101 protein-coding genes, 3 tRNA genes, 1 pseudogene and 1 riboswitch are annotated in these 99,052 nt (G+C 37.2%); of the genes and pseudogenes, 33 read left to right on the forward strand and 72 right to left on the reverse strand.

Translation table 11 applies throughout. From position 1 onward, the window contains the following. Together SMSK564_RS13895 and SMSK564_RS10580 are read right to left on the reverse strand one after the other, a co-directional pair. The coding region (locus SMSK564_RS13895; RefSeq protein ID WP_000657766.1) for a G5 domain-containing protein at window positions 1-1,203 on the reverse strand (1,203 nt) is incomplete at its 3' end. 304 nt (window positions 1,204-1,507) lie between these two features. After that, a complete protein-coding gene (locus SMSK564_RS10580; protein ID WP_004237018.1) occupies window positions 1,508-2,392 on the reverse strand; it encodes an SPFH domain-containing protein in 885 nt (294 codons plus the stop codon). A gap of 261 nt (window positions 2,393-2,653) precedes the next feature. Between SMSK564_RS10580 and SMSK564_RS10585 the strand changes: the two genes are divergently transcribed. After that, window positions 2,654-3,511 carry a 5'-nucleotidase, lipoprotein e(P4) family gene (locus SMSK564_RS10585; RefSeq protein ID WP_000844829.1) on the forward strand — a complete coding sequence of 286 codons (858 nt, stop codon included), beginning with the start codon at window positions 2,654-2,656 and terminating at the stop codon, window positions 3,509-3,511. Window positions 3,512-4,151: 640 nt separating this feature from the next. Here the strand turns inward: SMSK564_RS10585 and adcA are convergent. The 18 genes from adcA to SMSK564_RS10660 form a co-directional block, all read right to left on the reverse strand. Beyond that, window positions 4,152-5,657 carry a zinc ABC transporter substrate-binding lipoprotein AdcA gene (gene adcA / locus SMSK564_RS10590; RefSeq protein WP_000724081.1) on the reverse strand — a complete coding sequence of 502 codons (1,506 nt, stop codon included), beginning with the start codon at window positions 5,655-5,657 and terminating at the stop codon, window positions 4,152-4,154. 9 nt (window positions 5,658-5,666) lie between these two features. Next, complete coding sequence (locus SMSK564_RS10595) at window positions 5,667-6,473, reverse strand: metal ABC transporter permease (protein ID WP_000950030.1); 807 nt, start codon at window positions 6,471-6,473, stop codon at window positions 5,667-5,669. Next, window positions 6,466-7,170 carry a metal ABC transporter ATP-binding protein gene (locus SMSK564_RS10600; RefSeq protein WP_001269494.1) on the reverse strand — a complete coding sequence of 235 codons (705 nt, stop codon included), beginning with the start codon at window positions 7,168-7,170 and terminating at the stop codon, window positions 6,466-6,468. The genes SMSK564_RS10595 and SMSK564_RS10600 overlap by 8 nt, the downstream gene beginning before the upstream one ends. Next, window positions 7,170-7,610 (reverse strand): zinc-dependent transcriptional regulator AdcR, encoded by a 441-nt coding sequence (gene adcR / locus SMSK564_RS10605; protein ID WP_001249314.1) that lies wholly within the window; start codon window positions 7,608-7,610, stop codon window positions 7,170-7,172. Before adcR ends, SMSK564_RS10600 begins: the two co-directional genes overlap by 1 nt. Window positions 7,611-7,762: 152 nt before the next feature. Beyond that, complete coding sequence (dltD, locus tag SMSK564_RS10610) at window positions 7,763-9,031, reverse strand: D-alanyl-lipoteichoic acid biosynthesis protein DltD (RefSeq protein WP_000919884.1); 1,269 nt, start codon at window positions 9,029-9,031, stop codon at window positions 7,763-7,765. Continuing rightward, a complete protein-coding gene (gene dltC / locus SMSK564_RS10615; protein ID WP_000351967.1) occupies window positions 9,024-9,263 on the reverse strand; it encodes a D-alanine--poly(phosphoribitol) ligase subunit DltC in 240 nt (79 codons plus the stop codon). The genes dltD and dltC overlap by 8 nt, the downstream gene beginning before the upstream one ends. 13 nt (window positions 9,264-9,276) lie before the next feature. Further along, window positions 9,277-10,521, reverse strand: a complete 1,245-nt coding sequence (dltB, locus tag SMSK564_RS0102960; RefSeq protein WP_000969759.1) for a D-alanyl-lipoteichoic acid biosynthesis protein DltB — start codon at window positions 10,519-10,521, stop codon at window positions 9,277-9,279. Next, entirely contained in the window at window positions 10,518-12,068 is a 1,551-nt protein-coding gene (gene dltA, locus SMSK564_RS10620) for a D-alanine--poly(phosphoribitol) ligase subunit DltA (protein WP_004237022.1), read from the reverse strand. The genes dltB and dltA overlap by 4 nt, the downstream gene beginning before the upstream one ends. 20 nt (window positions 12,069-12,088) lie before the next feature. Continuing rightward, window positions 12,089-12,220: a teichoic acid D-Ala incorporation-associated protein DltX gene (locus SMSK564_RS10625; RefSeq protein ID WP_000813667.1), complete on the reverse strand. Its 132-nt coding sequence runs from the start codon at window positions 12,218-12,220 to the stop codon at window positions 12,089-12,091. A gap of 311 nt (window positions 12,221-12,531) precedes the next feature. Then, window positions 12,532-13,710, reverse strand: coding sequence for a ryptide export MFS transporter (locus tag SMSK564_RS0102965; RefSeq protein ID WP_025170924.1), 1,179 nt, complete (start codon window positions 13,708-13,710; stop codon window positions 12,532-12,534). A 7-nt stretch (window positions 13,711-13,717) separates the two neighbouring features. Beyond that, window positions 13,718-14,809, reverse strand: coding sequence for an MFS transporter (locus SMSK564_RS10630; RefSeq protein ID WP_000037625.1), 1,092 nt, complete (start codon window positions 14,807-14,809; stop codon window positions 13,718-13,720). Then, a complete protein-coding gene (kwcM, locus tag SMSK564_RS10635) occupies window positions 14,806-16,125 on the reverse strand; it encodes a KxxxW cyclic peptide radical SAM maturase (protein WP_000988322.1) in 1,320 nt (439 codons plus the stop codon). The genes SMSK564_RS10630 and kwcM overlap by 4 nt, the downstream gene beginning before the upstream one ends. A 69-nt stretch (window positions 16,126-16,194) precedes the next feature. Then, window positions 16,195-16,260: a KxxxW-cyclized peptide pheromone gene (locus SMSK564_RS13900; protein ID WP_261022939.1), complete on the reverse strand. Its 66-nt coding sequence runs from the start codon at window positions 16,258-16,260 to the stop codon at window positions 16,195-16,197. An 82-nt stretch (window positions 16,261-16,342) separates the two neighbouring features. Continuing rightward, on the reverse strand, window positions 16,343-17,203 hold the full coding sequence (locus SMSK564_RS10640; protein ID WP_000713267.1) for a helix-turn-helix domain-containing protein: 861 nt from the start codon (window positions 17,201-17,203) through the stop codon (window positions 16,343-16,345). A 353-nt stretch (window positions 17,204-17,556) separates the two neighbouring features. Beyond that, on the reverse strand, window positions 17,557-18,261 hold the full coding sequence (locus SMSK564_RS10645) for an MIP/aquaporin family protein (protein WP_000980820.1): 705 nt from the start codon (window positions 18,259-18,261) through the stop codon (window positions 17,557-17,559). A 69-nt stretch (window positions 18,262-18,330) separates the two neighbouring features. Continuing rightward, entirely contained in the window at window positions 18,331-20,157 is a 1,827-nt protein-coding gene (gene glpO, locus SMSK564_RS10650) for a type 1 glycerol-3-phosphate oxidase (RefSeq protein WP_000395964.1), read from the reverse strand. A 41-nt stretch (window positions 20,158-20,198) separates the two neighbouring features. Further along, on the reverse strand, window positions 20,199-21,707 hold the full coding sequence (gene glpK, locus SMSK564_RS10655) for a glycerol kinase GlpK (RefSeq protein ID WP_000076788.1): 1,509 nt from the start codon (window positions 21,705-21,707) through the stop codon (window positions 20,199-20,201). A gap of 159 nt (window positions 21,708-21,866) precedes the next feature. Continuing rightward, window positions 21,867-23,294 carry an AcpB/EbpR/MafR family transcriptional regulator gene (locus SMSK564_RS10660; RefSeq protein ID WP_029690326.1) on the reverse strand — a complete coding sequence of 476 codons (1,428 nt, stop codon included), beginning with the start codon at window positions 23,292-23,294 and terminating at the stop codon, window positions 21,867-21,869. Between the two features lie 164 nt (window positions 23,295-23,458). Between SMSK564_RS10660 and hslO the strand changes: the two genes are divergently transcribed. From hslO to SMSK564_RS10675, 3 genes are read left to right on the forward strand one after another with little or no spacing between them, the layout of a single operon-like run. Next, on the forward strand, window positions 23,459-24,331 hold the full coding sequence (gene hslO / locus SMSK564_RS10665) for an Hsp33 family molecular chaperone HslO (RefSeq protein ID WP_004237025.1): 873 nt from the start codon (window positions 23,459-23,461) through the stop codon (window positions 24,329-24,331). After that, window positions 24,318-25,298 carry a tRNA dihydrouridine synthase DusB gene (dusB, locus tag SMSK564_RS10670; RefSeq protein WP_000183308.1) on the forward strand — a complete coding sequence of 327 codons (981 nt, stop codon included), beginning with the start codon at window positions 24,318-24,320 and terminating at the stop codon, window positions 25,296-25,298. The genes hslO and dusB overlap by 14 nt, the downstream gene beginning before the upstream one ends. 1 nt (window position 25,299) lies before the next feature. Next, entirely contained in the window at window positions 25,300-25,851 is a 552-nt protein-coding gene (locus SMSK564_RS10675) for a cysteine hydrolase family protein (RefSeq protein WP_000233717.1), read from the forward strand. Window positions 25,852-25,921: 70 nt separating this feature from the next. On the opposite strand, the gene SMSK564_RS10680 is transcribed toward SMSK564_RS10675, so the two are convergent. Then, window positions 25,922-26,620: a hypothetical protein gene (locus tag SMSK564_RS10680; protein ID WP_000730892.1), complete on the reverse strand. Its 699-nt coding sequence runs from the start codon at window positions 26,618-26,620 to the stop codon at window positions 25,922-25,924. Window positions 26,621-26,897: 277 nt separating this feature from the next. Here SMSK564_RS10680 and SMSK564_RS10685 point away from each other — a divergent pair, with 277 nt between their 5' ends. Next, window positions 26,898-27,128, forward strand: a complete 231-nt coding sequence (locus tag SMSK564_RS10685) for a hypothetical protein (RefSeq protein ID WP_000933120.1) — start codon at window positions 26,898-26,900, stop codon at window positions 27,126-27,128. Between the two features lie 72 nt (window positions 27,129-27,200). Here the strand turns inward: SMSK564_RS10685 and SMSK564_RS10690 are convergent, their stop codons facing one another. The 17 genes from SMSK564_RS10690 to SMSK564_RS10755 all read right to left on the reverse strand — a co-directional run bounded on the left by SMSK564_RS10690 (window position 27,201) and on the right by SMSK564_RS10755 (window position 38,592). Then, window positions 27,201-29,633, reverse strand: coding sequence for an ATP-dependent Clp protease ATP-binding subunit (locus SMSK564_RS10690; RefSeq protein ID WP_001109732.1), 2,433 nt, complete (start codon window positions 29,631-29,633; stop codon window positions 27,201-27,203). Window position 29,634: 1 nt separating this feature from the next. Then, complete coding sequence (locus SMSK564_RS10695) at window positions 29,635-30,093, reverse strand: CtsR family transcriptional regulator (protein ID WP_001211259.1); 459 nt, start codon at window positions 30,091-30,093, stop codon at window positions 29,635-29,637. A 990-nt stretch (window positions 30,094-31,083) separates the two neighbouring features. Beyond that, window positions 31,084-31,494 (reverse strand): DUF722 domain-containing protein, encoded by a 411-nt coding sequence (locus SMSK564_RS10700; RefSeq protein ID WP_000273147.1) that lies wholly within the window; start codon window positions 31,492-31,494, stop codon window positions 31,084-31,086. 381 nt (window positions 31,495-31,875) lie between these two features. Then, window positions 31,876-32,427: a hypothetical protein gene (locus tag SMSK564_RS10705; protein WP_000354075.1), complete on the reverse strand. Its 552-nt coding sequence runs from the start codon at window positions 32,425-32,427 to the stop codon at window positions 31,876-31,878. A gap of 9 nt (window positions 32,428-32,436) precedes the next feature. Continuing rightward, window positions 32,437-33,297, reverse strand: coding sequence for a phage major capsid protein (locus tag SMSK564_RS10710; RefSeq protein WP_000210505.1), 861 nt, complete (start codon window positions 33,295-33,297; stop codon window positions 32,437-32,439). A 24-nt stretch (window positions 33,298-33,321) separates the two neighbouring features. Beyond that, complete coding sequence (locus SMSK564_RS10715; RefSeq protein ID WP_000060160.1) at window positions 33,322-33,681, reverse strand: HK97 gp10 family phage protein; 360 nt, start codon at window positions 33,679-33,681, stop codon at window positions 33,322-33,324. 47 nt (window positions 33,682-33,728) lie between these two features. Continuing rightward, window positions 33,729-33,959 (reverse strand): hypothetical protein, encoded by a 231-nt coding sequence (locus SMSK564_RS10720; protein ID WP_000012235.1) that lies wholly within the window; start codon window positions 33,957-33,959, stop codon window positions 33,729-33,731. Window positions 33,960-34,048: 89 nt separating this feature from the next. Then, the gene (locus SMSK564_RS13520; protein WP_000997173.1) at window positions 34,049-34,210 is read right to left on the reverse strand and encodes a hypothetical protein; all 162 of its coding nucleotides are present in this window, start codon (window positions 34,208-34,210) and stop codon (window positions 34,049-34,051) included. Continuing rightward, a complete protein-coding gene (locus SMSK564_RS10725; RefSeq protein ID WP_000662896.1) occupies window positions 34,207-35,052 on the reverse strand; it encodes an ATP-binding protein in 846 nt (281 codons plus the stop codon). Before SMSK564_RS10725 ends, SMSK564_RS13520 begins: the two co-directional genes overlap by 4 nt. Window positions 35,053-35,063: 11 nt before the next feature. Next, window positions 35,064-35,954: a conserved phage C-terminal domain-containing protein gene (locus SMSK564_RS10730; RefSeq protein ID WP_001140557.1), complete on the reverse strand. Its 891-nt coding sequence runs from the start codon at window positions 35,952-35,954 to the stop codon at window positions 35,064-35,066. Continuing rightward, window positions 35,941-36,222: a hypothetical protein gene (locus SMSK564_RS10735; RefSeq protein WP_000492115.1), complete on the reverse strand. Its 282-nt coding sequence runs from the start codon at window positions 36,220-36,222 to the stop codon at window positions 35,941-35,943. The genes SMSK564_RS10730 and SMSK564_RS10735 overlap by 14 nt, the downstream gene beginning before the upstream one ends. Before the next feature lie 2 nt (window positions 36,223-36,224). Further along, a complete protein-coding gene (locus SMSK564_RS0102985; protein ID WP_001003758.1) occupies window positions 36,225-36,431 on the reverse strand; it encodes a hypothetical protein in 207 nt (68 codons plus the stop codon). Window position 36,432: 1 nt separating this feature from the next. Then, window positions 36,433-36,636: a hypothetical protein gene (locus SMSK564_RS0102990; RefSeq protein WP_025170925.1), complete on the reverse strand. Its 204-nt coding sequence runs from the start codon at window positions 36,634-36,636 to the stop codon at window positions 36,433-36,435. Continuing rightward, window positions 36,593-36,898 carry a hypothetical protein gene (locus SMSK564_RS10740; protein ID WP_001196978.1) on the reverse strand — a complete coding sequence of 102 codons (306 nt, stop codon included), beginning with the start codon at window positions 36,896-36,898 and terminating at the stop codon, window positions 36,593-36,595. The genes SMSK564_RS0102990 and SMSK564_RS10740 overlap by 44 nt, the downstream gene beginning before the upstream one ends. Window positions 36,899-37,206: 308 nt before the next feature. Continuing rightward, on the reverse strand, window positions 37,207-37,467 hold the full coding sequence (locus SMSK564_RS10745; protein WP_000426662.1) for a hypothetical protein: 261 nt from the start codon (window positions 37,465-37,467) through the stop codon (window positions 37,207-37,209). An 11-nt stretch (window positions 37,468-37,478) separates the two neighbouring features. Next, window positions 37,479-38,084, reverse strand: coding sequence for a Rha family transcriptional regulator (locus SMSK564_RS10750; RefSeq protein ID WP_000424677.1), 606 nt, complete (start codon window positions 38,082-38,084; stop codon window positions 37,479-37,481). Window positions 38,085-38,322: 238 nt separating this feature from the next. Next, entirely contained in the window at window positions 38,323-38,592 is a 270-nt protein-coding gene (locus SMSK564_RS10755) for a hypothetical protein (RefSeq protein WP_000884271.1), read from the reverse strand. Window positions 38,593-38,682: 90 nt separating this feature from the next. Between SMSK564_RS10755 and SMSK564_RS10760 the strand changes: the two genes are divergently transcribed. From SMSK564_RS10760 to SMSK564_RS10780, 5 genes are all read left to right on the forward strand, one after another. Next, on the forward strand, window positions 38,683-39,228 hold the full coding sequence (locus SMSK564_RS10760) for a helix-turn-helix domain-containing protein (protein ID WP_000694590.1): 546 nt from the start codon (window positions 38,683-38,685) through the stop codon (window positions 39,226-39,228). Between the two features lie 5 nt (window positions 39,229-39,233). Beyond that, window positions 39,234-39,503 (forward strand): DUF4177 domain-containing protein, encoded by a 270-nt coding sequence (locus SMSK564_RS10765; protein ID WP_000505375.1) that lies wholly within the window; start codon window positions 39,234-39,236, stop codon window positions 39,501-39,503. Window positions 39,504-39,551: 48 nt separating this feature from the next. Further along, the gene (locus SMSK564_RS10770; RefSeq protein ID WP_000735520.1) at window positions 39,552-40,091 is read left to right on the forward strand and encodes a hypothetical protein; all 540 of its coding nucleotides are present in this window, start codon (window positions 39,552-39,554) and stop codon (window positions 40,089-40,091) included. 361 nt (window positions 40,092-40,452) lie between these two features. Next, window positions 40,453-41,427, forward strand: coding sequence for an Abi family protein (locus SMSK564_RS10775; protein ID WP_000802142.1), 975 nt, complete (start codon window positions 40,453-40,455; stop codon window positions 41,425-41,427). Between the two features lie 190 nt (window positions 41,428-41,617). Beyond that, a complete protein-coding gene (locus tag SMSK564_RS10780; RefSeq protein WP_000704670.1) occupies window positions 41,618-42,784 on the forward strand; it encodes a tyrosine-type recombinase/integrase in 1,167 nt (388 codons plus the stop codon). Between the two features lie 156 nt (window positions 42,785-42,940). Here the strand turns inward: SMSK564_RS10780 and SMSK564_RS0102995 are convergent, their stop codons facing one another. The 12 genes from SMSK564_RS0102995 to SMSK564_RS10820 form a co-directional block, all read right to left on the reverse strand. Continuing rightward, complete coding sequence (locus tag SMSK564_RS0102995) at window positions 42,941-43,669, reverse strand: ABC transporter ATP-binding protein (protein WP_000136219.1); 729 nt, start codon at window positions 43,667-43,669, stop codon at window positions 42,941-42,943. Next, entirely contained in the window at window positions 43,669-44,676 is a 1,008-nt protein-coding gene (locus SMSK564_RS10785) for an ABC transporter substrate-binding protein (RefSeq protein WP_000754561.1), read from the reverse strand. Before SMSK564_RS10785 ends, SMSK564_RS0102995 begins: the two co-directional genes overlap by 1 nt. A gap of 38 nt (window positions 44,677-44,714) precedes the next feature. After that, a complete protein-coding gene (locus SMSK564_RS10790) occupies window positions 44,715-45,473 on the reverse strand; it encodes an ABC transporter permease (protein ID WP_161683551.1) in 759 nt (252 codons plus the stop codon). After that, window positions 45,436-45,726 (reverse strand): thiamine-binding protein, encoded by a 291-nt coding sequence (locus SMSK564_RS10795; protein ID WP_000647655.1) that lies wholly within the window; start codon window positions 45,724-45,726, stop codon window positions 45,436-45,438. The genes SMSK564_RS10790 and SMSK564_RS10795 overlap by 38 nt, the downstream gene beginning before the upstream one ends. Window positions 45,727-45,794: 68 nt before the next feature. After that, window positions 45,795-45,897: riboswitch (TPP riboswitch) on the reverse strand. An 81-nt stretch (window positions 45,898-45,978) separates the two neighbouring features. Further along, window positions 45,979-47,091 carry a choline binding-anchored murein hydrolase CbpD gene (gene cbpD / locus SMSK564_RS10800; protein WP_000866453.1) on the reverse strand — a complete coding sequence of 371 codons (1,113 nt, stop codon included), beginning with the start codon at window positions 47,089-47,091 and terminating at the stop codon, window positions 45,979-45,981. A gap of 88 nt (window positions 47,092-47,179) precedes the next feature. Beyond that, window positions 47,180-47,446 carry a Veg family protein gene (locus tag SMSK564_RS0103000; RefSeq protein WP_000128619.1) on the reverse strand — a complete coding sequence of 89 codons (267 nt, stop codon included), beginning with the start codon at window positions 47,444-47,446 and terminating at the stop codon, window positions 47,180-47,182. Further along, a complete protein-coding gene (dnaB, locus tag SMSK564_RS10805) occupies window positions 47,443-48,801 on the reverse strand; it encodes a replicative DNA helicase (RefSeq protein ID WP_000852491.1) in 1,359 nt (452 codons plus the stop codon). Before dnaB ends, SMSK564_RS0103000 begins: the two co-directional genes overlap by 4 nt. A gap of 43 nt (window positions 48,802-48,844) precedes the next feature. Continuing rightward, entirely contained in the window at window positions 48,845-49,297 is a 453-nt protein-coding gene (gene rplI / locus SMSK564_RS0103005) for a 50S ribosomal protein L9 (RefSeq protein WP_000864214.1), read from the reverse strand. Then, window positions 49,297-51,267: a GGDEF domain-containing protein gene (locus SMSK564_RS10810; protein ID WP_000715144.1), complete on the reverse strand. Its 1,971-nt coding sequence runs from the start codon at window positions 51,265-51,267 to the stop codon at window positions 49,297-49,299. The genes rplI and SMSK564_RS10810 overlap by 1 nt, the downstream gene beginning before the upstream one ends. Before the next feature lie 135 nt (window positions 51,268-51,402). Then, window positions 51,403-51,951 carry a ribosome hibernation-promoting factor, HPF/YfiA family gene (gene hpf / locus SMSK564_RS10815; RefSeq protein WP_000599100.1) on the reverse strand — a complete coding sequence of 183 codons (549 nt, stop codon included), beginning with the start codon at window positions 51,949-51,951 and terminating at the stop codon, window positions 51,403-51,405. 79 nt (window positions 51,952-52,030) lie between these two features. Next, window positions 52,031-52,693, reverse strand: a complete 663-nt coding sequence (locus SMSK564_RS0103010) for a ComF family protein (protein ID WP_000649956.1) — start codon at window positions 52,691-52,693, stop codon at window positions 52,031-52,033. Then, on the reverse strand, window positions 52,690-53,988 hold the full coding sequence (locus SMSK564_RS10820; RefSeq protein ID WP_000867720.1) for an ATP-dependent helicase ComFA: 1,299 nt from the start codon (window positions 53,986-53,988) through the stop codon (window positions 52,690-52,692). The genes SMSK564_RS0103010 and SMSK564_RS10820 overlap by 4 nt, the downstream gene beginning before the upstream one ends. 56 nt (window positions 53,989-54,044) lie before the next feature. Between SMSK564_RS10820 and SMSK564_RS10825 the strand changes: the two genes are divergently transcribed. From SMSK564_RS10825 to cysK, 3 genes and pseudogenes are all read left to right on the forward strand, one after another. Then, window positions 54,045-54,680 (forward strand): YigZ family protein, encoded by a 636-nt coding sequence (locus SMSK564_RS10825; protein WP_000395755.1) that lies wholly within the window; start codon window positions 54,045-54,047, stop codon window positions 54,678-54,680. Window positions 54,681-54,773: 93 nt separating this feature from the next. Beyond that, window positions 54,774-54,869, forward strand: a pseudogene (locus SMSK564_RS13785) (PH domain-containing protein); the annotation flags it as partial. A 96-nt stretch (window positions 54,870-54,965) separates the two neighbouring features. After that, entirely contained in the window at window positions 54,966-55,892 is a 927-nt protein-coding gene (gene cysK, locus SMSK564_RS10830; RefSeq protein WP_000029881.1) for a cysteine synthase A, read from the forward strand. Window positions 55,893-56,013: 121 nt separating this feature from the next. On the opposite strand, the gene tsf is transcribed toward cysK, so the two are convergent. From tsf to yfmF, 12 genes are all read right to left on the reverse strand, one after another. Further along, window positions 56,014-57,054: a translation elongation factor Ts gene (gene tsf / locus SMSK564_RS10835; RefSeq protein ID WP_000808073.1), complete on the reverse strand. Its 1,041-nt coding sequence runs from the start codon at window positions 57,052-57,054 to the stop codon at window positions 56,014-56,016. Between the two features lie 78 nt (window positions 57,055-57,132). Further along, a complete protein-coding gene (gene rpsB, locus SMSK564_RS10840) occupies window positions 57,133-57,912 on the reverse strand; it encodes a 30S ribosomal protein S2 (RefSeq protein ID WP_000268459.1) in 780 nt (259 codons plus the stop codon). 222 nt (window positions 57,913-58,134) lie between these two features. After that, window positions 58,135-59,322, reverse strand: coding sequence for a peptidoglycan hydrolase PcsB (pcsB, locus tag SMSK564_RS10845; protein WP_000727006.1), 1,188 nt, complete (start codon window positions 59,320-59,322; stop codon window positions 58,135-58,137). A 94-nt stretch (window positions 59,323-59,416) separates the two neighbouring features. Further along, window positions 59,417-59,911: a rod shape-determining protein MreD gene (mreD, locus tag SMSK564_RS0103015; RefSeq protein ID WP_001249452.1), complete on the reverse strand. Its 495-nt coding sequence runs from the start codon at window positions 59,909-59,911 to the stop codon at window positions 59,417-59,419. Next, entirely contained in the window at window positions 59,911-60,729 is an 819-nt protein-coding gene (gene mreC, locus SMSK564_RS10850) for a rod shape-determining protein MreC (protein WP_001078990.1), read from the reverse strand. Before mreC ends, mreD begins: the two co-directional genes overlap by 1 nt. 59 nt (window positions 60,730-60,788) lie before the next feature. Then, window positions 60,789-61,583, reverse strand: a complete 795-nt coding sequence (locus SMSK564_RS10855) for an energy-coupling factor transporter transmembrane component T family protein (RefSeq protein ID WP_000377890.1) — start codon at window positions 61,581-61,583, stop codon at window positions 60,789-60,791. Next, window positions 61,576-62,415: an energy-coupling factor transporter ATPase gene (locus SMSK564_RS0103020; RefSeq protein ID WP_000510423.1), complete on the reverse strand. Its 840-nt coding sequence runs from the start codon at window positions 62,413-62,415 to the stop codon at window positions 61,576-61,578. Before SMSK564_RS0103020 ends, SMSK564_RS10855 begins: the two co-directional genes overlap by 8 nt. Further along, window positions 62,400-63,227 (reverse strand): energy-coupling factor ABC transporter ATP-binding protein, encoded by an 828-nt coding sequence (locus SMSK564_RS10860; protein ID WP_000835727.1) that lies wholly within the window; start codon window positions 63,225-63,227, stop codon window positions 62,400-62,402. The genes SMSK564_RS0103020 and SMSK564_RS10860 overlap by 16 nt, the downstream gene beginning before the upstream one ends. After that, entirely contained in the window at window positions 63,224-63,769 is a 546-nt protein-coding gene (gene pgsA, locus SMSK564_RS10865) for a CDP-diacylglycerol--glycerol-3-phosphate 3-phosphatidyltransferase (protein ID WP_000712139.1), read from the reverse strand. Before pgsA ends, SMSK564_RS10860 begins: the two co-directional genes overlap by 4 nt. A gap of 10 nt (window positions 63,770-63,779) precedes the next feature. Then, a complete protein-coding gene (rodZ, locus tag SMSK564_RS10870; protein ID WP_001227964.1) occupies window positions 63,780-64,613 on the reverse strand; it encodes a cytoskeleton protein RodZ in 834 nt (277 codons plus the stop codon). A 41-nt stretch (window positions 64,614-64,654) separates the two neighbouring features. Next, a complete protein-coding gene (yfmH, locus tag SMSK564_RS0103025; RefSeq protein WP_000170221.1) occupies window positions 64,655-65,938 on the reverse strand; it encodes an EF-P 5-aminopentanol modification-associated protein YfmH in 1,284 nt (427 codons plus the stop codon). Beyond that, complete coding sequence (yfmF, locus tag SMSK564_RS10875) at window positions 65,935-67,185, reverse strand: EF-P 5-aminopentanol modification-associated protein YfmF (protein ID WP_000424283.1); 1,251 nt, start codon at window positions 67,183-67,185, stop codon at window positions 65,935-65,937. Before yfmF ends, yfmH begins: the two co-directional genes overlap by 4 nt. Window positions 67,186-67,343: 158 nt before the next feature. Here yfmF and yaaA point away from each other — a divergent pair, with 158 nt between their 5' ends. Both yaaA and recF read left to right on the forward strand, forming a co-directional pair. Next, entirely contained in the window at window positions 67,344-67,712 is a 369-nt protein-coding gene (gene yaaA, locus SMSK564_RS10880; protein ID WP_000455897.1) for a S4 domain-containing protein YaaA, read from the forward strand. A 2-nt stretch (window positions 67,713-67,714) separates the two neighbouring features. Beyond that, entirely contained in the window at window positions 67,715-68,806 is a 1,092-nt protein-coding gene (gene recF / locus SMSK564_RS10885; RefSeq protein WP_000266674.1) for a DNA replication/repair protein RecF, read from the forward strand. 57 nt (window positions 68,807-68,863) lie between these two features. Here the strand turns inward: recF and guaB are convergent, their stop codons facing one another. After that, window positions 68,864-70,342: an IMP dehydrogenase gene (gene guaB / locus SMSK564_RS10890; RefSeq protein WP_000073430.1), complete on the reverse strand. Its 1,479-nt coding sequence runs from the start codon at window positions 70,340-70,342 to the stop codon at window positions 68,864-68,866. 151 nt (window positions 70,343-70,493) lie between these two features. Further along, window positions 70,494-71,519, reverse strand: coding sequence for a tryptophan--tRNA ligase (trpS, locus tag SMSK564_RS10895; protein ID WP_000165479.1), 1,026 nt, complete (start codon window positions 71,517-71,519; stop codon window positions 70,494-70,496). Between the two features lie 205 nt (window positions 71,520-71,724). Here trpS and SMSK564_RS10900 point away from each other — a divergent pair, with 205 nt between their 5' ends. Together SMSK564_RS10900 and SMSK564_RS10905 are read left to right on the forward strand one after the other, a co-directional pair. Next, window positions 71,725-73,347: an ATP-binding cassette domain-containing protein gene (locus SMSK564_RS10900; protein WP_000958766.1), complete on the forward strand. Its 1,623-nt coding sequence runs from the start codon at window positions 71,725-71,727 to the stop codon at window positions 73,345-73,347. Window positions 73,348-73,408: 61 nt separating this feature from the next. Continuing rightward, window positions 73,409-75,952: a YfhO family protein gene (locus SMSK564_RS10905; protein WP_000764981.1), complete on the forward strand. Its 2,544-nt coding sequence runs from the start codon at window positions 73,409-73,411 to the stop codon at window positions 75,950-75,952. A 29-nt stretch (window positions 75,953-75,981) separates the two neighbouring features. Here SMSK564_RS10905 and SMSK564_RS10910 read toward each other — a convergent pair whose 3' ends face one another. After that, complete coding sequence (locus tag SMSK564_RS10910) at window positions 75,982-78,624, reverse strand: YhgE/Pip domain-containing protein (protein WP_000472058.1); 2,643 nt, start codon at window positions 78,622-78,624, stop codon at window positions 75,982-75,984. Window positions 78,625-78,752: 128 nt separating this feature from the next. Between SMSK564_RS10910 and SMSK564_RS10915 the strand changes: the two genes are divergently transcribed. Next, window positions 78,753-79,295 carry a TetR/AcrR family transcriptional regulator gene (locus SMSK564_RS10915; RefSeq protein ID WP_001158277.1) on the forward strand — a complete coding sequence of 181 codons (543 nt, stop codon included), beginning with the start codon at window positions 78,753-78,755 and terminating at the stop codon, window positions 79,293-79,295. A 40-nt stretch (window positions 79,296-79,335) separates the two neighbouring features. On the opposite strand, the gene SMSK564_RS0103030 is transcribed toward SMSK564_RS10915, so the two are convergent. From SMSK564_RS0103030 to rlmH, 7 genes are all read right to left on the reverse strand, one after another. Then, window positions 79,336-79,409 (reverse strand) — tRNA-Asn (locus SMSK564_RS0103030). Between the two features lie 5 nt (window positions 79,410-79,414). Further along, window positions 79,415-79,486, reverse strand: a tRNA-Glu gene (locus SMSK564_RS0103035). 51 nt (window positions 79,487-79,537) lie between these two features. Beyond that, the gene (gene comE / locus SMSK564_RS0103040) at window positions 79,538-80,290 is read right to left on the reverse strand and encodes a competence system response regulator transcription factor ComE (protein WP_000866065.1); all 753 of its coding nucleotides are present in this window, start codon (window positions 80,288-80,290) and stop codon (window positions 79,538-79,540) included. Then, window positions 80,287-81,612, reverse strand: a complete 1,326-nt coding sequence (gene comD / locus SMSK564_RS0103045) for a competence system sensor histidine kinase ComD (protein WP_000362878.1) — start codon at window positions 81,610-81,612, stop codon at window positions 80,287-80,289. Before comD ends, comE begins: the two co-directional genes overlap by 4 nt. Before the next feature lie 20 nt (window positions 81,613-81,632). After that, window positions 81,633-81,758: a competence-stimulating peptide ComC gene (comC, locus tag SMSK564_RS10920; RefSeq protein ID WP_000790481.1), complete on the reverse strand. Its 126-nt coding sequence runs from the start codon at window positions 81,756-81,758 to the stop codon at window positions 81,633-81,635. 164 nt (window positions 81,759-81,922) lie between these two features. Continuing rightward, a tRNA-Arg gene (locus SMSK564_RS0103050) sits at window positions 81,923-81,996 on the reverse strand. A gap of 43 nt (window positions 81,997-82,039) precedes the next feature. After that, a complete protein-coding gene (rlmH, locus tag SMSK564_RS10925; RefSeq protein WP_000695946.1) occupies window positions 82,040-82,519 on the reverse strand; it encodes a 23S rRNA (pseudouridine(1915)-N(3))-methyltransferase RlmH in 480 nt (159 codons plus the stop codon). A gap of 184 nt (window positions 82,520-82,703) precedes the next feature. Here rlmH and htrA point away from each other — a divergent pair, with 184 nt between their 5' ends. From htrA to ftsH, 15 genes are all read left to right on the forward strand, one after another. Continuing rightward, the gene (gene htrA, locus SMSK564_RS10930) at window positions 82,704-83,885 is read left to right on the forward strand and encodes a serine protease HtrA (RefSeq protein WP_000681593.1); all 1,182 of its coding nucleotides are present in this window, start codon (window positions 82,704-82,706) and stop codon (window positions 83,883-83,885) included. A 57-nt stretch (window positions 83,886-83,942) separates the two neighbouring features. Beyond that, a complete protein-coding gene (locus SMSK564_RS10935; protein ID WP_000410388.1) occupies window positions 83,943-84,701 on the forward strand; it encodes a ParB/RepB/Spo0J family partition protein in 759 nt (252 codons plus the stop codon). 216 nt (window positions 84,702-84,917) lie between these two features. Then, window positions 84,918-86,279 carry a chromosomal replication initiator protein DnaA gene (gene dnaA / locus SMSK564_RS10940; RefSeq protein WP_000660611.1) on the forward strand — a complete coding sequence of 454 codons (1,362 nt, stop codon included), beginning with the start codon at window positions 84,918-84,920 and terminating at the stop codon, window positions 86,277-86,279. Window positions 86,280-86,438: 159 nt separating this feature from the next. After that, a complete protein-coding gene (gene dnaN / locus SMSK564_RS10945; RefSeq protein WP_000581136.1) occupies window positions 86,439-87,575 on the forward strand; it encodes a DNA polymerase III subunit beta in 1,137 nt (378 codons plus the stop codon). A 64-nt stretch (window positions 87,576-87,639) separates the two neighbouring features. Next, window positions 87,640-87,834, forward strand: a complete 195-nt coding sequence (locus tag SMSK564_RS10950; RefSeq protein WP_000285179.1) for a DUF951 domain-containing protein — start codon at window positions 87,640-87,642, stop codon at window positions 87,832-87,834. 84 nt (window positions 87,835-87,918) lie between these two features. Further along, window positions 87,919-89,034: a redox-regulated ATPase YchF gene (gene ychF, locus SMSK564_RS10955; RefSeq protein ID WP_001218713.1), complete on the forward strand. Its 1,116-nt coding sequence runs from the start codon at window positions 87,919-87,921 to the stop codon at window positions 89,032-89,034. A gap of 72 nt (window positions 89,035-89,106) precedes the next feature. Beyond that, a complete protein-coding gene (gene pth / locus SMSK564_RS10960) occupies window positions 89,107-89,676 on the forward strand; it encodes an aminoacyl-tRNA hydrolase (protein ID WP_000163935.1) in 570 nt (189 codons plus the stop codon). Further along, window positions 89,677-93,186, forward strand: a complete 3,510-nt coding sequence (mfd, locus tag SMSK564_RS10965; RefSeq protein ID WP_000212601.1) for a transcription-repair coupling factor — start codon at window positions 89,677-89,679, stop codon at window positions 93,184-93,186. A 58-nt stretch (window positions 93,187-93,244) separates the two neighbouring features. After that, a complete protein-coding gene (locus tag SMSK564_RS10970; RefSeq protein WP_001234978.1) occupies window positions 93,245-93,511 on the forward strand; it encodes an RNA-binding S4 domain-containing protein in 267 nt (88 codons plus the stop codon). Then, window positions 93,504-93,872 carry a septum formation initiator family protein gene (locus SMSK564_RS10975; protein ID WP_000041915.1) on the forward strand — a complete coding sequence of 123 codons (369 nt, stop codon included), beginning with the start codon at window positions 93,504-93,506 and terminating at the stop codon, window positions 93,870-93,872. Before SMSK564_RS10970 ends, SMSK564_RS10975 begins: the two co-directional genes overlap by 8 nt. 4 nt (window positions 93,873-93,876) lie before the next feature. Beyond that, the gene (locus SMSK564_RS13790; RefSeq protein ID WP_000429334.1) at window positions 93,877-93,999 is read left to right on the forward strand and encodes an SP_0009 family protein; all 123 of its coding nucleotides are present in this window, start codon (window positions 93,877-93,879) and stop codon (window positions 93,997-93,999) included. Beyond that, window positions 93,992-95,260, forward strand: a complete 1,269-nt coding sequence (locus SMSK564_RS10985) for a serine hydrolase (RefSeq protein ID WP_001224766.1) — start codon at window positions 93,992-93,994, stop codon at window positions 95,258-95,260. Before SMSK564_RS13790 ends, SMSK564_RS10985 begins: the two co-directional genes overlap by 8 nt. Then, complete coding sequence (gene tilS, locus SMSK564_RS10990) at window positions 95,257-96,534, forward strand: tRNA lysidine(34) synthetase TilS (RefSeq protein ID WP_001209069.1); 1,278 nt, start codon at window positions 95,257-95,259, stop codon at window positions 96,532-96,534. The genes SMSK564_RS10985 and tilS overlap by 4 nt, the downstream gene beginning before the upstream one ends. A gap of 4 nt (window positions 96,535-96,538) precedes the next feature. Continuing rightward, the gene (hpt, locus tag SMSK564_RS10995; protein WP_000892176.1) at window positions 96,539-97,081 is read left to right on the forward strand and encodes a hypoxanthine phosphoribosyltransferase; all 543 of its coding nucleotides are present in this window, start codon (window positions 96,539-96,541) and stop codon (window positions 97,079-97,081) included. Window positions 97,082-97,096: 15 nt separating this feature from the next. Beyond that, the coding region (gene ftsH / locus SMSK564_RS0103055; RefSeq protein WP_000744572.1) for an ATP-dependent zinc metalloprotease FtsH at window positions 97,097-99,052 on the forward strand (1,956 nt) is incomplete at its 3' end.

The raw sequence follows: 99,052 nt of genomic DNA on the forward strand, positions 1-99,052 counted from the left end.
TTCATAAGAGGGAAGCGCTGGTTCTACCAAGGACTCACCGGAAACACCGCCTTCATAAGATAGAAGGGACGGTTCCACCAAGGATTCGCCGGAAACACCGCCCTCATAAGACGGAAGAGGTGGTTGGACTTCCGGGGCTAGGCTTATACCATTTTCTTGAGATGCCTTATCTTTTGTCCCAACCAGAATCACCTGAGTAACTGGTTCACGAAGCACCTCTCTCCCTATTTCATTGCGCGTAACCACACCATCAATAATCCTTACTTCTGTTAAGATTCGTTCTTGTCCCTTGGCACCTTCTATAGAAATTCTTTTTTCTCCCTTAGCCAGAGTTGGGTCAGACTGAAATTGAGTTTCAAACTCTATCTCCCCTATCCTAACTTCCAGTTCTGGCTTGTCTTCAATAACAGTTTTCATTCCTTCATCTGGTACTTTTTTAGACTCAATACTCATACTTTTTTCAGGAGTTGGATTTAAAACATGCTCAACTGCGTAGGATGGTTGAGGAGATTGCACAAGGTCTTCAGTCGAGCTAAAATGAGATGCCAACTGTGGTACAATCTTCTTAGACTGAGATTCTGAACTTTCCTCCTTTTGAGATAATACTGGCGACTCTACCTTATCAACAGAAAGTTCCTTGCTACCACTATCTCTTACCAAATAATATCCCGTAAATTCATATCCTTGGACTCTTTCAGGACTTGGTAAAAACTGACCTTCTACTCTCTTAACAAGGGCTGGTTGCAATTCTACCAGATTTTCGAAAGCAGAGATGGATGCTCCCCAACCACCAACAGCAAAGACTGTCACAAGAAAGTAAGACGCTCCCTTTTTTCTCTTGATTAAAGTGAAGGAAAGCAATAATAATCCTGCTCCCAAGATAAACATCCCATCATTAGAAAACAGACCTGTTTCTGGTAATCTTGTAGTCAATTTTCGATAGACAAAATAGTATTCTTTTCCCTCTTTTACCTCAATCTTATTTTCTTCAAACCATTGCAACTCAGATTTCAGCTTTTCAGGTAAATCCTGCTCATCCAAATAATGACTTGAAATTAGTGTTGAAGTCGTTTCTGCAGCCTGTACGGGTTGAGCCCCCATACCAGCAAAAAATAAACTCGTTCCTAGCAAGACCGAACAAGCTCCTATTGTATATTTTCTCAAAGAAAAACGCTGCTTTCTCTCAAATTGAAATTCTTTCATCTCATATCCTATCATTCATTATTACTGTATATTTAGTATATCAGAAATAGTTTGTATTCACAAATCTTTCTAGTTATGAAAATGGGCAAAAACTCAATTTCAGGAAAAAATGAAGTAAATCTTCCCATAATAAAACGCATAGTATAACGGTTTCCAACACCTGATATTATGCGTTTGTAATTTTAAAGACTTTTTGCCCAGCCTCAACAACATACAATAATTTTTATTTAAATGTATATCAATGTTCTTTTCTTAACAAACGCAATACAAAAAGAGCCTGTTACCAAGCTCTTTAGTGGCTCTATTATTTCTTCTCAGCACGGAGGGCTGACAAGATTTGTGTACGGATATCATCCACACCATTTGGCGTATTTGGTAAAAAGATAGTTTGATTTCCTTTAGAAGCAAAGGTATTCAAGGTGTCCAAATACTGGTTGGTCAAGAGGATGGACATGATTTGCTCTTCTGTCATGCCAACATTGGCTTCCTTGAGTTCAGTAATAGACTCTGCCAATCCATCCACAATCGCCTTACGTTGTTGGGCAATTCCCACACCATGAAGGCGGTCTTTTTCTGCTTCGGCTTCAGCTGCAGTGACAATTTTAATCTTGTCGGCTTCCGCTAATTCTTGCGCTGCAACCCGTTTACGTTGCGCTGCATTGATTTCATTCATGGATTGCTTAACTTCTGCATCAGGTTCGACCTTGGTAATCAAGGTTTTCACGATAATGTAGCCGTAAGTTGTCATTTCTTCTGCTACTTGATGTTGAACCTCAAGGGCAATCTCATCTTTTTTCTCAAACAATTCATCCAAGGTTAATTTTGGAACAGAAGAGCGAAGGGCGTCTTCAATATAAGATTTAATCTGAGATTCTGGACGCATAAGTTTATAGTAGGCATCTGTCACGCTCTGCTCATTGACACGGTACTGAGTCGCTACATTCATCATAACAAACACATTGTCCTTGGTCTTAGTCTCAACCACAATATCGCTTTGCAGCAAGCGCAACTGAATCCGCGCTGCAATCGAGTCAATCCCAAAAGGCAAGCGAATATGAATACCGCTATTGGCAACCTTTTGGTATTTCCCAAAGCGTTCAATAATCGCCACCGACTGCTGACGAACCACATAAACTGTACTCAGTGTGACTATCAGCAATAGGAGCACACAAACCACCACAAAAATCATCAAAAATGTTGTTATCATCGCGACGACCTCCATCATTATTTTTTCCTGTATTATAGCACATTTAAAGAAGGCTGTGCAATTTTTACTGCGATTTTTCCTGAAATGTCAATAATTAGAGGTGAAACTACATTTCAAGTTAGTAATCGCTTTTTTCATTACATTAACTTCTATAGAATCTACATCAATGGTCAGGGAATAACTTGCCTTAACTTTTCTCTCGTGCTATACTATTTATTGAAATGAATAAATAGGAGATATTTCATGAAAACAGCAAAAACTACTGTTACAATCCTTTCTGCACTTGCTTCTGTCGTCTTATTGGCTAGTTGTGCAACAAAGTCTACAGAAACACAGACAAGCAATAATAGCTCATCTGATAATCAGATTACATTGACATATGACCAACTACGGTCAAGAGAAAACACTATGTCAACTCTTTGGTATCAAAAATCAGCTGAAACTAAAGCTTTATACATACAGGGTTATAACGTTGCAACAAATCACCTAAAGGAATTACTCAAAACAGAATCAGACAAACCTTACTCTATCGTTTTAGACTTGGATGAAACTGTCCTAGATAATAGCCCTTATCAAGTACAAAATGTCAAAGACGGTACAGCATTTACACCCGAAAATTGGGATGTTTGGGTTCAAAAAGCTGCAGCAAAAGCCGTCCCAGGCGCCAAGGATTTTCTTCAATTTGCTGATCAAAACGGTGTCCAAATCTACTATATTTCTGACCGCTCAGCTAATCAAGTAGATGCTACCATTAAAAATCTTGAAAGTGAAGGAATTCCTGTTCAAGGACGTGATCATCTCATGTTCTTAGAAAGTGGTGTAAAATCCAAAGAAGGTCGTCGCCAAAAAGTTCAAGAAAAAACAAATCTTATCTTATTATTTGGTGATAACCTCGTAGACTTTGCAGATTTTTCTAAGACTTCTGAATCTGACCGTGATAAACAACTTGAAGAATTGCAAAAAGAATTCGGTGAAAAATTCATCATCTTCCCAAATCCAATGTACGGATCATGGGAGTCAGCTGTATACGCTGGTAATAAACTAGATGCTAAAGGTCAAGTAGAAGAACGCCAAAAAGCTTTGCAAGGTTTTGATAAATAAAAAAAATAAGCTGATTCTATATAAACGAAGGCTAACTTACAATCTTCAAAAAGTGGACAGGAAGGAATTCTGATAATCAGAAAACTTTCCTATCCACTTTTATAATTGATACAACATCAAGCTTTTATACATCTGATACTATACGTTTTTTGATTTTAAAGACTTTTTGCCTATCCCCTATATTTCAAGCATTAAGCAAGGTTGATGATCTAAATTTATTGTGGTATACTATTTTGGTCATCGGTTACCGATTACGTTCCTTACGGTTCGTGAGAGGAGGTGAAACTAATGAACTTTGCCCCAGAGCTCGTTCTTACTATTGTAGCGGACGTCATAGCAGGAATCATCTTGTATTTCGTTTGCAAATGGCTAGATGGTAAGAAGTAGACCGAATGACTAGCCTATCAACACCCGTTAAATCGCTAAGATACGTCAAAAAATCCCTTAACTACGGCCATAGTTAAGGGATTTGGTGTTCTAATGAACCTTGCCCGATAAAATTATTCTAACATACAGGTCCAGATATTTCAAGAGTTTTATTCATTGTTTAAAGTTCCTTAGGTATCTGAAAGGTCTCTAATAGAGTTAGCTATCTAGTACCCAAAAACCGACTAGCTCTTATGAACTAGTCAGTTTCTCATCAATGCGCCAACATTTCTTGGGCGATTTCTTGTCCAGATAGGTTATCTGGGTAGTAGGTTGGCCAGTTATCCATTTCTTCAAAGAGGGCTTCTTGGCTTGTACCTCCAAAGAAGATATGGAAATGTTCTGCCTTAACTGGGGCGATATTGTGGTCACTAAACTGAACATACTTGAACTGTCCAGCGTCCGCATCTGTGGCTTCAAAGAGGAAGCGCACGCCACGATTTCCTTTCTTATAAGTCAAGATTTTCTTTCCAACATACTTATAAGTGTATTTCTTACTTTGTCCACCTTGAACAAATTCCATAGTATTATCAGTAATGTTGATCTTAGTGACATCTGTCTGATAGCCTTTTGTATAGTAAGCCTTGTACTCAGCCTGAGTCATCTTACCAGTCAACTTAGCCTTGTAGTCAAAGACTTGATCAAACGTGCCATCTTCAAGGAAAGGATAAACTGATTGCCAGTTACCTGCATAGTCACTCAAGGTGCGGTCCTTGACAGCTGCATCCTCAAAGTAACCATTTTGAACTGTCTTAGTATCCTCTGCCTTTTCAGGTTCGATAGCTGGACCTTCTTGGTCTGTTGTTTGTTTCAAAGCCTTGAGGTTTTTCTCCATGATAGAGATGTAATTTTCTCCAGCCTTGGTGTCCTCTTCTGTCAGACTTTCTAAAGGATTAAGGACATCTGTTTTGACACCTGCCTCTTTTGAAAGTGTATTAGCAAGGGCTTGTGAAGCATTTTCCTCAAAGTAGATATAAGCAATTTTATTTTTCTTGACGTACTCTGTCAATTCTGCCAGACGTGCAGCTGATGGCTCTGCATCTGGAGAAAGTCCTGAGATAGCGACTTGTTTGAGCCCATAGTCTAAAGCGAGATAGTTAAAGGCTGCGTGTTGCGTTACAAAGCTCTTTTGTTTGGCTTGAGACAAGCCTTCTGCATAAGCCTTATCCAAGGCTTGTAATTTTTCGATATAGGCAGATGCGTTCTTTTCAAAGGTCTCTTTTTTATCAGGATAATCTGCTGACAAGCTATCACGGATGTGCTCTACAAGTTTAATGGCACGAACTGGTGATAACCAAACATGGGGATCGTACTCATGGTGATGGCCTTCTTCTCCATGGTCATGGTCTCCCTCTTCTTCCTCACCACCTGGCAAGAGCAACATATCACCTGTCGCCTTGATGGTTTTGACTTTTTTCTTATCCAAGGTATCTAGCAATTTAGGAACCCATGTTTCCATGTTTTCATTTTCATAAACGAAGGTATCTGCATCTTGGATTTTGGCAACTGCCTTGGCAGACGGTTCATATTCATGGGGTTCTGTCCCAGCACCGATGAGGAGTTCTACATTAGCAGTATCTCCTGCGACTTGCTTAGTAAATTCATAGACAGGGTAAAAGGTTGTCACAATATTTAGTTTGCCATCTGCCTGCTTTTGATTGGAACAAGCCACTAAAAACAAGGCACATAGACTGGCTAGCAATAAGCTAATTTTTTTCACATTAGTCTCCTATTTGATAAAACGTCTTACTAAACTAATCAGTAAGAAGACAGTTACAAAAATAATAGTAATACTTGCGCTTGCAGGTGTTTCTGCATAGTAGGAAATGTAGAGTCCTGCCACCATTCCCAAAAATCCAATAGCACTGGCTAGCAGCATAACCGATTTAAAGTTTTTCCCCAGACGCAGGGCAATACTAGCTGGCAAGACCATAATGGTCGATACCAGAAGAGCTCCCGCAGCAGGAATCATAAGGGCAATGGCCACCCCCGTCACCATGTTAAAAAGAATGGACATGGTACGAACTGGCAAGCCATCCACAAAGGCCGTATCCTCATCAAAGGTCAAGATATACATAGGACGAAGGAAGAGGAAGGTCAAAATCAAAACAACCGCCGCAATGACAAAGAGGGAAATGACCTGCTCCTCACTAATAGTCACAATCGAACCAAAAAGATACTGGTCCAAACTCATTGAGCTAGAGCTTTTACCCTTGCTCATGACAATCAGAGAAACAGCCAGTCCTGTTGACATGAGGATAGCTGTCCCGATTTCCATAAAGCTCTTGTAAACCGTACGGAGATACTCCAGAAAGACCGCCGCAATCAAGACAATAGCAATAGTTGAAATAGTCGGAGAAATCCCTAGTACCAGACCAAAAGCTACACCCGAAAGCGAGACGTGGCTGAGGGTATCACTCATCAAACTCTGACGGCGCAAGATAAGGAAGGTTCCCAATACTGGCGAGAAAAGACTCATAGCAATAACCGCCAGAAAGGCACGCTGCATAAAGTCATAAGATAACAAACTAAGCATGGCCCACCTCCTGATCATTCTCATGAACGTTGAAACAACGCCATGGCGAGTCTTGGTTACGGACTAGATGAATATTGCGGTCCGCATAGTCCTTAACTTCTTCAGGGTCATGGGTAATCATCAAAACAGCCTTGCCATGATGATGGGCGCTATGGTGCATGAGTTCGTAAAATTCATTTTTACTTCCTGCATCCATCCCCGTTGTCGGTTCATCTAGGATAAACACATCTGGGTCAGAAGCAAACATACGCGCAATCACCGCTCGCTGCTTTTGCCCCCCAGATAGAGACCCCAAGCGTTTGTCTAGGTGTTCCCACATACCAACTGAGTCCAGACTAGCCTTGATATGCTCCTCATCATGAGCATTCAAGCGACGGAACCAACCCTTTCGCGGATAGCGACCCGACTTGACAAACTCATAAACCGTACTTGGAAAACCCGCATTAAAACTGGCAATCTGTTGAGGAAGATAGGCTATTCTCAATTTCTTACCCTGCGTATTTGTCTTTGAAATAGTCACCTTGCCAATGCGTGGTTGGAGGATTCCAAGACTAGCCTTGATGAGTGTCGTTTTAGCTGCCCCATTCTCCCCTGTCAAGGTAACAAATTCCCCACTATCAACACTATAATTGATATGTTCAAGAACAGGTTCCTTATCATAATAGAAGGACAAATCCTCTACCGTAATATATCTCATTATTTGATTTCTCCTACTAAAGCAGTCAAAAACCGCTGGATCACTTTTTGTTCATTTGGAGTAAACTGAGTCGCCACTTGTTCATAGGTTAAAAGCGTATGCTCATGGTGATGGTGGTGCTCCTCAGCAATTGGACGAGCCAAGTCAGTCAACTGATAAAAAATCACACGCGCATCCTTAGGATCTTTAGACGTTTCCAACATCCCTTCCTTGACCAAAGACTTAATGGCCTTGGTAACTGCCGCCTGACTGACATTGAGACGACGAGCCAACTCTGAATTTGTTAAAGATTCCTCTGACAAAAGCATGAGGATATGCTCCTGGGTATTGGTCAGAGCTACCTCGCTAGTACAATGACCTATTAGGATTTCATGTTGATTTTCCGCCTGCAAAATCACCTCATTCAAAAAGCCATCGATATCCTTCGCTAGCTGTCTCATATTTGACTCCTTTCCTTTTAGACTTCTCTTTTTTAAGAGAAAAATACTATTCTTTGACATTTTATTTACCAGTTAATTATATCACAAGCAAAAAAAGAGTCAAGAAAAAACGTGAAAACTAGTTTCATTCTTGAACTCTTCTATATTATGATCTATTGAAAGTCCTTGATATCTCCATCGTATGTCGCCCAATCTTTGCTGAAAAAGCGCTCATTCAGATGGTAAGTCGGAGCTGGTGTGGGATTGGATAGGAAAGGATCAACTGCCTTGTCAAAAGCCAACCACCCCAACCAACCAATATGAATTGTATCTTTTACAAAATAAGGTTCAGCACCATTTTTTGAAAAATCTGCTATATTGGTAAAACCTTGGCTTTCTAACTGGTAACGAATTTTTTCAACTGCATGTTGATACATATCTTGATTTAATCCTGTATAATCCATCCATTTTTTATTAACAGGTTGAATCACAAACAATACATTCACTTTTGAATTCGCAAATTGATTCAAGACTAATTGCAAGTCATTATATTCGGATGATTTTAGAAAATTATAATTTTTCTGATAATCCTTCCACTTGTTTAAATCTTTCTTTACTTGCGTATCATAGAAACGATTTTCCATTCCCATATCATTATTCGTGGTATTTGCTTCAGCATCTTTTACAGCGATTTCTCTCAATTCGTCGTAGGAAAATTTATCTGGCAGGTCTTTTAAATACTTCTCCACGCGATCTCTATATTTTTCTCCATCATTCACTGACAATTGTCCAAATAGAAATGATTGTTTTTGGTTGAATCGTGCCAATGTATCTATGAGTGTCTTATCTATTTCTGAAAGTTGCTCACCCTCGGTTATTTTTTTGACTATATCTCCCAATACTACATTAGGATACTTTTTCATTAAACGCGTAGCGGCGTAACGACTTGACACATCTCCAGACTGATTTTCCAAAAAAGCACCCAATTGATCCGTGTTAAAATACCTACGAAAAACTGCAGGTTCATACTCCGTTTCTGTAAACCACTGAGGAGAAATAACAAAAACAGCTTGTTTATTTTCTAGCTCTGGCAATATTTGCTGCATACCAAAGTACTGATTCAAAGAAGCTGCTCCTGCTTGTCCTAAAAAATAGGGTCTATACGAACGATTGTACTTCTCCGCTAAAACAGCTGGATGCATACTATCAAATCGAATCCACTCACTAGAACCAAAAAAGGGAATGAATCGTAGACTTGGGTCCGAAAGAGCTCTCACTTTCTGAAATCTTTCTCTAAAACTTTGTGTACTAATCGCTGCTGCATATCGTTTTTCTTCTGATAAATTATAACTTTTACTAGTAGGATAAAAGAAAATGAGCAGAAAAACCAACAAACCAGCTATCAAGACCGGTCCGAAGATCATCCATAAGCGTTTAAGCATTTTGTAGCTCCACAATACCAGCTATGATTTTATTAGCTGTATTCCAGTCGTCGCGACCAAACTCTGTCACAGGGACACGAATGTCAAAACGGTTCTCAATCTCCACAATCAACTCAACCGTTCCCATACTATCCAAGACACCTGCGTCAAAAAGATCTTCATCCATCATGTCAGAAACATCTTCCATAAACAACTCATCAATAATTTCGATAACTTCTGATTTGATATCCATATTTTATTTCCTTTTATTTTTTAAACCATAAATCATTCAAGAATCCAGAAAAGATTAAGAATGACAGCATGACAACATGGAAGGTGACAACCATGCCAAGCAACTGAATCCAGCGATTCTCAGGTAGAGCAGCTTTCCCTGCTTTTTTCCGTTCCTTATTGAGCGTTTTTTTCTTGCGAATCCAAGCGTCATTGATGACCAAGCCCAGTCCATGAAAGAGGCCATAGGCGATATAGTACCAGGTCACTCCATGCCAAAATCCCATAATCAGCATATTTACAATGTAGGCCACACTTGAAGTTACATTACGATTTTTAAAGACCTTCTTTCTGGTCAATACCATGACCATTCGCATAAAGACAAAGTCACGGAACCAGAAAGACAGACTCATATGCCAACGATTCCAAAACTCTTTTAAATCCCTTGATAAAAAGGGCTTGTTAAAGTTGATGGGACTACGGATTCCCATTAAATTTGAGATGGCTAATGCAAACATAGAGTAACCTGCAAAGTCAAAGAAGAGCTCCAGACCAAAGGTATACATAACCGCTAAAGCATAGATGTTAAAGAAGCCACCTGACTGCAGGGCTAGATTCTTCAGAGGAGGGAGTAAGGTTTCTCCTAAAACATGAGCCAGGATAAACTTATACAAAAAGCCCCACATGATATAGCGAACAGATTCATCCAGCATATCCATCAACTCATCCCGCTCAGGAATGGTCTGATAATTTTCATTAAATCGCTTAAAGCGATCGATTGGACCACTCGAGAAAGTTGGCATGAAGAGAAGGAAACGGAGGAATTCCCAGAGGGTAAAATCCTTAATCACTCCATCTCTCAGCTCGATGATAATCCCAACCGAACGAAAGGTCAGGTAAGAAATTCCCAAAAATCCAAGCAAAGACTGCGTTCCATTGATAGCTGGTTGCACCTTGACAAAGATAATCGGAAGGAGGGACAGAAAACTAACTAGGTAGAAGACCCACTTGCCATCCTTGCTTTTTCGATAGTGCTTGTAGAAGAGCAGGAGCAATATCTCCCAGCAAAGGTAAATACCTAAGGCAACCAATTGATTGGTCTTCCCACCTACCAACATGGTGACGATAAAGAAGAGACTAACCAGTACTTCATACCAGGCAAAGCGTTTCTTGAAAAAAAGACCGATAAAGATGGGCAAGGTTGCAGCAATCACATAAACAAAATACTGAGGATTGCCATATGGCTCTAAATGAGGAAGCTGTTGAAAAAACTCCATCATCTCTTATTCACCTCGTTAATCAATCCTTTGATGTCAATCTTTCCATTTGGAGTCAGTGGCAAACTGTCTCGATAAAGGAATTTAGACGGCATCATGTAGGACATCATGATGTCTGTCAAATCTTCCTTGATGGCCTTAGTAATATCGATATCACGCTCAAACTGCTCACGAACACCGTCTTTTAAGATGACATAGGCCAGTAGATTTTGTACCTTGTGGTCCTTGTTATAACGCGGTACTGCGACAGCAGACTCGATATAGCGAGACTTATTAAGATTTTGAGAGACATCTTCTAACTCAATGCGGTAACCGTTGAACTTAATCTGGAAGTCCATGCGTCCGCCGTAGAGAAGCAAGCCTTCATCTGTCATGGTTCCCACATCGCCTGTGTGATAGGCTGGCAGACCTTCAAACTCAAAGAAGGCTTCTGCTGTTTTTTCAGGATTGTTCATATAGCCTTTTGAAACAGCTGGCCCTGACACAATGATTTCTCCCTGTTCACCATTTGGCAATTTATTGCCTTCCTCGTCAATGATAAAGGTTGGAGAGTCAGCCTTGGTATAGCCGATTGGTAGGCGTTTGAGAGTCGCTAGCATCTCATCTGTCACGGCAACTGCTGACAGAGCCACTGTCGCTTCTGTTGGGCCGTAGGCATTGATAATACGGGCATTTGGGAAACGCTCGCGCAGTTTTTGAGCCGTTTTAACCGTCAATTCTTCGCCATCAAAGTAGAAATGCGTGATTCCAGGCATTTTCTCACTGTTGAAGGCTTCAGACAACATGGCCATATCTGCAAAAGAAGGGGTTGATGTCCAGATAGCGATTGGCAATGAAAAGATAGTCGCAAAGAGTTGCTTAAAGTCCTGAGTAATGGCAGATGGAAGAGCAAAAAGCGTCCCACCAAGTGCCAAGGTCGGTGCCCAGTACATGACAGACAGGTCAAATGAATAAGGTGGTTGAGCCAGCATTTGCGGACGACTTGGCGTCGCAAATTCCTTATCCGTAATCATCCAGTTGGTAAAGCTGAGGAGGTTATCATGGGAAATCTGCACTCCCTTTGGCTTACCAGTCGTACCAGAAGTAAAGATAATGTAGTAATTATCATCGCCCTTGACTGGATGCGTGATCTCATAGCTAGTCCCTTGAGCAAAGGCTTCTTGAACCTGAGCTAGAGTCATCATCGGTGTAGAAACCTGCTCCAAAGGAAAGTCTGAAATGGCAATAATCAAACTTGGCTCCGCTACTTCTAAAATAGCCGAAACTCGCTCCAAGGCCGAATGGCTATCAATGGGAATGTAGGCATGACCTGACTTAGTCAGCGCTACAAAAGTTGCCAACATTTCATATTCTTGGCCACCAAAAACGACCACAGGAGACTTCTCTGGCAAGCCTAGTTGGTCGATAGTTGCAGCTAAACTATCCGAATCAGCCTTTAAATCGCCATAAGCGTGTTCCTGCCCTAAAACATTATAGACAGGATAGCTAGGCTGTGTCTGAGCAAAATGCTCAATGGTTTCAATCATATCTGCTATTGGTTTATTTGACACAATAGGGATTCTCCTTCAAGTTAAAATTCATTATAGATAAAGCTTCCTTGACCCTGTCCAAGATAGCTAAAGAAGTAAAGCAGCCCTAGAAAGATAAGAAAATACAAGGCTGTCCGACCAAGAAAGAGGTACAATTCTTTTCTCTGTTTCATCAAGAAAAACCATTCATTTCTGTAATTTTTCGCTAAAATAAGAGTGATTCTTACTAGCTTATTTTTCTACCATTGTACCATTTTATAGGGTAATTTTTCAATTGTTTGCCGTACATTTTCACTGCATTTAAGCTAATTTTAAAGATTATGCAGTTTTTCTATGTATATTTCAAATAGAGTGATCCTGGTTCAAAACTCCATTTCAGTAGAAAATGAAGTAAATATCCCCATAATAAAACGCACAATATCAAGTTTTTTAACACCCGATACTATGCGCTTTTCTGATTTTTAAAGACTTTTTAACCAGTCTCTCATTTAAAATAATCTCGTCTGATATAAATTAAAATAGTTTCTATCATCAGACAAATAGCCGATAGCCAAAAACTGATGCTAATACCAAAACTCTCAGTAGTATAGCTCATTAGCAAAACAAATACTGAAAATGATAGTGTTGAAATCACTTCCAGAACGGAATAGACATTAACCAAGTTATTTTCCTCTACTGTTTCCTGAAGAAATACACTTTCAGGAACTTCTTTTAGTTGCGATAACATACCAACTAAAGCTGAAAATAATAAAAACATCTGTGCGTTTGGAAAATATAGAATAGTCAGTGTCACTATTACCATGCCTACAAGAGAAAAAAGAATACTTTCCCATTTAGCAGCAAGAAACTTTTCAGATAGCCTAAAAGCAATTAAGCCACTAATTATAATCCCGATAGAGTATGCTGTATTAGAATATCCCCAGTAACTTTCCGTTTCATTTAATAACTCAGTTACAAAGACAAGTATGATAGACGAAACCCAAATCGTATTTGAGAAAATTTCCAATAAATTTGCTGATACAAAAAGTCTTAATCTAGGATCTCTAGCAACTAACTTCCAACCTTTGAGCAAAATTTCAAGATTAGTTTCTGACTCTAAAACCTCCACTTCAGCCTTAGGAAGCAATAACATCAGAAAGCTAGAAATGATATACAAGATTAAAATGATAAACGTGGTAGGTAAGAGACCAATTGTTGTAAACAAGAGTCCACCTAATCCCCAACCCACTAATTGAACAGCTTCACCACTCATTGATAAGGCTGAGTTAGCCTTGCCCAAATCGGTCGCATAGCGTGGCACAATAGCATAGGAAACGGGTGCTGCAAAACCATCTAATATGGAAATTACAACAACAAATAGATAGATCACCAAAGGCGCTACTGATTGCATTACGGTAAACATTCCTACCAGTATCGTTAATAATATAGTCTTTCCAAATTGAGATAAAGATAAAACCCTATTTAGCGCTAACCTTTTAGTAACTAAAGGAACTAAAAGACTTGCAACAAAAGAGGATATTCCTATTAAAATAGGAACTAGTGATGTGGCAATTACTGATTTTGAAATAATGTATATGTTAGCAATGATTGTTACTCTAAAGAAAATATCTGCTAAATTTGCAAACAATTGAGAGACTAACAACTTGATAAATGAATTAGACATATAACTTTTAAGTTCTTTTATCTCTGTTAGAAAATGAATAAGATACTAAGCAACAAAGAGCTACTATACCAAATATTAAATAATTGCTCCTAATACTAAAGTTATCAGCAAAAATACCAGCTAGAAAATCAGCTAACATAAAACTAATCGAAATAAACAAATTATATACTGACCATGATACTGCTCTATTTTTTTCTATTGACATATTAAATTTATAATAAAAATGATTATTGTAGTTGGAATTAAGAACACGCATTAATAAAAGGATTATAATTTGGATGATTAGATTAGTTTGAAAAAACATGAGTATAGCTAATATTGGTAACATCAAGCTTACTTCAAACTTAATTTTTAGATAACTCCCCAAAGCCATAGATATATTAAATATAAATAGTACAATTCCCAGCGTATCTAGTGAAAATCCCTGTTCATTTAAGAATATCCCTGCATAAGAATTGCTAATCATAATTAGAGTTGAGAATGCTACTCCTAATATTATTAATAACCATGGAATATTTTTAATATTATCGAGGCTAAAAAATTTTTGATTATTATTTTGTTCCTTTTTAATTTCAGGTAATCCTATTAAATATAATAGACTGAAAATTACAAATATAATAGATATAACAACAGGATAAATATAATTCATATGCAATAAAGGGGGAGATATAATTGTAACAATAGCAATAAAAATATATTTTAATGTGTTGAGATTTTTCAAAAATGATTTATATACAACTTCGTCATCAATTATTTCAAAATTATAAGAATTAAGAACTCCTGAAGATAATGATTCTGACAATCCAAAAAATATCGCTGAAATATATATTATGTTTGATTTTCCAAACAATAGGCCCCATAATGCTAAAATTAATAATAAATTTGAAGTAGCCAAAATTTTCTTGTAACCAATCTTACTTGAAATATAACTTAAAGGAATATCAAAAACTGAACCACATAGCTCAGTAATAACTGATAAAGTAGCTATTTCTGTGAACGAAAAACCTAAGTGCTTTAATAGTAAAATTTCTACAAAGTAGTATGGTAATCCAGATAGAAACATATTCATTCCGTACAAATTAAAAATCTTCTTACTCATAAGTTACAAACTGAGTCTCTAAAATATTCTGGACTCTTCTCCTTAATCAAGTTAACATAGCAGCCACCCTCGCAAATTTTTAACAATCCACAAGATAAACACTTAGAATTCTTCGTTCTAAAAGAACGAATCCCTCCATACAACGAATCATCATACCAAACATCTAACAAATCTTTTTCAAAGGCATTCTGCTTAGTTTGATCAACTCCTAAAAAAGCAATGCAAGGCAAGATATCCCCATTAGACATTATTTCCATCTTAGTATATTTTGCACGACATCCATAATACATTTCGTCAAACTCTGAAAATTCAATTGAATTATTTATCAACTCCGGATAAGCGGTGAAAAGATGACATCCCTCAGTAGCAAAATTTAGATTAGCTTCCCGTTGAGTTATATAATCTGTAACATACTCATTCAACCTTCTCAAATCAGTTAAATCGTATTTTTTCTTTATTTTCGTATATCCTGTTACCTCAGAATAATTAGCTACTGAGAACCTATCTATTTTATTCTCTATACAAAAATCAACCAATTCTATAATCTGCTCATAGCTTTGCCTTGTATACACTGCATTAATTCTACATTTTTTTCCAACCTCTTTAAAGTACTTCGCTAATTTAATTTGTCTATCAGGTCTCACCCCCATTAATTCAAAATTTAATTTAGGATCTAAAGTCTGCAAAGATAAAACCGGTGTAATATATTTAGATTTAACTAGAATTTCCACTGTACTTTTCTTTATTAATTGGGCATTAGTTGTCATAGTAGTCTTTATCTTCAGTTTTTCACAAGCTATCAACAAATTATCAATATCAAAATATCTAGTCGGTTCCCCTCCTAAAATTGAAACACTTAACACTCCATTATCCTTTGCTTGGCGCAAAATTCTTTCCCAATCTTTAGCAGGTTTGGCATTTCTATCTTCACGATTTGCTAAAAAACAAAAACCGCATTTTAAATCACAGTACATACTGGGGTATATTACTAGTTCAAGCGGAAAACTCAATATGTTATATTTTTTTAATTTTGCTACATGCTTTCTCGCATTTTGAAAAGTCTCGTCAGGATTTTTCGATGATTCCTCAATATTATTATCAGAATAGATATTTAATAATAGTACTCGCTCTAGTTTCCCTGCTTTTATTTCTTTCTTAAAAAAGGAAGTAGCAATTTCAAAACCATGATTTTGAACTAAATAAAGAAAATAAGCTTCACTCTCATCTAACTCAATTCGGTCAAAAGTTACTTTATTTATCAAAATTCCACCAAACTTTTCTAGTCTAAATAAAAAATCTTCTGAAATTGTCATCATATTGAATACCTTTCTAAAAAAGCAGAGGAAAATATAGCCTCTGCTTAACTTATGGGATAAATTACTTTATCACTTCCAGCCGTCACCTTTTGCTATTGAACTAGACTCAAGGACTTTTTCAAGCTCTTTAGACATATTTGGTACTCCTTTCGAATATGATACTGTAATTATATTCCTTTTCAACACTTACAATAAAATATTCCCATATTTGCATTTTCTAACTACTAGCTAAAATTTTTTCTAAATGTCTTTCATAAATCTTTGCTAAGTGGTTACTTCCCGCTAATTTCATTGCTCCAATACACTTCCGCATTTCAATAATTGCTTTCACATTTCCATCCTCTTTATATTGATAAAGGTTTTGTGCATACTTAAAGACTAAACGTTCATATACTTCTGTCTCGGTGAAAAAGCATTGATTCAGTTGCTTTTCAAAATACAAAGCATCAAGAAATTTTCCTCTTTCAATACATGTAATATATCCGTTTAATAGCATAGATGAAATCAATCGTCTATTATTAGGAATTTCTTTATAAAAATCAGAACGTCTAGACATCTCTCTAGCCAAAACCATGAAGACATCGTGTTTTAGGACATCTAAAGTATTTGAAAAAATCAATAATTCATAGTATCCCCAATATTCAACACTAAAAAGATAGTCAGTTAAATAAGATAAATCATCACTAGAATAGTAAGCTTCTCCCGATAAATCTTGTAGACGAATTTTTAATAAAATAATGTTAAGCTTATGAAATTTCTCTTGTTTAGAATCTGACTCTATCTGAAAATAAAGTAGTTTTTTCAACCCATCAACATCATGATTTGATACAAAATGCCTAACCTTTGATAAGAGTTCGTTCAGTTCATCACGATGAAAATCATGAACAGCATACATAAATTCATCAATAGGCATGTTAATTTCATCCAAAATAGCCATAAATTTTGAAATGGTTAAATCAGTCTCTCCCTTTTCAAAACGTGAGAGCTGTGATGTTGATATACCAGCTTTTTCGACATCTTTTAAGCGAAACCCTCTAGATTCTCGAAACTTTTTAAAAATTTCTCCAAATTTTTTCATAATATCTCTCCAACAAGCATATATGGGAACAGTTTTTGATTTTTAATATTTTAGCATAAAATAGAAGAAAATAAAAGTGAGGTATTTCACATGAAAAAGCAAAAACTATTGTCTTTATTCTTCCTACTTTTTGAAGGAATTATTATTATCGTTGTTGGCTAGTACTAAGAAATTAGTTACTAAAATACTTATATCTTCAATCGAAAAAAGTGATTGGAGAAAAAGTCTTAAAAATCAGAAAAACGCATAATATCAGGTGTTGAAAAACTTGATACTATGCGTTTTATTGTGAAAAGATTTACTTCATTGTTTCCTGAAATTGAGCTTTTACCTAAGCTCTTATCAAATCTAGATTAGAAAAGCGAGAATACAAGCACGGCCAAGGCTGCACCAATAACAGGTCCCACAACAGGAATCCAGGCATAAGACCAGTCTCCGTCTCCCTTGTTTGGAATTGGTAAAATGCTGTGCATGATACGAGGTCCAAGGTCACGAGCTGGGTTCAAGGCATAACCTGTTGTCCCACCTAGTGATAGACCGATACCGACAATCAAAGTCCCTACTGCAAAGGTTCCGATACCTGCCTGAAAATCGTAAAGACCCAAAGCAAAGATTGTTAATACCAATACAAAAGTTCCAAGGATTTCACTGATCAAGTTTGATACAGTATCTTTGATGGCTGGTCCAGTACTGAAGGTGGCTAGGATATTGCCTGCTTTTTCTTCTGCCTCATAATGCGGTTTGAATTGCAACCAAACCAAAATCTGACCGAGCATAGCCCCTGCAAACTGAGCTAGGATGTAAGGGAAAACGGAAGCCCAAGGCAAACCACCTTTTAAGGCCACACCGATGGTCACAGCTGGGTTTAAATGAGCTGGACTGAGTTTTCCAGATACAAATACTGCAACCGCAACTGCAATCCCCCAACCCATAGTAATCACAATCCAACCTGAGCTGTTGCTCTTGGTTTTTGGAAGAACCACACCTGCAACAACACCATTTCCTAGAAGAATCAGGATTAAAGTCCCCAAAAATTCTCCAAATAATTCATTCATCATCTTTCTATCTCCATTAAAAAGAAGGGGCGGGCGGCAAGGAATGCTGCCCTCCACCTCTTTTATTTTTTCTTAATTTTTTAATTCTGCTAAATCGTTGTTAGCGAGAGCCGCTTCGACATCCGCACGGTAGCCTGCTTTTTCTTCTTCTGACCAATCATAGAATCGTCCCATTTCATCCAAAACTGGCTCAACGATGCTATCCAAGCTATCACGCATAAAGAGCATATGGTTGGTACGACGAAGAAGGAAATCAACTGGGCTCAGAGTCAACTCATTGCGCATTGCATAGTGAAGGGACAAGGTATCTGCCAAGCTGAGTCCTGGCGCTTGTTCCAAGCTGTGAGCAAGGGCAAAGACTTTCGGTGCATTTGAACCATAGAGATTTGCGAGATAGTGGGCTTCCTTACTATCCAATCCACGTGACACTCCAAGTTGCGCAAAGGCTTCGATTTCTGAGTCTACATTTGCTGGGTTCAATTCTCCACCTGAAACAGGGTAAGTCTTAGAGTTGATGAGTTTAAAACTACGGTCAAATTCTGCTTTGAGGATGTCAACCACGCGCTCCATAGCTCCTTCAGCCATCTTACGGTAGTCTGTGATTTTACCACCAGCAAGGGTCAAAAGGCCATTGTCATCACGGTCCAAGCTCGAACCACGTGAAACTGCAGATGGGTCCAAATGTTTCTCAGAGGTACTGCTTTCAAGCTTGCTGACAGCAGACTCAACATCTTCACGCGTTTTTTCTTTAGAGAGATAAGATTCAACAGTCGCAATCAAGTTGTTAAAGCTTTCATCACTGATAGTTCCGTTATTTCCTCCATTGTAGTCAGAAGCGCTATTGCCTGCGATCAATGGACGAAGACCTGCCCAGCTACTTTCAATGTCAGCAACAGTAATGTTTGCATCTGGGAAGCGGTTGTTGACAATGCCAAGTAGATAATCTACATCTTCCTGAGTCACTTTTGGATGTTCCAAATCACCTGTGTAGTCTGTATCTGTTGTACCAAAGTAGGTCTTATTTTCACGTGGAAGAACAAAGACCATACGACCGTCACCCAAACCTGTGTCAAAGTAAACTGGCTGTGAAACCTTGATCTTGCTTGAGTCCACTACCAAGTGAACTCCCTTAGTTGGACGCATTTGTGAGAATTGTGTTCCCTTATTAGACAAATTGCGCACCTTGTCGCTCCAAGGACCTGTTGTGTTAATCACCAGACGGGCCTTGATTTCAAAAACTTGGTCTGTCAACAAATCACGAGCTACAACACCTGTAATCTTACCACTTTCATCAAATAGGAAGCCTTCTGCCTTCACGTGGTTGGCAATGAGGGCACCGTCTTGGTTGGCACGTTTGATGTTTTCAATCACAAGACGGGCATCGTTGTTACGGAAGTCAAGGTAAACCCCACCTCCTATCAAACCTTCTTTCTTCAAGTTTGGCTGGCGTTCCAAGACTTCTTCCTTGCTCAAAACCTTGTTAGCAGCCGGTGTGTTGTTAACTCCTGCCAAAAGGTCATACAAGTCCATAGCTACTTTAAGACGGAAGAGGCTAAAAGTAGCTCCATCTTCATCGTAAACTGGCAAGAGCATTGGGTCTGGTTTTGGAATGTGTGGAGCGATTTGTTGAACTACAGCACGTTCAGAAACCGTATCTGATACTACTTCTACGTCGAATTGTTTGAGGTAACGAAGACCGCCGTGGACCAATTTTGTTGAACGGCTGGATGTTCCTTCTGCAAAGTCTTGCATTTCAATCAAACCAGTATCTAGACCACTAGCTGCTGCCTGTAAAGCTACACCAGCCCCTGTGATCCCTCCACCGATAATCAAGAGGTCCAAGGTACGTTCCTGCATTTTTTGAATTGATAATTCACGTGTTTTCTTTGAAAATTCCATATTTACACACTTTCTAACTGAGTCGCTTTATTCTTCCAGTATTAGTCGTCTACTTCCGCAAAGACTTGGGTTGCTTTCACAGCTTTCTTCCAGCCCTTGTAGAGTTGTTCCTTGCGAGATTCGTTCATAGATGGCTCAAAGAGTTCTCCTGTCTCGTTCAAGAGTTTCAACTCATCCAAGTCTTTCCAATAGCCCACTGACAAACCTGCTAGGAAGGCTGCCCCTAGAGCTGTTGTTTCCAAGTTTTTGGCGCGTGCGATATCGATTCCCAAAATGTCAGCTTGGAACTGCATGAGGAAATTGTTCATAGCTGCACCACCGTCCACTTTCAAGACTTGGATAGCTGTCTGAGCATCCACTTGCATGGTGTCGATGATATCACGGACTTGATAAGCGATAGATTGAAGAGTTGCCTTGATAAAGTCTTCTTTACTTGTTCCACGAGTTAAGCCAAAGACAGAACCGCGAGCGTTTTGGTTCCAGTATGGAGCACCTAGACCTGTAAAGGCTGGAACGACATAAACTTCATCATTGTTGTGAGAATCACGAGCATATTTTTCAGATTCTGGTGAATTTTCAACCATGCGAAGACCGTCACGAAGCCACTGAATGGCACTTCCTGCGATGAAGATTGAACCTTCCAAGGCATAGTAAACCTTGCCATTGATTCCGTAACCAATGGTTGTCAAGAGGTTATTTTCAGACAACTGCATTTCTTCACCAGTATTCATGATGATGAAAGAACCTGTTCCATAAGTATTTTTAACCATACCAGGTTCAAAGGCCAACTGTCCAAAGAGGGCTGCCTGTTGGTCCCCAGCCATACCTGAGATTGGCACTTGTCCACCATAGAAATGGAATGGCGCTGTCTTACCGTAAATTTCAGAGTTAGAACGAACTTCTGGCAACATAGCCTTAGGAATGTTGAGGATTTCCAAAATCTCATCATCCCATTTGAGTTCTTTAATGTTATAAAGCATGGTACGAGCTGCATTTGAGTAGTCAGTCACGTGAGCCGCACCGTCAGTCAATTTCCAAACCAACCAAGTATCGATGGTACCAAAGAGCAATTCACCCTTTTCTGCTCGCTCTTGAGCGCCTTCTACATGATCCAAAATCCAACGAACCTTAGTCGCTGAAAAGTAAGCATCGATGATCAAACCAGTCTTTTCATGGAATTTTTCCACATAACCTTGACTTTTTAGTTGTTCAGCCAAAGGAGCTGTTTGACGTGACTGCCAAACGATAGCATTGTAGATAGGAAGCCCTGTTTTCTTATCCCAAACGACCGTTGTTTCACGTTGGTTGGTAATCCCGATTGCCTCGATTTGATTTGGCTTGACACCACTTTCGATGAAAGCACCCGCAATAACTGACTGAACAGAGTTCCAAATTTCATTGGCATTGTGCTCAACCCAACCTGCCTGAGGGAAAATCTGAGTAAACTCTTTTTGGCTCGAGCTGACCTTTTCTCCTTTTTTATTAAAAATAATGGCACGAGAACTTGTTGTTCCCTGGTCAATAGCCATGATGTATTTTTCTTGTGACATGTGCTGTCCTCCTGATAAAGATCTTGAGGATGTTTCCTCTTTACACTTACTAGTATATAAAATAAAGCGCTTTCTTGTTCATCAACTTTTTTTAATTTTTAAAAAAATGTGAGGAGATTGTGTGAATTTCACAAAAAAGACCTGGAACAACCAAGCCTTTTAAGTGAATAATAACTGACGAATCCCTGCCAAATCTTCCAAATCCAAGTCGTTTTTTAAATAATAAACTGGGGTCTGTTCCTTCTTATGAATCGGGTTATTGGTAACCAGCAAATCATAATGCCGAGTACAATCATAGGCTTCAATGGTAATAAAACGATTGTATTCCAAATACCGTTTCAAAATGGCTGCCATCCTTGAAAAGACAAGAAAACCAGATGTCAAATCCAGACCAATACGCATATGCTGGCCACCATTTTCAGCCATATACTCTATCAACTGGAGCCATTCCCAGAAAATTTTCTTATCTAAGTCTGTCCCCTGATGAAAAGCAGGTAGAGCATGAAAAATCTCCTCTGCCGTCCCCCTAAAATCATGTTCCATCAGCAAATAAGGATGACGATTCTCTAACTGGTACTTATAGCGGTCCTGTAAAATATAGCCCTTATAGAGATAGACTTGAGCACAAAGCTGACTGAGTTCATAGGTAACGTGATCCTCTGTATAATCCCCCAGCAACTCCTCCTTCTTCATTTCTTGAATCAATTGCGTCAGCAAATCTACCAACTGCCCTCCAAATCCAAGAATATACTCCATAGTATGAAGAGGAAGAACGCGATGAGATAGGAGGAAAGAGAAGAATATCATCATCTCCCCATCCTCAGTTCCTAGAGGAAGGTGTTGCCCAGCAAAAAAGGACGGAGCCTTTTTCAGCAAACGAAGGTAGAAAATATTGTCAAAATACCCTCGCATTTTTTCTTCTATGACTTGAAACTGACAAGCATTGACCCGGAGACGTTGTTGACTGATATGAGCCCAGAGAACCAAGTCTAACTTCTGCCCCGAAGACAAACTCGCACCGCAGATTTCTTCTAGAGTAGCAATATCCTGCTTTCTCTCCGCTTTCTGCATATGACTTTCCCACTCCTGACTGGACCAGACCTTGCGGAAAAGACAGAAATAGAAATAGCGAATCTGATGCTCTGGACCTCGCCAACGTCCATTTTGGATGGATAAGTCAAATTCTGACAAAATCTGATTTAGACTAGCTAAGTGGCGACCAAGCGTAGCCTCACTAATCATCAATTCTTGAGCCAGCTGATGGGCTAAAAACTGTTGGTGGTAGAGAAGATAAACCAAAATCTGGTATTTAACAGCATTCTCCAAAAATAAGCTCCGGATATCTCTCCCCTTGGTAGCTGCACCGATTGACAGACGCAGATTTTCATCTTCTAAGTGAATAGTCAGCTCTAAGCCACTATCCAAAGCCTTGTCATTGAGCAGGGTGACATATTTGGTTAGGGTTGCTTTTGAAAATCCTGTTTCCTCCATTACAGCCTTGACGGTCGTCTGAGACTCTTGTAATAGAAAGGAAAGAATTGAAAATTGGCCAGATTCAGCCTTTTCCATCAAGTCTCCTAAATACATTTGTTACCCCTTTCATTTTCTACCTTAAGCATAGCATAAATCTTACAAATGCTGAAATAATCTGTTTCTCTTTTTATTTTCATGCTGATTTCCTGGTCCATTATCCTAAAAATCAGCAAACACACGGCTCCCCCTTTGGGCATTTTTATGCTAAAATAGTAGCTATGGATAAAATTATTAAAACTATATCAGAAAGCGGAGCCTTTCGTGCTTTTGTCCTTGATAGCACAGAAACCGTCCGCACTGCTCAAGAAAAACACCAAACCCAAGCTAGCTCAACTGTAGCGCTTGGTCGAACTCTTATCGCTAGCCAGATTCTCGCAGCCAATGAAAAAGGAAATACTAGACTAACAGTTAAGGTGCTGGGATCTAGCTCTCTAGGTGCTATTATCACCGTCGCTGACACCAAGGGGAACGTTAAAGGCTATGTTCAAAATCCTGGTGTTGACATCAAAAAGACTGCAACTGGTGAAGTTCTAGTCGGACCTTTTGTTGGAAATGGTCAATTCCTCGTTATCACAGACTATGGTACTGGAAATCCTTACAACTCTATGACTCCTCTCATCTCTGGAGAAATTGGTGAAGACCTTGCCTTTTATCTGACTGAAAGCCAACAAACGCCTTCTGCAGTCGGTCTCAATGTCCTTTTGGACGAGGAAGACAAGGTTAAGGTTGCAGGTGGTTTCCTAGTTCAAGTCTTGCCGGGAGCCAAGGAAGAAGAGATTGCTCGCTTTGAAAAACGCATCCAAGAAATGCCAGCTATCTCAACCCTTCTGGAAAGCGACGACCATATCGAAGCCCTCCTAAAGGCTATCTACGGTGACGAGGCCTACAAGCGTCTTTCTGAAGAAGAAATCCGTTTCCAATGTGACTGTAGCCATGAACGCTTTATGAACGCTCTTGCCAGCCTTCCAAGCTCAGACTTACAAGAAATGAAAGAGGAAGACCACGGGGCAGAAATCACTTGTCAATTCTGCCAAACTACTTACAACTTTGATGAAAACGACCTGGAGGAACTCATTCGTGACAAATCTTAATACACCTTTTATGATTGGCAATGTTGAGATTCCCAATCGTACTGTTTTAGCACCTATGGCTGGTGTCACCAACTCAGCCTTTCGTACTATCGCAAAAGAGCTTGGAGCTGGACTCGTTGTCATGGAAATGGTCTCTGACAAGGGAATCCAATACAACAACGAAAAAACCCTGCACATGCTTCATATCGACGAAGGCGAAAACCCTGTCTCTATCCAACTTTTTGGTAGTGATGAAGACAGCCTAGCACGCGCAGCAGAATTCATCCAAGAAAACACCAAAACCGATATCGTGGATATCAACATGGGCTGCCCAGTTAATAAAATCGTGAAGAACGAAGCTGGCGCTATGTGGCTCAAGGATCCAGATAAGATTTACTCTATCATCAACAAGGTCCAGTCTGTCCTTGATATTCCACTTACTGTCAAGATGCGTACCGGCTGGGCCGACCCATCTCTGGCAGTTGAAAATGCCCTCGCTGCTGAAGCTGCAGGTGTTTCTGCTCTTGCTATGCATGGCCGTACCCGTGAGCAAATGTATACAGGTCACGCAGACCTTGAGACCCTTCACAAGGTCGCTCAAGCTCTGACCAAGATTCCATTTATCGCTAACGGTGACATCCGTACTGTTCAAGAAGCCAAACAACGTATCGAAGAAGTCGGTGCTGACGCAGTCATGATTGGCCGCGCTGCCATGGGAAATCCCTACCTCTTCAACCAAATCAACCATTACTTTGAAACAGGAGAAATCCTACCTGATTTGACCTTTGAAGACAAGATGAAAATCGCCTACGAACACTTGAAACGTTTGATTAACCTCAAAGGGGAAAACGTAGCAGTTCGTGAATTCCGTGGCCTCGCTCCTCACTACCTCCGTGGAACATCTGGCGCTGCCAAACTCCGTGGAGCCATTTCACAAGCTAGCACCCTAGCAGAGATCGAAGCCCTCTTGCAATTGGATAAGGCTTAAAATGGTTCATACTGCTCTACTGGTTATCGATATGCAAAAAGCATTTAATAGCCCTATCTGGGGAGAACGAAATAACCCTCAAGCTGAATATCAAGCATTGAGGGTACTGGCATACTTTCGTAAACACGCTCTTCCAGTCTTACATGTTCAACACATATCTAACAATCCCCAGTCGCAATTTCATAACAAACAAAATCAGGTGTTTAAAAGTGGATTTGAGCCAGTTACTGCAGAACCTGTCTTTCAAAAAATGGTTAATAGCGCCTTTATTGGAACAAATCTTGAAACATATTTACGAAAAAAACAGATTTGTCGTATAGTCGTTGTTGGTTTGACCCTGCCCCATTGTGTATCTACTACGACACGAATGGCAGCAAATCTTGGTTTTGAAGTCACTTTACTAGCAGATGCTACTGCCAGTTTTACCCTATCTAACAAAAACGGTCAAGTCATCTCTCCTGAGACTATCCATGAGATTAATCTCCTTTCTCTACAAGATGAGTTTGCTCAAATTCTTACTACAGAAGAATTTTTAACCCAAGTACAAGTATAAAATAATCCGTCAACTCTTATTTGAGCTGACGGATTTTCTTTGATTGTAAAAATTCAAATACTGAGGGTTATTATTGACTCAAAGCAACACTGGAAACCTTACCATCTGCTCCTGTTGTAATCTGGATGACTCTCCCTCCACCGATTTTGGCATTATACTTGCCACCATCAAGAGTATAAGAGTAGCCTCTGATAGAGTAATTTTCTTTCTTTCCATCAGCAGATTCTACTGTAAATTGACCACCTGATGAAACTGTTATGGTTTCTCCATTTGCTCCCTTCCAGTTGCCAGCTGCTGCTGAGAAATCACCGTCTACCATGGCTAAAACACCCTTGTAGCGTTTATTTTGCTCTGCTTGCTTGTCTTGAAGTTTGCGGTCAGTTGTAGGATCATAGCTTGATTGGTTAGACTGGGCTTGAGAAGCCTGTTGAGTTGAAGGAGCCTGAGCAGGAGTTTGTTGACTAGCTGCCTGTTGATTAGCCACTTCTTGACCTTGTCTTTGCTCTGGTGCAGGTGTTGCTGGTGATGATGTTGTAGTTGCTGCAGACTGGTCAGTAGACGCCTTGACCTTTTCAGATGAAACTGAACTTGAGGACTTCTGAGTCTTGCTTTCTTTGCTAGCAGAAGCTGCTTTAGAACTTGATGATTGGCTTGTCTTAGCAGAACTGCTTGCTTGAGTTGTTTCCTTTTTATTTCCACAAGCTCCCAATAGCAAGGTAGAAGCCAATACAGTTGCTGCCATCAATTTGATATAGGTTTTCTTTTTCATTTTTCTACTCCTTTGTAATGTTTTAGAAATATAAAGAAATCTTTTTGTAATATAATTGTAACATTGCGTTTTAAACATGTCAACAATTTATCTAAACTATTTTAAAAATCTTAAATACTTTAGATACATTTACTCCTCCTACTCTTCTATTCGTAATAAAATAGAAAAACAGGAGATTTTCCTGTTAAAAATTTGAATTTGTTTTGTGTAATCGCTTAAAACTTTAAGTACAAAGGAATATAATAACATTGAAATAGAATATAGGAGGTGCATTCTTATGCTAAATAAGTATTATAAGTATCTTCCTTGGTTATTTTTAGTAGCGATTGGCTCTTATAAATCCGCAACTCACTATGGCAAAACTTCATTTGATGTCTTCTATATGACTACAATCTTTTTGATTGTCTGTATCGCCTTGTTATTTTTACATGAGAACTATCTCAAGTATCGATACAAAGCCTTCTTTTCTCACATGTTGAGCAATCCTAAAAAAGATAGGCACACCTGAAAGAAATCGCAACAGAAAAACCATCTCATGATGGTACATAAAGAGGTCGGGAACTTTGTCCCGACCTCGTTTTTATGCAATATCAAATTTTAACTGGCCTGCTTTAACACCAATCTTAAGTGTGCTGCCTGCCTCTAATTCTCCCTTGAGAAGAAGCTCTGCCAACTTGTCTTCCACTTCTGTTTGCAATGTTCTGCGAAGTGGACGGGCTCCCATCTCTGGGTCATATCCTTGATTTGCCAACAATTTCAGTGCGGAAGCTTGTAATTTCAAGTCAATGCCTTTTTCAGCCAAACTTGCCACTAAAGGTTTAACCATAATCTTCACCACTTCCTGCATATGGTCGCTAGACAGGCTATGGAAGACCACCTTTTCATCAATACGGTTAATAAACTCAGGTCTATAAGCCTTTTTCAGCTCTTCGAACATGCGTTTTTCCATATTCTCCTGGTCAAAACGAATGTCCTTTGCTCCAAAACCGACGGTTTTATCATCACGAAGGGCTGTCGCACCAAGGTTTGACGTCATGATGATAATGGTATTTGAAAAGTCAACCTTGCGTCCCTTGCTATCTGTCAAGACACCGTCATCCAAGACCTGCAAGAGAACATTAAAGATGTCTGGATGGGCCTTCTCTACCTCGTCAAAGAGGAGAACGGAGTATGGTTTGTTGCGAACCTTCTCAGTCAACTCCCCACCTTCTTCATACCCCACATAGCCTGGAGGAGCTCCGTTGAGACGACTGGCTGCGAATTTCTCCATATACTCACTCATATCAAAGCGGATAAGGGCTGATTCGTCGTCAAAAAGAACTTCTGCCAGAGCCTTGGCCAATTCAGTCTTCCCGACACCTGTCGGTCCTAGGAACATAAAGGAACCAATCGGACGCTTATGACTGCGAATTCCTGACTGATTGCGGCGAATGGCACGGCTAACGCTTGAAACTGCTTGATCTTGACCGATGACACGTTTATGGAGTTCTGCTTCAAGATTTAGATACTTCTTAGCGTCCGTTTGGGTCAGTTTTTGAACTGGGATTCCTGACAAGCGACTCAAGGTGGTCAAAATATCAGACTCTGTCACCAAGTCTTTGTAGACTGGGACTTCCTCTTCTTTTGCGATTAGCTGGGCTGCCTGTTTCCACTTACCATCCATCAAGGCCTTGTCAGCTGGACTCAAACCTGAATCGTCTGTTTTTACATGCTTTGACTTATTTTGCACTGTTGCTGCTGCTTCATCCAAGAGATCGATAGCAGAGTCTGGTAAATGGCGACTGGTTAAGTAACGATGAGCCATCTTAACCGCTGTTTCAACCGCTTCATCTGTGATTTGCACCCGGTGATGTTTCTCATAAGTCGCCTTCAAGCCTTGCAAAATGGCCATACTGTCGGCCACACTTGGCTCTTCAATCGTCACTTTGGCGAAACGACGAGAAAGGGCCGCGTCTTTTTCAATGTGTTTTTGGTACTCTTCCTGAGTGGTGGCACCAACCGTTCTCAAAGTTCCACGCGCCAAGGCTGGTTTCAAGATATTGGCCGCATCCAGAGTTGAGTCAATTCCACTCCCAGAACCCATGATAGTATGGAGTTCATCGATAAAGAGGATGACTTGTCCATCTTCTTCAATATCCTTGATGATATTGTTCATGCGTTCTTCAAAGTCACCACGGAAGCGTGTCCCTGCAACGACATTCATCAAATCAAGCTCTAACACGCGCATCTTAGCCATTTCCGCAGGTACATCCCCACTAGCAATACGCTGAGCGAGCCCAAGCGCCAGAGCTGTTTTCCCGACACCAGCATCCCCAACCAAGACAGGATTATTCTTGGTTTTACGGCTCAAGATTTGAATCATACGCGAGATTTCCTTATCCCGACCGATGACTGGTTCTAACTTGCCAGAACGCGCTTGCTCTGTCAAATCATGCGTATAGTCCTCGAGACCACCACTCGGAGTCTGGGGCATGCCCATCATATTGGCCATAGAATTTTGCTTATCAGCTACTGTACGATGGCGTTGACGTAAAGCCTTGAGATCTTCACGAGTCCAGCCTGCTCGTTCTTCTAAATTTCGACGAAGGGCTGCAATCTTGACCTGATCTTTCTTGTCTTCATAAGAAAAACCAGCTCTCTCCAAGATACGAGTCGCCAAGGAATTTCCATCATGCAAAATCGCATAGAGGACATGCTCTGTCCCTAGCACCTTAGCATGGACCACTGACGCTACATACTCTGCTTCGTCAAAAAGGACCTGCAAACGATAGGAGAACGGCAATTCTGTAAAGGTTTCATCCTGGCTATAGTCCGTTTCAGTCAGTTCTAAAGCCACCTCTTCTAAACGGTCCATCTCATATGGATAATCATTTAAAGTCGCCCCTGCCACACTATAACTGTGATTGGACATGGCAATCAACAAGTGCCAAGACTCTAGATAACGAGCTCCAAAATGGCTAGCCACCATGTAGGCACTTTCGATACATTCATTCAATGCTTTTGAATAGTTCATCTTACTTCCCTTTTCTATCTACCTCTTGTATGACCTGTCGTAGCATGTTTGCACGAACAACTGGAGCTTCTTCTCCTAGAACGCGATCCAAAGCTACTGATACTAGCAAATTCATCTCCTGCTTGGTCATCAATTTCTGCTCAACCAAAAGCTGTAGAATATCCTCATAAATTTCTTGACTGACCCGCTCACCAATTGAGTAAAGCAGCTCCCTGATCATTTCATGATGACTAGAAAACTCAATCCGTCCTATACGAATGTAGCCTCCGCCACCACGCTTACTTTCAACCAAGTAGCCTCTACTTTCCGTAAAGCGTGTCTTGATCACGTAGTTAATCTGACTAGGAACAACCTGAAAGGTATCTGCCAACTGACTACGTTGCAACTCCACGATACCAGATTGATCTAAAATCGCCTTGATGTAGGCCTCAATATGATCCGATGTATTTTTAAATCTCATTACAAACCCACCTCTCTCTTTAAACCTTGACTATCTTTGACTATACTATCATTTAAGACTCTATAAGTCAAATTTTTAAGGCTCAACCATTGGAAATACTGACTTTTTTTAAAAAACACTTTGGCATTAATTCGCCTTAGTTTTTCTTGAAAGTTCCTAAAAAAGTCCACAAAAAAAGCCCTAAAAAGGGCGTAATATTGATGAGTTCAGCAGGCAAGAAACTAGCACGGTCAAACGTGCTTTTTTATTACCTGGTAATATTATAGCATATCTTCCACAGCATAGCCATAAGACACAAAGAAAAACCCTCAGATAATTTTCTGAGGGATAAACAGTAATGATTACTTGTCATTATCGTCACTGTCTATAATAGTTATCACTATAATAATTACTAAAAGAGCAAGCACGTACAAAGTCAGCAATATTAAGACTAACGATGTTGGTACTCCTATGCTGACGAGAAATATCATAAAAAATATTCCAACTATTGAAACTACTTTTAAAAAATTATAGACCATTTTTAAAACCTCTTAGAATAAAATTCACGTATTAAATACGTCTAACGAAGCTACCTTTATTATTAATCTAGTCAAAACTCTACAATTTAATTGATTATATGCAATACGTTTCTTAATTAGTAATATGATTTATTCTAAGCAATACGTTTTATTCTAGGCAATATGTTTTGTTTTAAGCAATATGTTTTATTATGAGTAGTTAAGAATTTTGTATTTATTAATAATAGCTTCATATGCATTATAAAACATTAAAAATTAGATGTCAATCTTTTTTATTTTCAGGGTTGCCAATTAAAATATATCCCTTGTAACAATTTATTTGAAGCTTTCTATAATTTTTCTTAAAAATAAGCCTTTCATCCTAAATCTATTAGTTTTTACCCCCTTTTTATTTGGAGGCCTCCGACTTGGAAAAAGTTCCCTTCACCGGTTCCCAAAGTATTCAAAAAAATTTTTTCAACGTGGGGGGGAGTCAATATCCTTTCAGTTCTATAAATCTTTTAGCAATTACTTTTCTTCGACTATTTATATAACGAGTAGTTTTATTTAGTTTCTCTGCCACGTCTTCCCAAGTCGCACCAGCTTCTAAATATCTCATTTTAAAAATGACTAAATCACTTTCAATTAAGTTTTCCATCAAGGTATCTACAACTAGTTTAAAGCCTTCTAAATATCTTAGTGTTTGATCTTCTTCAATTCTAATGATGGTTGCTTCAGTAGGACTATATACTGTCTTGCCTTTCCCACCAGTATAATCTTCAGTGCTATGTTTCTTATTATGTATCAGTTCCTGTCTTCTCAAATAAATTTTATTAGCAAGCGTTCTATATCGTCCTAACTCAATATCTATCCCGTCCAGGTCTCTGTTACTCAACTCGTACATAGGCAAGTACCTCCACTTAAATTTAAAAATTTTTTTATCTTTCAATTTGTCAAATTGTAAATTCTGTCAAACTGACAAAAAGCGCTAAAAGCCTTCCAACACTCCACTTACCAGGTATCATTGTTTTAAGTTTGACAACTATTCAATATGACAATTTAAAGAAGTATCCCTCTAATTTATTCCCCAGTTTCTCTTATCTTACATTCTGTGAAACTCACTCCATTCTGTAACTTACTGATATACATGGCTTCCAAGCCTATACTCTGTTTTAGTTTATGCTTTCTTCATTTTGTGAAACTAATTTACTGAAATTAAAAACAAGGCCACTTTTGATATAACTATCAATTTCTTGATATTCAAATCAGCCTTGTTTCTAATGAATTACTCTTTACCTAAATACTCTTTAATCTCACGATATTCCTTAGAAAAATTCATCCATCCGCTAGAATCAGGGTTTAAGAATGGTAGGACAGTAAGCGGACTTACTTCTGTTCGATACGGCGATAGAGAATGTCTCTGACTTATTTCTCTGACTACACCTGTATGAATTTCTTCTACATCCTTCTTCAGTTCTTGAATTTCATCATATGCGTCCAGAATTCGTCTAAGTTTCTTTCGGTATTGTTTATAGATCTTCTTAGTTTCCATCCGTTGCTTAGTTTCTTTAAAAATATATTCAAAGATGACTGCATTAGCTTCTGAAAAATCACTATCAAATTTTTCCTGAAGGCCATTAATAGCTTTTTCCATCTTTTCCAGCTGCTCTAAAGATTCTAAGTTATTTGACAAAAAAGAATCTATGTTCTCAAATGAAACTGCTTGATTGCCTAACAAGCTTTTTCTTTTTTCGCTTAACTGTTCTCGTGCTGAATTAATCTTACTTTTTTTATTATCTAGATCATCCAGTGTTTCAAATACTTGATTAATATCCATTTCTTTCTCCTAGTTCCATTGAATAAAGTAACCACAATCTTCTTCAACTTTTTTTACATCAAATCGGGTATGTAAAATCAACCGTTTTCCAAAATAGTCATTCGCATTCACCCAACTAAGTGTATCTTTCTTGCGATCAAACAAAGTAACAAAGTTTTCTAGATCTCCAATAAAGCCTTTTTTGTCACCTTTATTCCCTAATGTTGTATCATCTACAATTAAAAAGTTATCTACAAAAAATGTTTCACTTGTTCCTGTCTCTTTATCAACTTTAAGAAGATAATTTCCTGAAGTGTCTTTCATTTTTTCTAAGACACTAAATAGTGATTGACTAACAACCATAGATACATTGCGCTCTGGATTGATTAAAGAAACAATAGATTTCAAGTCGTCGATACTTGTAGCAGTCTGCACTTTCGCAGTTTGGAGAATTTTCCCAATCTCTCTATTTCGTGTTCTACGTTTTAATTTAATAATCTTCTTACCAAGAAAATCCGTTAAATTATATTGCCCATCATCTAATTGCTCCTGTGAAAAATCAAGTTTTCCACTGAATAATTTAACTAAGTAATCAACGCTGACAGTTTTCTTTTTATCTGCTTCTGTTTTCTCAACCGAATTTTCGCTAACTTCTTGTAATGAATCAGATTCAAAGTCAGTTACTTCATACTTCCCACCACGGGTACGAGTCTCAATAACATTTACTAGATCAACCAGTTCTTTACGTTGATGTTCATCTTCGTAACTATCAAGGATTGGTTTTTCAATGAGTACATGATTATTTTCTACGTTCATCCCTCTAGTGTTATAACCTGTACTTCGGATATAAGCTTCTAGATTTTCTTTTTGTTTAGCTAAGTTAGTTGTCATGTTTTGCTCCTTTATCTTACAAGATTATTTACCTATATTTTTTATTCTTTGTTCAAATTTCTCTTTTATTTTTTCCTCTACTGGTTTTATGTGAGGAATTGCTTTGCTGCGTCCCCCATTTCTTAATACATGTCCATGTTCTAATAAATGAGTTAATCTATATGTTGGATCTGCATTATAGATTACAAAAGAACCTTTAGAATTTTTCTTAAAGCGCCAATTTTTCGCATATTTCCCATATCTTTTAGGACTTGTTTGTTTCAATTCATTCACTGCTTCATTTGTAACTTCTTCAGCAATTAAATCTATCTGTTCTTCAACTTCTTCAGAATAAGCTTCCAAAGTTTTAGCAATTTCATTTGCTAGATCACTCGTTAGACTCATTTCCCCTCCTTCATCTTTTAATATCTGATTTTTGTTTATAATTTTTTCTAAAATTCTTTGCTCTTAGTTTTTCTTTTATGACTCTCCGAGCCTTTAGAATCATTTTTTCTAGATTTTGATTTGTCTTGTTTGTTAGCATATTTTTCTAGTATTTCTTGTTTCCGTTGTTCTAAGCTATCATCTTCTTTTTTACACTGAGAAAAGATTTTCTGTCTTTTATCTGGATCCATAGAAAACTTATTGGCTACTACATACCCTAAAGAAGTATCTCCTGACATCTCCCTCACCCCCTTTCTATGCAAACAAAAAGGGACATACCACTAGCATTATATGCTTACGGTATGTCCCTGAGTTGTTCTCAATAGACTTATTTTTTAGTTTCTTTTTTGACTAGATGGGTAAATTTTCCATCTGAGTAGAATAAAGTTATCTCTCCAAACCTTGGAACTTTTTCTATCTCTATTATACCACATTTTTCGTAGACAACAAAGCCTTTTTCTGTTGAAAATCGCATTTTATCATCATTCATTGATATTCTCCCCTCACTGTGTTTATAGTGTATCTCTTGTCTTTGATCGTGAAAGCTTTGAAAGTGTTCCCTTCTAAACCTTTCAAAATTCTACTTGAGTTTCTAGCATTGTAAACCGTTCTTAGCTCGCTACTATCTAAGTTTGTGTTAAAAATCGTAGTTTCTCGATTATTGATAATATCAAACAAGAAATCCTGTTCCCAGTCACTCTTAGGAGTGATTGTCCCATTTTTTGCCCCTAGGTCATCGATGATTAGAAAATCTACATCAACAAGCTTTTTAACTGCCTCATACTCTGTTAAGTTTGCATTTCTTCCATAAGCCCAGCCTTCTTTTATCTGCTTGATAATCTCAGTTAAGCTGATAAACAAGACACTCTTAGGCTCGTGCTTCTCTCTGAAGCTCTCATTGATTTCTTTGGCCAGGGCAAGCGATAAATGACTTTTTCCTATTCCTGTGCTACCACTGATTAAAGTATTTCCCGTCATACCTGCAAGGTACTTCTGGGCTTGCCCCTTTACAAACTCTAACATCTGACGCTCCTCTGTAGTCTTAACAAAGAAATTATCAAATGTCGCTCCTTTCAACTCGTTAGGGATTTTACTATCACGCATTAAGACATCATAAGTTTTAAAGTAAGCCTGTCTGTCCTCGAACTGCTGTAATAGGTCTTTCTCTTTTTGTTTAATCTCTCCCTTTACACACTCTGGGCAAAATGCTTGTACTTTTCTTTCTGAACCCCCTAACACTGGTACAGAAATTTCCCAGTAATTTACCTGGTGAATATCGCAAACTTTATCCGATATTTTTCTGTTATTAAATTCTTTAAATTGTTCCTTCATCTTTGCAACTCCTAAAATGGTAGGTCTGGGAAGTTATCTTCGGACTTCCCTTTTATTGTTTTAGGCTTTTGATTCAAATAACCGTCAAACTTAGATCCGAAAAGTGTTTCTGGTCTCAGATATTTAGAAAATTCAGGACTATCCTTCCATTCTGCCGTTTTAATATCTATCACCTGTTTAAAATCTTCAAGTGTATAGCCTTCTTTGAATCGTGCTAGTAAAAGTCTTTTTGTCTTATCAACAAACTTATACCTCTTATTAGCTACTTGATTCAGATAAACAATAGGAATCCAAAGTTCTTTATGTTTTGTTTTCTCTAAATCTTTTATAGCTGTTTCTTCAAGCCAAGTAGGAAAAGTGAAAGATGAGCTTTGCTCATTAGGCGAGGTTCCCTCGACTATATACTCTTTATTTATATCTAACTTTAAATCTTGCTCTAACTCTTTCTCTTTATCTATCTCTTTCTCTGTCCTACATGTAGATAACGTTGTAAAATTATTAGATAACAATGTAAGATTTTTTTCTTTCTCTTGTTGCTCTTTGCGGTAGCTTCTCATATATGCAGCGTGGTTTGTTTCTTGTTGTACCAAAGCTTTTGCTTGTGTTAACTCGGCATTTTTATCTTCATCAATCTGAATCAGACCACATTGCGTAAAATAAGCTATAGTCATAGATATATCATCTTCAGAAACATCTAATTTCAAGGCCAGTTCTTCTTTTAAGGTTTCAAAGTACCCTTCGTAATACAGAATACAATCACTTTCAAGACTTTCTAACATCATGCGCATATAGATCACTGTCATGGTATAGCCACCAGGCATACTTTTTAGTCGCTTAATAAATAGGTTATCAAAAAACTTCTTATCAATTTTCAACCAAAAATATACTTTAGTCTTCGCCATCATCTACCCCCAGGAACTTCAAAATATCCGTAACTTTGTAATAGACTTTTCTAGTATCTTCTAGCGGTGGTTGGTAACGTCTTAGTCCTGCAACTTCCCACTTTTGCAAGGTTTTGTATTTTATATCTAACTCGTCCATAGCTTCTTGTGCTGATATTAAACCAGTTAGTCGTGGTTTCGGTTGTTCTCGAACTGCTAGATAGTTTTCTATAACCGTGCTTATTCTATTAGTTAAATCATGTTCGCTTTCTTTACTCAAACTAAACATACTTAGCCCTCTTTACTGACCATTCCAAGCTGAATATATCGCCCATAATCAGGGCTTAAATCCTCGCTAGTCGTTTCAATCGTCTGTGTACTTTCTCGCTCGATTTGAGCGCTTTTTTTGCGGTATCGGTGGTTTAGATACATGAGAAAGCCAACCAATATCACGGTAAAAATAAGCGCCTGTGTATTGCTTAAATCTAGTTCATTCATGCTATGCCCTCGCTTTGTAATTCTTGATATATAACTGTTGGGCTTGATGTTCCATCTTTTGGAAAGCTTCAACTTCCTTGATAGATACTTTGTTATCTAAAAAATCAATAATAAACTGTAATAGATTTGGATTGTTAACCTTTAAATCGGCCATAAAATCATCAATTTCTACTTGAGTCATTTTCATTACATCTGGAATTTTCATCTGACTTGTACCCCAATTCTTCAAAATTCTCACAATTAAGGAGATAAACTGCAATCCCGTCCAACTCTCTATAGAGTTGTTCCATCTGGTCACGAATAACGCCTAACCCCTCTGTCATCTGTCCAGATAAGATATCAGTATCTACTCTGTTATTTTTCGCCATTATCAGCGAATTACTCAACTGTCTGACTAATTCAATTCTGGGAAGCACATCTCCAAGTCTGCCTCCTTGCTCTTGAATTTCCTTTATGTTTAATGCCATATTGTTTTCCTGTGCCTTTTTTGTCTGTTTCCTATACGTAATTAGCACCACTCCAAACGCTGGGCGATTGCCCCTAGTTGGCGGACGCATGTAGTGATGTTTTGTGGGTAATCATCCACATTTTCGATAAACAAGTGCTTAGAATCGCCGTGTCAGCACTCGTTTTTCAAAACCTTTTCTAATTGCTTGCCTGCTATTAGTTATTGCTTCAGTAGCATTTTCATGCTATAATCAAGATACGTTAAAAAACGTATACCTTTTATCCTGTCGCTTGCTCGCCTTGGCCAAAATTTGAGCAAGTGATTTTTTTATTTTCTTTTTGCATGATTACTACCTGACTTTGGTTTATAAATCAAATCTTTACTATCGATAAGATCTAGAATCCAACTAATTCCCTGTTCTACTGTTTCAAGAAATGCGCCTAGGTCTTCACTGTCCAAGTTCTCGTAGTTCATACAAAGATATTCGGCTAGTTGTCTGTCTTTCTCAACTAGCTTTTTAAAATCCTTGGAATACTTAGGAATTTCTAACCCTTTGGCATTTGTAACTGTCTTAAATTCATTTTCCATTTTCTGTACTCCTATGCTTTAAAAATTAATTCCTTAATTTCTGAATATCCCCTATTCAAGTTAATCATCGCTATTGCCATATCTTCCAAACGCTGATAGTTTGTCAGTTCATCACTGGTTAAACTGTCAATACCGTTTCCACTTTCTCGCTCTTGCATGAGTTGAGACTTGTTTTTCCCTGTAGCTCCCTTTAGCAGTAAGTTTGTAAGTGTACTATAGGCATGCTTGGGCGCTTTCTCCCATGATTTGATAGCTTCGGTTAAGGTCTTGCGCTTTGGCTTTTCCAGTTCCCTTTGAAGATAGCGTTTAGAAAGTTCATCACGCATTTCAAAGAATGCTTTGACTAGGTTCATTTTGAATTGCCGTACTGGTTCGGTATTCTTTAGATAAGTGATCAGCAAGGTAGCCTGTTGCTCGTTCAGAAGATAGATTTTTTTCGGTTGCCCTCTCTTATCTAATTTATGGATTTTAAATCCAAGTATTCCCAACGCTTCAAAATCAGCTTTATTATCTCTGACTAAGCGTGTAATAGTATGGTGCTGTACTTCAGCACATTCGGCGATGATTTCGCTCGTAGTATACGGCTCTTTCTTGCCGTCCATGTAAACCAGTTCCATTGGTTCACTCCTTTCTTCTTTTGTCAGTGCTTGCCACCTAAAACAGTACCAAGGTAAAGCATTAAGGTAGGGTAAAATCGGAGAATATGAAGCCCTACAAACCCTTGATACTGCTATAGGTAGCAAGCAAATTACACTAGCGAATATTTAGCTAGATCTGTTTATCAATCCCCAGTGGTAAAGCACCACATGAGAAATCTGTAAATGTAGAGTAGTATTGCGATTAGTTCGCTCCTTTCTAATAGTCTTTGGCAAGCCATTCCATAACACTAGCATATATTCTTTTGGGCGCTTTATAATCTCCCTTCAAAATTTTAGGAACCGTTCTAGACGCTACACCAATTTCTAGAGCTAGTTCATAATTTTTTAGTTGCAAATCAGCTTTTTTCCTTCTTAATGCTTTCGCCTGTTCTTGTGTGATAAGCATTTTTCTTTCTCCTTTCCCTTTTTTTATTCTCATTTCAAGAACAAATTGATTATATAATCTTATTTTGAGAATGTCAAGCATTTTTGTTCTTTTTTTGAGAATTTTTTGTAGATAATATTTTTTTACTATGATATAATCAATTCAAAAAGTACTTGAATTAGGTGGTATCACATGAAAATTAAACTTAAAGAACTGAGGGAGAAAGAAAAAATATCTTTAAATAAACTCAAAAACATTTTGAAAGAAGAATACGATATAACAGTATCCGATAGTCAACTAATGTACTACGAAAATGAAATTAGAAAACCTAGAGATGAAAATATATGGTCAGCTTTAGCTGATCACTTCGGAGTAAGTGTCGCTTACTTATTAGGGCACGAAGATGAACAAAATATTTTAAAAATAATCCAAAGTAACGAATTTAAAAAATTACTTAATGATATAGATATTGAAAAAATAAATGAACTTAGTTCAACGTACAAAAACGTTGAAGAACATATAAATAATCCTGTAAAGTATGACAATTTTGGAAAAGGATTGCTTAATCATAGCCAATCGTATATGTTTACAATTGAAGAACTAATAACTGCTGATAAAGAAAAAAATACAAATTTTGCAGATATTTTAATCAACTATATTTCTTTAAATGACTATGATAAAAAAATAGCTTTTGATTTAGTTCAAAAATTATCTGATAGAGACGACGAAAAGGAGTAAACCCCATGGGATTTTTTGACACTGTAAAACAAGAGGGTAGTTTTTCTACCGCATCTGGAGTAAATGGACTACACTACGTTGTCCTTCAGGTAACTTTGAAAGAAAAGTTTTTCGGTACTGGATCAGGAAACCTTACAGAATTAGAAGATGTTATCAATAAACAAGCTTCAAAAGGTTATCGCCTTCATACCATCACAACCGCCAATGGTGGAAGCAAAGGTTTAGGCGGTGGTGACCGCATTCAGGCTACTATGGTTTTTGAGAAGATTCTATAAAAATTCCCCATCTTTTATTAGAAAACATCAGCATATAGGAGGCTACTTATGAAAAAATTACTAAGCACATCAGCTATTTTACTTTCTGCTACCGTTCTAGTAGCTTGCTCTAACAATCAATCAGCTACCAAAGATAGCTCGGAGAAAGCAAAAGCGGAGCAAAAAAATACTACTTCAACAAACACAAAAACCAAAGTAGATAACAGTAAATACGATAATATAATTTCTGAAATCAAATCAAAATTAGATCCTGAATCAACTGGCGCAATAAGCGTTAAAATTCAAAATAACGTAATCGATTCAGATTCATCCGAACCGCATGATACAATCATGATTTTGCTAACTGGAACGGCTAAAGATAGCGCAAAAGAGACTATGGACGCAATCAATTCAAATTCTGCTACAACTAATCAGCAAAATGCAATTACCGTATTTCGGATGTCTATATCTGAGTTTGCTAAAAAATTACCAGACGACAATACTACTCTTTCCCTTGGGTATGAAAAATCTGCTGATCAATACGACTTAATCGCAAAATCTTCAAAACAAAAAGATTTGATTCCTATTGGAGAACTCATCGTAAATTAAAAAATCCCCTATATTCGCCAATAGCAACCATCGTTTCATGGTCTATTGTGCAAAAACAGGGGAAATTGAAGAATAGAAAGCCAATTTTACAGACTAAAGTGCAAAAAACGGCAAAATTGACAAATAGTAAAAGACAAGTCTGCTACTGCTGACTTGTCTAACAATGCAATAAAAGCAACTTTCCCAGCGTTGAGTTTTTTCGATACTCAAAAATTTTAAAAAAACAAACTAAAAATATTGACAAAAACTAAAAATTACAGTATTATTAGGCAATGAGAAGAGTTTCTGCTCCCAAGGGAACAGAGTACGCGAAACACCGCCTAGTTCTACTAGGTGGTGTTTTTGTATATAAGGAACATATATGAAACCATTTCAAACATTAGATGAACAAATAAAACTTCTCCAGTCTAGAGGTTTAGAAATAGATAACATAGAAGAATGTAAAAGATACCTTCTAACTAACAACTATTACAACGTCGTCAACGGATATAGTAAGTTTTTTCAAACATCAAAAGATAAATTTATAGCTGGTGCAGACTTTAGAGAAATAGCTGCAACACACTTTTACGATAAAGAAATTAAATCAGCTTTTTTAAAAGCAATTATAGATGCAGAAAAACACTTTAAATCCGTACTGGCATATCGTTTTTCAGAAGCATATCCAACACCATACGCTTATCTAGATATTAATAATTTTGAAACACAAAAAGATACAAAAAGGCTAGCACAAATTACTAATTTAATCAGTATATTAGCTAGAATACTCAATGATTATAATAAGGATAAGCAAAACAATTCTATAAAACACCACTATAAACAACATGGCGTTGTTCCTTTCTGGGTTATCATCAATGAACTTACATTAGGGCAAGCATTTAACTTTTATAGAAATCTAAACACTGATATAAAAAATCAAATAGCTAGAGATTTATCACCATTCTTACAGGAAAATATTGAATACATCCAAAATAGACCTAGTAAAGACCTTTTAAGTGGAAAGGCTTTAGAAAGTATTATTAAAAATATACTAGAAATTAGAAATATCACTGCTCACAATAATAAGCTTTTCAATTATAAATGTCGTGAGAATCTTCCACAACTAGCTTATTTCCACTATTACAATAACAATGCTAATACGTCAAGACAATCTGTATATTATGTTTTTCTTGCCTTGCAATGCCTACTTGCTTCCACACAATACGCTCAATTACATAACACTATTATTAAAAGAACCAAAGCTCTAAATAAAAAAGCGCACTCCATTGAAGCCGGCATTGTATTGGACACACTTGGATTTCCGCATAATTGGTATAATATCACTGACACATTAAGATAGAACTACTTGCAATATATGGGCTTTTAAAAAATCTCATATAAGCCCCATATCCGCCTTGTTTTCTATTCTGGTACATTTTACCATCTGACTGCTTAAAATCGAAAATAAGGGGGTTCTCGTAGCTCCTCGCATGGTATAAACTCAAAACCTTTTCTAATTGCTTGCCTGCTGATGGAAAAGGAGTAAAACCATGAAGATTACAGAGTACAAAAAGAAAGATGGATCAGTAGTTTACCGTTCCAGCGTTTATCTTGGCATCGATACCGTAACGGGTAAGAAAGTCAAGACAACTATTTCAGACAGAACTAAGAACAGGCTCAAAAGCAAGGCTATCCAAGCCAAAGTAGAGTTTGAAAAAAACGGCTCAACGGTTATAAAAACCGTCAACGTTACCACCTATCAGGAATTGACGGAACTCTGGCTAGAAAATTATTGCCATACAGTAAAACATAGCACCCTTATAGGCGCAAAAAACAACATAAAAAAGTATCTCCTACCAGCCTTTGGAGACTACAAACTAGATAAACTAACGCCCCCAATCATTCAGCACCAGGTAAACCAGTGGGCAATAGATTACAATCAACTAGGAAAAGGTTATCAGCAATATAACCAACTCCATGCCCTAAATAAACGCATATTATCCTATGCCGTTTCCTTGCAAGTCATTGCTTCAAATCCAGCTAGTGATATCATCGTCCCACGGCGCAAACCCAAACAAGGGCAAAAACTGAAATATCTGGATGACGACAATTTGAAAAAATTCTTAGATTATCTGGATCAGTTGCCAAACACTTACAAAAATTTCTCCGATACGGTGTTATATAAGACACTTCTAGCGACTGGTTTGCGTATTCGTGAGTGTCTAGCCTTAAAATGGTCTGATATTGACCTACAAAACGGTAGCATTTCAGTTACCAAAACTTTAAACACCCTCAAGGAAATCACTAGCCCTAAAAGTAAAAGTAGCATTAGAGAAATAGCACTGGATACCAAAACGGTACTCATGCTTCGGCTCTATAAAGCAAGACAATCCCAAATAGGTAGGGAAATAGGGGTAACTTTTGAAAAATTGTTCTCTGATACCTTTGACAATTATAGAGAAGCTGGAGCGCTCAGATTCAGACTAGAAAAGCATTTAAAACTGGCTGGATGTCCTCGTTTAAGTTTCCACGCTTTCCGACACACCCACGCTAGTATCTTGCTTAATGCTGGCCTGCCATACAAGGAAATACAGACACGGCTTGGCCATGCAAAAATATCTGTAACCATGGACACTTACAGCCATTTATCAAAAGAGAACCAAAAAAGAGCAGTCTCATTCTTTGAAACTGCCCTCGAAAAAATAAAAAGTTCTTAAAAAAGTCCACAAACTAAAAAAAGCGACACATAAAACCCTTATGTATCAACGATTATAGAATAATTTCGGTATAATTGACTATTATACCGAAATTTTCTTATTTTTAAAAGAAAAAGGGCGCTGGTAAAGGATAATCTTCACCAACTCCCTATTTTTCTACTTATCTAAGCCTAATTCTGCCAAGATTTGACGTTTGTAGGCAATCTTTTGGACTTCCTTATCCTCATCTTCAGACCAATCTAGTTTAATTTCTGAAACAATCTGCCCAGGGCGATTTTTCAAGATATAGATGCGGTCGCTGAGATTGAGTGCCTCCTCGATACTGTGAGTAATAATCAAGGTTGTTAGCTGCAACTGCTTGTGAATTTCAAGGTACCAAGCGTGGAGTTCCATCTTGGTCATCTCATCCAAGGCACTAAAGGCCTCATCCAAGAGAAAGAGCTTGTGCCCGAAAAGGTAAGTTCGAAGCAAGGCTACACGCTGACGCATCCCACCACTGAGTTCATGAGGATACTTATCCCGTACAGCTGTCAACTGGAAGGTCGCAAGAATTTCATCCGCGCGGGCAATGGCTTCCGCCTTATCCACTTTTTGAATCAAGAGTGGCAGAATGATATTACCAAGCACCGTCTTGTGCTCCAAGAGGAGATCCTTTTGCAACATATAACTCACGCGCCCCTTGGGATTCTCCTCCCCATCAAGGACAATTCTCCCTGACTGAACTTCTAAAATCCCAGCGATTAGATTAAAGAGGGTGGTCTTTCCAACACCACTTGGGCCTAGGATGGAAACCACTTCTCCTGAAGTCACCTGTAGGTTGATATCCTCTAAAATCCTCTCCTGACCATAGGCATAACTGACGTGTTCTAGTCTAATTTCTGTCATTATTTCACAAATTCATTGGTGAAGCCTTTGTCTGTCAAGTCTTCTTTAAGGATACCATTTTCTTTATCCCATTTATAGAAGGCATTCCAGCGAGCTGCATCAAATTGACCCCATTTTTCCTTGTCACTTGCGTATTCTTTTGACAAGTATTTTTGAGATTCGATGACAAAGTCACGTTTTTCCTGAAGTTCAGGTGCATTCTTGATAAGGATATCTGCCGCTTCCTCTGGATGCTCCATAGCATATTGGTAACCTTTTTTGATAGCTTGGATAACTTTGCGAGCTTCTTCTTTGTTGTCTTTCAGATAGTCATTGTTTGCGATGATAACTGGTGAATAGTAGTCAAACTCCTTGACATAGTCTTTCAAGTACATGAAGTTAGCATCTACACCTTGTGATTTAGCAAGAATTCCATCCCATCCATAGTAGATCCATGCAGTATCAAATACTCCATTAGCAATCGGTGTGATAGAGTTTGAGTCGTTGTTTGGTACTTTTTCAACTTTTTCAAAATCTCCGCCTTGTGATTCTACCAAGGTTTTCAACATAGCAAGTTCAGTTGGGTCATTCCAAGTTCCGTATTTCTTACCAACCAAGTCCTTTGGACTAGCTACATTGTCAGATTTACGAGAGATAATTCCTGATGTATTGTGTTCAACAATAGCTGCAACGGCAGTAATACCTGCCCCTTTTTCCAATTTTTTAGCCATGTAGTCTTGGAAATACACTGCAAATGGTGCCTTACCATTGATAACCAAATCAGAAGAACTTTCTTCTGGTGGTAATTTCAAATCAACATCCACTCCAGCTTCTTTGAAATAACCTTTTTCCTTGGCAACATAAAGCCCTGTGTGATTGGTATTTGGTGTCCAGTCTAGGATAAAGTCGATTTTCTTAAGTTCTGCTTCCTTATTATCCTTAGAAGCAGTTCCTTGACCACAGGCCACAAGCACAACAGCTACAAGAGCTGTTAAAACAGTTAAAAACACTTTCCATGTTTTCTTCATTTCAATTTCCTCTTTTCTTTTTCAGAAACATTCTAATTCTACGAACGTTTCCATTTAATAACATATTTTTCACTAATATCGACCAACTTCATACCCAGAAGGCTGATAATCGATACCAGAATAATAATAGCAAACATGGTATCATACTGAAACAGTTTCTTGGACTGAATCATGTAGACACCTAGTCCTTCAAAGCCTCCCAACCACTCAGATACCACTGTTGTGATAAAGGCGTAGGAGACACTGACCCTCAGACCTGCATAAAAGTAAGGCAGGCTGACTGGAATTTTAAAATGCCACAGAATCTGCCAAGGCTTGGCCCGCATAAGACTAAACAAGGTCAGCATATCCTTGTCACAATGCCTAAAACCGTCCAAAATGCTGACGATGATAGGAAAGGTTGTCGTTAAGATAATCAAGACAATCTTGGGCAAAATCCCATAACCTAGCCACAAGACCAGAATAGGGGCTATGGCAATGGTCGGAATAGTCTGAACAACCACCATCATAGGGTAAATCAGGTCATTGAGCCAAGTCAAACTATCCATAAGTACAGCCATGAGACAGGCAATCAAGACTCCCAAAATCAGTCCCAATAAAGCCACTCTCAAGGTCGCCCAGCTATGGTGCCAGAGAAATTCTCTATCACGAACAAAGGCCTGGAGAATTTCAAGAGGTGTCGGCAGGATAAACTTGGGGAGAAGTTTAAGAAAACCTGCTAACTGCCAGATTGACAAGACTCCTAGAAAGCCCAATAGACTAATGTGTCGTCTCAGTATACTTTTCAAGTTTCTCATCAATACTTAAAATCTCTCCTACATTTATTTTGACATTGGCAAAGACATTATCTGCCTCCTGCCCTGCCACCTCTAGCGCTTCTTTGAGAATGCGCATAAGCTCATCAAACTCCCCTTCCAAGACCGTTTCAAATGGTGTCACCACCATAGTTACCTCTTGAGCTTGCAGATAAGCAATGACTTGATCGATAACAGCAATCCGATCAATCCCCTGTGATAGGGGTAAAATTTGCAAGGCGATGCTTGCTTTCATAAGAACCTCCTCTTCTCGTTTTCCTTTGACAAAAAGAAAAACCTTTACCATATATGGAAAAGGTGCAGAATAGACTAAGTATCGTTCCCTACGCTGGCATTACCCAGATCAGGTGCGGTCGAAGCTTAACGCTTCCTCTCAGACTGTACACAGACTCCCATATATTATATGGACATATGATAGCGCAAAATAAAAAAAATGTCAAGGAAACTGCTTACAGAAAAGAGCAGGAAAATTTCCTACTCCCATTTTCTATACTCGTTCTCCATCACTGTTTACTCTGTAGCCATCCACCGTCGTATTAACAGCTAAGGCACCTGAAGAGTAAGAATAATACCACTTACCAGAAACTTGATACCATCCTGTTTTCATTGCCCCTGAACTATCTAGATAATACCACGAGCCATTCTCCTTTAACCATCCTGTCTGCATTTCACCAGATGATTTCAAATAATACCAGCTAGAACCGTCTTTCAACCAGCCCGTTGATTTAGAACCATTTGATTTGAAATGATACCAACTACCATTTATTTTTTTCCAACCAACAGTCAGAACATCATTGGAACTACCTTCTGTTTGATTCTGCGATGACACAACCTCCTCTAACTGAATATAGCGACGACTTCCACTATAAGATATATAACTCAACCACTTATACCCATCTTTTTCAAGTACCTGATCATAATGAACACTCTCACCTGGAGAATAATATGCAATTGAAGTTGCACTAACTAAAGGTTGATTTTTTATAGCTGCCTTATTCTTAAAATAATGAGTTCCTCCTGTCGAAGAAGGTTGACTATTGAATACTTTGCCACTACTTAATACATTACCCCTATCCAAATCTTTAAAATGAATAAATCCTGTCATCGTATTTGCTTTTATAATTCGTTTATTATAGGATCCTGTATAACCATAGTTGTATTCCTCAATTTCTATATTATCCCCCATTACATTTGAAACCCAGGCAACATGACCATATCCTCCTGCAGTAGACCAAGCAATAGATCCAATCGTTGGTACACTATCTACACGATATCCTTCACGACGAGCACGATAGCCCCATTCATTCGCATTTCCATAAGCTGCCGAAATCTCAAAACCATTGACATTACTCAAACGAAAGGCTGCAAAAGAAGTACACTGACGAGAATACATGCGCCACTTATCAATTTCCTGACTCCCATTTTTATAATAGGCAGGATAATCATCTCCACGCGCAATCGATCCATTTCCTCCAGAATAGGCATATACACTATCACTCGCTACTAGCATCAATCCTACTGCTAAAAAAGGAACAACCTTTTTAACTGATTTTCTCAAAGAAAATCCTGTCTCTGTTACTTTGAATGGTAAAACTTTCATTCTTCCTCCTTGAAAAATAATATAAATCGAAGATTACCTTCACTTAAACTATTCGGAGAAAAAAGAAAAAGTGAGAAAATTTCTCACTTTAGTCCAGATAATGAATCAAATTCTTTTCTGTAAGGATATCTGAGTAAGTAAAGGATTCAACGTAAACATTAGCTTGTTTATCTCCTTCAACATTTCCAAATTCAACGATAAATAGGGATGGATAAACCTCAATTAGCTTACCCAATCTATTTTTTTGGCGCTTACGTCCATTTTCCAAAGTCATTTCAATTACATGACCCTCATGTGCCTTGATTTCTTCTTTGATTTTTTTCATCTTAGCTACATCTGTAAATGCATCTGTCATCTTATTTCCTCCCTTTTTGAAATACTTGAAAATTTATTGTATTCTTTTTGGAAAATTAATTCCACCGTTCCACGAGCTCCACTACGGTTTTTCTCGATAATAACTTCTACCTTATTATTTGGTATGCCTTCCTCTTCTTCACCACCACGCTCATAGTAATCGTCGCGATAAAGAAAGGCTACGATATCAGCGTCCTGCTCAATAGACCCAGATTCACGAATATCAGACAAGACCGGTCTCTTATCCTGACGTTGTTCTACACCACGAGAAAGCTGACTTAGAGCAATTACTGGAACTTTCAGTTCCTTGGCTAGGATTTTCAACTGACGTGAAATTTCTGAAACTTCTTGTTGACGATTTTCTCGGCCTGTACCTGTAATCAATTGCAAGTAGTCTATCAAAATCAAACCAAGATTGCCCGTTTCTTGAGCCAATTTACGAGAACGAGATCGAATCTCTGTAATTCGAATCCCTGGTGTATCATCGATATAGATACTCGCGTTGGCTAGATTCCCTTGAGCAATGGTATACTTTTGCCATTCCTCATCGGTCAATTGCCCCGTACGGATAGAATGGGATTCTACCAAACCTTCTGCCGCCAACATACGATCCACTAGACTTTCCGCACCCATTTCCAGTGAAAAAATAGCAACCGTTTTGTCCAACTTAGTCCCAATGTTCTGAGCGATATTCAAGGCAAAGGCTGTCTTACCAACCGCCGGACGAGCTGCTAGGATAATCAACTCCTCCTCATGCAAACCAGTCGTCATATGATCCAAATCACGGTAGCCCGTCGCAATACCTGTAATATCGGTCGTTTGTTGCGAGCGAGCTTCCAGATTTCCAAAGTTGACATTCAACACATCTCGAATGTTCTTAAATCCACTTCGATTAGCATTTTCGCTGACATCAATCAGGCCTTTTTCTGCCTGAGCAATAATTTCATCAGCTGGTTGCGAAGCCTCGTAAGCTTGATTGACAGACTCTGTCAACTTGGCGATTAATCGCCGTAGCATTGCTTTTTCTGCAACAATCTTAGCATAATACTCCGCATTAGCAGAAGTTGGCACAGAATTGACAATCTCAACCAAGTAAGACAGGCCACCAATATTCTGTAAATCACCTTGATTATCAAGAATGGTACGAACCGTTGTTGCATCTATAGCATCGCCACGATCGGATAAGTCAACCATAGCTTGGAAAATCAAACGATGGGCATACTTAAAAAAGTCTCGAGACTCAATATATTCTCGAACAAAAACAAGCTTACTCTCGTCAATAAAGATAGCCCCTAAAACGGATTGCTCAGCTAAGATATCTTGAGGTTGTACTCGTAACTCTTCTACTTCTGCCATCAGACTTCCCTTCCTTTTACAATCTTGTCAAGAAGGTGTAAACTTATCCTTCCTTCACACGAAGATTGATTACACTTGTGATATCTTGATAGATTTTCACTGGTACATCAATCAAACCAACTGCTCGAATCGGAGCTTGTACTTGAATATGACGTTTATCAATCTTAATTCCAAATTGCTTTTGCAATTCTTCTGCAATCTTCTTATTGGTAATAGAACCAAAAGTACGGCCATCTGGACCAACTTTTTCAACAAATTCTACAACAGTTTCTTCTGCTTCAAGTTGGGCTTTAATTGCTTTTGCTTCTGCAATCATCTCAGCGTGAGCTTTTTCTTCAGATTTTTGTTTACCACGAAGTTCACCTACCGCTTGAGCAGTCGCTTCTTTGGCTAGATTCTTTTTGATAAGAAAGTTTTGTGCATACCCTGTTGGTACTTCCTTAATTTCGCCTTTTTTACCTTTTCCTTTGACATCTGCTAAAAAGATTACTTTCATTATTCTTTCTCCTTTTCCTTTATTTCATTTAATACAATTTCTGTCAGTTTTTCACCTGCTTCTGACAAGGTTGAATCCTTAATTTGAGCTGCTACCAAATTAAAGTGGCCTCCACCTCCCAGCTCTTCCATAATCCGTTGTACATTCAGCTTACTACGACTGCGAGCTGAGATGGATATAAAGCCTTGTGTATTTTTCGCAAGAACAAAACTCGCCTCAATGCCTGACATAGCTAACATGGCATCTGCTGCCTTACTAATAACAACTGTGTCATAGCATTTCGATTCCTTAGCCTCTGCTATCAATACATCGGAACCTAATTTACGCCCCTGTAAAATCAGTTCATTGACCTCACGATATTCTTCAAAATCTGTCGCAGCGATTTCTTGGATAGCAATACTATCACTTCCTCTCGTTCTGAGATAGCTAGCAACATCAAATGTCCGACTAGTCACTCGTGAGGTAAAATTTTTAGTATCCAGCATCATACCAGCCATTAAAACACTTGCTTGCATACGACTCAAACGATTTTTCTTAGAATTCTGGAACTGAATCAATTCTGTTACCAACTCACTGGCACTGCTTGCACCACTTTCGATATAAGTAATAACTGCATTATCTGGGAAATCCTGATCCCTTCGATGGTGGTCAATGACGATGGTTTGGGTAAATAAATCATAAAATTCTTTCGATAAAGTTAAAGCTGTCTTTGAATGGTCTACAAGAATCAACAAAGAACGATTGGTCACCATCCCCATTGCCTCCTTGACAGACAACAACTTCGTAACTCCTTCTTGTTCTAAGAATGAAATAGCACGTTCAATATCCGGAGACATTTGATTTTCATCATAAAGAGCATAACTATTTTCTGTTACATTACTAGCAAATAACTGCATACCTACAGCAGAACCCAAAGCATCCATATCAAGGTTTTTGTGACCAACTACAAAAACCTGATCTACACTTCTAATTTTATCTGAAATAGCTGTCATCATAGCGCGCGTACGTGTCCTTGTACGCTTGATTGACGCCGCAGATCCACCACCAAAATAAACGGGATTTTTCGTTTCGTCATTCTCCTTGACAACCACCTGGTCGCCACCACGCACTTCAGCCAAGTTCAAGTTGAGCAATGCAACTTTCCCTATCTCATCATGATTTCCATCACCATAAGAAAATCCCATACTTAAGGTCAAGGGCAACTGTCTCTGTTTAGACTCTTCTCTGAAAGAATCAATAACAGAAAATTTATCGTTCATCAATCCCTCAAGCACCGTGTAGTCCGTAAATAGATAAAAGCGGTCCATACTCACTCGACGGGAGAACATGGCATGTTTACCAGCAAATTCTGAAACAAAATTGGCTACAAAACTGTTAATATGACTGATATCAGACTCTGATGTTTCATCTTCTAAGTCATCGTAGTTGTCAACAGAAACAACCCCAATCACGGGTCGACTTGTCACTAACTCAACAGTCGCTTCGTATTCTCCAGACACATCAAAGAAATAAAGAACTCCAGACATCTTGTCCATATGAACCGAATAGCGGGTCTCACCCAAGGTAGCATAAGAACCTGGATTTCCTACCGATGCCTTGATAATTGTTTGAATTAATGCCACATCAATCTCGCCCACTTCATTAGTCAAAATCAATTCAGCGTAAGGATTGAACCATTCAACTTCACCTGACGATAAGTCTAGTTTAATAACTCCGACAGGCATCTGTTCTAACAAGGTTGTCAAACTTTCTTCAGCTTGGTGGTTTACATACTGGATTTGTTCTACTTCACTCCTTGAGTAGTAGTCTCTCTGATGGATGAATAGTAAAATATATGAACCCAAAATAAGTAGCAAAAGAAATAACGTTACCAGTGTATTCGTTACAAAAACAAGTTGCACAGATAGCACTCCGAACGCCACTATTCCTAATATTAAGGGGGAAATAGGACTTACATAAAATTTTTTCATTCCAAACCTCTTGGCACCCATTATACCATAATAACCACCAAAAAGCGACTTTTTAAAAGTGTAATCAGTAATTCTATCAATTATAAGAAAAAGGAGGTTTACAATTCAGTAAACCTTCCTTTACACATATTGAAATTAAGATTCTTTAACTTCTAACAGTCCAATCTCGCCATCTTCACGACGATAAATCACATTAGTTGTTTGATCTTCAACATCCACATAGATAAAGAAATCATGTCCCAACAAATCCATCTGTAGAATAGCTTCTTCCAAATCCATTGGTTTTAAATCAATTTGTTTTGAACGAACAACTCTAGACTGGACAACATTTGGATCTTCCACCAAAGCATCTGTAAATAATTGACTAGTTGCTACCTTATTTTTATTTTTACGCTCGATTTTTGTTTTATTTTTACGAATCTGACGTTCAATTTTATCGGTTACAAGGTCAATTGAACCATACATATCTTGAGACACATCTTCTGCACGAAGAGTAATTGATCCAAGTGGAATCGTTACCTCCACTTTAGCAGTTTTTTCACGATACACCTTCAAGTTAACTCGAGCATCCAACTCTTGTTCAGCTTGAAAATACTTTTCGATCTTTTCGAGTTTAGAAACTACATAATCACGAATTGCTTCTGTTACTTCTAGGTTTTCACCACGGATACTATATTTAATCATATGAGTACCTTCTTTCTAAACATTTTTGTTTTTCTGATTTCATTATAACGCTTTCATTTTATTTTTGCAAATTTTTTCCTCATCTTACAAGGGAAAATGTTTTCACATCCTCAGCACCCGCTTCTTCCAGCAGTCTCTTCACACGATTTATAGTTGTTCCAGTAGTATAAATATCATCTATAAGTAGGATTTTTTTAGGAATAGTGACTCCACTTTTAATAAAGAAAGGAAATTCTGTCTCCAAACGCTCTGAACGACTTTTAGAAGAACTAGCTCGCTCTTCTATCTTTTCTAATAAATCCAGATACGCAAAGCCTGCTGCATCAACTAAACCTTCAACCTGATTAAATCCTCTATCAGCATATCTATCAGGACTTAGGGGAATTACAACAAATTGGTACTCTTTGTATTCTTTCAACTCCTCACTTAAAAATGAAGCGAACACTTTTCTTAAAAGGAAGTCTCCATCAAACTTATACCGACTGAAAAAATCCTTCATAGCTTGATTGTAAGTAAAAATCGCTCTATGACTGACCTCAACTCCTTCTTTACACCAAAATTGACAATCTTGACACTTTGTTGACAAACCTGTTTTCATACAGTTGGGACAGTACTCTTCTCCAATCCTCTCAAAAGTAGAGTCACAGTCTGAACAAAGACAAGAGTCATCATTTTTCAGAAGTAAGAGACTACTAAAAGTTAAAACGGCCTTCATAGTCTGCCCACACAATAAGCACTTCATAGCCCCGCCTCCTTATTCATCTGCTGAATTTCCTTAATTGCCTTCTTGATTGAAGTATTTAACCCATCATGGAAAAAAAGCAAATCTCCTGTCGGTCTGTCCATACTCCGACCGACACGGCCTCCAATCTGTATTAAACTAGACTTGGTAAACAGACGATGATTGGCCTCTACTACGAAAACATCCACACAAGGAAAGGTAACTCCACGCTCCAATATTGTCGTACTGATAAGTATTGTCAGTTCTCCATCTCGAAAAGCTTGCACCTGCTCTAATCGATCTTCCGTAACTGAAGACACAAAACCAATTTTCTCATGCGGAAATTCCTTCTGTAAGACTTCTTTTAATTGCTCCCCTTTCTTAATTTCTGAAGCAAAAATGAGTAACGGATAAGCTGTCTTTCTCTGATTCTTAATATAAGTCTTTAACTTTGGTGATAACCGACTTTTCTCTAAACAGTGATTAAAATCTGATAACCAGACAGGTTTAGGAATAATCAAAGGATTCCCATGGAATCGTCTAGGTAAGCTCAGTCTTTTTAATTCTCCTAAACGAACCTTCCTATCTAACTCATCTGTCGAAGTCGCTGTTAAAAAGATTCTCAGCCCATTCTCCTTTACACTATTCTTGACAGCATGGTAAAGCGTGGGATTGTCAACATAAGGAAAGGCATCTACTTCATCCACTATCAGCAAATCAAAAGCTTGATAAAACTTCAATAACTGATGGGTCGTCGCAACAACTAGTGGTGTTCGAAAATACGGCTCTGATTCTCCGTGTAGTAAAGATATCTCGCAAGCAAAATCATCTTGCAGGCGCTTGTACAGCTCCAAACAAACATCTATGCGAGGACTGGCCAAACACACTGCACCACCCCTATTAATCACCTTAGCCACAACTTGATAAATCATTTCTGTCTTTCCAGCCCCTGTCACCGCATGAACTAAAGTTGGCTCCTGCTTGTCTACTGCTTGAATCAGTCCCTCTGACACCTTCTCTTGAAAAGGAGTTAATTGACCACGCCATTTAAGAATATCTTGCTTCGGAAAATCCTCCTGCGGAAAATAGTATAAAGCTTGATCACTCCTGACTCGCTTCATCAGCAAGCACTCTCGACAATAGTAAGCACCGATGGGCAAATACCATTCCTCTGGAATAATACTATTACAACGTTGACAGAAAAGTTTCCCCTTCTCCTTTCTCATTGCTGGAAATTTCTCCGCCAACTGACGTTCCTCTTCTGTTAATTCATTCTCAGTAAACAAACGACCGAGATAATTTGGATTTACTTTCATACTTCTTTATTCGTAAAAACCTAGCGCTTTAGATGATTTTTTAGTACAATTAAATCATGGAATTTAGAACAATTAAAGAGGACGGACAAGTCCAAGAAGAAATCAAAAAATCCCGCTTTATCTGTCATGCCAAGCGTGTTTATAGCGAAGAAGAGGCTCGTGACTTCATTACCACCATCAAAAAAGAACACTACAAAGCGACGCATAACTGCTCTGCCTTCATTATTGGGGAACGTAGTGAAATCAAACGTACAAGTGATGATGGTGAGCCCAGTGGTACTGCTGGCGTTCCCATGCTAGGGGTACTAGAAAATCACAATCTTACTAATGTCTGTGTGGTAGTGACACGCTACTTTGGTGGCATTAAACTAGGTGCTGGAGGACTGATTCGTGCTTACGCCGGCAGTGTCGCCTTAGCTGTCAAAGAAATTGGCATCATTGAAATAAAGGAACAAGCTGGCATTACTATTCAAATGTCTTACGCTCAGTATCAAGAGTACAGTAACTTCCTTAAAGAACATAATCTCATGGAACTGGATACAAACTTTACAGATCAAGTCGATACGATGATTTATGTTGATAAAGAAGAAAAAGAAACTATTAAAGCTTCACTTGTGGAATTTTTTAATGGAAAAGTCACTTTAACTGATCAAGGTTTACGCGAAGTTGAGGTTTCTGTAAACCTAGTGTAAATAATAGATAATACAGTGTTTCACTGATATTTTCACTGCTACTTTAATTAGCAACATAAAAAGATGCTTGCCAAGACCTACTAGAAAATGATTCAATTAAAAAAGAAAACAGATATCGTTCCACTTTATACATATTTACTAGAATTAGCCTATCACAATCGCTTAAAAATTAATGGCTTAGACCTGTGATATAAAAAAATCCTATCACTTCGATAGGATTTCTATATTTTACAAATGGTATAGATAGCGTTATACTAGAGATATCTTATACAAAGAGGTATTCATATGTCTATTTATAACAACATTACTGAACTAATCGGTCAAACTCCGATTGTTAAACTCAACAACATTGTGCCAGAAGGTGCTGCAGATGTCTATGTAAAACTTGAAGCATTTAACCCTGGTTCTTCTGTAAAAGACCGTATTGCTCTTAGCATGATTGAAAAAGCTGAACAAGACGGTATTCTGAAACCTGGTTCTACTATTGTTGAAGCAACAAGTGGAAACACTGGTATTGGACTTTCATGGGTAGGGGCTGCTAAAGGGTATAAAGTTGTTATCGTTATGCCTGAAACTATGAGTGTGGAACGACGTAAGATTATCCAAGCCTATGGTGCTGAACTCGTCCTCACTCCTGGTAGCGAAGGAATGAAAGGTGCTATTGCTAAGGCTCAAGAAATCGCTGCTGAACGTGATGGTTTCCTTCCTCTTCAATTTGACAACCCAGCTAATCCAGAAGTACACGAAAGAACAACAGGAGCTGAGATACTAGCTGCTTTCGGTAAAGATGGATTAGATGCCTTTGTTGCTGGAGTTGGTACCGGTGGAACGATTTCTGGTGTTTCTCATGCACTCAAATCAGCAAATTCAAACATTCAAGTTTATGCAGTGGAAGCTGATGAATCTGCTATTCTATCTGGTGAAAAACCTGGTCCTCACAAAATTCAAGGTATATCAGCTGGATTTATTCCTGATACACTTGATACAAAGGCTTATGATGGTATCGTTCGTGTAACGTCAGACGATGCTCTAGCACTAGGCCGTGAAATTGGTGGAAAAGAAGGTTTCCTTGTAGGGATTTCTTCAGCTGCAGCTATCTACGGAGCCATCGAGATTGCCAAAAAATTAGGTACAGGTAAAAAAGTCCTTGCTCTAGCACCAGATAACGGTGAACGTTATCTCTCTACAGCACTCTATGAATTTGAAGTTTAGTCTCCTAAATACAATTGGCCCTTATTATAGGGCTTTTTATTTTTACCTTGAAAATAGGAAGCTCTCCCTATAGGGATCGACTGCATAGAAAAAAGGAAGCAAATTTACTTCCTTTCTATAATTAGTTATTCAAGGCTGCTGCCATTGTAGCTGCAACTTCAGCTTCAAAGTCGTTTGCAGCTTTTTCGATTCCTTCACCAACTTCAAAGCGAGCGAACTCAACTACTGAAGCGTTAACTGATTCAAGGTAGGCTTCAACTGTCTTGCTATCATCCATGATGTAAACTTGTGCAAGAAGTGTGTAAGCTTGGTCAACTTTAGTGTTGTCAAGCATGAAGCGATCCATTTTACCTGGGATAATTTTGTCCCAGATTTTTTCTGGTTTGCCTTCTGCAACCAACTCAGCTTTGATATCAGCTTCAGCTTGAGCAATCACTTCATCAGTCAATTGAGATTTTGATCCATACTTCAAGTGTGGTAGAGCTGGTTTGTTAACCATTGCACGGCTTTCGTTATCTTGGTCGATAACGTGGTTCAATTGTGCCAACTCATCTTTAACGAATTGTTCATCCAATTCTTTGTAAGAAAGAACTGTTGGTTTCATCGCTGCGATGTGCATTGACAATTGTTTAGCAAGTGCTTCGTCTCCACCTTCAACAACTGAAATAACACCGATACGTCCACCGTTATGTTGGTAAGCACCAAAGTGTTGTGCGTCTGTTTTTTCAATCAATGCAAAGCGACGGAATGAGATTTTTTCTCCGATAGTTGCTGTTGCAGATACGTATGCAGCTTCAAGGGTTTCACCTGAAGGCATTGTCAAAGCAAGAGCTTCTTCATTGTTAGCAGGTTTTCCTTCAGCAATAACTTTAGCTGTGGTATTTACCAATTCAACGAATTGAGCGTTTTTCGCAACGAAGTCAGTTTCAGCGTTTACTTCAATAACTGCTGCAACATTACCGTTAACGTAAACACCAGTCAAACCTTCTGCAGCAACACGGTCAGCCTTCTTAGCTGCCTTAGCCATACCTTTTTCACGAAGCAATTCAATCGCTTTTTCGATGTCACCGTCTGTTTCTACAAGCGCTTTTTTAGCGTCCATAACTCCGGCACCAGATTTTTCACGCAACTCTTTTACAAGTTTAGCTGTAATTTCTGCCATTTTGATTCTCCTATATTTTTTAAAAATAGGAGAGCCGGGCTAAGCCCCGCCCTCCTAGGTAATTACTATTTATATGAATTAAGCGTTGTCGCCTTCTACAACTTCAACGATTTCTTCGATTGAATCTGCTTGAGCTTCTGAAGCTGCAAATTCTGCTTCAACTGCTGCTGCATCTTCACCTTGACGTCCTTCGATGATAGCGTCAGCCAATTTAGCTGTGATCAATTTAACAGCGCGGATAGCATCATCGTTAGCTGGGATGATTACATCGATATCATCTGGATCAGTGTTTGTGTCAACCATCGCTACAACTGGGATTCCCAATTTCTTAGCTTCTTTAACAGCGATTTGCTCTTTATGTGGATCAACTACGTACATAACATCTGGGATACGAGGCATATCTTCGATACCACCCAAGAATTTTTCAAGACGTGCACGTTGTTTGTTAAGAAGTGCAACTTCTTTCTTAGGAAGAACTTCGAAAGTTCCATCTTCTTCCATACGTTTGATTTCTTTCAAACGAGCGATACGTTTTTGGATTGTTCCCCAGTTTGTAAGAGTTCCACCCAACCAACGGTGGTTGATGAAGTATTGACCTGAACGTACTGCTTCTTCAGCAACTGCATCAGCCGCTTGCTTCTTAGTACCAACAAACAATACAACTGCATCGTTAGCTGCTGCATCACGCATGAAATCGTAAGCTTGGTCAGCGTATTTTACAGTTTGTTGCAAGTCGATAACGTGAATTCCGTTACGCTCAGTAAAGATGTACTTAGCCATCTTAGGGTTCCAGCGACGAGTTTGGTGACCAAAGTGTACACCTGCCTCAAGAAGTTGTTTCATTGAAATTACTGCCATGAGTATTTCTCCTTTTTGTTTTTTCCTCTTCTTGACTTCAACTCGCAAAACGACCCAAGGGCAACTGCTTCACAATTCATCAAGAATGAGTATTATCGTTCACACGACAATTTTCATTTTACCATACTTTTTCAATATTTTCAAGCTATTTTGATATAATTTTTAATAGAGATTATCACAGTAAAACCTGAAAAGAGGGCTCTATTCGAGTCCCTCTGTAAATTAATCTGCATAAATATATGTTACAAAACCTGACGATGTAGTTGTCGGATTGAACCACCCACGATGATTTCCAAGCGTGCGATTACCAGCATAATTTGATTCTGACACTTGGATACGTGTTGTTGATTCTACAGCAGTGACTACCGCTACGTGTCCATAGCCACCATCATTCCAACATGCAATCGCACCAACTTGAGGTGTTGAACCTGTACGGAATCCTGCAGCAGCTGCACTTGTAGCCCACTGCGCTCCATTACCCCAATAGTCTCCAGCCCAAGGTGCTAATGTTTTAACTCCCCATGTACATTCTCCAATTGGATAGCTTGAAGCATTTGTACTGTATGTTGGGCGTTGTTTGACTGCCACAGGAGTATATGTTGCTGATTCCGAAGAAGCTACAGCTTGAACCTGTGCTGCAAAAGTCGTATTTCCAGAAGCAACAACTGTTTGTTGTTGACTTACTTGTTTTGCCTTGTAAGCTGCTTCTGCCTCTGCTGCTGCTTTTGCTGCTACTTCTGCTTCTGCTTTTTTCTCTAGCAAACTTGCTTTTTCATCTTCTGCTGTCGCTTTTTCAGCAGCAAGATTTAATTCTGCAGCCTTCAACTCAGCTTGTTTTGTTGTTAGAGCTTGCGCATCATCAGACAATTTCTGTTGATTTGCAATTACTGTATTAATTGCATCATTGTTTGCTACTTGTTTTTCAGAAATTGCTTTTTTATCTGCTTTTTGTTGTTCCAACATTTTGTTGTTAGCAGACACGATTTCATTCATTGCTGCTACACGTGAAATAGCTTCTGTAATTGATTTTGAGTTTACAATCGTATTGATGTAGCTAGTTGCAGCTCCATTTGTTTGAGCACTACGAGCTTGCTTTTCCAAAGAATCATTACGAGACACAATATTTTTAGAAAGTTCTGTAATCTCATTCTCAAGTTTTTTAGATTCTGCTTGTAATCTATCATTTTCAGCTTGCAAGTTAGATTGCTCAGCTTGAATAGCTGATACTTGCTCCTGAATTTGGTCAACTTGTTTTTGGGCTTCTTGTTGTTGTGCTGTTAAGTTACTAATTTTATTATCTTGAGCAGCAATTTTGTCATCAGTCGTTTCTGCATGCGCAGTTGTTAAAATAGCTACTTGAGAAACCATTACTGTACTTAATAAAAGTGACGCTAAGATTTTTTTCTTCATATTACGTAGATACTCCTTCTTTTAAAGACAATACTAGTATACCAAAAAAAAGGCCTAATGAATATTACGCCTTTGTTACATTTTTGTTTCTTTCTTATAGATAATATCTTTCAAAAATAAACTGAAAAATAAGCATCCACACAAGATTTAAAATCATGGATGGTACTAGGCTATAAACGATAAAAATCGGCAGACTATCTACAGTTAAACCTACCGCTAATGCAAAGAGATAAGCTCCCATATCAAATAGAAAAGTCATGACAATAATTGCCAACATTCTCGTCCAACGATTCAACAAAATAACACTATTCAATTTATGAAGAAAGGCTCCCAATAAGATAAATAAGAGAGTTGCAATCCCTATTAGATGGAAAAAGTAAACATCGTAAACCAAGCCTATCACAAAACAATAGACTAGGTAGAGATACTCTGATACTTCTATCGTCTCAAATAATAGAAATAGAAAAAGAAAATGACTAGCCAAATGTACATGGGGGAAAAATGAGCCCAGAAGCTGGCTAATATGGGCGTCAATTAGAACAAAGAAAGGAAGCAATAAAAACACTCCAACCCGCTTCAACTGTCTCATTATGAATTCCCCACTAATTCTATCACATCCACATTATGAGTATCTGCACTCAATTTAACAGTTACTTCTCGTGTCAAATAGTCTGTACTATGCGTTGTGGCAACCACTTCACCAACAGGAATATCCGCAACGTTAAAGTTTCCTAATCCACCCGTTGTCACCTTATCGCCTGTACTAATATCGCTATTGCTATTTAATTGGCTAATTTTAAGAACTTCATTTTCCTTGTCGTAGCCAACAACAATTCCATAAATTGTGGTAGTGCCGTGTTGAATTTTAACAGAAATCTTATCTGCATTTTCCGTATTTGTCAAAAGGTTGACCATAGTAGAGTTGTCCTCCACTTTTGAAACACTCCCAATCAAGCCACCATTTGCAATAGCTAACATGTTCTCAGAAGCACCTTTTGATCTACCTGCATCTAAGGTCAACTCCTGCTTCCAAGATACCGGAGAACGCATAATAACATCTGCTGCCAAAGTCTTTGTAGCTTGCAACTTGGACTTCATATCAAGCAATTGGCGCAATTGTTCATTTTCTGTCTTTAAACTTTCCACCTCATTTGCTTTGACTTCTAACTGGTAAATCTGTTTCTTCAAACTTTCATTTTCATTATATGTTCGTGTCAAATGAGCCAGATCTGATTTGACAGAATCAAACCACCGAAAAGGTTTTTGCACAACCCTATCAACCAATGAGATTCCATCTCCTAATTTTGTCACAATTGTACTTGAATAAGTCGTAGCTAAGAGAGCTGACACAAGCAGAACAGTGACAAAAACAATAATGACATATTTTGATTTTTTAAAACGGTTCATATCCCTACCTTTATATCAAGAACTGTTACAGTAACTTTTAATCAATTCTTTAAATGCTACTAAGATTTTAAGAAAAATAAGCAACAACCAAGTACGATAATAACAAGAATGGTCAGCGTATCCTTTCGAGTCCATTTCAATTGTCGGTATTGACTTCTACCTTTTCCACCCTGATAACCACGCGCTTCCATGGCGATAGCCAAAGAATCTGCACGTTTTAAACTTGTCGCAAAAAGAGGAATCAAAATAGGAATCATAGCCTTTACTTTTTGAGCAATGCTTCCTTCACCAAAATCCACTCCACGCGCTTTCTGTGCATTCATAATCCGCGTCGTATCATCCATTAAGGTCGGAACAAAACGTAGACTCATGGACAGCATCAATCCAATTTCATGAACCGGAACTTTCACACGCTTTAAAGGCGCTAATAAAGCTTCGACAGCTGATGCCAAACTTAAGGGCATGGTCGTTAAGGTTAACAAAGTTGAAAAGAAAATAATCAATACAAAGCGACAAAAAATAATCCCAGCTTGTTGCAAAGCATAATCTGTGATTCTCACAAACGAAAATTCAAATAAAACATTCCCATTAGAAATGAAAAATAGTTGAAAAATAGTTGTGAAGGCAATCAAGAAAAACATAGACTTCAAGCCCTGAATAAAAAATGAAAGAGATACTCCTGACAAGGCAATAAAGATCCCTGTCGCTATAAAAAGAATTAAATTCGTCAAGGGATTATTAGCCCAAAAAACGATTAAAATCAGTAGCATCATAGCCAGTAATTTGCTACGTGGATCCAACCGGTGAACAATCGAATCCCCTGGGATATAACGCCCCAAAATCATACTATCCATTTAGCGACTCCTTGAACTCCTCTATCTTAATCGGTAATCGTTTAAATGACACGCCTCTATCAGCCAATCGTTTACAAAAGGCCGTAATTTTAGGTACTCCCAACTGCACTTCTTCCATAAAGACAACATCTTGAAAGACATCACTTGGCTTACCACCCTTAACTAAACGTCCCTTTTCCATCACATAGACTTGATTCACATATTCAGCAACATCATCCATCAAATGCGTTACCAAGACAATGGTCATCCCTGACTGGTGGAGTTTTTTGAACAAATTCATCAACTCTTTTCTACCCAGAGGATCCAGGCCTGCTGTGGGTTCATCTAAGACTAATACAGCTGGTTCCATGGCAAGTATGCCTGCAATGGCCACACGTCTCATTTGTCCCCCTGACAGCTCAAACGGGCTACGATTTAAAAGTGATTCATCAATTCCAACCAGAGCCAGTTTCTCACGCGCAATCTTCTCCGCATCTTCTTCAGAAACTCCAAAATTTTGCGGTCCAAAAGCAACGTCTTTCAAAACCGTTTCTTCAAAAATCTGATTTTCAGCAAACTGAAATACCAAGCCAACTTGTTTTCTAATTTGACGAATATCTTTATTTTTAGAAGTCGAGGTGATTAAGGTATCAAAAACTCGCACACTCCCTTGACTTGGAACCAATAAACCATTTAATAGTTGTAAAATAGTTGATTTGCCACTACCTGTATGCCCAATTAACGCCGTATAAGAACCATCTTCAATCGTCAAAGAAACATCCGACAAAGCTGTTGAAGCTAAGGGAGTCCCTTCTTGATATGTAAAACTCACATTTTCTAGAGCAATTCCCATAGCTTATCCTCTAGCTCACTTTCTGTCAAATAATTTTCAGGTAAATCATAGCCATTCTGGCTCAAAGAATGTTTTAATTGATTGGCAAAAGGATCGTCTAATCCAATTTGATCTAAATCATTTCGAGAGAAAAGTTCTCTTGGGCTACTAGTTGATTCAATTTCCCCTTTTTTCATGACCAATACGCGGTCACTCATGGCAACTTCTTCCAAATCATGGGTAATAGAAATGACCGTCATATCATAGTCTTTCCGAATTCCCTGTACTGTCTCAATCAGTTCTCTACGCCCCTCAGGGTCCAACATACTCGTTGCTTCATCTAAGATTAAAATAGCTGGTCTTAGGGCTACAACGCCTGCAATGGCCACACGTTGCTTTTGGCCACCTGATAGACGCGCCGGCTCTCTCTTTTTAAAGTCTAACATGCCAACTAAAGCCAGAGCTTCTTCCACTCTCTTTTTCATTTCTTGACGAGAAAGGCCCTGATTTTCCAAACCAAAAGCAACATCATCTTCAACAGTCGCTCCAACAAATTGATTGTCTGGATTTTGAAAAACCATACCGATTTGACGACGTATATTCCAAACATTTTCCTCAGTCAGCCGTTGGCCATCAATTACAATCTCTCCGGATTCCGCTTCCAGTAAGCCGTCAATTAATCGAACCGTCGTTGATTTACCACTACCATTATGCCCTACAATCGAAAGCCATTCTCCACGTTTCACGTGAAACGTAATATCTTTCACATCATAGTATTCCTGACTTTCCTTATAGCGAAAAGAAAGATTTTTTACATCAATTATTGATTTCATTTCGAACCAAATGTCCCTTTAAATACATAAGCACTACCCTTGAAATAATCATAGCCAGAGTAGATAGTGAAAAACAAGGCTACATAAAGTAGAACTTGACCAAGCAAAGTCCAATGTAATAGCAAGAAAATAATGGCAAACATCTGACTGAAAGTTTTAATTTTTCCAGGCATTGCCGCTGCTAAAACCGTTCCGCCAGTTTCAACCAGTAAAAGCCTTAAACCTGTCACAGCCAACTCACGACAGATGATTACTGCAACAATCCAAGCAGGAGCCATACCTAACTCAATCAGCATAATAAAAGCCGACATAACTAGTAGTTTATCCGCCATAGGATCTGCAAATTTACCGAAATTACTGACTACATTCCATTTACGAGCTAAATATCCATCTAAATAGTCGGTAATACTGGCAACAGCAAAGATAATAGCTGCCACTATATGACTCTCTGTCGAATTTCCTATCGTTAAAACAAAGATAAAAATAGGTATAAAGAGAATTCGACCTATTGTTAAGAGATTGGGAATTTGTTCTTTTTTCATTCGTTTTTCCTTAATTTTTAGTAAAGGTTACAGTGATTTGTCCAGTCTGAGCTGTTAATTTCGATAAATCAACAGTCTGATTATCTACTGTCAAAGCAACACCTTTTACAACACCTAACGTAATGGTTACAGGATTTTTTGTTGCAACTGTTGCTTCTGCACTTTTCTTCTCTGGCGATAAGGTTACACCGCCCTCAAGTTCGCTTTCTGAAATGCTGACCCAACTTGTAACATCTGAAACTGCCAATTGCAATTTAACTGTTTCCTTACTTGTCTTATAAGCTATGTCTACATGATTTCCTTCGCCTGATACACTTATCGCTGATTCTACACTAGAAGAACTGCTAGATGAACTACTACTTGAGGAGTGGGGAACAGAGCTAGTTGAACTTGTTGATTGAACCACACTGTAATTAGAAAGAGAAGGTCCCTCTGGTTGAGTTTGAATATAGTTCCAAACATAATAGGTCACAAAAATTAAAATCGATAAGGCAAAAAGGATAAAATAAAATAAAGGTAAAAAGGATGTTTTTTTCTTCTTTTTCTTACTTGAACGCCTACGACCTGTCAACTCGTCTTCATCAACATCTACTTCCTCATAAGTAATCATACTCCCAGAATCATAAGCATCCAAAACAATTTGATCATCTAACTCAACAGCCCATGCATATTTTCTCAAGAAAGAACGCGTGTAAAAAGGACTTGGAAGTTGATCGAAATCGTCTGCTTCCATTGCTTCCAACATATCTAACTGGATTTCTGTCTTTTTCTGCAATTCATCTAAACTCAATCCCTGATTGATTCTAGCTAATCGTAAAACCTCACCAATTGTTTTTTTCCTCATACTTGTCATCCCTTCTTTCTAGTGTCTATTATGATAGGTTACTACGATGGGAATATTGTAAAATCAACTATGTCACCATCATCTATTAAGTGATGTCCTGCTTCAAGGACATCCTCTAAAGTAATTTCCTGTAAAATTTTCGGTAAATCAAAAATTGTCTCACCATGTTCAAAAGCATCATATTGCGTTGCAATAAATTCAAGAGAGTTCATGCTACTGAAAAATTCTCCAAACATCTCTCTTTTGATAATATCTAAATGATCCTCTGTAATATCTAAATCCTTTGTAAAATTACGAATGGCCTTCCTAAATTGATGAGATAAAGCAACTGGCTCTTTCGTATCCATTGTCAACATAACAAAATGAAAGCGACTTGTTACTTCAATTTCAAGAGATAGGGACGCATCTATTTTACCTGATTCATATAACTTTTGAAAACGATCCGAAGTCCAACCAAACATCATTGCAAACAATAATTTTAATAAAATATGATGTCGATAGCAATCCGCCTCAGAAACTCCTCGCTTACCTCTAACTCCAATCGCTAGTTTGGGAGAAGATACTTCCATTCTCATACTATCTGTTGGTTTTACATCTTGTAAAAGCAACTTTTCTCTTGCTACTTCCTGAACATCTAAATCTTTCAATTCTTTTCTTTCAAAATAGTCCTGTACTTGATCCACATCAAAATTGCCAACTAAAAACAGAGACATGTTTACAGGTTTGTAAAACTTTGTAAAATTTTCTTGCAAATTCGTTAGATAGATTTGGGAAATGGACTCCTCACTTCCAACTATATCCGTTGCTAAAGGTGTGCCAGGATATAAATTCGCTAAGGTTGAAAAGAATAAACACGAATCTGGATCATCTTGATACATTTCTCGTTCTTGCTGAATAATATCCTGCTCTCTTAAAATGGAATCTTCAGTAAAATGTGCTGATGTTACCAATTCATCAAGTAAATCTAAATTTTCTAAAAAATGATCCGTTGCTGAAAAAAGATAGCTTGTTTTTGTAAAGCTTGTAAAGGCATTACTATCTGCACCTAGACTCGTAAAAGCCGACATCAAATCGCTAGAATCTTCTCTCTCAAATAATTTATGTTCAAGAAAATGAGCAATTCCCGCAGGATATTCTTTTACATCTCCGTCAACTTCTGTGACAAGCGTATCTACCGAACCAAATTGTACAGTTACACTCCCGTAAACCTCTTTAAATTCCTTTTTAGGCAAAAGAGCAACTGTCAATCCGTTGGCCAAACGAGTTCGATAAACCATTTCTTTTACAGCTGGATAGTATTTTTCTTCAAAAACAACCTTTGTCATTCTATTCCTTCCATAAAGTAAATCGCTTGTAGTTTCACATTATTAGCTGCTCTACAAATAGCATCTTTGTCAACTTGCTCGAGTTTTGTAATCCAACTTTTAAAGTCTGCTGAAGATTTTCCAAGTAAGGCATTTTGATAAGCACGTTCAATCAATGAACCTTGATTATCTTGAGAAAGTAACAAAGACCGACGAATCATTTCCTTGGTCTGCTCTAACTCAAGCTCTGTAAAATAACCTTTTTTTAAATCAAGCAGTTGATTGTTCATCATTTTACGAGCCTGATTCCGATTTTCTCGATCAATACCAGCATACATCCTCAAAAATCCACTAAATAAATCAAGCTGACTTGAAATAGTATAAGCTAATCCAGCATTTTCACGGACATTTGTAAAGAGCTTAGAATGAGCAAATCCACCCAGTAAACCATTCATTACAATCATGGGTAAATGTTGCTCATCACCATATTCAGAAGGGCAATGATAACCTAATTCCAAAATGGATTGTCCCACATTTTTCCGAACCACACCTTCCTGAAGGATATTGGAATAAGGTTGACAATACTGGACCTTCACATCTCCTTCTCGACCTTTAAAGGCAAATGATTCTAATACATTTTGAATTTCAACCTCATTAAAATCACCTAGGAAAAAGAAATCGATTCGATCATTGGCCAAAAATTCTTGGAAACAAGAATAAGAACTTTGTGGAGTTTCAGCTAAAATACGATTTCGTAAATCACTATATTCCAATTGGAGACGTTCATCATGAAAAAATAATTTATCTAATTCTTTATGTGCGAAATAAAAAGAATCATCCATATCAGCTGCTAAACTTGCTAGCAATTGCTTTTTCTCAATTGCAAATAAGGCCGAATCAAACCCATTATCAACTATCACGGGTGAAAAAAGAGTTTCTTTTACTAGTTCCAAAACTTGTGAAGTCAACACATTTTTCCTACTTAAAAACTCATCACGAACATAGGTAAATGTCAATTCTACAATGTGACTTTTCCCTCTTCTGAAACAATTGGTTGACATATCTGTACCGTATAGACTGGCCAAGTGTCTCCTCAAAGCTTGAGAAGTAGGGTACATCAGATTAGCAGTCTCTAGCATACTCGCACTCAACATGCGACCTGCAATCGTATCAAGAGATAATGGAGCTGTAAAACGCACGGTAATTTTGTTCGTTTTAAACTTTTTTGATTGGATAAAATGTGTTGAAATTCCATGCACTAACTCCATGATTTACCTCCTTATATACAGACTTCTATTATATCACGAAAACCTGAAATTTTCTTGTTCTCTGTAACACTTTTGAAATAAAAATCGCTTACATTTCTTCCTGTTTCTCTCACTATTTTTAGGAAAATATGGTATAATACCAAAGATTGAGGTGAATTATGGAATACAAATTATTTGAAGAATTTATTACCCTCCAAGCACTACTCAAAGAACTTGGAATTACACATAGCGGAGGAGCTATCAAATCATTTCTCTCTGAACATTCTGTTTACTTTAATGGGGAATTAGAGAGTCGTCGTGGTAAAAAACTTCGTATTGGCGATAAAGTTGACATCCCTGACATGAATATTGACATCTTGTTGACACAACCTACTTCTGAAGAACAAGATGAATACCAAGCTGATAAAGTTGAAAAAGAAAGAATCGCTAAACTTGTTAAGGAGATGAATAAAGGAGTAAAAAAAGACAAATCAAAACCTACTTCATCACCCAAAAGCAAACAAGCTCCGCGATTCCCTGGTAGATAATCATGTGGCTACAACACCTATCTCTCAAGACTTTTCGTAACTACAAAGAGACGAAAATAGACTTTAATCCTAAATTAAATGTCTTTTTAGGACGCAATGCACAAGGAAAAACAAATATGCTAGAGGCTATCTATTTTTTAGCCTTAACGCGTAGTCATCGAACTAGAACAGATAAAAATCTCATTCATTTTGATGAGGAACAACTTCATCTTTCAGGTCTCGTTCAGAAAAAAACTGGATCCATTCCCCTAGAAATAGAACTAACACAAAAAGGCCGTGTGACAAAAGTTAATCACTTAAAACAGGCACGCCTTTCAGATTATGTAGGACACATGAATGTTGTTTTATTTGCTCCTGAAGATTTACAACTAATTAAAGGAGCACCTTCGGTTCGACGAAAATTCATTGATATGGAACTTGGACAAATCAAGCCAATCTATTTATCTGACTTAACCAATTATAACCACATCCTAAAGCAAAGAAACACTTATCTAAAATCAGCTCAAAAAATAGATGAAACCTTCCTTTCAGTCTTAGATGATCAGCTAGTTAATTATGGATGTCGTGTGATGAATCACCGCTTAGATTTCATAAAAAAACTAGAATCATTTGGGCGTAAGAAACATTTTGAACTCTCTAATCAGATTGAAGAGTTGTCAATATCCTATCAATCTTCTGTCAAGCTAACTGACAAAGAAGACTTATCCGAATCTTTCAAAATTGCTTTAGAAAAAAGTAGATCCAGAGATTTATTTAAAAAGAATACTGGTGTCGGTCCTCATCGAGATGACATTTCTTTTTATATAAATGGGATGGATGCTAGTTTCGGAAGTCAAGGACAACATCGTAGTCTCGTCCTCTCGATAAAATTAGCAGAAATCGAATTGATGGAAAGCATTACTACAGAATCTCCAATATTACTGCTTGACGATGTTATGAGCGAACTTGACAACACTAGACAACTAAAATTATTAGAAACGATTTCTCATTCAATCCAAACCTTTATCACAACAACAAGCTTAGATCATCTTCAAAATCTGCCAGAAAATCTAAGTATCTTTACTATTCAGGATGGTAAAGTTTCTGTAAATTAAAATTGACAACATCGTAAAAGAACTCCTGTTTTCACGGGAGTTCTTTTCATTGTTTTTTTACATAGAATAATTTGGTGCCTCATTAGTAATTTGCACATCATGAGGATGACTTTCTTTCAAACCAGCACCAGACATTTCAATAAATTGAGCATTATCGTGTAGTTCTTTAAGGTTAGCTGCACCACAGTAACCCATACCAGAGCGAATACCTCCAATCATTTGGAAGACAATATCAGCTGCCGCACCTTTATAAGCAACACGACCTTCAATTCCTTCTGGAACAAGTTTGTTTGCTTCATTGACAGAACCTTGGAAGTAACGATCGCTTGAACCTTTCTTCATAGCAGCAATTGATCCCATACCACGGTAAGTCTTAAACTTACGTCCTTGGAAGATTTCAGTTTCGCCTGGAGCTTCATCAGTTCCAGCAAACATTGATCCAAGCATAACTGCATTTCCACCTGCAGCAAGGGCTTTTACAATATCTCCAGAATACTTGATTCCACCGTCAGCAATGATCGTTTTACCATATTCACGCGCAACAGCTGCAGCATCGTAGATAGCTGTTACTTGCGGAACACCAACACCAGCAATCACACGAGTAGTACAGATAGAACCTGGGCCAATACCAACCTTGACAACGTCTACACCTGCTTCATAAAGGGCACGTGCACCTTCAGCAGTAGCAATATTTCCAGCAATCAAAGTACGATCTGGGAAGTGAGCACGAATCTCAGCAATTTTACGCAAGACACCTGCAGAATGACCATGTGCAGTATCAATAACAATCGCATCCGCCCCTGCCTCAAAAAGCGCCTCTGCACGTTCAAAGGTATCTGAAGTAACACCTACTGCACCTGCAACTAGAAGACGACCAAACTCATCTTTCGCCGCATTTGGAAACTCAATAACTTTTTCAATATCTTTGATAGTAATCAAACCAGAAAGACGGCCTTCTTCATCGACCAACGGAAGCTTTTCAATACGGTGCTCTTGAAGAATACTCTCAGCTGTTGAAAGATCTGTACCTACAGGAGCAGTCACAAGATTTTCACTGGTCATATGATTTGAGATTGGTTGGTTATAGTCTGAAATAAAACGAAGATCTCGGTTTGTCAAAATACCAACCAATTTACGATTTTCAAGTGTTTCAACAACTGGAACACCACTGATACGGTAACGCCCCATAAGCTCATCAGCTTCAGCAATTGTATGTTCAGGCGTCAAGAAGAAGGGATCAATAATAACTCCATTTTCAGAACGTTTTACCTTACGAACCTCGTCTGCTTGTTGAGCAATTGACATGTTTTTATGGATAACTCCGAGACCGCCTGCACGAGCAATAGCAATGGCCATTTGACTCTCTGTAACTGTGTCCATAGCAGCGGTAATAATTGGGATATTTAAAGTCAGATTATCTGCCAATTTAGTTGTTAAATCTGCATCGTTAGGCAACACATGACTTTCAGCTGGAATAAGCAATACATCATCAAAGGTAAAACCTTTTTTCAAAAATTTAGTGTCCCAATTAGACATTCGAAGTTTCCTCTTTTCTTTATTTTTGAGCTTGACTCTTTTTATATTGTATCTATCATACCATTCTATAAAAATTTGTCAAATGTTACAGGGGTAAATAAAAAACTATCTTTTCTTTGAGATAGAAATGATAGTTTCTTGTAAAATAAACTTAGTTAAAGTAATGAAGTCCCATTGCTCCTTTAACCTCAGATAGGGTTTGACCTGCAACTTCACGCGCTCTTTCACTACCTTTTTGAAGCATATTATAAACTTCTCCCATATCCTTAGCAAATTCGATACGGCGCTCACGAATAGGACCCAGTTCACGTTCTAATATTTCAAGTAGATAACGCTTGGTCTTCACATCACCAAGACCACCTCGTTGATAATGTTCTTTCATGTCAGCAATTTCTTGAGCATCTTCTGGGCGACCAAAAACATCTAGATAATGGAAAACCATATTTCCCTCAATCTTACCTGGATCTTCCACTCGAATATGATCTGGATCTGTATACATACTCATTACTTTTTTACGCAAAGTATCCGCATCATCAGCTAAATAAATACCATTATTGAGTGATTTAGACATTTTAGCATTTCCATCTAAACCAGGCAAACGCCCTGCTCTCTCATTTTCTGGATAAATACCTTCCGGCTCTACCAAGACATCACAGTTATATGCATTGTTAAAAGAACGAACAATTTCACGAGTCTGCTCAATCATTGGTTTCTGATCTGTCCCAACAGGAACATAATTAGCCTTAAAAGCAGTGATGTCAGCTGCTTGAGCGATTGGATAGACCAAGAATCCTGTCGGAATGCTTTCTCCAAATCCTTTCTGAGCAATTTCTGTCTTGACAGTTGGATTGCGCTCCAGACGTGCTAATGACACCAAATTCATATAATACATAGACAACTCAGCCAACTCTGGAATCTGGCTTTGAATAAAAATAGTTGACTTACTTGGATCCAATCCAACTGCAAGATAATCCAAAGCCACATTTCCAATAGACTCTACAATGGTTTGAGGATCTTTGGCATGATCTGTCAAGGCTTGTTGGTCAGCCAAGAACACAAACATATCATACTTATCCTCTTCCTGTAATGATACTCGATTTTTGAGACTTCCAACATAATGTCCAATATGCAATTTTCCTGTTGGACGGTCTCCTGTTAAAATAATGGGTTTAGTCATTTTGTTCTCCTTCGATATAGTCCCTTCAATTATAGCATTTTTTTAATGAAATAACCGTAATTTATCAAAATAAATCAGTCTTGCTATTTACAGATTTGTGTAAAGGATGCTGTAAATGTAATTTACACAAAATTGACAAATAAAAATTTGAATATTTCTGTATTTTCTAGTAGAATAAATATATTACGTATATAGGAGAAAAACATTGCTTACAGTATCTGATGTTTCACTACGTTTTAGTGATCGCAAACTTTTTGATGATGTCAATATCAAATTTACAGAAGGAAATACTTACGGATTAATTGGTGCTAATGGTGCCGGAAAATCTACCTTTTTAAAAATTTTAGCCGGAGATATCGAACCTACTACTGGTCACATCTCTCTTGGTCCAGATGAACGTCTCTCTGTTCTTCGTCAAAATCACTTTGACTATGAAGATGAACGTGCCATTGATGTTGTTATCATGGGAAATGAAAAACTTTATAGCATCATGAAAGAGAAAGATGCTATCTACATGAAGGAAGATTTCTCAGACGAGGACGGGGTTCGTGCTGCCGAACTCGAAGGAGAGTTTGCTGAGCTTGGAGGCTGGGAAGCAGAAAGCGAAGCCTCTCAACTCCTTCAAAACCTAAACATTCCAGAAGAATTACACTACCAAAACATGAGCGAATTGGCCAATGGTGAAAAGGTTAAAGTTCTCCTTGCCAAAGCACTTTTTGGTAAACCTGATGTTCTTCTCTTGGACGAGCCTACCAACGGTTTAGACATCCAATCAATTACATGGTTAGAAGACTTCTTGATTGACTTTGATAACACAGTTATCGTAGTATCCCACGACCGTCACTTCTTAAACAAAGTATGTACTCACATGGCCGACCTTGACTTTGGAAAAATCAAACTCTATGTCGGAAACTACGACTTCTGGAAGGAATCTTCTGAGCTTGCTGCTAAATTGCTAGCAGACCGTAATGCTAAGGCGGAAGAAAAAATTAAGCAACTCCAAGAATTCGTTGCTCGCTTCTCTGCTAACGCATCTAAATCTAAACAAGCAACTTCCCGTAAAAAGATGCTTGATAAGATTGTCTTAGAAGAAATCATTCCATCTAGCCGTAAATACCCATTTATCAACTTTAAAGCTGAACGTGAGATCGGTAATGATCTCTTGACAGTAGAAAATCTATCTGTCAAGATTGACGGTGAAACTATTCTTGACAACATTAGCTTCATCTTGCGTCCAGGTGATAAGACAGCGCTTATTGGACAAAATGACATCCAAACGACTGCACTAATTCGTGCAATCATGGGGGACATTGACTATGAAGGAACTGTCAAGTGGGGAGTAACTACTAGCCGTTCTTACTTGCCAAAAGATAACTCGGCAGATTTTGCAGGAGGAGAGTCAATCCTTGACTGGTTGCGTCAATTCGCAAGTAAAGAAGAAGATGACAATACTTTCCTACGTGGCTTCCTCGGCCGTATGCTCTTCTCTGGAGATGAAGTTAACAAACCTGTAAATGTCTTATCAGGGGGAGAAAAAGTTCGTGTCATGCTTTCAAAACTTATGCTCTTGAAATCAAATATCCTTGTACTTGATGATCCAACAAATCACTTGGACTTGGAATCTATCTCAAGCTTGAACGATGGATTGAAAAACTTTAAAGAATCAATCATCTTTGCCAGCCATGACCACGAGTTTATTCAAACTCTAGCTAACCATATCATTGTCTTGTCTAAAAATGGCGTCATCGACCGTATCGATGAAACCTATGATGAATTCCTAGAAAATGCAGAAGTACAAGCAAAAGTTAAAGAACTTTGGAAAGACTAAATAAAACTTCAAAACTCAGTTGGGTTAACCAGCTGAGTTTTCTAACATTTTATGAGGTAACATGAAATTATTTTTTAAAACATATTGGACCTATTTTGTTTCCTTCATCATTCCCGTAATCATTATGACAGGAGTATATCTATCTCAAGGTATCTACTGGAATAGCGATTCATCTCCTCTATTAGGAGATGGATTTCATCAATACGTTATTTTTGATGTAGCTTTACGAAATATCCTACATGGAAATGGTAGTTTGTTTTACACCTTTACAAGTGGCCTCGGATTGAATTTCTATGCCCTATCTAGTTATTACTTGGGTAGTTTCCTTTCACCACTAGTTTACTTTTTTAATCTAACGAATATGCCAGATGCTGTCTATCTGTCAACTCTCTTAAAATTTGGATTGATTGGTTTGTCAACTTACTTTAGTTTAAATAAATTATTTCAATCGATTCCTAAGCCTTTAAAACTAGCCTTATCCACCTCCTACGCTCTGATGAGCTTTACCGTTAGTCAGTTAGAGATAAAAACCTGGCTAGATGTTTTTATCTTGATTCCTTTAATTATCACTGGTTTACATCTACTGATAACTGAACAAAAATTTCTATTATACTTTACAAGTCTGTCAATCTTATTTATTCAAAATTATTATTTTGGATATATGACAGTATTGTTTCTTATTTTCTGGTATCTCTGTCAAATTTCGTGGGATTTTAAGACTCGAAAATCATCAGTTCTTGATTTCATAGTTATCTCCTTTTTAGCTGGTATGGCTAGTTTGATTCTGACTCTTCCTACTCTGTTTGATTTACAGACACACGGGGAAAAATTGACTGAAGTTACAAAGTTTCAAACTGAAAGTAGCTGGTATCTTGATCTCTTTGCTAAGCAATTCATTGGTTCCTTTGACACAACAAAGTATGGGGCCATCCCAATGATTTTTGTTGGACTACTTCCCTTTATTTTGACCATTTTATTTTTTACGCTGAAATCTATTAAGTTTCACGTGAAACTCATCTATGCAATCTTCTTTGCATTTCTAATTGCAAGCTTTTACATAGAACCTCTTGACTTATTTTGGCAAGGCATGCATACTCCAAATATGTTTTTACATCGCTATGCTTGGATTTTCTCTACCTTGTTAATTTACACAGCAGCAGAAGTCTTAAAGCGTCTGAAAGAACTTAAAGTCTGGAATTTTTTAGTTTCGCTTTTTCTTATAGTAACAGGATTTTTAGCTACCATCTATCTAAAATCGTATTATTCTTTTTTAACAGATTTGAATACTCTGCTTACTCTTGAATTTTTGGTTATCTATTCTCTTTTACTCCTTGCAGTTATCAAAAAGTTTATATCTGTGAATCTATTTGCCATTCTAATCTCTTTATTTATACTGGTTGAAATGAGTTTAAATGCTTCATCTCAAATGGACGGAATTGCTAAGGAATGGGGATTTGCTTCTCGAAGTGCTTATAGTCGAGATATCCCAGCTATGGAATCTTTCTCAACATATATTGGAAATCAATTTACTCGTACTGAAAAACTAGAAACTCAGACAGGAAATGACAGTATGAAATTCAACTACAATGGAATCTCTCAATTTTCATCTGTTCGAAATCGTTCATCAAGCTCTACTTTAGATAAACTTGGTTTTAAATCCTCTGGGACTAATCTCAATCTCCGCTATGCAAATAATAGTATTTTGGCTGATAGTTTATTTGGCATCCAGTACAATATCTCAGAAAACCCTATTGATAAGTATGGTTTTAAAGATATCTATCAAAAAGATAATCTTACCCTATATGAAAATCAATACTCTCTCCCAATTGCCTTTGCTAGTCAATCTGTTTACAATGATGTCAAGTTCAATGAACACACTTTGGATAATCAAGCCTCGTTTTTAAATCAACTTGCTAACGTCAATTTTGATTATTTTTCTTCAATCCCTTATGATAAAACAGAAAATACTGATGATTTGATTAGTGTCACAAGTTCTTCAAATGAGGATGCAGCAATCCAGTATCAAATTGAAGTGCCAGAAAACAGCCAAGTTTATCTTTCTTTCACAAACCTTCACTTTTCTAATGACAAACAAAAGAAGGTTGACATCCTTGTAAATGGTGAAAAAAAGACTTTTACAACTGATAATGTCTTCTCCTTCTTTAATCTAGGCTATACAAAAGAGAAAAAAACTTTCAATATTCATGTTAGTTTCCTTGGAAATTCACAAGTATCATTTGAATCTCCTACCTTCTATCGTTTAGATACCCAAACTTTAACTGAGGCAATTCAAAAAATTAAAGAACAGCCTGTAACAGTATCAACTTCTAAAAACAAGGTTTTTGCTACATATGATGTTCAACAAGATACATCTATTTTCTTCACCATTCCTTATGACAAAGGTTGGTCTGCCTACCAAGATGGGAAGAAAATAGAAATTAAACAAGCTCAAACTGGTTTTATGAAAGTTGATATTTCTAAAGGGAAAAGAACTATTACACTTTCCTTTATTCCCAATGGTTTTATTACTGGAGCAATTTGTTCCTTTACTTCTCTCTTACTATTTGGAACCTATAATCACAAACGAAAGTCATCTAAGGCATAAAAAATCGACCAATTAATCGGTCGATTTTTTTAATCTTCTTCCATTTTCTTAGGTTGATAGGCTAGCATACCTAAACCAATAAATAGAGCTAGTATCACGGCAAGGAAAACGACTTGATGATGAATATTCCCTGTCATAGAAATTGTTTGTCGTAATCCAGAAACCGAATAACTCATTGGTAACCAAGGATTAATGGCTCTAAAGAAATCATTTGTCAAGGCAATTGGATAAGTACCGGCACTTGATGCTAGCTGTAATAAAAGCAAAATAAGAGAGAAGAAAGCTCCTATACGGCTATTCCATGTTGTTAAAGCAGTCACCATGGACATGAATACTAAACTTGTTAGGATAATGAGAATAAATGTTCTCATTTCATGATTAGCAGTTAAACCAATAATATGAACTCCTCCATATACCAAAATTCCTGCTAAAACAGCTATAATACCATTTATTTCAGCTCGAGATTTCAACCAAGCCCAACGGCTCTCTGGATGACGTCCTGAAGGCAACTTCGCAAAGATCATATTCGTTGATATTGCTGCAACAAAAAGAGCAACTGATATCATATAAGGAGCCATTGCAATTCCATTTACAGGAACTTGATCATTGTCTGTTTTTGAAAGATTGAGTGGATTTGACAAAATCTCTGCATTTTTAGATTCTGTTGATGCTGATTTGAGTTGATCACTAGCATTACTTAGTCCTTTTCCTAAAGAAGCAACTCCTGTCTGTAAATCTTCCAATCCAGAAGTTAACTTTGTTCCACCTTCTGCAAGTTTCCAAGATCCATCTGCCAATTTATTAGCTCCATTCTCTAATTGAGAAGCACCTGAAAGTAACTGACTGGATTTGTCTGCTAATTGACCAGATCCTGATTGTAATTTATCAACTCCTGCCATTAATTCTTGACTCTTTTGATTCAATTGATTGGACCCAGTTGATAATTTTTCAATACCAGATACTAATTCTGGAGTTTTTTCAGCTAATTGACCAACTCCTGCTGTCAAGCTAGAAGATTTTTGTGTCAAGGTATTTGAGCCTGAAACTAGTTGATCCAAACTACCTGTCAAGGTGGAATTTTTTTCACTTAGTTGACTTGCGCCTTGAGAAATTTTATCAACACCTGCAGTATATGCATTTACACCTGTTGCAATCGACTGACTGACAGGAACTAATTTACTCGTCACTACTCCTTGTATTTCTGTTAATCCACTTGACAATCCTGTCAAAGAAGTAAAAGCAAGCGGTAATACTTGATTAGCTTGATTTTTTAAAATCGAAAGATTAGAAGATTGATTTTGTAAGTTTTCTAAACTTCCCTGTAAACCTTGTACTAAAGCTACAATTGACTGAGCCGATTGAATACTATCAGTCGAATTTTGAGATACAGAAGCACTTATTTCAGCTTGTTGCTCACTTGTCAATGATTGATAAGCTGCTGTCGATTGAATATTGGCTAATGTAGTTGCTTTTTCAGACTGAGCACTTACTAACATTTGATTAGAAAGAGATGCTATACTTGATAAAACAGAATCTAATTGTTTTGTATCTTCAACATCAATATTTTGAATAACTTGATTTAACTGATTCAAACCAGAAGATAATTGAACAATTTGATCTTTTTGCTCAGACGAAGCATCTAACTTGCTAGAAAGTTGTTGAATCCCTTCATTTAATTGCTCCACACCCATTCGAAGTGTAGCTGATTGATTAGATAACTGATTAGCACCTGTTGCAAGATTTCCCACTCCATTTGTATAGGCACTAACACCAGATGAGAATTGATTCAGACCAACATTGAGTTTAGAAACACCGCCAGTATAGGACTCTACACCAGTATATAGTTGATTGATTCCTCCTACCAATTCAGGACTTTTAGAAGATAATTGACCTAATCCACTATCTAATTGACTCACTGCACCAGTATATGTAACTAAACCACTATTAAAATTCCCTAAGCCAAGATGAAGTTGTTCGACACCAGAAACATAAGAGGATAATCCTCTAGTAAACTGCTCCGTTCCATTTGAAAATCTTAAACTTGAAGCTGCTAAAGAGTGTAGGTTAGTAGTTAATGTTTGACTTCCTGCCACTAACTGATTCGCCCCATCAGTTAATTTTTCACTACCAGAAGCTGCTTGACTCATTCCATCCTTTAAATCAACCATTTTGTTAAATAAAGCCTTAGTATAGGTCTCGGTTACATTGGTAGAAACATTCTGCTTTAATTGTGTCATCGCAGAATCGCTCATCTTGCTGGCAATAAAACTATGACCACTTGAAGTCTGATAATCGATTTGCATTTGCTCTGGATGATCCGTTAAAATAGAAGCTGCTTTTTCAGATAAATCACTTGGTAAAGTCACTACCATATAGTAATCGCCATCTTCCAATCCCTTCTTTCCTTCCTCTTCATCTACAAAATGAAAATCCAAGGTTTTATTTTCTTTTAAATTGGACACCATGTCTTTTCCTATTGCCATAGTATTACCATTATAGGAAGCCTCTTTATCATTATTGACAACTGCCACAGGTAAGTCAGACAATTGACCATATGGATCCCACATTGATGACAAAAATATGATATTGTACAGAGCTGGAATAAGAGAAATCCCTATCATGACAATAATAAAGGTTGGTTTTTTAAAAATTGCTTTCCATTCTTTAAACATAGATTCTCCTTTTTTAAACATATTGTCTAAAATTTTGATATAATAGATTATACATTAAAAAATCTAAATTACAAGATAAAAAATCCATTTTTTAGACAGATAGTCTAATTTGTTTACAAGGAGGAAATATGCAAGAAAGTAACAAACGCTTAAAAACAAAGCGAACTATTGAAAATGCTATGGTACAATTACTGATGGAACAGCCATTTGATCAAATTTCTACTGTCAAGCTAGCAGAAAAAGCCGGAATTAGTCGTTCCAGCTTCTATACTCACTATAAGGATAAGTATGATATGATCGAGCACTATCAAAGCAAACTATTCCATACATTTGAATATATTTTTCAAAAACATACTCATCACAAAAGAGAAGCTATTTTAAAAGTATTTGAATATCTGGAGTCAGAACCACTTCTGGCTGCCCTTCTTTCTGAAAATGGGACTAAAGAAATCCAAAATTTCTTACGAAATAAACTTCATATCATGCTCAGTACAGATTTACAAAAGCGATTTATTCAACTAAATCTAAACACCACTGAATTAGAATATAGTAGCATCTATCTAACTCATGCACTTTTTGGTGTCTGTCAAACTTGGATTGCACATGGAAAAAAAGAAAGTCCTCAAGAAATAACAGACTTCCTTATGAAGATGCTTGGTGATGCAAATTGATATAAAAAGAGGAACACAGATGTGTTCCCTTTTATCTATACTCCGCCAGTAGGACTCGAACCTACGACATCATGATTAACAGTCATGCGCTACTACCAACTGAGCTATGGCGGATAAAATAGTCCGTACGGGATTCGAACCCGTGTTACCGCCGTGAAAAGGCGGTGTCTTAACCCCTTGACCAACGGACCTTCTATCTGTAGCAGATATAACCATTATATCAATTTCTTGCTAATTGTCAATCACTTTTGAGATTTTTTCTCTAAAATATCTTTTAATTTTCTAATTTTTAATCTTGAAATAGGACAACGATGGTCTTCATAGAAAACAATTTCTAAGTTTTTTCGATCAATCTCTCTGATATTGCCTATATTTACCAAAAATGACTTATGAGGAGAATAAAATCGCTGAGTATGTTTGTCCTTTTCCTGAATATCTGTCATGGTACCGTAAAACTCTTTGGCAAAATTCTTACCAATAATGCGCAATTTATGAGAGACTCCTGTCGTTTCAATATACAAAATATCATGGTAAGGGATTTTTAAATCATTTCCCTTGTAATTGTAGTCAAAATAGTCTACAACATCTTCATTTTCAAGTAACATACTCTTCGTGTAGAAGATATTTTGCTCAATTCTCTTCTTAAACATCTCATCATTGATATCCTTATCAACAAAATCTAGGGCTGATACCTGGTATTTATAGGTCAGAGTCGCAAACTCTGATCGACTAGTGATAAAGACGATAATAGCGTAAGGATTGTAATGACGAATGAGTTGAGCCACTTCAAATCCCTTTTTCTCAATCCCATGAATATCGATATCTAGGAAATAAAGCTGATTTACTTCATCATTTTCAATGTATTCTTCAAATTCACGGACTTTTCCCGTTGTCTTGTATGATATTGGAATATTCGATTCTTTCGAAATTTCATCCAATATTCTCTCTAGTCTCACTTGATGTTCAATAACATCTTCTAAAATTAAAACTTTCATTCAAATTCCCTCTTAAATCTAATAATTTGTCTAAATGTACTGCCTTCCATCTCTGTTTCTAAAATAATATTGTTGTACTTATCTAGTAGTTCTTTCACATTATTTAATCCTACTCCGCGATTTCTTCCCTTAGTGGAGAATCCTAAAGCAAATAGATCTCCTGAAGGAGTCATCGTCATTTTACATGAATTCTGAATCACAATAACTGTTTCAGTTTCCATCTTAATAACTGCTACTTCCATCTGCTTTTTATAGCTATCAGCCGATCCTTCGACAGCATTGTTCAATAAAACGCTCATGATACGAACCAAATCCAATAGTTCAATTGGGAGCTTGGTAATCGTATCTTTTACTTCCAGTGTAAACTCTACACCATTATTTCGAGCATAGACAATGGACTGAGCAACCAAACTTCGTAAAGCTGAATCTTCTATGTTATTCAAATCAAAGTAAGTATACTTATCTGAACGCAGTTTGTGATTAGCTTTGACCAAAACTTCATTGTAAACTCTGTCAATTTCCTGTAAATTACCACTGTCAATTGCCATCTGCATACTAACAAGCATTCCAGCATAATCATGTCGAAATCCACGGATTTCATTATACAGTCCAACAATTTCATCTGTATAGTTTTGTAAATGTTTCTGTTCAAATTTCTTCTGCTTCAAAGCAATCTCTTTTTCCATTTGTTCTTTATAAGAATTCATTGCAAAGAAGGTCAAAAGTAACGAGATAAAAACAATAGATGATAAAATACTTCCAAAACTATTTAAATGTTTAATCGTACTTACCATATTTGAAACGAAAGATACAATATGGAGCAGTAGTAAGGCAAAAAATACTTTTTTCAAGAAAGGATAGAGGTAGTCCTTGTCAAAATATGCTAGTTCCAAATGGAAATAATGAATGATTTTTAAAACAACAAAATAGGTCAACACCGTTACAACGAAAAAGAATAGGCTATAATATTGTAAAACAAAATTGTCTCCTGTTATAGAGGAGAACGTTACGGACAGAAAGTTATGAGTGCTCTCATATAAAAGAGATAGTAGTAAACTTAGAAATAGTCCTCTATCCCTCTCATACTGTTTCATCCATCGAAAATAGGAATATAAGCCCAAAGGAAATAAAAATCTTGCAATCCCTAACCCATCTAAATATAGGAGATAAAAGGGAAGTTCAAGTACTGCTTCTACTAGTAATGTATAGATACCAAAAACGTATAGTTCCTTTGCTTTTATTTGACCTTTACAAATTAAATGGTAACTGTGACTAATAATTAAAAAATGAACAAGAACTATCCCAAATCCAAATAAATCCATTACTCTTTCCCCTTATTTCATTACTTTTTTCGTCGGAAAAGAAAATCAAGGAGGATGTCAGAAACCCTACTTTCCCCACCTTGAATCTTTTGTAAGTCTTTTTCCTTCAAGACTACAAACTGTTCCAATTTAACTATGTTTTTCATAATAAAATCTCCTCAATGTTTTTTTCTTGTAAGCTAACTTACAAAAACCATTATACAAAACGGAATTTCATTTTAGATAAAATTCTCTCAACTGTCATTTTTTTCTCCCCAAGTGTACTTTTTTAAGAAAAAAGCCGGGAAAATTCCCAGCTTTGCTACTATATTGATCCCAGCAGGATTCGAACCTGCGACCGTTCGCTTAGAAGGCGAATGCTCTATCCAGCTGAGCTATGAGACCTAACACAATCATTCTACCAAAAATTCAATTAAAAGTCAATTTTCTATTTATGGTAGGGTGATCCCTGCTGAATCGTAAAAGCGCGATAGATTTGTTCAGCAAGGACTAGTCTCATTAACTGATGAGGCAAGGTTAAACGGCCAAAACTAACAGAAAGATTAGCTCTATTTTTTACAGCTGATGATAATCCTAAACTTCCCCCAATAATAAAGGTAAGAGTAGAAAATCCTTTTATAGAAGCTTCTTCTAACTGCTTACTAAATTCTTCCGAAGAGAAAGTTTTCCCTTCTATAGCCAACACAATAACGAAATCACGGTCACCAACTTTTGATAAAATTCGCTGACCTTCTATTTCTAAAATTTTTTGATTTTCTGACTCACTGGCCCTATCTGGTGTTTTTTCATCTGCTAGCTCAATCATTTCAAGCTTAGCAAATCGAGAAATTCGTTTTGAATACTCTGAAATACCATCTTTTAAATACTTTTCTTTCAGTTTCCCAACTGTTACAACTTTAATTTTCATGACTCTATTCTAACATATTCTCTATTTTTTCACACCTTATTCACAAAATAAAAGGTTAATTTTAACTGAGAAAACCACAGATTTTTGAAAGTTATCCACAATCTGTGAAAAACTTTTGTGTTTAAGTTATAATTAAGCTAGTCAGTTTATACTTTCAGTAATTTCAAATCAAATGGAGGCAAATATGAAACATTTAAAAACATTTTACAAAAAATGGTTTCAATTATTAGTCGTTATCGTCATTAGCTTTTTTAGTGGTGCCTTGGGTAGTTTTTCAATAACCCAACTAACTCAAAAAAGTGGTGTAAGTAACTCCAACAACAATAGCACTATCACACAGACTGCCTATAAAAACGAAAATTCAACAACGCAGGCTGTTAATAAAGTAAAAGATGCCGTTGTTTCTGTTATTACTTATTCAGCAAATAGACAAAATAGCGTATTTGGTAATGACGATACTAATACAGATTCTCAGCAAATTTCTAGTGAAGGATCTGGGGTCATTTATAAAAAAAATGACAAAGAAGCTTACATTGTCACCAACAATCACGTTATAAATGGCGCCAGTAAAGTAGATATTCGCTTGTCAGATGGGACTAAAGTTCCTGGAGAAATCGTCGGAGCAGATACTTTCTCTGATATTGCTGTCGTCAAAATCTCTTCAGAAAAAGTGACTACAGTAGCTGAATTTGGTGATTCTAGTAAGTTAACCGTAGGAGAAACTGCTATTGCTATTGGTAGCCCATTGGGTTCTGAATATGCAAATACTGTCACTCAAGGTATCGTATCTAGTCTCAATCGAAATGTATCTTTAAAATCTGAAGATGGACAAGCCATTTCTACAAAAGCCATCCAAACTGATACTGCTATTAACCCAGGTAACTCTGGTGGACCACTGATTAATATTCAAGGACAGGTTATCGGAATTACCTCAAGTAAAATTGCCACAAATGGAGGAACCTCTGTAGAAGGCCTTGGTTTCGCAATTCCTGCAAATGATGCTATCAATATTATTGAACAGTTAGAAAAGAACGGAAAAGTGACGCGTCCAGCTTTGGGCATCCAAATGGTCAATCTCTCAAATATTAATACAAGTGATATTAGAAGACTTAATATTCCAAGCAGTGTAACATCTGGTGTAGTTGTTCGTTCGGTACAAAGTAATATGCCTGCCAATGGTCACCTTGAAAAATACGATGTTATTACAAAAGTAGATGACAAAGACATTGCTTCATCAACAGACTTACAAAGTGCTCTTTACAATCATTCTATCGGAGACACAATTAAGATAACCTACTATCGTAACGGTAAAGAAGACACTACATCTATTAAACTTGACAAGAGTTCAGGTGATTTAGAATCTTAATTGACATCTATGTAAAGAAAACTTTACATAAGAGAAAAGATGTGTTAGTGTAGAACCATGGAAAAATTTGAAATGATTTCTATCACGGATATACAAAAAAATCCCTATCAACCTCGAAAAGAATTTGATAGAGAAAAATTACATGAACTAGCACAGTCTATCAAAGAAAATGGGGTTATTCAACCGATTATTGTTCGTCAATCTCCTGTGATTGGTTATGAAATCCTTGCAGGAGAGAGACGCTATCGGGCTTCACTTTTAGCTGGTCTACATTCTATCCCAGCTGTTGTTAAGCAACTTTCAGACCAGGAGATGATGGTCCAGGCCATCATTGAAAATTTACAGAGAGAAAATTTAAATCCAATAGAAGAAGCACGCGCCTATGAATCTCTCGTAGAAAAAGGATTTACCCATGCTGAAATTGCAGATAAAATGGGCAAGTCTCGTCCTTATATCAGTAACTCGATTCGTTTGCTTTCCTTACCAGAACAGATTATCTCAGAAGTAGAAAATGGCAAACTATCACAAGCCCATGCGCGTTCTCTAGTCGGGTTGAATAAGGAACAACAAGACTATTTCTTTCAACGAATTATAGAGGAAGACATTTCTGTAAGGAAGTTAGAAGCTCTTCTGACAGAGAAAAAACAAAAGAAACAGCAAAAAAATGATCATTTCATACAAAATGAAGAAGAACAGTTAAAAAAACTACTCGGATTAGATGTAAAAATCAAACTATCTAAAAAAGACAGTGGAAAAATCATTATTTCTTTTTCAAATCAAGAAGAATACAGTAGAATTATCAACAGCCTGAAATAAGGCTGTTCTTTTATTTTTTTATCTCACAAGGTTATCCACTATTTTTTTCGATAAAAAGCTTAATAAATCAATAGTTTTTAATTTTATCCCCAACCTGTGGATAAAGCTTGATAACATTGTGGATTATTTTTCACAGCTTGTGGAAAATTCTTACTATCTATGGTAAAATAAGTCTAGCATTAAACTTTTAAACAAATAGTAAAGGAGGAGAACGGATTGAAAGAAAAACAATTTTGGAATCGTATCTTAGAATTTGCGCAAGAAAGACTAACTCGATCCATGTATGATTTCTATGCTATTCAAGCTGAACTCATCAAGGTAGAAGAAAATGTTGCTACTATATTTTTACCACGATCTGAAATGGAAATGGTCTGGGAAAAACAACTAAAAGATATCATTGTAGTAGCTGGTTTTGAGATTTATGATGCTGAAATAACTCCCCACTATATTTTCACAAAACCTCAAGATACGACTATCTCACAAGTTGAAGAAGCTACAAATTCAACTTTATATGACTATAGTCCAAAGTTAGCATCTATTCCTTATTCGGATACTGGGTTAAAAGAGAAGTATACCTTTGATAATTTTATCCAAGGGGATGGAAATGTTTGGGCTGTATCAGCTGCTTTGGCTGTCTCTGAAGATTTGGCTCTGACCTATAACCCTCTTTTTATCTATGGAGGACCTGGGCTTGGTAAGACTCACCTGTTAAACGCTATTGGAAATGAAATTCTAAAAAATATTCCAAATGCGCGTGTTAAATATATTCCTGCCGAAAGCTTTATCAATGACTTTCTGGATCACCTAAGACTTGGGGAAATGGAAAAGTTTAAAAAGACCTATCGTAGTCTTGATCTTTTGTTAATCGATGATATCCAGTCACTCAGCGGAAAAAAAGTCGCAACTCAGGAAGAATTTTTCAATACCTTTAACGCCCTTCATGACAAGCAAAAACAGATTGTCCTAACGAGTGATCGAAGTCCAAAACATTTAGAAGGGCTCGAGGAGAGGCTTGTCACGCGCTTTAGTTGGGGATTGACACAAACTATCACCCCCCCTGACTTTGAAACACGTATTGCCATTTTACAAAGTAAAACGGAACATTTAGGCTACAATTTCCAAAGTGATACTCTAGAATACCTAGCTGGGCAATTTGATTCAAATGTTCGAGATCTTGAGGGATCCATCAACGACATCACTTTAATTGCCCGAGTAAAAAACATCAAGGATATCACTATTGATATTGCTGCAGAAGCCATTAGAGCTCGCAAACAAGATGTTAGCCAAATGCTCGTCATCCCAATTGATAAAATCCAAAATGAAGTTGGTAACTTTTATGGTGTCAGCGTCAAAGAAATGAAGGGAAGTAGACGCCTTCAAAATATTGTGTTAGCCCGTCAAGTAGCCATGTATTTATCTAGAGAACTAACAGATAATAGTCTTCCAAAAATTGGGAAGGAATTTGGTGGTAAAGATCACACAACAGTTATTCATGCCCATGCTAAAATTAAATCTTTGATTGATGAAAACGATAATTTACGCTTAGAAATTGAATCAATCAAAAAGAAAATCAAATAACTTGTGGATAACTTTCGCTTTTTTATTCTTTTTTATCCACATTTTTTAAACAAGCCCAAAAACTTGAGATAACTTGTTTAAAGTCTGTTTTCCACAGATTTCACAGACTCTATTATTACTATTATCCTTCTAATACTAAAAATAAATAAAGGAGAATCCATGATTCATTTTTCAATTAATAAAAATTTATTTATACAAGCATTAAATATTACTAAGAGAGCTATTAGTTCTAAAAATGCCATTCCTATTTTATCAACTGTCAAAATTGACGTGACCAATGAAGGTGTTACTTTAATTGGTTCAAATGGTCAAATCTCAATTGAAAATTTTATTTCTCAAAAAAATGAAGATGCTGGTTTGTTAATTACTTCTCTAGGTTCTATTCTTCTTGAAGCTTCTTTCTTCATCAATGTGGTATCTAGTCTACCTGATGTGACTCTTGATTTTAAAGAAATTGAACAAAATCAAATTGTTTTAACCAGTGGCAAATCAGAAATTACCCTAAAAGGAAAAGATAGCGAACAGTACCCACGAATCCAAGAAATTTCAGCAAGCACTCCTTTGGTTCTTGAAACAAAATTACTCAAGAAAATTATCAATGAAACAGCTTTTGCGGCAAGTACACAAGAAAGTCGTCCAATTTTGACAGGTGTTCACTTCGTATTGAGCCAACACAAAGAGCTAAAAACAGTTGCGACAGACTCTCATCGTCTAAGTCAGAAAAAATTGACTCTTGAAAAAAATAGTGATGATTTTGATGTCGTGATTCCTAGCCGTTCTTTACGCGAATTTTCAGCGGTATTTACAGATGATATTGAAACTGTAGAGATTTTCTTTGCCAACAATCAAATCCTATTTAGAAGCGAAAATATTAGCTTCTACACACGTCTGTTAGAAGGAAACTATCCTGATACAGATCGTTTAATTCCAACAGACTTTAACACTACAATTACTTTTGATGTGGTAAACTTACGTCAGTCAATGGAACGTGCTCGTCTTTTATCAAGTGCGACTCAAAATGGTACTGTGAAGCTTGAAATTAAAGGTGGGGTTGTTAGCGCCCATGTTCACTCTCCAGAAGTTGGTAAAGTAAACGAAGAAATCGATACGGAGCAGGTTACTGGTGAAGATTTGACCATTAGTTTCAACCCAACTTATTTGATTGATTCTCTTAAAGCTTTAAATAGCGAAAAAGTTACTATTAGTTTTATCTCAGCTGTTCGTCCATTTACTCTTGTGCCAGCAGATACTGACGAGGACTTCATGCAGCTCATTACACCAGTTCGTACAAATTAAGTGAAAGAGGTTGAGCTTAGCTCGCCTCTTTTATGATATAATCGAAAAAGAAAAGGAGAGTAGTATGTATCAAGTTGGAAATTTTGTTGAAATGAAAAAACCACACGCTTGTATCATCAAGTCGACTGGTAAAAAGGCTAATCGTTGGGAAATTACACGTGTAGGAGCAGATATCAAAATAAAATGCAGTAATTGTGACCATGTTGTCATGATGGGGCGCTATGATTTTGATCGAAAAATGAATAAAATTCTTGACTAAGAAGCTTTAGTTAGAGGGTTAGCAAGTTTTCCCTTTTTGTGTTATAATATTAGGGATTGAAATGAAAACGGAGAATCAGAAAATATGGCTTTAACAGCAGGTATCGTTGGTTTGCCAAATGTTGGTAAATCAACACTATTTAATGCAATTACAAAAGCAGGAGCAGAGGCTGCAAACTATCCATTTGCGACGATTGATCCAAACGTTGGAATGGTTGAGGTTCCAGATGAACGCCTACAAAAATTGACTGAAATGATCACTCCTAAAAAGACAGTTCCAACAACATTTGAATTTACAGATATCGCAGGAATTGTAAAAGGAGCTTCAAAAGGAGAAGGGCTAGGGAATAAATTCTTGGCTAATATCCGTGAAGTAGACGCGATTGTTCACGTAGTTCGTGCTTTTGATGATGAAAATGTGATGCGCGAGCAAGGACGTGAAGACGCCTTTGTAGATCCACTTGCAGATATTGATACCATTAACCTGGAATTGATTCTTGCTGACTTAGAATCAGTGAACAAACGATATGCGCGTGTAGAAAAGATGGCACGTACGCAAAAAGATAAAGAATCAGTAGCAGAATTTAATGTTCTTCAAAAGATTAAACCAGTCCTTGAAGATGGGAAATCAGCTCGTACAATCGAATTTACAGATGAAGAACAAAAGGTTGTCAAAGGACTATTCCTTTTGACAACAAAACCAGTTCTTTATGTAGCGAATGTGGATGAGGATGTGGTTTCAGAACCTGACTCTATCGACTATGTTAAACAAATTCGTGAATTTGCAGCGACAGAAAATGCTGAAGTAGTCGTTATTTCTGCGCGTGCTGAGGAAGAAATTTCTGAGTTAGACGAAGAAGACAAGCAAGAGTTTCTTGAAGCTCTTGGGTTGACAGAATCAGGTGTAGATAAGTTGACGCGTGCAGCTTACCACTTGCTTGGACTGGGAACTTACTTCACAGCTGGTGAAAAAGAAGTTCGAGCTTGGACCTTCAAACGTGGTATGAAGGCTCCTCAAGCAGCTGGTATTATCCACTCAGACTTTGAAAAAGGCTTTATCCGTGCAGTAACCATGTCATATGAGGATCTAGTGAAATACGGATCTGAAAAGGCTGTAAAAGAAGCTGGACGCTTGCGTGAAGAAGGAAAAGAATATATCGTTCAAGATGGCGATATTATGGAATTCCGCTTTAATGTCTAAAAAATTTAATGAATAGTATCAATTAGGTTGGAAAAAAATTCCAACCCTTTTGGCTTTTGAAAGGAGAAATAAATGACCAAATTACTTGTAGGCTTGGGAAATCCAGGAGATAAATATTTTGAAACAAAACACAATGTTGGATTTATGTTGATTGACCAACTAGCGAAGAAACAGAATGTCACTTTTACACATGATAAGATATTTCAAGCTGATCTAGCATCATTTTTCCTAAATGGAGAAAAAATTTATCTTGTCAAACCAACGACATTTATGAATGAAAGTGGAAAAGCGGTTCATGCTTTATTGACTTACTATGGTTTGGATATTGAAGATTTACTCATCATTTACGATGATCTTGATATGGAAGTTGGAAAGATTCGTTTAAGAGCAAAAGGCTCAGCAGGTGGTCATAATGGTATCAAGTCTATTATTCAACATATTGGAACCCAAACCTTTAACCGTGTTAAGATTGGAATCGGAAGACCTAAAAATGGTATGTCAGTTGTTCACCATGTTTTGAGTACCTTTGACAAGGATGATTATATTGGTATTTTACAGTCTATTGACAAGGTTGACGATTCTATAAACTACTATTTGCAAGAGAAAAATTTTGAGAAAACAATGCAGAGGTATAACGGATAAATGGCGACCTTATTAGATTTATTCTCAGAAAATGATCAGATCCAAAAATGGCATCAAAATTTAACAGATAAAAAAAGACAATTAATGTTAGGTTTATCAACTTCTACAAAAGCTTTAGCAATTGCTAGTAGTTTGAAGAAAGAAGATAAGATTGTTTTACTGACGTCAACTTATGGAGAAGCAGAAGGACTTGTTAGTGATCTTATCTCTATCTTGGGTGAGGAACTGGTCTATCCATTTTTGGTAGATGACTCCCCTATGGTCGAGTTTTTGATATCTTCACAAGAAAAAATCATTTCACGGGTTGAAGCCTTGCGTTTTTTGACTGATTCATCTAAGAGAGGGATTTTAGTTTGTAATATCGCAGCAAGTCGATTGATTTTACCGTCTCCAAATGTATTCAAAGATAGTATTGTAAAAATCTCAGTTGGTGAAGAATATGACCAACACGCACTTATCCATCAGTTAAAAGAGATAGGCTATCGAAAAGTTACACAAGTACAAACTCAGGGCGAATTTAGTCTGCGAGGAGATATTTTAGATATTTTTGAAATATCCCAGTTAGAACCTTGCCGAATTGAGTTTTTTGGTGATGAAGTCGATGGTATTAGGTTATTTGAAGTCGAAACACAATTATCGAAAGAAAATCAGACAGAACTCACCATATTTCCAGCTAGCGACGTAATTTTGAGAGAAAAGGATTATCAACGAGGTCGGTCAGCTTTAGAAAAACAAGTTTCAAAAACGTTATCACCTATTTTAAAATCATACTTAGAAGAAATTCTTTCAAGTTTTCACCAAAAACAAATTCATTCTGATTCTCGGAAATTTTTATCTTTGTGTTATGACAAGACATGGACTATTTTTGATTATATCGAAAAAGACATACCAATATTCTTTGATGATTATCAGAAATTGATGAATCAGTATGAAGTCTTTGAAAGAGAATTAGCGCAATACTTTACAGAAGAGTTACAGAATAGTAAAGCATTTTCTGAGATGAAGTATTTTGCTGATACAGAGCAAATCTATAAAAAACAGAGTCCGGTTACCTTTTTCTCTAATCTGCAAAAGGGGTTAGGAAATCTCAAGTTTGACCAAATTTATCAATTTAATCAATATCCTATGCAGGAGTTTTTCAATCAATTTTCTTTTTTAAAAGAAGAAATTGAACGATATAAAAAAATGGATTACACCATTATTCTGCAGTCTAGCAATTCAATGGGAAGTAAAACATTGGAGGATGTGTTAGAGGAATATCAGATTAAATTGGATTCTAGAGATAAGTCAAGAATCTGTCAAGAATCTGTAAACTTAATCGAGGGCAATCTCAGACATGGTTTTCATTTTGTAGATGAAAAGGTTTTATTGATAACTGAACATGAGATTTTTCAAAAGAAATTGAAACGTCGTTTTCGAAGACAACATGTTTCAAACGCAGAGAGATTAAAAGATTACAATGAACTTGAAAAAGGAGATTACGTTGTTCACCATATCCATGGAATTGGTCAATATCTAGGGATTGAAACAATTGAAATCAAAGGGATTCACCGCGATTATGTTAGCGTCCAATACCAAAATGGTGATCAAATTTCTATCCCAGTAGAACAGATTCATCTACTGTCTAAATATGTTTCAAGTGATGGGAAAGCTCCAAAACTCAATAAATTAAATGACGGTCATTTTAAAAAAGCCAAGCAAAAAGTTAAGAACCAGGTAGAGGATATAGCTGACGATTTAATTAAACTCTACTCTGAACGTAGCCAGTTGAAGGGTTTTGCTTTTTCAGCTGATGATGAAGATCAAGATGCCTTTGATGATGCTTTCCCTTATGTTGAAACGGATGATCAACTTCGTAGTATTGAGGAAATCAAGAGAGATATGCAGGCTTCTCAGCCAATGGATCGACTTTTAGTTGGGGATGTTGGTTTTGGAAAGACTGAAGTTGCTATGCGTGCAGCCTTTAAGGCAGTCAATGATCACAAACAGGTTGTCGTTCTAGTTCCGACGACGGTTTTAGCGCAACAGCACTATACTAATTTTAAGGAACGATTCCAAAATTTTGCAGTTAATATTGATGTGTTGAGTCGCTTTAGAAGTAAAAAAGAGCAGACCGAAACACTTGAAAAATTGAAAAACGGTCAAGTTGATATTTTGATTGGAACACATCGTGTTTTGTCAAAAGATGTTGTGTTTGCTGATTTAGGATTGATGATTATTGATGAGGAACAGCGATTTGGTGTCAAGCATAAGGAAACCTTGAAAGAATTGAAGAAACAAGTGGATGTCCTAACCTTGACCGCTACTCCAATCCCTCGTACCCTCCATATGTCTATGTTGGGAATCAGGGATTTGTCTGTTATTGAAACTCCGCCGACTAATCGTTATCCAGTGCAAACCTATGTCTTAGAAAAGAATGATAGTGTCATTCGTGATGCTGTCTTGCGTGAAATGGAGCGTGGAGGTCAAGTTTACTACCTTTACAACAAAGTTGACACGATTGACCAGAAGGTTTCAGAATTACAGGAGTTAATTCCAGAGGCTTCGATTGGTTATGTTCATGGTCGAATGAGTGAAATCCAGTTGGAAAATACTCTACTAGACTTTATTGAGGGACAATACGATATCTTGGTGACGACTACTATTATTGAGACAGGGGTGGACATTCCAAATGCTAATACTTTATTTATTGAAAATGCGGACCATATGGGCTTGTCAACCTTGTATCAGTTAAGAGGAAGAGTCGGTCGTAGTAATCGTATTGCTTATGCCTATCTCATGTATCGTCCAGAAAAATCAATCAGTGAAGTATCTGAGAAGAGATTAGAAGCGATTAAAGGATTTACAGAATTGGGATCCGGATTTAAGATTGCTATGCGAGATCTTTCGATTCGTGGAGCAGGAAATCTCCTAGGAAAATCCCAGTCTGGTTTCATTGATTCTGTTGGTTTTGAATTGTATTCGCAGTTATTAGAGGAAGCTATTGCTAAACGAAACGGTAATGCTAACGCTAACACAAGAACCAAAGGGAATGCTGAGTTGATTTTGCAAATTGATGCCTATCTTCCTGATACTTATATTTCTGATCAACGACATAAGATTGAAATTTACAAGAAAATTCGTCAAATTGACAACCGTGTTAACTATGAAGAGTTACAAGAAGAGTTGATGGACCGATTTGGAGAGTACCCAGATGTAGTAGTCTATCTTTTAGAGATTGGTTTAGTCAAGTCATATTTGGACAAGGTCTTTGTTCAACGTGTGGAAAGAAAAGATAATAAAATTACAATTCAATTTGAAAAAGTCACTCAACGACTGTTTTTAGCTCAAGATTATTTTAAAGCTTTATCCGCAACGAACTTTAAAGCGGGCATCGCTGAGAATAAGGGATTAATGGAGCTTGTATTTGATGTCCAAAATAAGAAAGATTATGAAATTTTAGAGAGTCTGCTGATTTTTGGAGAAAGTTTATTAGAGATAAAAGAGTCTAAGAAAGAAAATTCCATTTGATATTTTTCTTCTATTAAAATAGATAAAAATGATACAATAATAAGTTGAGGTAATAAGGATGAGATTAGACAAATATTTAAAAGTATCGCGAATTATCAAGCGTCGTACAGTCGCAAAAGAAGTAGCAGATAAAGGCAGAATCAAGGTGAATGGAATCTTGGCCAAAAGTTCAACGGATTTGAAAGTTAATGACCAAGTTGAAATTCGTTTTGGAAATAAGTTGCTACTTGTCAAAGTACTAGAGATGAAAGATAGTACAAAAAAAGAAGATGCAGCAGGCATGTATGAAATTATCAGTGAAACACGGGTAGAAGAAAATGTCTAAAAATATTGTACAATTGAATAATTCTTTTATTCAAAATGAATATCAACGTCGTCGCTACCTGATGAAAGAACGACAAAAACGGAATCGTTTTATGGGGTGGGTATTGATTTTGATTATGCTATTATTTATCTTGCCAACTTTTAATTTAGCGCAGAGTTATCAGCAATTACTCCAAAGACGTCAGCAATTAACAGACTTGCAAACTCAGTATCAAACTTTGAGCGATGAAAAGGATAAGGAGACAGCATTTGCTACCAAGTTGAAAGATGAGGATTATGCTGCCAAATATACACGAGCGAAGTACTATTATTCTAAGTCGAGGGAAATAGTTTATACGATTCCTGACTTACTTCAAAGGTGATAAAATGGAAAATTTACTAGACGTAATAGAGCAATTTTTGAGTTTATCAGATGAAAAACTGGAAGAGCTAGCTGATAAAAATCAATTATTGCGTTTACAAGAAGAAAAGGAAAGGAAGAATGCGTAAATTCTTAATTATTTTGTTGCTACCAAGTTTTTTGACCATTTCAAAAGTTGTTAGCACAGAAAAAGAAGTAGTATATACTTCGAAAGAAATTTATTACCTTTCACAATCTGACTTTGGTATTTATTTTAGAGAAAAGCTAACTTCTCCTATGGTTTATGGAGAAGTTCCTGTCTATGCGAATGAAGATTTAGTTGTTAAATCTGGAAAATTAAGTCCAAAAATAAGTTTCCAAATAACCGAGTGGCGTTTAAATAAACAAGGGATTCCGGTATTCAAGTTATCCAACCATCAATTTATAGCTGCAGACAAACGATTTTTATATGATCAGTCAGAGGTAACTCCAATAATAAAAAAAGTATGGTTAGAATCTGATTTTAAACTGTACAATAGTCCTTATGATTTAAAAGAAGTGAAATCATCCTTATCAGCTTATTCGCAGGTATCAATCGACAATACCATGTTTGTAGAAGGAAGAGAATTTCTACATATTGATCAGGTTGGATGGGTAGATAAGGAATCAACTTCTGAAGAAGATAATCGGATGGGTAAAGTCCAAGAAATGTTATCAGAAAAATATCAGAAAGATTCTTTCTCTATTTATGTTAAGCAACTGACTACTGGAAAAGAAGCTGGTATCAATCAAGATGAAAAGATGTATGCAGCTAGTGTTTTAAAACTACCTTATCTCTATTATGCGCAAGAAAAAATAAATGAGGGTCTTTATCAGTTAGATACGACTGTAAAATACGTATCTGAAGTCAATGATTTTCCAGGTTCTTATAAACCAGAGGGAAGTGGCAGTCTTCCTAAAAAAGAGGATAATAAAGAATATTCTCTAAAAGATTTAATTACGAAAGTATCAAAAGAATCGGATAATGTAGCTCATAACATATTAGGATATTACCTTTCAAACCAATCAGATGCAACATTTAAGTCCAAGATGTCTGCCATTATGGGAGATGATTGGGATTCAAAAGAAAAATTAATTTCTTCTAAAATGGCTGGGAAGGTCATGGAAGCTATTTATAATCAAAATGGATTTGTGCTAGAGTCTTTGACTAAAACAGATTTTGATAATCAGCGCATTGCCAAAGGTGTTTCTGTGAAGGTAGCTCATAAAATTGGGGATGCGGATGAATTTAAGCATGATACGGGTGTCGTCTATGCAGATTCTCCATTTGTGCTTTCTATTTTTACTAAAGATTCTGATTACGATACGATTTCCAAGATAGCCAAGGATGTTTATGAGGTTCTAAAATGAGGGAACAGGATTTTTTAAATCATTTTCTCAGGAAGGGATATTTCAAAAAGCATACTAAGGTGGTGCTAGCTCTTTCTGGTGGATTAGATTCTATGTTTCTATTTAAGGTATTGTCTACGTATCAAAAAGAGTTAGAAATTGAATTGATTCTAGCCCATGTGAATCATAAGCAGAGAATTGAATCAGATTGGGAAGAAAAGGAATTAAGGAAGTTGGCTGCTGAAGCTGGCCTTCCTATTTATGTCAGCAATTTTTCAGGAGAATTTTCAGAAGCGCGTGCTCGACATTTTCGTTATGATTTTTTTCAAGAGGTCATGAAAAAGACAGGTGCGACAGCTTTAGTTACTGCCCACCATGCTGATGACCAGGTGGAAACGATTTTGATGCGTTTGATTCGAGGCACTCGTTTGCGCTATATATCAGGAATTAAGGAGAAGCAAGTAGTCGGAGAGATAGAAATTATTCGTCCTTTCTTGCATTTCCATAAAAAAGACTTTCCACCAATTTTTCACTTTGAAGATACATCAAATAAGGAAAATTATTATTTTCGCAATCGTATTCGAAACTCTTATTTACCAGAATTAGAAAAAGAAAATCCTCGATTTAGAGATGCAATCTTAAGCATCGGCAATGAAATTTTAGATTATGACTTAGCCATAGATGAATTATCTAACAATATTGATGTGGAAGATTTACAGCAGTTATTTTCTTATTCTGAGTCTACACAAAGAGTTTTACTCCAAACTTATTTGAATCGTTTTCCAGATTTGAATCTCACAAAAGCTCAGTTTGAAGAAGTTTGGCAGATTTTAAAATCTAAAAGCCAGTATCGTCATCCGCTTAAAAATGGCTATGAATTGATAAAAGAGTATCAACATTTTCAGATTTGTAAAATCGGTCCTCAGGCTGATGAAAAGGAAGATGAACTTGTGTTACACTATCAAAATCAGGTATCTTACCAAGGTTATTTATTTTCCTTTGGAATTCCTTTAGAAGGTGAATTAATTCAGCAGGTACCTGTTTCACGGGAAACATCTATACACATTCGTCATCGAAAAACAGGAGATTTTTTGATTCAAAATGGGCATAGAAAAAAACTCAGACGTCTATTTATCGATTTGAAAATCCCTATGGAAAAGCGAAAATCTGCTCTGATTATTGAGCAATTTGGTGAAATTGTCTCAATTTTGGGAATTGCGACCAGTAATTTGAGTAAAAACACGAAAAATGATATAATGAACACTATACTTTATATAGAAAAAATAGATAGGTAAAAAAATGTTAGAAAACGATATTAAAAAAATCCTTGTTTCACACGATGAAATTACAGAAGCTGCTAAAAAATTAGGTGCTCAATTAACCAAAGACTATGCAGGAAAAAATCCAATTTTAGTTGGGATTTTAAAAGGATCTATTCCTTTTATGGCTGAATTGGTCAAACATATCGACACACATATTGAAATGGACTTCATGATGGTTTCTAGCTACCATGGTGGAACAGCAAGTAGTGGTGTCATTAATATTAAGCAAGATGTGACTCAAGATATCAAAGGAAGACATGTTTTATTTGTAGAGGATATCATTGATACAGGTCAAACTTTGAAGAATTTGCGAGATATGTTTATTGCAAGAGAAGCAGCTTCTGTTAACATTGCAACCTTGTTGGATAAACCAGAAGGACGTGTTGTAGAAATTGAGGCAGACTATACTTGCTTTACTATTCCAAATGAGTTTGTAGTAGGTTATGGTTTAGACTACAAAGAAAATTATCGTAACCTTCCTTATGTTGGAGTATTGAAAGAAGAAGTATATTCAAATTAGAAAGAGCAATTTTTAATGAAAAAACAAAATAATGGTTTAATTAAAAATCCTTTTCTATGGTTATTACTTATTTTTCTCCTAGTTACAGGTTATCAGTATTTTAGTACAGGTAGTGTTGCAGGGAAAAGTGAGCAAATTAATTATACAGAATTGGTAAAAGAAATTACCGATGACAATGTAAAAGAATTGACTTACCAACCAAATGGCAGTGTTATCGAAGTTTCAGGTGTTTATAAAAATCCTAAAACAAGTAAAGAAGAAACAGGTATCCAGTTCTTTTCTCCTTCTGCTACAACAGTAGAGAAATTTTCAAGTATTATTCTTCCTTCAGATACGACAGTATCAGAATTGCAAAAACTTGCTTCTGACCATAAAGCGGAAATAACTGTTAAGCATGAAAGTTCAAGTGGTATGTGGATTAATATTCTTGTATCCATTGTGCCATTCGGTATTCTATTCTTCTTCCTGTTCTCTATGATGGGAAATATGGGAGGAAATAATAGCCGTAATCCAATGAGTTTTGGACGTAGTAAGGCTAAAGCTGCAAATAAAGAAGATATTAAAGTAAGATTTTCAGATGTTGCTGGAGCTGAGGAAGAAAAACAAGAACTGGTTGAAGTTGTTGAATTCTTAAAAGATCCAAAACGATTTACAAAACTTGGAGCCCGTATTCCAGCAGGTGTTCTTTTGGAGGGACCTCCGGGAACAGGTAAAACTTTGCTTGCTAAGGCAGTAGCTGGAGAAGCAGGTGTTCCATTCTTTAGTATTTCAGGTTCTGACTTTGTAGAAATGTTTGTCGGAGTTGGAGCTAGTCGTGTTCGTTCTCTTTTTGAAGATGCCAAAAAAGCAGCACCAGCTATTATCTTTATCGATGAAATTGATGCTGTTGGACGTCAACGTGGAGTCGGTCTCGGCGGAGGTAATGACGAACGTGAACAAACCTTGAACCAACTTTTGATTGAGATGGATGGTTTTGAGGGAAATGAAGGGATTATCGTCATCGCTGCGACAAACCGTTCAGATGTACTTGACCCTGCCCTTCTGCGTCCAGGACGTTTTGATAGAAAAGTATTGGTTGGCCGTCCTGATGTTAAAGGTCGTGAAGCAATCTTGAAAGTTCACGCTAAGAACAAGCCTTTAGCAGAAGATGTTGATTTGAAATTAGTGGCTCAACAAACTCCAGGTTTTGTTGGTGCTGATTTAGAGAATGTATTGAATGAAGCAGCCTTGGTTGCCGCTCGTCGTAATAAATCGATAATTGATGCTTCAGATATTGATGAAGCAGAAGATAGAGTTATTGCTGGACCTTCTAAGAAAGATAAGACAGTTTCACAAAAAGAACGTGAATTGGTTGCCTATCATGAGGCAGGACATACCATTGTTGGTCTAGTCTTATCGAATGCCCGCGTTGTCCATAAGGTTACAATTGTACCACGAGGCCGTGCAGGTGGATACATGATTGCACTTCCTAAAGAGGATCAAATGCTTCTATCTAAAGAAGATATGAAAGAGCAATTGGCTGGCTTAATGGGGGGACGTGTAGCTGAAGAAATTATCTTTAATGTCCAAACGACAGGAGCTTCAAACGACTTTGAACAGGCGACACAAATGGCGCGTGCAATGGTTACAGAGTACGGTATGAGTGAAAAACTTGGTCCGGTACAATATGAGGGCAATCATGCTATGTTTGGTGCACAGAGTCCTCAAAAATCAATTTCAGAACAAACAGCTTATGAAATAGACGAAGAGGTTCGTTCATTATTAAATGAAGCAAGAAATAAAGCTGCTGAAATTATTCAGTCAAATCGTGAAACTCACAAGTTGATTGCAGAAGCATTATTGAAATACGAAACATTGGATAGTACACAAATTAAATCTCTTTACGAAACAGGAAAGATGCCTGAAACAGTAGAAGAAGAATCACATGCATTATCTTATGATGAAGTAAAGTCAAAAATGAATGATGAAAAA

The sequence above is a fragment of the Streptococcus mitis SK564 genome (genome assembly GCF_000148525.1).
In the GTDB taxonomy this organism is placed as follows: Bacteria; Bacillota; Bacilli; order Lactobacillales; family Streptococcaceae; genus Streptococcus; species Streptococcus mitis_H.

Bases quoted from the DNA above. Each gene is read 5' to 3' on its own strand.
- yaaA (WP_000455897.1), top strand. From the start codon at position 67,344: ATGGAATACAAATTATTTGAAGAATTTATTACCCTCCAAGCACTACTC.
- SMSK564_RS10975 (WP_000041915.1), top strand. From the start codon at position 93,504: ATGTCTAAAAATATTGTACAATTGAATAATTCTTTTATTCAAAATGAA.
- SMSK564_RS10820 (WP_000867720.1), bottom strand. From the start codon at position 53,988: ATGAAAGTAAATCCAAATTATCTCGGTCGTTTGTTTACTGAGAATGAA.
- pth (WP_000163935.1), top strand. From the start codon at position 89,107: ATGACCAAATTACTTGTAGGCTTGGGAAATCCAGGAGATAAATATTTT.
- rpsB (WP_000268459.1), bottom strand. From the start codon at position 57,912: ATGGCAGTAATTTCAATGAAACAACTTCTTGAGGCAGGTGTACACTTT.
- comC (WP_000790481.1), bottom strand. From the start codon at position 81,758: ATGAAAAACATAGTTAAATTGGAACAGTTTGTAGTCTTGAAGGAAAAA.
- SMSK564_RS10630 (WP_000037625.1), bottom strand. From the start codon at position 14,809: ATGAGTAAGAAGATTTTTAATTTGTACGGAATGAATATGTTTCTATCT.
- cysK (WP_000029881.1), top strand. From the start codon at position 54,966: ATGTCTATTTATAACAACATTACTGAACTAATCGGTCAAACTCCGATT.
- SMSK564_RS10905 (WP_000764981.1), top strand. From the start codon at position 73,409: ATGAAATTATTTTTTAAAACATATTGGACCTATTTTGTTTCCTTCATC.
- SMSK564_RS0102995 (WP_000136219.1), bottom strand. From the start codon at position 43,669: ATGACAGAAATTAGACTAGAACACGTCAGTTATGCCTATGGTCAGGAG.
- SMSK564_RS10760 (WP_000694590.1), top strand. From the start codon at position 38,683: ATGAAAATTAAACTTAAAGAACTGAGGGAGAAAGAAAAAATATCTTTA.
- rodZ (WP_001227964.1), bottom strand. From the start codon at position 64,613: ATGAGGAAAAAAACAATTGGTGAGGTTTTACGATTAGCTAGAATCAAT.
- yfmF (WP_000424283.1), bottom strand. From the start codon at position 67,185: ATGGAGTTAGTGCATGGAATTTCAACACATTTTATCCAATCAAAAAAG.
- SMSK564_RS10710 (WP_000210505.1), bottom strand. From the start codon at position 33,297: ATGACAACTAACTTAGCTAAACAAAAAGAAAATCTAGAAGCTTATATC.
- SMSK564_RS10705 (WP_000354075.1), bottom strand. From the start codon at position 32,427: ATGGATATTAATCAAGTATTTGAAACACTGGATGATCTAGATAATAAA.
- hpf (WP_000599100.1), bottom strand. From the start codon at position 51,951: ATGATTAAATATAGTATCCGTGGTGAAAACCTAGAAGTAACAGAAGCA.
- SMSK564_RS0102965 (WP_025170924.1), bottom strand. From the start codon at position 13,710: ATGTCTAATTCATTTATCAAGTTGTTAGTCTCTCAATTGTTTGCAAAT.
- dltD (WP_000919884.1), bottom strand. From the start codon at position 9,031: ATGCTTAAACGCTTATGGATGATCTTCGGACCGGTCTTGATAGCTGGT.
- trpS (WP_000165479.1), bottom strand. From the start codon at position 71,519: ATGACTAAACCCATTATTTTAACAGGAGACCGTCCAACAGGAAAATTG.
- SMSK564_RS10745 (WP_000426662.1), bottom strand. From the start codon at position 37,467: ATGGAAAATGAATTTAAGACAGTTACAAATGCCAAAGGGTTAGAAATT.
- SMSK564_RS10660 (WP_029690326.1), bottom strand. From the start codon at position 23,294: ATGTATTTAGGAGACTTGATGGAAAAGGCTGAATCTGGCCAATTTTCA.
- SMSK564_RS10810 (WP_000715144.1), bottom strand. From the start codon at position 51,267: ATGAAAAAATTTTATGTAAGTCCTATTTCCCCCTTAATATTAGGAATA.
- SMSK564_RS10785 (WP_000754561.1), bottom strand. From the start codon at position 44,676: ATGAAGAAAACATGGAAAGTGTTTTTAACTGTTTTAACAGCTCTTGTA.
- SMSK564_RS10985 (WP_001224766.1), top strand. From the start codon at position 93,992: ATGCGTAAATTCTTAATTATTTTGTTGCTACCAAGTTTTTTGACCATT.
- SMSK564_RS10625 (WP_000813667.1), bottom strand. From the start codon at position 12,220: ATGAAACAGAGAAAAGAATTGTACCTCTTTCTTGGTCGGACAGCCTTG.
- SMSK564_RS10645 (WP_000980820.1), bottom strand. From the start codon at position 18,261: ATGATGAATGAATTATTTGGAGAATTTTTGGGGACTTTAATCCTGATT.
- SMSK564_RS10725 (WP_000662896.1), bottom strand. From the start codon at position 35,052: ATGAAGGAACAATTTAAAGAATTTAATAACAGAAAAATATCGGATAAA.
- pgsA (WP_000712139.1), bottom strand. From the start codon at position 63,769: ATGAAAAAAGAACAAATTCCCAATCTCTTAACAATAGGTCGAATTCTC.
- SMSK564_RS10825 (WP_000395755.1), top strand. From the start codon at position 54,045: ATGGAATTTAGAACAATTAAAGAGGACGGACAAGTCCAAGAAGAAATC.
- SMSK564_RS10675 (WP_000233717.1), top strand. From the start codon at position 25,300: ATGGTTCATACTGCTCTACTGGTTATCGATATGCAAAAAGCATTTAAT.
- SMSK564_RS0102990 (WP_025170925.1), bottom strand. From the start codon at position 36,636: ATGAAAATTCCAGATGTAATGAAAATGACTCAAGTAGAAATTGATGAT.
- SMSK564_RS10600 (WP_001269494.1), bottom strand. From the start codon at position 7,170: ATGAGATATATTACGGTAGAGGATTTGTCCTTCTATTATGATAAGGAA.
- kwcM (WP_000988322.1), bottom strand. From the start codon at position 16,125: ATGATGACAATTTCAGAAGATTTTTTATTTAGACTAGAAAAGTTTGGT.
- dnaB (WP_000852491.1), bottom strand. From the start codon at position 48,801: ATGGCAGAAGTAGAAGAGTTACGAGTACAACCTCAAGATATCTTAGCT.
- SMSK564_RS13520 (WP_000997173.1), bottom strand. From the start codon at position 34,210: ATGAATGATGATAAAATGCGATTTTCAACAGAAAAAGGCTTTGTTGTC.
- comE (WP_000866065.1), bottom strand. From the start codon at position 80,290: ATGAAAGTTTTAATTTTAGAAGATGTTATTGAACATCAAGTGAGACTA.
- SMSK564_RS10595 (WP_000950030.1), bottom strand. From the start codon at position 6,473: ATGCTTAGTTTGTTATCTTATGACTTTATGCAGCGTGCCTTTCTGGCG.
- glpK (WP_000076788.1), bottom strand. From the start codon at position 21,707: ATGTCACAAGAAAAATACATCATGGCTATTGACCAGGGAACAACAAGT.
- hslO (WP_004237025.1), top strand. From the start codon at position 23,459: ATGGATAAAATTATTAAAACTATATCAGAAAGCGGAGCCTTTCGTGCT.
- glpO (WP_000395964.1), bottom strand. From the start codon at position 20,157: ATGGAATTTTCAAAGAAAACACGTGAATTATCAATTCAAAAAATGCAG.
- SMSK564_RS10795 (WP_000647655.1), bottom strand. From the start codon at position 45,726: ATGAAAGCAAGCATCGCCTTGCAAATTTTACCCCTATCACAGGGGATT.
- dltB (WP_000969759.1), bottom strand. From the start codon at position 10,521: ATGATGGAGTTTTTTCAACAGCTTCCTCATTTAGAGCCATATGGCAAT.
- comD (WP_000362878.1), bottom strand. From the start codon at position 81,612: ATGGATTTATTTGGATTTGGGATAGTTCTTGTTCATTTTTTAATTATT.
- SMSK564_RS10640 (WP_000713267.1), bottom strand. From the start codon at position 17,203: ATGAAAAAATTTGGAGAAATTTTTAAAAAGTTTCGAGAATCTAGAGGG.
- SMSK564_RS10950 (WP_000285179.1), top strand. From the start codon at position 87,640: ATGTATCAAGTTGGAAATTTTGTTGAAATGAAAAAACCACACGCTTGT.
- SMSK564_RS10585 (WP_000844829.1), top strand. From the start codon at position 2,654: ATGAAAACAGCAAAAACTACTGTTACAATCCTTTCTGCACTTGCTTCT.
- SMSK564_RS10780 (WP_000704670.1), top strand. From the start codon at position 41,618: ATGAAGATTACAGAGTACAAAAAGAAAGATGGATCAGTAGTTTACCGT.
- SMSK564_RS10935 (WP_000410388.1), top strand. From the start codon at position 83,943: ATGGAAAAATTTGAAATGATTTCTATCACGGATATACAAAAAAATCCC.
- SMSK564_RS10770 (WP_000735520.1), top strand. From the start codon at position 39,552: ATGAAAAAATTACTAAGCACATCAGCTATTTTACTTTCTGCTACCGTT.
- SMSK564_RS0103010 (WP_000649956.1), bottom strand. From the start codon at position 52,693: ATGAAGTGCTTATTGTGTGGGCAGACTATGAAGGCCGTTTTAACTTTT.
- cbpD (WP_000866453.1), bottom strand. From the start codon at position 47,091: ATGAAAGTTTTACCATTCAAAGTAACAGAGACAGGATTTTCTTTGAGA.
- mfd (WP_000212601.1), top strand. From the start codon at position 89,677: ATGGCGACCTTATTAGATTTATTCTCAGAAAATGATCAGATCCAAAAA.
- SMSK564_RS13790 (WP_000429334.1), top strand. From the start codon at position 93,877: ATGGAAAATTTACTAGACGTAATAGAGCAATTTTTGAGTTTATCAGAT.
- dltC (WP_000351967.1), bottom strand. From the start codon at position 9,263: ATGGATATCAAATCAGAAGTTATCGAAATTATTGATGAGTTGTTTATG.
- SMSK564_RS10790 (WP_161683551.1), bottom strand. From the start codon at position 45,473: ATGAGAAACTTGAAAAGTATACTGAGACGACACATTAGTCTATTGGGC.
- SMSK564_RS0102985 (WP_001003758.1), bottom strand. From the start codon at position 36,431: ATGAATGAACTAGATTTAAGCAATACACAGGCGCTTATTTTTACCGTG.
- SMSK564_RS10720 (WP_000012235.1), bottom strand. From the start codon at position 33,959: ATGTCAGGAGATACTTCTTTAGGGTATGTAGTAGCCAATAAGTTTTCT.
- tsf (WP_000808073.1), bottom strand. From the start codon at position 57,054: ATGGCAGAAATTACAGCTAAACTTGTAAAAGAGTTGCGTGAAAAATCT.
- SMSK564_RS10970 (WP_001234978.1), top strand. From the start codon at position 93,245: ATGAGATTAGACAAATATTTAAAAGTATCGCGAATTATCAAGCGTCGT.
- SMSK564_RS10750 (WP_000424677.1), bottom strand. From the start codon at position 38,084: ATGGAACTGGTTTACATGGACGGCAAGAAAGAGCCGTATACTACGAGC.
- SMSK564_RS10755 (WP_000884271.1), bottom strand. From the start codon at position 38,592: ATGCTTGACATTCTCAAAATAAGATTATATAATCAATTTGTTCTTGAA.
- SMSK564_RS10765 (WP_000505375.1), top strand. From the start codon at position 39,234: ATGGGATTTTTTGACACTGTAAAACAAGAGGGTAGTTTTTCTACCGCA.
- guaB (WP_000073430.1), bottom strand. From the start codon at position 70,342: ATGTCTAATTGGGACACTAAATTTTTGAAAAAAGGTTTTACCTTTGAT.
- recF (WP_000266674.1), top strand. From the start codon at position 67,715: ATGTGGCTACAACACCTATCTCTCAAGACTTTTCGTAACTACAAAGAG.
- SMSK564_RS10915 (WP_001158277.1), top strand. From the start codon at position 78,753: ATGCAAGAAAGTAACAAACGCTTAAAAACAAAGCGAACTATTGAAAAT.
- pcsB (WP_000727006.1), bottom strand. From the start codon at position 59,322: ATGAAGAAAAAAATCTTAGCGTCACTTTTATTAAGTACAGTAATGGTT.
- SMSK564_RS10715 (WP_000060160.1), bottom strand. From the start codon at position 33,681: ATGAGTCTAACGAGTGATCTAGCAAATGAAATTGCTAAAACTTTGGAA.
- adcR (WP_001249314.1), bottom strand. From the start codon at position 7,610: ATGAGACAGCTAGCGAAGGATATCGATGGCTTTTTGAATGAGGTGATT.
- rlmH (WP_000695946.1), bottom strand. From the start codon at position 82,519: ATGAAAATTAAAGTTGTAACAGTTGGGAAACTGAAAGAAAAGTATTTA.
- SMSK564_RS10860 (WP_000835727.1), bottom strand. From the start codon at position 63,227: ATGAAATCAATAATTGATGTAAAAAATCTTTCTTTTCGCTATAAGGAA.
- SMSK564_RS10775 (WP_000802142.1), top strand. From the start codon at position 40,453: ATGAAACCATTTCAAACATTAGATGAACAAATAAAACTTCTCCAGTCT.
- yfmH (WP_000170221.1), bottom strand. From the start codon at position 65,938: ATGACAAAGGTTGTTTTTGAAGAAAAATACTATCCAGCTGTAAAAGAA.
- mreC (WP_001078990.1), bottom strand. From the start codon at position 60,729: ATGAACCGTTTTAAAAAATCAAAATATGTCATTATTGTTTTTGTCACT.
- SMSK564_RS10695 (WP_001211259.1), bottom strand. From the start codon at position 30,093: ATGAGATTTAAAAATACATCGGATCATATTGAGGCCTACATCAAGGCG.
- mreD (WP_001249452.1), bottom strand. From the start codon at position 59,911: ATGAGACAGTTGAAGCGGGTTGGAGTGTTTTTATTGCTTCCTTTCTTT.
- SMSK564_RS10680 (WP_000730892.1), bottom strand. From the start codon at position 26,620: ATGAAAAAGAAAACCTATATCAAATTGATGGCAGCAACTGTATTGGCT.
- SMSK564_RS0103020 (WP_000510423.1), bottom strand. From the start codon at position 62,415: ATGGGAATTGCTCTAGAAAATGTGAGTTTTACATATCAAGAAGGGACT.
- SMSK564_RS10735 (WP_000492115.1), bottom strand. From the start codon at position 36,222: ATGTTTAGTTTGAGTAAAGAAAGCGAACATGATTTAACTAATAGAATA.
- SMSK564_RS0103000 (WP_000128619.1), bottom strand. From the start codon at position 47,446: ATGACAGATGCATTTACAGATGTAGCTAAGATGAAAAAAATCAAAGAA.
- SMSK564_RS10685 (WP_000933120.1), top strand. From the start codon at position 26,898: ATGCTAAATAAGTATTATAAGTATCTTCCTTGGTTATTTTTAGTAGCG.
- SMSK564_RS10700 (WP_000273147.1), bottom strand. From the start codon at position 31,494: ATGTACGAGTTGAGTAACAGAGACCTGGACGGGATAGATATTGAGTTA.
- SMSK564_RS10910 (WP_000472058.1), bottom strand. From the start codon at position 78,624: ATGTTTAAAGAATGGAAAGCAATTTTTAAAAAACCAACCTTTATTATT.
- SMSK564_RS10690 (WP_001109732.1), bottom strand. From the start codon at position 29,633: ATGAACTATTCAAAAGCATTGAATGAATGTATCGAAAGTGCCTACATG.
- SMSK564_RS10580 (WP_004237018.1), bottom strand. From the start codon at position 2,392: ATGATTTTTGTGGTGGTTTGTGTGCTCCTATTGCTGATAGTCACACTG.
- hpt (WP_000892176.1), top strand. From the start codon at position 96,539: ATGTTAGAAAACGATATTAAAAAAATCCTTGTTTCACACGATGAAATT.
- rplI (WP_000864214.1), bottom strand. From the start codon at position 49,297: ATGAAAGTAATCTTTTTAGCAGATGTCAAAGGAAAAGGTAAAAAAGGC.
- ychF (WP_001218713.1), top strand. From the start codon at position 87,919: ATGGCTTTAACAGCAGGTATCGTTGGTTTGCCAAATGTTGGTAAATCA.
- dnaN (WP_000581136.1), top strand. From the start codon at position 86,439: ATGATTCATTTTTCAATTAATAAAAATTTATTTATACAAGCATTAAAT.
- SMSK564_RS10730 (WP_001140557.1), bottom strand. From the start codon at position 35,954: ATGGCGAAGACTAAAGTATATTTTTGGTTGAAAATTGATAAGAAGTTT.
- htrA (WP_000681593.1), top strand. From the start codon at position 82,704: ATGAAACATTTAAAAACATTTTACAAAAAATGGTTTCAATTATTAGTC.
- SMSK564_RS10855 (WP_000377890.1), bottom strand. From the start codon at position 61,583: ATGGATAGTATGATTTTGGGGCGTTATATCCCAGGGGATTCGATTGTT.
- tilS (WP_001209069.1), top strand. From the start codon at position 95,257: ATGAGGGAACAGGATTTTTTAAATCATTTTCTCAGGAAGGGATATTTC.
- SMSK564_RS10740 (WP_001196978.1), bottom strand. From the start codon at position 36,898: ATGGCATTAAACATAAAGGAAATTCAAGAGCAAGGAGGCAGACTTGGA.